Source organism: Burkholderia sp. HI2714 (assembly GCF_002223085.1).
Lineage (GTDB): Bacteria > Pseudomonadota > Gammaproteobacteria > Burkholderiales > Burkholderiaceae > Burkholderia > Burkholderia lata_D.
In genome coordinates this window covers 1-113,455 of sequence record NZ_NKFM01000012.1, presented here as the reverse complement: position 1 = coordinate 113,455, position 113,455 = coordinate 1, and the positions used below count along the sequence as shown (strand labels likewise).

Sequence of the window (113,455 nt, the reverse complement as noted above, 5' to 3'; positions counted from 1 at the left end):
CGCGAGCAGCGGATGGTGCCAGACGCCTTTCGCATAGTTCACGCCCTGCCAGCCTTCCGCGAGAAACGCGCGCATCGCGTCGGGCCGGAACTCGCCGGCCGGCGCGACGACGATCGCGTAGCGCGACACGGCCGCGAGCGGGATGAACGCCTGACTGCCGTGCGGATGGCGCTCCATCAGCGTGACCGCGACCGGCAGCGCGCGCGGCTGCGCGCGGAACACGCTGACGAGCGGGCGGCCGCCGTCCGCGCACACGTCGATCGTCGCGAGATCGTGGAAGCGCTCGGTCGTGCCGCCGTTGATCGGAAAATGACGCGCGCCTTCGAGCGCGATCACATCGCCGAACGGCGCGAACGCTTCGCGCGTCAGGCGCTCGACGCGCAGGATCCGGGATTCGCTCATGCCGTTACCCTCCTTCAAGCCGGCTCGCCCCACAGACGCAGGCGCGACACGCCGCCGTCCGGGAAGATGTTGAAACGCACGTGCGTGACGGGGCCGAGCGCGGCAAGCTGGTCGAACGTGTGGACGTGGTCCATCTGCAGCTTCTGCTCGCCGAGCAGTTCAGCCCAGAACATCGCCTGCGTGACGAGCGAATCGTCGGTGCCGCCCGCGACCCGCGCGGCCTGCAGCGAACAGCGGTCGGGGAAATTGCCCTTGAAGAACGCGGTATCGACCTCGACGCGCCGGATGATGCCCGGCCGCGCAAGCGCGACGATCGCCCAGTCGTTGCCGGGCTCGCGGCGCCGCCGCGTTTCCCAGCCGTCGCCCATGTTCACGCCGCGCCCCGGCATCAGCATCTGCGAGGCCGGGCCGAAGTGCTGGTTGTTCGCGGCCACCAGGTAGCCGCCGTTCTCGATCGCCGCGAGATCGACGAGCTCGCCGGCCGGCACCTGGCGCCAGTCGCGCTGCGGCTGGCCGTACACGCGCAGCCGTGCGAGGCCGCCGTCCGGGTACAGGTTCACGCGCAGGTGCGTACAGGGCTGCGCATCGTCGACGCTCACGTAGTGATGCGAATTGCCCTGCAGCGTCGTCGCCGGGACGATCGGGCGCCATTGCGCGTCGTCAGGCGGCGTGTCGCCTTCGGCGACGCACGCGTCGATCGACGCGGCCGGCGGGAAGTTGCCGGTGAAATGGCTCGTATCGAGGTCGACGCCGTGGATCACGCCCGGCCGCGCGAGCCGCACCACGCAGAAGTCGTGGCCGGTCGTGCGCTTGCGGCGCGTTTCCCAGCCGTCCATCCACTTGCCGTGGTCGTCGTACTTGCCGGGGATGAACACGGCCGGCTCGGGATTCAGCATGCGCTCCTTCGGTGCGAAGAATTCATCGCTGGCAAAGAGCGCCTGCGCCCCGAGGCGCGGATCGGCGAGGTTCATGTAACGCCGCGTAAAGGCCGGCGCATTCGGATCGAGGATGGGGGCTGCCATGTCGTCTCCTGTTGTTTGATGATGTGCCGGCGCATCGAGGCGCCGGCCACATGAACTCGGGTGCGCGGGACGACCAGGGGAAGCCGCCCCGCGCGGGGGGTGCGCTCAGAGCGCGTGAGCCTGGTCGCCGGCGACCGGCGCCGCGCGGTCTTCCTCTTCGGCCGGCACGTAGCGCAGCTCGCGATTCAGCACGCGTGTCGCGCGGGCACGATCGATGTCGTTCTCCCACACCGCGACGACCACCGTCGCGACGCAGTTGCCGATCAGGTTGGTCAGCGCGCGGGCGATGCCGACGAACCAGTCGACCGGCAGGATCAGCACGAGGCCGAGCACCGGAATCGCCGGGATCGCCGACAGCGTCGCCGCGAGGATCACGATCGCCGAGCCCGGGATCCCGTGCGCGCCCTTCGACGTGACGAGCGACACGAGCAGCACGACGATCAGGTCATGCGTCGACAGCGGCGTGTTGGTGGCCTGCGCGATGAACAGCACGGCGAGCGTCAGGTAGATCGAGAAGCCGTCGAGGTTGAACGAATAGCCGGTCGGGATCACGAGGCCGACCGTCGAATCCTTCACGCCCATGTATTCGAGCTTGCGCATCACCTGCGGCAGCACCGCGTCCGACGATGCCGTGCCGAGCACGATCGTCAGTTCCTCGCGCAGATAGCGGATCAGCTTGAACACCGAGAAGCCCGCCAGCCGCATCACGACGCCGAGCACGACCGTGACGAACACGAAGCAGCTCAGGTAGAACACCGCGACCAGGTAGCCGAGCTGCTTGAGCGACGCAACGCCGTACTTGCCGGTCGTGAACGCGATCGCGCCGAGCACGCCGAGCGGCGCGAGCTTGATGATGAAGCCGATGATCCGGAAGAACACGTGCGACAGTTCCTCGATCAGCGAGTTGACGCGCTGCGCCTTGTCGCCGAGCAACGACAGCGCGGAGCCGAACAGCACCGCGAACACGAGGATCTGCAGGATGTCGCCCTTCGCGAACGCGTCGATCGCGGTCTCGGGGATGATCTTCATCAGGTAGCCGGCCGTGTCCTTCAGGCTTTCGGCGTTCTTCGCGTACGTCGACAGCGACGCCGCGTCGAGCGAGCGCAGGTCGATGTTCATCCCGACGCCCGGGCGCGTGAGCCACGCGAGGACGAGGCCGATGCCGAGCGCGAGCGTCGTCATGATCTCGAAGTAGATGACGGCCTTCAGGCCGACCCGGCCGACCTTCTTCAGGTCGCCCGCGTTGGCCATCCCGCTGACCACCACGCAGAACACGATCGGCCCGATCACCATCTTGATCAGCTTCAGGAAGCCGTCGCCGAGCGGTCGCAACGACTCGGCGAAATGCGGGAAGAACGCGCCGAGCGCGATCCCTAGAATCAATGCGACGACTACCCGACCAAACAGCGAATTGAGGAATTTCGACACGGCGCTCTCCCGATCCAACGGTTGCAGTTTCGTCTGTTCATACTGGTAAGACCAGTGATGTTATGGTGGATAGTAGGAAGCCGATATAGTCGAGTCAAGGACGGACAAAATAGGGATTTCCCGCCCCTGCCCGCCTGGCTTCGATGCATCGGACAGGGGCAGATCGTGGCTTTCCCGTAGGCCGGCCATGCACCGCCTGCGTGCGGATTACAATGCCGGTCAGACCGGCCAAAGTTCACATCATGAAAAACGTTCCGCATACCGTGACCGACGCCGCCATCGCGACGATCCGCGACCGGATCGAGGCAGGCGTTTATCCGGTCGGCAGCCTGCTGCCGGCCCAGCGCCAGCTCTCCGAGGAGCTGGAGATCAGCCGCGCGTCGCTGCGCGAGGCGCTGTCGACGCTCGAGGCGCTCGGGATGCTGCGCATCCGCGCCGGCAAGGGCGTGTATGTCGAAAGCGCGCAGGCCACGGCCGCGCACGCATGGCGCTTCGCCGAGCAGTCGTCGCCGCCCGACACGTACCAGATGCGCTATGCGCTCGAGGGCTTCGCCGCGCGGATGGCCGCGCACGTCGTCAGCGACGACGACATCGCGTGGTTCGAGGACAACCTCGCCGACCTGCACGTCGCGCTCACCGAAAGCGCGCTCGACGAGGCGTCGCAGCTCGACTTCGACTTCCACATGCGGATCATCCATCTCGCCGGCAACGCGGCGATCGAATCGGTGCTGCGCAGCAGCGCGGACATCATGAAGGAAAGCCAGCGCATGCCGTTCTACCGGCGCGAGCTGCTGCTGTCGACGTGGCAGGAGCACCGCGCGATCGTCGACGCGCTGATCGCGCGTGATGCGGGCGCCGCCGGCATTGCGATCGAAACGCACATCGCGAACGCCGCGCAGCGCGCGGGCATCTTCTTCCCGACACCCCGCACATGACGGCCCGGGCGGCCGCCCGTCGCGCGCGCCGCCCGGTCGTACCGGTCAACCTCCCGACGGATCCCGATACGCGAGCGCACGCGCGATGAACGCGCGCGCCGCGACGCTGCGGTACGCGCCCTTGCGTGTCAGCAGCGCGGCCGTGCGCGCGGGCAGCGGCGGATCGATCTCCAGCGCGCACAGGTCGGCGCTCTCGCGCGCGACCGCGTCGGGCAGCACCGTCGCGAGCCGGCCGCACCGCACGAGCGCCAGCACCGCACTGACCGTATTCGTCTCGATCGCGATCTTCGGCTGCGCGCCGTGCTCGATGAAATACCGGTCGATGCGCTCGCGCGTCGCGAACGCGCGGCTCAGCAGCACCAGCGGCTCGCCGCCGAGCTCGGCCGGCGTCAGCGCGCGGCGGCGCCGTGCGAGACGATGCGTGCGGCCCGTCACGAGCGCGAGCGGCTCGTCCCACAGCGGCAGCGCGTCGATGTCCGGCGCGCGCGGCGGCATGAACGCGAAGCCCGCGTCGAGCCGGTCGTCGGCGAGCAGCGCCTCGATGCGCTCCTGCGGCATCGCGTCGATCGTCAGCGCGAGGTTCGGATGGTCGGCATGGAACGCGTCGATCAGCGAGCCGCTCAGGTAGGCCGCGAAGGTCGGCATCATCGCGAGCCGCAGCGACCCGCTGCCGAGATCGGCGACGTCGTGCAGCGCGCGCTGCCCCGCATCGAGCTCGTGCAGCGCGGCGCGCGCATGGCGCGCATAGACTTCGCCGAACTCGGTGAGCTGCACCGTGCGGCCCGAGCGGTCAAACAACTGCACGCCGAGCGTGTCCTCGAGCCGGCGCACCTGCTGCGACAGCGTCGGCTGCGAGACGTGCAGCGCGTCGGCCGCGCGCGTGAAACTGCGCTGCTCGGCGACGGCCAGGAAATAGCGGATGTGGCGGAGAAGCATGGCGGCCGAAGTATTGGTTCTGCCAATGGAGACCATAACGATCCAGTCTTGGACGCTATGGTTCGATTCCCGCATCATACGCACATCCGTTCCCGTGCATGACCGCTGTCGCCGCACCGGAACGGCTCGCCCGGGCCCGCCCCGCCTCCGCCCGCCGCACGACGATCCACCGCCCGCCCGATCCGGGCCCGGCCGCGATCCGCCCGGCGCGCATCGGCTCACCGCCGATCCGTCGACGCCGGCCCCGATTTCCGTCACCCCGCGCATCCGACGGCCCCGTGCCGACGGCCGGCGCCGCTGTTTTTTCGCGACCATGGAACCGCATCACGACACCCATCCTCCCCTGACCCGCGGCATGACGCTGCTGTTCGCCTGCGCGTGCGGCATCGTCATCGGCAACATCTATTACGCGCAGCCGCTGCTCGCCGCGATCGCGCGCAGCTTCGGGCGCGCGCCGACCGAACTCGGCTATCTCGTCACGCTGACGCAGCTCGGTTACGCGGCGAGCCTGCTGCTGATCGTCCCGCTCGGCGACGCGGTCAACCGTCATACGCTGATCGTGCGGCTGCTGATGCTCAACGTCGTTGCGCTGGTCGCGGTCACGTTCAGCACGAACTTCACGATGTTCGTCGTCGCGAACGTCGCGGTCGGCTTCGTCACCTGTTCAACGCAGCTGCTCGTGCCGTTCGCCGCGTCACTCGCCGATGCACGCTCGCGCGGCCGCGCGGTCGGCACCGTGATGAGCGGGCTGCTGCTCGGTATCCTGCTTGCGCGCGTCGCGGCCGGTGCGATCGCCGACGGGTTCGGCTGGCGTGCGGTGTACGGCATCGCGGCGGTGATGGTGGCGGCGCTGACCGCCGTGCTCGCCGTGAAGCTGCCGAAGGATCGCCGCGATGCGCGCGTCGACTATGCGGCGCTGATGAAGTCGCTCGTCGCGCTGGTGCGCACACAACCGCTGATCGCGCTGCGCTCGACCTACGGCGCACTCGTGTTCGCGTGCTTCAGCCTGCTGTGGACGGGCCTCACGTTCCTGCTGAGCCAGCCGCCGTACAGCTATTCCGAAGGGCAGATCGGCCTGTTCGGCATCGTCGGCGCGGTGGGCGCGCTCGCGGCGACGTCGGCCGGCCGGCTCGTCGATCGCGGCCACGGCAATGCGGCAACGGGGCTGTTCGCGGCGGCCGTGCTCGCGTCGTTCGCGCTGATAGCCGCCGGCGCGCACTCGCTCGTGGCGCTGATCGCGGGCATCCTGCTGCTCGACGTCGGCGTGCAGGGCATGCACATCTCGAACCAGAGCGTGATCTATGCGCTGGCCGGCAACGCGCGCAGCCGCGTGACGACGATCTACCTGACGAGCTACTTCATCGGCGGCGCGTTCGGGTCGTTCGCGGCGAGCGTCGCGTACGGCATCGACGGCTGGCGCGGCGTGTGTGTCGCGGGCGCTGCGCTTGCCGGCGTGCTGATCGCGCTGTGGCTCGCATCGCAGCGCGTCGGCGTGCGGCAGGTCACGCAGTAAGTCGTTTCCTCGCCACCATGAAAAAAGGCACGTCCCGCGAACCGCGGGCGTGCCTTCTTTTGACGACGTCGATAGCGTCCGTCGCGCGCTAGCGCTTGATCGTCACGCCGCCTCGTCCGCGAAATCGATCAGCACCTTCATCGCGCGCTGCCGGTCGCCGGCCAGTTCGAACGCGAGGTTCGCATCGCGCATCGGGAACACGCGCGTGATGGCCGGCCTCAGGTCGACGCGCCCCGCGTTGATCAGTTGCACCGCGAGCGCGAATTCCGCATGAAAACGGAACGACCCGCAGATCGACAACTCCTTCGCGACCACGACGTTCTGCGGCAGGCTGACATCGCCGCCGAGCCCGAGCTGCACGACGACCCCACGCGGACGCATCACGTCCAGCCCGTCAGGCAGCGCGCGCGCATTGCCCGAACACTCGATCATCACGTCGAACGTGCCCTTGTCGGCGCCGTAGCGCTCGACCCAGCCGGCATCGGCCACCGCGTTGATCGTGCGGTCGGCGCCGAGCGCGCTCGCCACGGCCAGCGGCGCCTCGACGACGTCGGTCGCGACGATCTCCGTCGCACCGTGCACGCGCGCCGCCGCCACCGCCAGCACGCCGATCGGCCCGCAACCCGACACGAGCACGCGCTTGCCGATCAGCGGGCCCGCGCGCGACACCGCATGCAGCCCGACCGCGAACGGTTCGGCGAGCGCCGCGAGCGACAGCGGCACGTGATCGGCGACCTTCACGCACTGCACCGCGTCGCACACGAGCGCGTTGCGGAATGCGCCCTGCACGTGCGGCATCCGCATCGCGCTGCCGTAGAAGCGCATGTCGAGACACTGGTTCGGCAGCCCTTCGAGGCAGTAGCGGCATGCGCCGCACGGCCGGCTCGGATTGACCGCGACGCGATCGCCGACCTTCACCGCCGTCACGTCCGGCGCGACTTCGGCGACCGTGCCGGCCACCTCGTGGCCGAGCACCATCGGCTGCTGCAGCCGGATCGCGCCGAAACCGCCGTGCCGGAAATAATGGAGATCGGAGCCGCAGATGCCGCCCATCGCGACATCGACGCGCACCTGGCCCGGGCCGATCTCGCCCGCGTCCTGCTCTTCGACCCGCAGGTCGTTCGGCCCGTGGATCACGACACACATGCAACGCATACGCATGACAGCCTCCTCAGACGACCGGCGTGACCAGCGGCTCGCCGGCGAAGTGCGCGGCAAGGTTGTCGCGCACGAGCCAGCCCATCGCCTGGCGCGTCTCGATCGTGCCGCTCGCATGGTGCGGCTGCAGCAGCACGTTCGGCAACGCGAGGAAACGCGGGTCGATGCGCGGCTCGTTCCAGAACACGTCGAGCGCCGCGCCGGCGATCGCGTTGCGCTCGAGCGCGTCGAGCAGCGCCGGTTCGTCGACGGTCGTACCGCGCGACACGTTCACCAGATAGCCTTGCGGCCCCAGCGCGTCGAGCACGGCGGCGTCGACGAGGTGGCGCGTCGTCGGCCCGCCCGCGAGCGTGACGATCAGCAGGTCGCACCAGCCGGCCAGCTCGGCGAGGTCGCCGAAGAAGCGGTGCGGGCTGTCCGCGCGCGGTGCGACGTCGAAGTAGCCGAGCTCGACGTCGAAGCCCGACAGCCTGCGCGCGATCGTCGTGCCGATCCGGCCGAAGCCGACCACGCCGACGCGCTTGCCGTACAGCCGCGTGACGAGCGGCATGTCGCCATCGCGCCATGCGCCGGAGCGCACGTATGCGTCGCCTGCGCCGATGCGGCGCATCATCGCGAGCGCGAGCCCGACGCCGAGATCGGCCACGTCGCCGGTCAGCACGTCGGGCGTGTTGGTCACGCGAATGCCGCGCTCGCGCGCGGCCGCGAGATCGATCGCATCGGTGCCGACGCCGTAGCAGGAGATGATTTCGAGCTTCGGCAGCGCGGCGATCAGCGCGGCATTCGCACCGAGATCGCCGCGCGTCGCGATCGCGCGCACGCCGGCGCCGTGTTCGGCGAGAAACGCCGCGCGGTCAGTGGCCTCCCACAGCCGGTGGACGTCATAGCCTGCCGACAGCCATGCGTCGTCCCACGGCTGGTAAGGGCCCGTCATCAGCAGTTCGGGCCGCTGGGTCGATTCGTGCGCCATCTGCGCTTGCTCCTGTCGAGATAAGTGGAATGCGAAAGCGTGCCGGGCCGCGTCAGCCGCCCGGCCCGTTCATGCGTGCCGCGCGAGCGGATCGGCGCCCGGTGCCGGCGCCGCCTGCGCCGCCTGCGCCGCGTCGAGCGGATCGTCGAGATCGCGGTTCAAGGTTTCCGGCATCCGCGACGTCGTGAACAGCGTGATCAGCGTCAGCAGCACCAGGTACGCGGCGATCGGCACCCACGCGCGCACGCCGGCCGCGTGGTCGCCGCCGTGCAGCGCGATCACGGTCGCGATGATCGTCGCGCCGACGAGCGGCGCGATCCCGCCCGCGAGCACGGCCGACACTTCACGCGAGAACGACACGCCCATGTAGCGATGGCGCGCGCCGAACAGTTCGGGCAGCAGCGCGGCCTGCGCGCCGAGCATCCCCCAGTTCGCGAAGCCCTGCGCGACCGAGATCGCGATCACGCTCGCAATCACGTTGCCGTGGCTGAAGATCCACCACACCGGGAATGCGAGCGCGAGTTGCAGCCACGCAAACGTGCGATACACGCGCACCCGGCCGAAACGGTCGCTGAGCCAGCCGGCCAGCGGCACCGTGCACGCGCCGACGGTCGCCGCGCACACCAGCGCGAGCGCGCCGATCGGCCCCTTCATCCCGATCACGCCGGCGAGATAGCTGACCGCGAGCGCCTGGTAGATCGACGAGCCGCCGTTCTCGGCCATCCGCAGGCCGATGCCGATCAGCAGCGAGCGCTTCGAATGCTGCACGGCGCTCTTCAGCGGATTCGCCAGGACCTGCGCACGCTTCTCGAGCCGCACGAAGGTCGGCGACTCGTGCAGCCGCACGCGCATGTAGATCCCGACCGCGACGATCACCGCGCTGAACAGGAACGGCACGCGCCAGCCCCAGCCGTCGGTGACGCGGTCGAGGTTCGCGAGCAGCAGGAAATAGACGGCCGCCGCGAGCACCGTGCCGAGCTGGATGCCGAGAAACGGCAGCGACGCATAGAAGCCGCGCTTGCCCGGCGGCGCGTATTCGGTCATCAGCACCGCGGCGCCGGCCTGCTCCGCGCCGGCACCGAGGCCTTGCAGGATGCGCAGCAGGATCAGCAGCGCGGGCGCCCAGTAGCCGGCCGTCGCGAAGGTCGGCAGCACACCGATCAGCGTGCTCGCGATCCCCATCAGCAGCACCGTCGCGGTCAGCACGAATTTGCGGCCGATCCGGTCGCCGAGCACGCCGAACACGACGCCGCCGAGCGGGCGCACCGCGAAGCCGACGAAGTAGGTGCCGAAGCTCGCGATCAGCCGCATCTCGGCGGTCTGCGCGGGAAAGAACAGCGGCCCGAACACCAGCGCCGATGCGAGCGTGTACAACGCGAAATCGTAGTATTCGAGCGCGCTGCCGAGCGAACAGGTCCATGCCGCGCGGTTGAGCTGCTTCGTGTCGACGCCGCGGCGCTCGACGGTCCCGCCCGGCGCACCGGACCCTGCATCGTGCCGCGCGGGCGGCGGGGAAATGCGATCCATCGTTGTCTCCTGTCTCCTGCCTTCCGTTCCGGAACCCGGCGGCGCATCGCGCGACCGGGACATCGGCCCGCTCGTGCGGCGGGCTCTTCTGGGAATTCGGATGCCGGCCGCAGCCGGCGCAACGGCACGCCGCGCACGGCGCGGGCGCGCCGCCGCTCAGACGGCGCTGGTCAAGCCGCCATCGACGAACAGCGTCTGGCCGTTCACGAAATCGGATGCGGCCGACGCGAGGAAGATCGCCGCGCCGCACAGCTCGTCGACGCGCCCCCAGCGGCCGGCCGGCGTACGCTTGCACAGCCAGTCCGAGAACGCCGCGTCGTCGACCAGCGCGCGGTTGAGTTCGGTTTCGAAATAGCCGGGCGCGAGGCCGTTCGCCTGGATGCCGTGGCGCGCCCAGTCGGCGCACATCCCTTTCGTCAGCATCCGCACCGCGCCCTTGGTCGCCGCATACGGCGCGATCGTCGGCCGTGCGAGTTCGCTCTGCACCGAGCAGATGTTGATGATCTTCCCGCGGCCGCGCGCGATCATGTGCCGCGCGACGGCCTGCGCGACGTTGAACACGCCGTCGAGGTTCACGCGCATCAGCGCATGCCAATCGTCGGGTTCGAACGCGTCGAGTGGTGCGCGGCGCTGGATGCCCGCGTTGTTCACGAGGATGTCGATCGCGCCGACGCGCGCCTCGAAATCGTCGATCGCCGCGCGCACCTGCGCGTGCTCGGCGACGTCGAATACCGCGTAGTCGGCCGTGAAGCCTTCCTCGCGCAGATGCCGCACGAGCGTCGCGGCCTTCTCCTCATTGCGATCGTTGATGACGATCGCCGCCCCCGCTTCGGCCAGCCCGCGGGCGAGCGTCAGCCCGATCCCGCGTCCGGAACCGGTAATCAGTGCGCGGCGGCCGTCGAGGCGGAACCGTTCAAGCGCGTGGGTCATGCGTGTCTCCTCGTGCCAGTCGAGCCGGCGGCCCATCGCGGCCGGTCTCGCATTGACGGTATCTTCGGCTGCCGGCCGGGGGCCGCGCCAATGGTCTTTTTTGATCCGGTTATCATGAAATCTGATTACCGCCCTTGCCTGCCCGCCGCCCATGGAACTCAAGCAATTGCGCGCCTTCGTCACGCTCGCGGAAGAGCTGCATTTCGGGCGCGCCGCGCAGCGCCTGTTCATCGTGCAGCCCGCGCTGAGCATGCAGATCAAGGCGCTCGAGGAAGAACTCGGCGCGCGCCTGTTCGAGCGCGACCGGCACAAGGTCGAACTGAGCGACACGGGGCGCGTGTTCCTGCCCGAGGCGCGCGCCACGTTGCAGCAGGCCGCGCGCGCGGAGCAGATGGCGCGGCTGTCGAGCCGCGGCGAGATCGGCACGCTGCGGATCGCGTTCGTGTCGTCGGTGCTGCCCGTGCTGCTGCCGGCCGTGCTGCGCACGATGCGCGAGCGCTATCCGCTGATCACGCTCGAACTGAAGGACCTGCCGACGCCCGACCAGATCGCCGCGCTGCGCGACCGGCGGATCGATTTCGGGATGATCCGGCTGCCGGCCGCGTATGCGGGTATCGACACGCGCGTGGTGCTGGAGGAAGGCTTCGTCGTCGCGCTGCCGCTCGGCCATCCGCTCGCCGTGCACGATGCGATCTCGCCGGCCGCGCTGCGCGGCCAGCCCGCATTCGTGCTCGCGCGCCGCTACGCACCGGGCTTTCACGACGACATGCTGCTCGCGCTGAGCCGCGCGGGCACGACACTCGAGATCGCGCAGGAGTTCGGGGAATTCACGACGATGCTCGCGCTCGTCGCGGCGGGGATGGGCATCGGGCTGATTCCGGCGGAAGCCGCCAGCGCGCTGCCGCCGAACGTGCTCGCGCGGCCGCTCGACCTGGCCGGACACCGCACCGGCATCGGCCTCGCATGGACCGACCTCGACAGCCCGCTGAAGCGCGCGTTCGTCGCGGCGCTCGAGCAGGTGACGGCAGCATCGAGCAAGAACGGCGGGCAATAAAAAAGCCCGGCCGGAAAACCGGGCCGGGCTCGTTCGCCGCGCCGGCCGCCCTGCGGCGGCCGCGCAACGTGCGGGATTACTTCGCGTTCGCGAATGCGACAGCCGTATCCAGCATGCGGTTCGAGAAACCCCACTCGTTGTCGTACCAGCTCGACACCTTGACGAGGCGGCCCGACACCTTGGTCAGCGTGGCGTCGAACGTCGACGAAGCCGGGTTGTGGTTGAAGTCGATCGACACCAGCGGTGCGTCGTTGTAGCCGAGGATGCCCTTCAGCGCGCCTTCCGATGCTTCCTTCATGATCGCGTTGACTTCCTCGACCGTCGTGTCGCGCTTGGCGATGAACGACAGGTCGACGATCGAAACGTTGATCGTCGGGACGCGGATCGCGTAACCGTCGAGCTTGCCGTTCAGTTCCGGCAGCACGAGGCCGACGGCCGAGGCCGCGCCCGTCTTCGTCGGGATCTGGCTGTGCGTGGCCGAACGCGCGCGGCGCAGGTCTTCGTGGTAGACGTCCGTCAGCACCTGGTCGTTCGTGTACGCGTGGATCGTCGTCATCAGGCCGGTTTCGAGGCCGATCTTGTCGTTCAGCGGCTTGACGAGCGGCGCGAGGCAGTTCGTCGTGCACGATGCGTTCGAGATGACGGTGTGCTCGGCCTTCAGCACGTCGTGGTTCACGCCGTAGACGATCGTGGCGTCGACATCCTTGCCGCCCGGTGCCGAGATGATCACCTTCTTCGCGCCGCCCTTCAGGTGCGCGCTGGCCTTTTCCTTCGTCGTGAAGAAGCCCGTGCATTCCATCACGACGTCGACGCCCAGCTCGCCCCACGGCAGTTCGGCCGGGTTGCGGTTCGCCAGCACGCGGATCTTGTCGCCGTTCACGACGAGGTAGTCGCCGTCGACCGACACTTCACCCGGGAACTTGCCGTGCGCGGTGTCGTACTGGGTCAGGTGCGCGTTGGTCTTCGCATCGCCCAGATCGTTGATCGCCACGATCTCGATGTCGTGCTTCTTGCCGTTCTCGTAGAACGCGCGCAGCGTGTTGCGGCCGATGCGGCCGTAGCCGTTGATTGCGACGCGAATCGTCATGGTCTATCTCCTGATGGCTGAAAAAATTCGTTTCGTGCAGCTTCACGGTGCGACGCGCGCGAGGGGTGGCGCGCGTCGCGTATGTCTCTTTAGGCCAGCACGGCCTTGGCGGTCTCGACGACGTGCTCGACGGTGAAGCCGAAGTATTTGAACAGCACGCCGGCCGGCGCCGATTCGCCGAACGTATCGATCCCGACGACGCCGCCTTCGAGGCCGACGTACTTGTGCCAGAAGGCCGTCACGCCCGCTTCGATCGCGACGCGGCGCACGCCGTGCGGCAGTACGCGCTCACGGTATTCGGCGTCCTGGCGGTCGAACACGTTGGTCGACGGCATCGACACGACCCGTGCCGCGATGCCTTGCTGCGCGAGCGGCTCGACGGCCTTCATCGCGAGTTCGACTTCCGAGCCCGTCGCGATCAGGATGATCTTGCGCGCGACGATCTCGTCGTCCCAGTCCTTCAGCACGTAGCCGCCCTTCTCGATGTTCGCGATCTGCGCATCGGTACGCGGGTTGAACGCCAGGTTCTGGCGGCTGAAGATCAGGCTCGACGGACGGTCGGCGGCGACCGCGTGGGTCCACGCGACGGCCGTCTCGACCGTGTCGGCCGGACGCCATACGTCGTGGTTCGGGATCAGGCGCAGGCTCGACACGTGCTCGATCGACTGGTGCGTCGGGCCGTCTTCGCCGAGGCCGATCGAGTCGTGCGTGAACACGAAGATCGACGGCACCTTCATCAGCGCGGCCACGCGCAGCGCGTTGCGGCTGTAGTCGGAGAACGTCAGGAACGTGCCGCCGAACGGCTTGTGGCCGCCGTGCAGCGCGAGGCCGTTGATCGCGGCGCTCATGCCGAATTCGCGCACGCCGTAGTTGATGTGGTTGCCCAGCTGGACGCCCGGGCCTTCCGGATTCGCACGGACGGCCTTCGATGCCTTCCAGTTGGTCAGGTTCGAGCCGGTCAGGTCGGCCGAGCCGCCGAGCAGTTCGGGCAGTACGGCAGCCAGGCCTTCGATCGCCTGCTGCGACGCCTTGCGGGTCGCCACCGTCTCGGCGCGCTCGTTCGCGCCGGCGATGATCGCCGCAGCCTTCTGCGCCCAGTCGGCCGGCAGCTGGTTGGCCATCCGGCGCTCGAATTCAGCGGCTTCTGCCGGGAACTTGGCGCGATATTGCGCGAACGTCGCATCCCATTCGGTTTCCGCGCGCTTGCCGGCTTCCTTCGCATCCCATGCCGCATAGACTTCCTGCGGAATCACGAACGGCTCCCAGGTCCAGCCGAGTGCCGCGCGCGTCTTCGCGATTTCTTCCGCGCCGAGCGCCGCGCCGTGCACGTCGTGGCCGCCGGCCTTGGTCGCCGCGCCCTGGCCGATCACCGTCTTGCAGCAGATCAGCGTCGGCTTGTCCGACAGCTTCGCCTTCGCGATGGCTGCGTCGACCGCGTCGACGTCGTGGCCGTTCACGTGCGGGATCACGTTCCAGCCGTACGCTTCGAAGCGCTTCGGGGTGTCGTCGTGGAACCAGTTCACGACGTCGCCGTCGATCGAGATGCCGTTGTCGTCGTACAGCGCGATCAGCTTGTTCAGCTTCAGCGTGCCGGCGAGCGAGCAGGCTTCGTGCGAGATGCCTTCCATCAGGCAGCCGTCGCCGAGGAACACGTACGTGTGGTGATCGACGATCTTCGCGCCGTCACGGTTGAACTCGTCGGCCATCAGCGCTTCGCCGAGCGCCATGCCGACCGCGTTCGCGAGACCCTGGCCGAGCGGGCCGGTGGTCGTCTCGACGCCCGGCGTGATGCCGTATTCCGGGTGGCCCGGCGTCTTCGAGTGCAGCTGGCGGAAGTTCTTCAGCTCTTCGATCGGCAGGTCGTAGCCGGTCAGGTGCAGCAGCGAGTACAGCAGCATCGAGCCATGGCCGTTCGACAGCACGAAGCGGTCACGGTCTGCCCAGTGCGGGTTCGTCGGGTTGTGCTTCAGATGGCGCGACCAGAGCGCAACGCCGATTTCGGCCATGCCCATCGGCATGCCGGGGTGGCCGGAGTTCGCTTGCTGGACGGCGTCCATTGCGAGCGCACGGATCGCGTTGGCCATCAGGGTGGTGGAGGCGGGAGACGAAGTCGTCATGTCGAGTCCGGAGAACGAGTCGAGGAAACGGGGGCACGGCGGCATCCGGAAGCTCGAGCGTCAATCGTTCCCGGCGCGCGGTGCGGCGCCTGACGGACGCGAAGCGGACGGAGCCTACGGACGGGGCTGCAAAGCTCGTCATTTTAACAGATGGGCTGACATTTCCCTTGTCCATGCACAGTGTTCCGGCACGCTTTTCCGCACAACCGCGCGCCTCCTATAATTCAGACGTCAGAACTGCCCGCCCCGAGCCGCCCGCCCGTGAGCACGACCCTTCTCTTCCATCCCACGCCCAACGCCGCCTACGGATTCCCGAACGCACGCCGGCTCGCGCACGTCGCGTCGCCGCACCAGCGCATCGAAGTCTGGGAAACGCCGCAGCTCGGCCGCCTGTTTACGCTGGACGGCCGGCCGATGACGTCGGTCGGCGACGAATACGTGTATCACGAGTGCATGACGCACCCGGCCGCACTCGCGCATCCGTGCCCGAAGAAGGCGCTCGTGCTCGGCGGCGGCGACGGCGGCGCCGCGCGCCAGTTGCTCAAGCACGCATGCATCGAGCGGATCGTCGTCGCCGAGCTCGACGACGAAGTGGTCGGCATGGCGCGCCGCTATCTCGACGACGTGCACCACGGCGCACTCGACGACCCGCGCGTCGAGGTCGTCATCGGCGACGCCGCGCATTTCGTCACGTCGACCATCGAGCATTTCGATCTCGTCGTGTTCGACCTCACGCCGCCCGATTCGCCCGCGGCCGGCCTCTATACGCGCGAGTTCTACGCGCAACTCAAGCGGATCCTCACGCCGTGCGGCGCGATCTCGATGCACCTCGGCTCGCCGGAGTTCCACGCGGCGCGCATCGCCGCGCTGCTCGACGATCTGCGCGCGAGCTTCGCGGTCGTCGATCCGCTGTCCGCGCATGTGCCGCTATACGGGTCCCAATGGCTGATGGCGATCGCGAGCGATACGCTCGATGCGGCCGCGCTGTTCGCGCACGACGTCGACGAACGCCTCGCCGCACGCCACGTGCAGGGATTGCGCTACTACGATGCGCGACTTCATGCGGCCCTCTTTGCCCTGCCGTGCGCGCTGCGCGATACACTGGGCGTTCGCCGCTGAGCGTCCGCGCGGCCGCCTCGCTTCCGTTTTTCCATCGCGTCCTGGCAGGCTTCGCGATGCATGGCACCGGGGCGGAACGTCCCGGACGCCGCGCCGCCCCCTGAACGAACGCCCGGGCACGGAATCAGAACACGTGCCCAAGCGCCCCCACAGGAGATTTTAATGACCGATCCACGTCCGGCCAACGTGCCTTGGTTGACGCCCTACCTGGCCGTACGCAACGCGCGCGCGGCCATCGAGTTCTTCAAGGCCGCATTCGGCTTCACGGTACGCGACGTGCACGACGAGGACGGCGCGATCATGCACGTCGAGATGGCCTATCGCGGCCAACTGATCGTGATGTTCGCGCCCGAAGGCGCGTTCGGCTCGCCCGCGCTCACACCTAAGAGTGCGAACGCCACCGCGCCGCAATCGTTCTATCTATACGTCGATGACGTCGACGCCACCTGGCAGCGCGCGCTCGACGCGGGCGCGAAATCGCTGAGCGCGCCGCAGGATCAGTTCTGGGGCGACCGGTTCGCGCAGATCGAGGACCTCGACGGCTACCGATGGGCGCTCGGGCGCCGCCTCGACGCATGACCCCAACCGTTACACGCATGAACGAAGCCACCACCACCGCGGCCGTGCCGCGCTTTTTCGTCGACGCGGCACTGCGCGCCGACGCCACGCTCGCATTGCCGGCCGAGGTCGCGCGCCACGCCCAGGTGCTGCGCCTGCAGCCCGGCGACGTGCTCGCGCTGTTCGACGGCACCGGCGGCCAGTACCGCGCGCGGCTCGTCGAGATCGACAAGCGCAGCGCGCTCGCGCAGATCGACACGTTCGAACCGGCCGAAGCCGAGCCGCCCTATCGCGTGACGCTCGCGCAAGGGATCGCCGGCGGCGACAAGATGGACTGGGTGATCGAGAAGGCCGTCGAGCTCGGCGTGACGGCGGTCGTGCCGCTGTCGACCGCGCGCGGCGTCGTGAAGCTCGCCGGCGAACGGGCGGACAAGCGCGTCGCGCACTGGCGCGGCGTCGTGCGCGCGTCGTGCGAGCAATGCGGGCGCAACCGCGTGCCCGACGTCGCGCCGGTTACCAGCTTCAACGCATGGCTCGATGCGCTGCCGGCCGCACCGGCCGACGGCGAGCTGCGGCTGCTGCTGTCGCCGCGCGCGAGCATCCCGTTCGCGTCGCTGCCCGACGCGCCGCCCGCTGCAACGGTCACGCTGCTGATCGGACCGGAAGGCGGGCTGTCGCCCGACGAAGAAAATGCGGCACGCGCACGCGGGTTCACCGCGCTGTCGCTCGGGCCGCGCGTGCTGCGCACCGAGACGGCCGGCGCGGCCGTGCTTGCGGCGCTCGCGGCGCGCTGGGGCGGATGGTGATGCGCGTCAGCGCGCGGCGCTCAACGGCTCGATGTCGATGACGCTGGAACCCTTGAGCGCCAATGCCAGCGCGTCGATGCTCGCATCATCGAAGGGGAAGGTCGTCGCGGTGACGCGCAACGGCGGCGTCGCCTGGATCGCCTTGATCAACGGACCGCGATAGCGCAGGTTCATCAGCATCGGCACGATCTGCGTAATTCCCACCGGCCGGCCGTCGTGCTGCACTGCGGCGGCATCGACCGTGTCATTCCAGCCCTGGATGAAGCCGCCGGCATCGATCCGCGTGTTCAGTTCGATCCAGCGCCGCTTTTTCTCGTCCGCGCTGTCGTCCGATGCGCGCAATGCGGCGGCCTCGCGACTCACGTCGGCATCGTGCTTCGCACGCCACGCCATGTAGCCCAGCGCGAAGACCATGTTGTCCGGCAGGATGTCGCCGTCATGCACGACGTGGGACAGGCGCCGCGGCGCCTGGCTCTCGACGAAGGCGGGCGTCAGGATCCAGACGCTGCCGTTGCGCAACGCGCCGGACGTCCGGCCGAGCGCGGGTTCGCCGCTGTCGACCGCGATGCGCGTCAACAACCCGGCATCGACCAGTTCGTTCAGTTGGCCGGCCAGCGCCGGCGACGCGTGAATCGCACGGGCCACCGCCGCATACTGGTCCGGCGTCGAGCGCGTGCGCAACTCGCCAAGCAGCCGCTCGACCGCCGGATACGCGGCCTGCGCCGCCGGCGTCGGTGCCGGTTCGGCCGCGGCGGCATCCGCGGCCGACGCGCCCCCGATCGAAGCGACGGCTGCGGCCACCAGCAGCCCGCGTGTGAAAACGTTCATTGCTGACTTCCCCCGTTCGAATGTCCGGCACGCCGGCAACATGCACGGCGGCCCGAATGCTGCCGGTTAATTGGCGGCGTCGCCGTTCGCGTCACGCATCTGGCTCATCAGCGCGTTGACGACGGGCCGCAGCACCTGGGCGGGGGAATCCGCGATCCAGCCCTTGTCGTCCGTGCCATGCAGGTCGATCCGGCCCGTGATCGGCCGGCTCGTCGGCGCGTGGTCGAACACGGGTACCACACCGTTCAGGAACGCCGCGAGATATGCCGCGCGCGCGTTGTCGTCTTCCGAGCGCGGCTCGTCGACCGTCTCCCGCAGCGCCCTCAAGCCAGGCTCCACCTCGGCGACGCGGCACGCGAATTCGACCGTCGCGATCGATTCGCCTTTCACGGATTCGTTCGGTTTCCGGGTCGAACCGGTGGCCTTGCACTCGGAACGCGCGAGCGCATGCTGAAATGACCCGATCGCCGCGGTGACCGGCCCGTTCACCGTTGTGCGTACCGTCGCCGGCACCTTGTTCAGGATGGACGCGACGATCGTCCCGCTCAATTTGTCCGCGAGCTTCGCAACGGCCGCCACGTCGAGCACACCCTCGCCATCGAAGTGCGTGCGCGTTGCGTCGTTGAACTGCTCGGCCTTCGACGCGTCGCCATTGACGAACGCGCCGAGATACAGGTCGGTCGTCTGCTCCGGGGTCAGCACGGCGGCCCGGGCGGCCGACGGGAGGCCGAGCGACAGTGCGCACGCGGTCAGCGCGCACACGAGCGGATGGCACGCACGGGTGCGCGCCGCTGATCGGGTAGCGGTCATGGGGAAACGGCCCTCTCTCGAATGTTGGTCTGGTGTGATGCGCCCGGCACGGCGGCTGCGCCCGGGCTGAACGATTGTCGCGGAAAAAAGTGGGCGATGAAAGGTCAGTGTCGGATCGTGCCAAGCGCATGCAACACGCACAGGCGCAAAAAAGCCCGCTCGAGGCGGGCTTCTGAAGGGTGAATCGCCGAATCGGCCGCTGGCCGACGTGCGCTTACGCGAACGAGTAGAACACGCGGAACGCGACCTTGCGCTCGGCCCAGAATTCGGCCGCCTCGCGGAACACGTCCAGCAGCGTCTCGCGGCCTTCCTTGTCGAATTTCTGCGCGATCGGCAGCCCTTCGAGGACGATCACGAACCCGGGCTGCGCGCCGGCCTTCGCGACGAGGTCGGTCAGGCAGTCGTACAGCGCATCGTAGTTCTTCCCGAAATGTTTCGGGAACAGGAACGACGTCGCGATCGTTTCCATCACTTCCTGCTTCGATTGCGCGGCGCCGCAAAACGCATACAGGAAATGCTGGCCGAGCCGGCCGGCTTCGTCGGCGAGATCCTGCACGCGGAACGCGCGGATCGACTGCACGAGATTGGGTCGCACGGTCGTGAAAAGGCTCATAGGCTCCTCGTTCGATGAAAGCCCGGGCTCGGCTTCCTGTTGCTCCGGCGTGCTGCCAGCCTGCGCCGCCGCGTGCAGTTGGATCACGCGCTGAAACAGATTGCCGTCGCCGGCCGCGAACAGTTCCGCCGCCGCCGTTTCGTGCGCGTAGATGGAGTCGCTCATGCCATTCGTCCCGAAGTCATTCAACAATACGTTTAAAACTGTTGTAGTGGTCGCCCGTGTAATAACAGTTGTCGATCCGGCGCAATGGCCCGCCACAGACGATCCGGCGGGCGCCGCGATTGCGGGCACGCGGCGTCGGCACCGTGTACTCATGGTAGTAGCCGCGCTTCGCTTTTGGCAGGATCCGCTCGCGGTTGCCAAACACGACGCCGTCTTTCTCGTACGGATACGGACCGCCGGCGCCGATCAGGCCCAGCGTGGTCACGGCCTCGCGCGGAAGACGGGCGGTCGGAATCGTATCGAGCCCGCTCGCCGCCACGTCGGCCGGAACGGCCTCCCGTGCGTAAGCGGCGGAAACCAGACTGCCCGTCGGCGTGCCGACGATACCCATCGCGAACATCGCGAAGACGGACGCGAGCGCGCCGTTGCGGAGCCACTTGCGTGCCATGAACCAGGGTTCCCGCTGTTAAATCAAGTAGTTGACGACCAACAAAGGCGTTAGCGTAGCGTTATTGGCCGCGCGAATCAATGTCCGTTTGGGAATCGAAAGACCAGTGATACCCGAAATTGCGCATTTTTTACCCAAATCACACTACATTTACCTTGCATGAGATAAAATGCAGGCGGCATCTCTGGCATGGCAAGACTCTGCCTCCTTGCCGTGCTCGCTACGCTGAGTGGAGAGAGATGCTGCTGTTGCTTGAGGGAAGCGCGTTTGCGCCCTGCCCGCGGCGTGCCCATTGCGGGCACGCCTCTTTTTGCTTTTGTTTACAATTTCGCGCGACGCGCCACGCCGATTCGACCGGCCTGGCGCGTTCGTTTTGGCTCAGCGCGTGGCGTTCACGTCGGCGACCAGCAGCGCCGCCATGTTGACGATGCGGCGAACGGTCGCCGATTCGGTCAGCACGTGCACCGGCTGCGCTGCGCCCAGCAGGATCGGCCCGATCGCGATGTTGTTGCCCGCGGCCGTCTTCAGCAGGTTGTACGCGATGTTCGCGGCGTCGATGTTCGGCAGGATCAGCAGGTTCGCTTCGCCTTCCAGCGTCGATTCCGGCAGGATTTCCTTGCGCAGCGCCGCGTCGAGTGCGACGTCGCCGTGCATCTCGCCGTCCACCTTCAGCTCCGGCGCGCGATCCTGCAGGATCGCGAGCGTATCGCGCATCTTCTTCGCCGAAGGTGCGTTGCTCGTGCCGAAATTCGAGTGCGACACCAGCGCGACCTTCGGCTCGATGCCGAAGCGGCGCACTTCTTCCGCCGCCATGATCGTGATCTCGGCCAGCTCTTCCGGGGTCGGATCGACGTTCACGTGCGTGTCGACGAGGAAAATCTGGCGGCCCGGCAGCACGAGGCCGTTCATCGCCGCGTACACGCTGCAGCCCGGGCGCTTGCCGATCACCTGGTCGATGAAGTGCAGGTGGCGGTGCGTGGTGCTGATCGTGCCGCAGATCATCCCGTCCGCTTCACCCTTCTTCACCAGCATCGAGCCGATCAGCGTCGTGCGGCGGCGCATCTCGACGCGCGCGAGCTGCTCGCTGATGCCCTTGCGCGCCATCATCTTGTAGTACGTCTGCCAGAAGTCGCGGTAGCGCTCGTCGTGCTCGGTGTTGACGACCGTGAAATCGGTGCCCGGCGTCAGGCGCAGGCCGTAGCGCTGGATACGGTGCTCGATCACCGACGGGCGGCCGATTAGGATCGGCTTCGCGAGTTTTTCGTCGACGATGATCTGAACGGCGCGCAACACGCGCTCTTCTTCGCCTTCCGCGAACACGACGCGCTTCTTCTCTTCCGGCGCGGCGCGCGCGATCTGGAAGATCGGCTTCATCGTCGTGCCGCTGTGGTACACGAACTGCTGCAGGTGCTGCTTGTACGCGTCCATGTCCTCGATCGGGCGCGTCGCGACACCGCCGTCCATCGCGGCCTGCGCGACGGACGGCGCGATCTTCACGATCAGGCGCGGATCGAACGGCTTCGGAATCAGGTATTCGGGCCCGAACGACAGATCCTGGATGCCGTACGCGGTCGCGACGATGTCGCTCTGCTCGTGCTGCGCGAGCTCGGCGATCGCGTTGACGGCCGCGATCTCCATTTCACGCGTGATCGTCGTCGCGCCGACGTCGAGTGCGCCGCGGAAGATGAACGGGAAGCACAGGACGTTGTTGACCTGGTTCGGGTAATCGGTGCGGCCCGTGGCCAGCACCGCGTCCGGGCGCACTTCGAGCGCGAGTTCCGGCAGGATTTCCGGCGTCGGGTTCGCGAGCGCGAGGATCAGCGGGCGCTCGGCCATGCCCTTCACCATCTCCTGCTTCAGCACGCCGGCGGCCGACAGGCCGAGGAAGATGTCCGCGCCGTCGATCACTTCGGCCAGCGTCCGGGCTTCCGTTTCGCGGGCGAAACGCTCCTTGTCCGGATCCATCAGCTCGGTGCGGCCCTTGTAGACCACGCCCGCCAGGTCGGTCACGATGATGTTCTCGATCGGCAGGCCGATGTCGACCAGCAGGTCGAGACACGCGAGCGCGGCCGCACCCGCGCCGGACGCGACGAGCTTGACCTTCTTGATGTCCTTGTTGACGACCTTCAGCCCGTTCGTGACGGCCGCGGCCACCACGATCGCGGTGCCGTGCTGGTCATCGTGGAACACCGGGATCTTCATCCGCTTGCGCGCTTCGCGCTCGACGATGAAGCAGTCCGGCGCCTTGATGTCTTCCAGGTTGATCCCGCCGAAGGTCGGCTCCAGCGCGGCGATCACGTCGACGAGCTTGTGCGGGTCCGATTCGTTCAGCTCGATGTCGAACACGTCGATGCCCGCGAACTTCTTGAACAGCACCGCCTTGCCTTCCATCACCGGCTTCGACGCGAGCGGGCCGATGTTGCCGAGACCGAGCACCGCCGTACCGTTCGTGACGACGCCGACCAGGTTGCTGCGCGCGGTGAAGCGCGCCGCGTTGAGCGGATTCTCGACGATCTCCTCGCACGCGTACGCCACACCCGGCGAGTACGCGAGCGCGAGGTCGCGCTGGTTGATCATCTGCTTGGTCGGGGCGATCGCGATTTTCCCGGGGGTCGGGAATTCGTGATAGTCGAGCGCGGCTTCGCGGAGTTTGGCTTTGGAGGAGGCTTGGGTAGACATGTGTCTCTTGGCGGGCGGATTAGAATAACTCTTCGACGGCATTGTAGCGCCAATCATCGGCCGCCAGACCGGCGATTCGGGTGCAACAGCCGCGACAAAATTGTACTGAACGGTGCAGGAACGCAGCCGCTCGCCTCGTACAATGCCGTTCCTTCCATCGTTTCGGATCCATCCGCCGTGCCAGCCGCCCTCTCCGAGTTTTCGCTGATCGAACGCTTCTTCACGCGCCGCGCCGCGCAGGGCGCCCGTGCGTCGACGCTCGGCATCGGCGACGACTGCGCGTTGATCACGCCCCGATCCGGGAAGTTGCTGGCCATTTCGACGGACATGCTGGTGGAAGGCCGCCACTTCTTCCCCGACGTCGCGCCCGACGCGCTCGGCCACAAGACGCTCGCGGTCAACCTGTCCGACCTCGCGGCGATGGGCGCCGAGCCGCGCGCGTTCACGCTCGCGTGCGCGCTGCCGCGTGCCGACGCCGCGTGGCTGGAAGCGTTCAGCAACGGGCTGTTCGCGCTCGCCGAGCGCTACGGCTGCGAGCTGATCGGCGGCGACACGACGAGCGGCCCGCTGAACCTGTGCGTGACCGTATTCGGCGAAGTCGCACCCGACGCGGCGCTGCGCCGCGATGCCGCACGCGACGGCGACGACGTCTGGGTGTCCGGCACGCTCGGCGATGCGCGCGCCGGCCTCGGCGTCGCGCGCGGCGAATGGGCGGCCGGCGCGAACGAAGCGGCCGCATTCCGGCGCGCGCTCGAGTACCCCGAACCGCGCATCGCGCTCGGCCTCGCGCTCGCGGGCGTCGCGCACGCGGCGCTCGACCTGTCGGACGGCCTCGCCGGCGACCTGCAGCACATCCTGGCCCGCTCGAACGTGCGCGCCGAAATCGATGCCGACGCGGTGCCGCGCTCGGCCGCGCTCGCGACGCTGCCGCCCGACGTACAGCGCCGCTGCACGCTGGCCGGCGGCGACGACTACGAACTGTGCTTCACCGCGCCGGCGGCGGCCCGCGCGGCGATCGAAGCAGCCGGCGTAACGGCCGGCGTGGCGGTCACCCGAATCGGTACAATACGCGCGTTGTCCGCGCCGTCGGACCCGCCCGCGATCGCGTGGCGCGACGCCGCCGGCGCGCCTCTCGCTCTCACGTTGCACGGCTTCGACCACTTCCATGCAGACTGACCCGACGCCCGCGCACACCGCGGCCGAGCCCGGCGCCACATCCGGCGGCAACGCGCCGCGACGCGCGACCGCACGCTTCATGCTGTCGCACCCGGCGCACATCGTGTCGCTCGGCTTCGGCAGCGGGCTCGCGCCGATCATGCCCGGCACGTTCGGCTCGCTGTTCGGCTGGCTCACGTTCGTCGTGCTCAACCGCTACCTGACGGTGCCCGAATGGTGGGCGCTGATCGCGGTCGGCTTCGTGGCGGGCACGTGGCTCACCGATTTCACTGCGAGGAAGATGGGTTCTGCCGATCCGGGCGCCGTCGTCTGGGACGAGATCGTCGCGATCTGGCTCGTGATGCTGTTCGTCACGCCCGCGACCTTCGTCGGCCAGCTGTGGGCGTTCGTCGCGTTCCGCTTCTTCGACATGCTCAAGCCGCCGCCGATCCGCTATGTCGAGCGCCGCCTGAAAGGCGGGCTCGGCATCATGGTCGACGACCTGGTCGCCGCGTTCATGACGCTGCTCGTGATCGCCCTGTGGCGCTCCGTCGTCGGCTGACCGATTTTCCGACTTCCGTTTCCCGACGCGCATGCCAACCGATTCCGTCGTCCACCAGCTTGCGATCCGCGCAGGCAACAAGCTGCGTGACGAGCACCTGACGCTCGCCACCGCCGAATCCTGCACCGGCGGCATGATCGCCGCGGCGATCACCGACATCTCCGGCAGCAGCCAGTGGTTCGAGCGCGGCTTCGTCACATATTCGAACCAGGCCAAGATCGAGATGATCGGTGTGCCGCCCGACCTGATCGACAAGCACGGTGCCGTCAGCGAGCCCGTCGCGCGCGCGATGGCCGAAGGCGCGCTGCGCAACAGCCGCGCGCAGGTCGCGCTGTCCGTCACCGGCATCGCGGGCCCCGCAGGCGGCAGCGAGAAGAAGCCGGTCGGCACCGTGTCGTTCGGCTGGAGCAATCGGCTGCACACCGACGTCGAGACGCTCGTGTTCAAGGGCGACCGCGAACAGATCCGCACGCAGGCGGCCGCGCATGCACTGCGCGGGCTGCTGAAGCTGCTCGACGAGCGCGAGGGCTGATCGGGCCGGAGGCGCACGCCGCGCCCCCGCGTGCCCGCTTACTGGATCGCGTCGGGCTTCACGACGATCCAGTTCTTGTCCGCCGTCACCGGCAGGCCGAGCGACTTCTGCCGCGCGGCCGATTCATCCGACCATGCGCGGATCTGCGCCATCTGCTTGTCCTTCTTGTTCACCCACACGCGCACGCCGCCGCGCGCGACGTCGGTCGCGTTCAGCAGCATGTAGCCGTCGGACGTCGGCGTGTCGCCCGCGACGAGCACCGGCTTCTTCCACTGGTCGATCCAGCCGACGATCGAGCCGAGCTTGCCTTCGTACCACGTCATCGGGTTCATCAGGAACGGCGTGATCACCAGGCTGCGGTTCGCGGCCTCGTCGTACTTGCCGGCCTTGATCTGCAATCTCGAGGTGGTCAACGCGCCGGTCGCCGGGTTGCGCAGCAGCGTCGTCACGCCGATCACGTTCTGCGGCTTCACGTTGTAGCCGTACTTCGGGTCGGACAGCACGAGCCGCGCGAGCTCCTCGTGCGCGGCGGTCATCACGTAGACCTCGATCCCGTTCTCGCGCAGCGCGTTGTACAGCTCCTGCATCCCGCGGAAGAAACGCGGCGGGTTCACCGTACCGTCGACCACCTTGTCGCCCTGCCAGTAACGGATCGGAATCGGCTTGCCATCGGCGAGCATCGCGTCGACGTGGCGCTTCAGGTCGGCCAGCGACTGGCCGGCGAACGCCTGCGCGATCCACGGGTAGCAGACCAGGTCGTCGATCTCGCACAGCCGGTAGTAATAGCTCGTCAGCGATTCCCGGTAGTCGGCGGAATCCTTGAACGGGATCAGCTTCAGCGACGGGTCGAGCGTGTCGCGCGTCAGCACGCCGCGACTCTCGAGGTACGGCAGCAGCGACTCCTCGAGGTCGTAGCGGTAGGTCGTGTTGTCGGCGTCGAACACCGCGTAGTCGCCGCGGTGCGCGTGCGCAGCGATCATTGCGTTCAGCGCCTTCGCGCTATCGGCCGGCCAGTGCGAGAGATCCGCCGCATGGGCGAAGCTCATGCACAACGACGCGGCTAGCGCGCTCAAAAGACGTCGGGACAGCTTGGGCATGGCGTCGCTCCTTTCTTGACATTTTCGTGACAGATCGATGACAAGCGGGAGCATCGCGCGATTGGCGCGCGGGGATGCAGTGCGGAAGCGACGGGAAGTTGTCCGCGTGCGCCAGTGCGAGTCGGGCAGGCGGAAAGGCGGGAACCAGGAGGGAAAACGGCCCGGGCCCGCGCGTGCGGGCTGGCCGGAACCGGCCGCCCGGGAAGGCGGCCGGTGCGACATCAACGATGCGCGTTGATCGTGTCGCGCGTCTTCTGCGCGGCGAGCGCCGCGGCTTCGGCGAAATCCTCGCCCTTGCTCGCGTACAGGATCGCGCGCGACGAGTTGATCATCATGCCGGTGCCGTCGGCCGTGCGGCCCGCGTTGACGGTCGCCTGCACGTCGCCGCCCTGCGCGCCGATGCCGGGAATCAGCAGCGGCATGTCGCCGACGATCCCGCGCACGATCTCGATTTCCTTCGGGAACGTCGCGCCGACCACGAGGCCGAGCTGGCCGTTCTTCGCGTTCCACTTGTTCGCCGCGAGGTCGGCGACGACCTGGTACAGCGGCCGGCCGTTCGTGTCGAGGAACTGCAGGTCGGAACCGCCCGGGTTCGACGTGCGGCACAGCACGATCACGCCCTTGCCTTCGTGCTCGAAGTACGGCTCGACCGAGTCGTAGCCCATGTACGGGTTCACCGTGACGGCGTCCGCGCGGTAGCGCTCGAACGCTTCGCGCGCGTACTGCTCGGCCGTGCTGCCGATGTCGCCGCGCTTCGCGTCGAGGATCACCGGCAGGCCCGGATGCTGGAGGTGGATGTGCGCGATCAGCCGCTCGAGCTGGTCTTCCGCGCGATGCGCGGCGAAGTAGGCGATCTGCGGCTTGAATGCGCTCGCGTATTCCGCGGTCGCGTCGACGATCTGCCGGCAGAATTCGAAGATCGCGTCGGGCTGGCCGTCGAACTGCACGGGAAAACGCGACGGCTCGGGATCGAGGCCGACGCACAGCAGCGAGTTAGTGCGCTGCCACGCGGCGCGCAGCGATTCGATGAAAGTAAGCGGGGAAGACATGGCGGGTACTCGCGGCAAACCGTTGGTAGACCGCGTATTTTACCCGCGTCGCCGGCGCGCCTCGCGCGAAGCCGCATTGCCGCGCGCATCGGCGCGCTCGACGGTGAATGCGAAACGCCGCGTGAGCCGCTCGCCGGGCGCGAGCAGCGTCATCCCGTGCGCGGTCGCGCCGCCCGGCAGGTTCACCGCGTTGATCGGATGATCGACCGGCTCGAAGCAGAAGAAATCCTCGCCGGGCGGCGTATAGAGCACGTATGCGTCGGCGTCGGCCGCCACCGTCAGCGACAGCCCGCGGCGCGGCCAGCTCACCGTCGCGTGGCCGCCCCAGCCGGTGAACGCATGATTGACGAGCGTGGCCGGCAACGGATACGCGACGCCGAACTGCCAGGCCGGCGGCACGCTCACGTGCCGCACCGGCAGGAAATCCGCGCCCGACAACCACAGCCCGCCGGCAGCCGCGGCCAGTTCGGTCGCGGTATCGCGCACGAGGAACGGATGCACGCCGAGCCCGAACGGCAGCCGCGCACGCCCCGCGTTCTCGATCGTCAGCGCGATCGACAGCGTCGCGTCGTCGAGCTCGAACGACTGGATCGCGCGGAACGCATACGGCGCGCCGGCGGTGCGGTCGAGCGACAGTTGCAGCGACGTGCCGGTCGCATCGTCCACCTGCCACGGTGCGAGCCAGCCGTCGCCGTGGATCGGCAGCGGCTCGTCGCGGCGATTGCGCGGCACCGCGACCTTGCGCCCGTCGCATTCGAAGCGCCCGTCGCCGATCCGGTTCGAGTAAGGCAGCAGCGGATAGCACGCGAGCTCGTTCGGGTCCGTCGCCGTCTCCGGGTCCTCGCAGCGGCGGAACACCGGCATCAGCGCGCCGTTGTCGCCACGCCAGTCGAAGCGCGCGATGCCGCCGCCGAGATGCGGCAGCACGTCGAGCCGCAGCAGCGCGTTCGACAGCGTGACGGCCGCCGCATGCGCGGCGCCGACGCCCTGCGCAAAGGCTGCTGTCTGCGGGCCGGGGCTGACCGGCTGCGCGGCGGCGGCCAGGCGCGCGCGGCGCGACTGGCTGGTGGACGACGATGCGCTCGAGGACGTGGCGGTCATGGTGAACTCCTTTCCTTCGTCGAAGAAACGATGCGGGTCGTGCGAACGGTCAGGCCCAGCCGCCGTCGACGATCACGTCCTGCGCGGTGATCATCCGGCTGTCGTCGGCCGCGAGGAACAGCGCCATCCGCGCGAGATCGGCGGGCAGCAGTTCGGCATCGAGGCACTGGCCGGCCTTGATCGCCGCGCGGCCCGCGTCGTCGAGCCACAGCCGGCGCTGCTTGTCGGTCATCACCCAGCCGGGCACCAGCGAATTCACGCGGATGCCGAACGGGCCGAGGTCGCGCGCGAGGCCGCGCGTCAGCCCCTGCACGGCCGCCTTCGCCATTACGTAGACGGGATAGCCGCCGTTCTTCAGCATCCAGCTGATCGAGCCGAGATTGACGATCGCGCCGCCGCCCTGCCGCTTCATGTCGTCGATCACCGCCTGCGCGGCGAAGAACTGGTGACGCAGGTTCACCGCGATGCCCGCGTCGAACGATTCGGGCGTCACGTCGCCGATCGCGTGGCGCGTGTCGTTCGCCGCGTTGTTCACGAGCACCGCGATCGCGCCGATGCGCGCGCGGATCGCGTCGATCGCATGGCGCAGCGCGTCGATGTCAGTCAGGTCGCACTGGAGGAACAGCGGCGCATGGCGGACGTGCGCGAGGCTTTCCGCGAGCGCGGTACCGGCCGCCGCGTCGAGGTCGACGAACGCGACGCGCGCGCCCTGCTCGGCGAAGTGTTCGACGAACGCCGCGCCGATCCCGGTCGCGCCGCCCGTGATCAGCACCGCGCGATCCTCGAGGCTCGGGTAGCGTGCATAGCGCGCAGGGCTCGCGGGGCGCGGATCGTGCGCGGAAGTGTCGATGGTCATGCGGTTCGTCTCCGTAAAAGCGGATCGGGTCAGTCGCGGACGCCGCGGTTCTTCAGCTGGTCGAGCAGCACGGCCGCGAGCAGGATCGCGCCGCGCACGAGGTACTGGTAGAACGCGTCGATGTTCAGCAGGTTCATCACGTTCTCGACGGTGCCCATGATCAGCACGCCGATCACGACGCCCGAGATCGTCGCGCGGCCGCCCATCAGCGACACGCCGCCGAGCACGCACGCGGAGATCACGTTCAGCTCGAAGCCCTGCGCGGCGTTCGGCTGGCCCGACGTGATGCGCGACGCGAGGATCACGCCCGCGAGCGCCGTCACCGCGCCTTGGATCAGGAAGATGTACACGCGCGTGCGTTCGACGTTGATCCCCGCGAGCCGCGAGGCTTCCGGGTTGCCGCCGATCGCGAGCGTGTTGCGGCCATAGACCGTCTGGTTCAGCAGCACGCCGAACGCGATGAAGCACAGCAGCGTGACCCAGATCGGCAGCGACACGCCGAACAGCGACAGCCCGCCGAGCGCGATGAAGGTGTCCGACGACACGCCGACCGCCTGCCCCTTCGACACGATGAAGCCGAGCCCGCGCACGATCTCCATCGTCGCGAGCGTCGTGATCAGCGCGTTGATGCGCAAGTACGCGATCACCGCGCCGTTCACGAAGCCGATCGCGGCGCCGGCCGCGACCGCCGCGACGATCGCGACGAACGTGTTGTCGGTCGCGTTCAGCACCATCGCGCACAGCACGCCGGAGAACGCGACGGTCGAGCCGATCGACAGGTCGAAGTCGCGCGACGCGAGGCAGAACATCATCGTGCACGCGACCATGCCGATCTGCGAGATCGACAGCGCGAGGCCGAGCATGTTGTCGATCGAGAAGAAGTGATCGACCGTCAGCGACATCGTGATGAACATCACCGCGAAGATCGCGATCAGGCTGTATTCGGTCAGATGCTGCCACCACTTCTGGCGGTCGCTCTGCTGCGGCACCAGCGCGTCGGCCGACGGCTTCACGGCGGCGCTGCCAAGGTTTTCGTTGACTTGCATGATTGAGTCTCCTGCTCCTGCATCGCACGGCCCGCGCCGTGCATGTCCGATTCGATTGTCGTGCCCTGCGTCAGGCCGCCTCGACGGCGCTCGTCTGCGGCAGCGCCAGGCTCAGCACCGCGTGTTCGTTCGCCTGTTCGCGCGGCAGCTCGCCCGCGATCCGCCCTTCGCGCATCACCACGATGCGGTCGGACACGCCGAGCACTTCCGGCAGCTCCGACGACACCATCACGATCGCGCAGCCGCGTTCCGCGAGCCGGTAGATCACGTCGTAGATCTCGTGCTTCGCGCCGACGTCGATCCCGCGCGTCGGCTCGTCGAGGATCACGACCTTCAGGTCGGGCTCCGCGAGCCAGCGCGACAGGATCGCCTTCTGCTGGTTGCCGCCCGACAGGAAGCGGATCTTCTGGCGCCGGTTCGGCGTCTTGATCTTGAGCCGCTGGATGAAACGGTCGGCCGTTTCGCTTTCGGCCTTGCGGTTGATGAAGAGCCCCGCGCGCAGCGAATGGCGGCGGCAGCTGATGTTGATGTTCTCCGCAACCGACGCGATCGCGATGATCCCCTCTTCCTTGCGGTCCTCGGGGCACAGCACGATGCCGTGGCGGATCGCATCGCCGGTGCGCTTCACGTCGATGCGCACGCCATCGAGCGTCAGCGCGCCCGCGCGCCGGTGATCCGCACCGTACACGAGCCGCATCAGCTCGCTGCGGCCCGCGCCGACGAGCCCGAAGAAGCCGACGATCTCGCCCGCGCGCACCGAGAAGCTCGCGGGTTCGCGCAGTGCCGGGCCGTCGATGCCTTCGGCCGCGAAGCGCACGTCGCCGAGCGCACGCGGCGCGTAATGATAGATATCCGAAATCTCGCGCCCGACCATTTCGGCGACGAGCCGTTCGCGCGGCACGTCGGCGAGCGATTCGTGCGATGCGATCTTGCGCCCGTCGCGGAAGATCGTGCAGGCGTCGCACAGCCGGTAGATCTCGTCCATCCGGTGCGAGATGTAGATCAGCGCACGGCCCTGCGCACGCAGGTCATCGACGAGCTTGAACAGCACTTCGGTCTCGCGATGCGACAGCGAGCTGGTCGGTTCGTCGAGCGCGATCACGCGCGCATTGCGCATCAGCGCCTTGCAGATCTCGACCATCTGACGTTGCGCGATCGACAGCCGCCCGAGCCGCGCATCGGGATCGAGATCGACGCCCATCGCGGCGAGCCGCTCGCGCACGAAGCGCTTCGCCTCGCGCTTCCTCACCCAGCCGAACGCATTCGGGAGGCGGCCGAGCAGCAGGTTTTCCGCGACCGTCAGGTCGGGCACGTACTGCAGCTCCTGGTGAATCACCGCGATGCCGGCCGCGATCGACGCGGCCGCACTCGCGAACTGCACGGGCTGGCCGTCGACCAGCACGCTGCCCGCATCGGGCTGGTATTCGCCGCCGAGAATCTTCAGCAGCGTCGACTTGCCCGCGCCATTCTCGCCCATCAGGCCATGCACCTCGCCCGCATGCACGTCGAACGAGATGCCGTCGAGTGCGCGCACGCCGGGAAAGACCTTGCCGATATTGTCAAAACGCAGTGCCGCTGACACGTCGTCTCCCTACTCTTGCAGATCCATCGATCGCCGGCTGCCGCGTTGCCGCCGCAGCCGGCAAGCCGCTTACTTCGACGCGAGCCCCATCTCGTCGCGCACCTTCGACACGTTGTCGCGCGTCGCGAGCATGCCGGTCGTCAGCGTCAGCGCCGGCGGCGCCTTGCCCTGCGTGATCCACGTGTACATCAGGTCCGAGGTTTCCTCGCCGTGGCGCTTCGGGCTGATGATCACGGTGCCATAGAAGCCCGTCGGTTGCGGCTTCTTGAACTCGTTCAGCGCCGAGTCGGAGCCGCCGATGCCGATGCCGATCATGTTGTCCGCCTTGAAGCCGCGCCCTTCCGCCGCGCGCACCGCGCCGAGCACCGCTTCGTCGTTCAGGCCGTACGCCACCCAGTGCTTGAACTGCGGGTTCTTCGTGAGCGCGATGTTCGCCGCGTTGAAGGCGTTCTCCGTGTCGGTCTTCGCCTGCGGCGCCGCGATCACGTTCGCCTTCGGGAAGCCGGCGGCCACCAGCGCGTCGGTCGCGCCGCTGGTGCGGTCATGCGCGGTCGGCAGCTGCTCGTAGGTGATGTCGATCGCGCCGACGTCCTTCATGTCCCAGCCGCGCTTCTTGATCTCGGCCGCAATACCGTCGCCGACCTGCTTGCCGATGTTGTAGGCGGAGATCCCCATGTGCGGGACCGCCTCGATCGGCTTGCCCGCGCCGTCGACGAGGCGGTCGTCCACCGTCATCATCTTCAGGTTGTGCGACTTCGCCTTCGCGACGATGCCCGGCCCGAGCTTCACGTCCGGCGTGCAGATGATGAAGCCCTGCGCCTTCTGCGCAGACAGGTTGTCGATCGCGCTCATCACCTTTTCACCGGACGGCGCGCCGATCTTCACGAGCGTGAAGCCCTTCTGCTTCGCCGCGATTTCGGCGAACTTCCACTCGTCCTGGAACCACGGCTCTTCCGGCTGCTTCACGAGGAAGCCAATCTTGACCGGATCGGCCGCGTGCACGACGGGGCTCCCGATCACCACCGCGGCCGCGGCCGCCAGCGTTACGAACGTTCTGCGTTTCATCTCCAGTGTCTCCTTGTCTTCATCGAACAGGATGCAGCCGCTTGTTGGTTTCGACGCAGCGTGCGCGCGGCCGTCGCACGTGCGGTCTTTCGAATCGTTGCGTCAGTCGTGATACAGCGCCGCGCGTCCGCCATCGACGGTGATGCACGCGGCATTGATGAACGGCGCCTCGTCGGACGCGAGGAACACGGCCGTCATCGCGACCTCCTCCGGCCGGCCGATCCGCTTCATCGGCTGCAGCGCGAGCGTTTCGGCGCGCGCGGCAGCAGGGTCGGGTTGCGCGTCCCACCAGTCGCGCGTGAGCTGCGTCTCGATGTAGCCCGGCGCGATCGCGTTCACGCGCACGTTGCGCGCCGCGTATTCGATGCCGAGCGCACGCGTGAGGCCCAGCACGCCATGCTTCGCGACCGGGTACGGAAAGCAGCCCGGGATGATCCTGAACGCGTGCGTCGACGCGATGTTCACGATGCTGCCGCGGCCGCGTTCGACCATCCCTTCCAGCGCCGCGCGGCAGCCGTGCCACACGCCGTCGAGGTCGACCGCGAAGCAGCGGCGCCAGTCGTCGTCGGTCATCGTCAGCGGATCGGCGAACACGTTGATGCCCGCGTTGTTCACGAGTACGTCGAGCGGGCCGAACGCCGCCTCGGTCTGCGCCAGTGCAGCACGCACCGCCTCCTGCCGCGCGACATCCGCCTGCAGCGGCAGCACGCGCGCACCGGCGATCTCCTGCGCAATCGCGGCGGCCGTGCGCTGCGCCTGCGGGAAGTCGAGATCGACGAGCGCGACCGCCGCGCCCTCGCGAACGAACGCGCGGGCGATCGCGGCGCCGATGCCCCGGCCCGCGCCCGTCACCATCGCGACCTTGTCCGCGAGGCGGCCCATCATGCGGCTCCGCCGCGCGCCGCGCGCAAGCCGGCCTGGAACGCGCGTGCGTTCGCCGCGGTCGCGTCGGCCGACTGGCCGGGGCGGTACAGCGCCGAGCCGAGCCCGAAACCGTTTGCGCCGGCATTCAGGAACGGCGCCATGTTGTCGGGCGAGATGCCGCCGACCGGAATCAGCGGCACCGCGCGGTCGATCACCGCGCGCCACGCCTTCACGACAGGCACGCCGAGCTGCTCGGCCGGGAACATCTTCAGCACGTCGGCACCGTTCGTGAGCGCCGCGAACGCTTCGGTCGGCGTCGCCACGCCCGGCGCGCTCGCGAGGCCGCGCTCGCGGGCGCGGCGGATCACGGCCGCGTCGCTGTGCGGCATCACGATCAGCGCGCCGCCCGTGTCCTGCACGCGGTCGACGTACTCGGCGCGCAGCACGGTCCCCGCGCCGACGATCGCGTCGTCGGGCAGCACCCGCCGCAGCGCGGCGATGCTGTCGAACGGATCGGGCGAGTTGAGCGGCACCTCGACGATCCGGAAGCCGGCTTCATAGAGCGCGTGGCCGTGGTCGGCCGCTTCAGCGGGCGTGATCCCGCGCATGATCGCGATCAGCGGGCACGCGTCGAACGCACGCATCAGCGCGGCGTGGGGCGCGTAGGGTGCGGGCAAGGTCAGGTCGGACGGCATCGAGGAATCCTCTGCAAACAGTTCATTGGTCGGCGCAAACGGGCTCGCCATCCGCACGCACGAGCCCGGCGCGCGACGCGATCCGCCACAGGCCGCGGTCGGTCGCATGCGCGACGACACGGGCATGCGGGTGGCCGAATTCCTGGAGCGCATCGGCGTAGCGCGCGCACAGGCTGTCGTCGCCGATCAGCAGCAGCGGCTGGTCCGCGAGCGCGATGCCGCGCTCCGCGAGCATCGCGTCGAGCGCGTTGAGCTCATGGCCGATCAGCAGCCCGGACAGGTAGTCGCCCTGCGCATCGGGCGCGAGCCGGTCGGTCAGGCCGAGCGTGCGCGTGCTGAAGATCGTCGCGAGCAGCCCCGTATGCTGCGCGCCGCGCGCGACCGAGACGCCGCGCACGAACGCCGCGCGATCGGGCGACGCGCCCGCGCGCATCGTGCGGCCGAGGATCGTGTGGTCGCGCAGCACCGCGAACAGCTCGCCCGTCATGAAGGTCTGGAAGCGCTCGATCAGCCCGTCCCTCACCCACGCCCATTTCGCATGGGTGCCCGGCAAGCCGATCAGTACCCCTGAACGATCGGCGCCAAGCGTGGGATCGCTCGCGAGCGCACCGAATATCTGCGTTTCTTCACCGCGCATCACGTCGGGCAGTTCGCCCGTGGCGATGACGCCCGGCACGATCGAGATCGTCGTGCCGCGCGCCGTCGTCACCGTGATGAGGCCCGCGACGAGCGCGTCGGCGCCGGCCGGCACCGCGACGTACGGCGCCTCGCGCCAGCCTTGCGCACTGCCGACCATCCCGGCGGCGAGCACCGGCAGGCCCGGCGTGCGGTCGAGCCAGTCGCCGCACGCTTCCTCGAACACCGCGTCGAACGCGCGCGCGCCGCCGCCCGGCACATGCATCACGCCCGCCGCACGGCTGCGCGTGTCGATGAGCGCGCCGTGCGCGTCGTACAGATAGGCGCGCAGCGACGTCGTGCCCCAGTCGAGCGCGATCAGCGACGGGGTGGCGGAGCTGGCATCCGGAACGGGCCGGGTCGAAGTCGTCATCGTTTGATCCTGCGGGTACCCTGCGGCGGGCTCCAGCCCAGTTCCGCGGAAATGGCTCGCGCTTCGCGCTGCACGAGCGGAATCAGTTCGTCCATCCGGTCGTGCGACATGTACGGAATCGTGCTCGCGACCGACACGGCCGCGACGATCGCGCCCGATGCGTCGCGGATCGGCGCCGCCACGCAGCGGATCGACGCCTCGTTCTCCTCGAGATCGAACGTATAGCCGCCGGCCGCGTAATGCGCCATGCGCTGCAGGAACGCGCTCGTCTCGGGCCGGTTGTCCGGCTTGAAACTGACGCCGGCAAGCGCCCGCCGGGCGGCCTCGAATAGCGAGCGCCACGTGTCGGGATCGGTGTCGAGCATCATCGCCTTGCCGATGCCGGTCGATGCGAGCGGCATCCGGTGGCCGACGCGCGAGCGCATCTCGAGGCCGCGCGTACCGGGAATCTTGTCGATGTACAGCACGTCGTCGCCGTCGCGCACGCCGAGATGGATCGTGTCGAGCGTCGCTTCCGCGAGCGCTTCGAGGTGCGGGCGCGCCACCGCGGTGAGCGGCATCTGCTCGAGCGCGATCGTGCCGAGCTCGATCAGCTTCGGGCCGAGCAGGTAGCCGCCCTGCACCTGGCGCAGGTAGCGCGCCTGCACGAGGCTGCTGACGAGCCGGTGCGTGGTGCTGCGCGTCGTGCCGAGCGCGGCGCCGATCGCGCGCATGTCGCGCGCGCCGTTCGCGATCGCCTCGAGGATCGCGAGGCCGCGCAGCAGCGTCTGCGTACCAGCCTGCTGCGCGGCGAGATCGAGCGGCGTGCTGGTCGCGCCGATGCTGTCGGTCAGTGACGCATCGTCCGGCGTCGCACGCCGGGCGTCGAGGGCAAGGGTGTCGGGCATCTTGGTCATGGGGCGGGCTTCTTCAACGGAACCGGTGAAGCCGTTCGCACGATGCCGGAATAACGTCCGGCGTCGCGACGAGGCGGCGGTCGATGCACCGAATAAAGCGCCCGGCGAACTTCATGGAAGGTGTCTCCGTGTGCGTCGGGCGCCACGCGATGCGTGGATCCGAAGCTGTGATGTGCTTCGGATTGTAGGAGCGCACGCACTCGTCTCCAATATTTGAATGCGTTGCCCAGATAATGAGAATTCGGCACGAATCCGCCGCGTCTTCGACGTAACGGCGGCTTCATGTGCACGGGGGCGGAACCCGCCGTGCAGCAGGTTCCGCCCCCGTTTGCTCACCGCGCGCCGCGCTTACTGCTGGCTGCTCGTGCTGCGTGCCTGCATGTAGCGCTGGACGTCCGCGAACGACACGCGGCCGTTGCCGCCCGAGTCGATCTGCCGGAAGTGGTTCGCGACATAGCCGAGGCCGGCCGCGCGTGCCTGCGATTCGGTGATCGAACCCGTGTTCTGCGCGTCGGCCGCGCTGAACTGCCGCGCGAGCTTGCGCACCACCTGCGCATGCAGCGCGGCGCCCGTCGTCTGCGTGCCGGCGGTCGGCTTGCGCGCGGCCGGCGGTACGTACGGATCGCCGAGCTGCGCCTGGCGCGCACGCGCCGGGGCGGCGGCGTCGCTCGCCTGCGCGAACGCGGATACGGATGCTGCGGCGCCGGCACAGGCGAGCGCCGCGGCAACGACGATGAAACGATTCTTCATATCAGGCTCCAGTCTGGAATGAGGTCGTCGACGGCAGGCGCGGCGCCCCCGCGGGCGCGCGTCGCCTGCGTGGCGCAGCATCAATGCGCGGCCGCGTTGTAGAAGGTCACGAGGTCGGCTTTCTCCTGCGGACGCGACGTATCGTCGAGATAGACCATGTGTCCGCCCTGATAGTCCTTGATCGTCAGGTTCGGTTGCGTCCCGAGCCGCGCGAGGTCGAGCTCGGTCTGGTAGAACGGCGTCGCGATGTCGTGATACCCGTTCAGCGACAACACCTTCAGCTGCGGATTCAGCGACAGCGCCGCGGCGAGATCGGGGATCGTGTCCGGCATCGCGAGGCCATCGTGCGTCCAGTCCCACGTGTTGATCGCATTGCTGCTCAACGAGTAGGCCGACTGCGCGGTGTACTTCAGCTCGTTCGGCAGGTACTTGCCGATCGTGTCGGTGAACGGCTTCGTGATGAACGAGCTCGACGGATCGCCGTCGGCCGCCAGCGGGCTCGACACCGGCACGTTCACGCGCGCGTCGTAGCGGCCGATCAGCGTGCCCGGGATCAGCGACAGCTGGAAGCTGTTGTCGAAGAAGGTCGGGACCACGTTGAAGTTCGCATTCCACAGCGACTGCTTCACGCCGGTCGAATTCACCATCGTCGTGACGAGGGTCGGCGGCGGCGGCGTATGGCTCGCCAGGTACGCGTTCACGGCAGGCGCGTAGCTGCCGGCCGTCAGCAGGCGCATCTGGTCCGCATACTGCGGCAGGCTCGACGGGTTCGGGTTGTCGAGCTGGTAGTACGCGCCGACGGTGCCATACGACGGCACGAAACCCGCGCAACTCACCGGGCTCGACCCGTTGTTCGAGTTGCCGATGTAGTCGCTCGCCATGTCGCAGTTCACGTTGTAGTTCAGGATCGACGACTGCAGCACGATGCCGTCGAGCTTCACGCCGGCCGTCTCGAGCAGGTTCGCGAGCACGTCGGTGCGCGGTGTGCCGTACGATTCGCCGAACAGGTACTTCGGCGAGTCGTTGCGCTGGTTCACGGTGATGTAGCGCGTCACGAAATCGCGGAACGCGCCGCCGTCCTGGTCGACGCCCCAGAACGTCTGGTTCGTGTTCGGCGCGATCGCTTCGGAGAAGCCGGTGCCGATCGCATCGACGAACACGAGGTCGGTCGTGTCGAGCAGGCTTTCCTGGTTGTCGACGAACGGGAACGTCGACGTATTCGCGTTCGGGTCGCCCGTCTGGATCCGACGCGGGCCGAACGAGCCGAGGTGCAGCCATACCGATGCCGAGCCGGGGCCGCCGTTGTACAGGAACGTGACGGGCCGCTTCGCCGCGGGCTGGTTGTCGGCCGTATAGGCGACATAGAAGAACGATGCTTCGGGCGCGCCGGTCTGCGGATTGCGCGCGACGAGGTGGCCGGCCGTGGCCGTGTAGCGGATCGTCTTGCCGTTGAGGGTGATCTGGTGATGCGTGACGGCGGCCTTTTCAACCGCGGCGGAGGCGTCGAGCGACGCGTTCGCGCTCGACGAATAACTGTTCGGATCGTTGTACGCCCTGTCCGCCTGACCGGCGGGATCGGCTGAGCTGTTGGCGCTGGCAGCAGCGGACGATGTCACGTCGTCGTTGCAGGCCGTCAGAATCAGCGAAGAAAACACCACTCCCAACAACAGCTTCGCTTTGCTTGCTGGCATCGTTGCTTTCCTTCTCTCGGATGTTTTTTGTGTCGAGCAGCCGGATAAGCCACCCCCCGCCTCGATTGCGGCCGATAAGCCGAGGCGCTGGCCAATATACGCGAGCCCGTCAGCTTTGAAAAATTTTGAAATATTTGGCGGGCGGCCGGTGCGGCGCACACCTTTCAGGAATGCTTCGGTTCGCGAAACATTGCATTTCACGCGCCTTTCACGGGCTTTCGCGTTTATCCGCGGAGACTAAAAATCCCCGAATTTCGTGCCATATCGGCGAACAAAATCACACGACGCCCGGTATTGCTCAGCAAAACGAAATAGACGGATTCGTCTAAAGGATGTGGCCCGAAATGATCGCGACATGAATGCGCTGCAGCGCACAAACGGCCCATGACAGGCGCCCGGGCGACGAAACGGTCAATGCGACGGCGCCAGCGCGCCGTTCACTCCGATTGCGGCAGCTCGGCCGCCCCCATCCGTCGGGCGATGACCGCCGCGCGCTGCGCCTGGTACGCCGAGCCGCGATGCGCGTCGAACCAGCGCGGCTTCGGCAGCATCACCGCGAGACGCGCCGATTGCCACGCGCCGAGCCGGCTCGCGGGAATCCTGTAGTAATAGCGGGCGGCCGCTTCGGCGCCGTACACGCCGCGCCCCCACTCGACGGAATTCAGGTAGATCTCGAAGATCCGCTCCTTGTCGAGCACCGTTTCGAGCATCCACGTGATGATGAGCTCCTGCCCCTTGCGGATGTAGCTCTTCTCGCGCGACAGGAACAGGTTGCGCGCGAGCTGCTGCGTGATCGTCGAGCCGCCCGCGACGATCCGGCCGCGCGCCTTGTTCTTCTCCCACGCCTGCAGGATCGCGTCGACGTCGTAGCCGTTGTTGGTCGCGAAAGTCGAATCTTCCGACGCGATCAGTGCGCGCTTCAGGTTGCGCGAGATCTGGTCGTACGGCACCCATTGATGCTGGATCTGCGCGGGCGGCTTGTCGCGCGACAGCCACCACGCGTCGGTGCGCATGAACGCGGTCGAGCCCGGGTTCACGAACGACCACAGCGCGATCTGCGCGAGATAGAACAGTTGCGTCGCGAGCCACGCACCCGCGAACACGGATCCCGCATAAACGATCCAGCGGGTCGGGCTCACCGTCCGCGTGTGCTGCGTGCCGCTCACCGCCACCACGTGCCGCGCTCCCGCTCAGCTCGCCGCGAGCGCCTGGCGCAGAGCGGCCAGCACCGGTGCGCCGTCCGGCCGCACGCCGCGCCAGATGAAGAACGATTCGGCCGCCTGCTCGACGAGCATGCCGAGCCCGTCGGCGGTGCGCGCGCCGAGCGATGCCGCATGCTGCATGAATACCGTCGGCTGCGCGCCGTACATCATGTCGTACGCGAGCGTGCCCGTGCCGAATGCAGCGGCATCGCACTCCGGCAGCGCGGCATCGAGGCTGCCGGCCGTCGCGTTGATCACCACGTCGTACGGCTCCGCGCGCACGACGTCCGGGCCGCCGCCCGCGAGCGTGCAGCCCGCATCGTGCGCGGCCTGCATGAACTGGCCGACGAGCGCTTCGGCCTTGCTCGCGGTGCGGTTCACGATTCCGATCGACAGCGGCGCGCGATCGAGCAGCGGCAGCACGACACCGCGCGCCGCGCCGCCCGCGCCGAGCAGCAGGATGCGTGCGCCCGCCAGCGACACGCCGAGATTCGCTTCGATGTCGCGCACGAGGCCGACACCGTCGGTGTTGTCGCCATGGATGCGGCCGTCGGCGTCGATGCGCAGCGTGTTCACGGCACCCGCCGCCGCCGCGCGCGGCGACAACGTGTCGGCGAGCGCATGCGCTTCGAGCTTGAACGGCACCGTCACGTTCGCGCCGCGACCGCCCTCGGCGACGAAGGCCCGCACGGCCGCGTCGAAACCGTCGAGCGGCGCGAGCCGGTGCGTGTATTCGATCGACTCCCCCGTTTGCGCGGCGAACTGCGCGTGGATGAACGGCGACTTGCTGTGCGCCACCGGGTTGCCGAATACGACATAGCGGTCGGCGCCGCTCATCGACGCACCCGCGGTCATGATGTGCGCCCCTCTTCGCCGGCGTTGCCGTTCGCGGCTTCGCCGCCTTCACCGGCCGCCGCGCCATCCGCCTCCGCCAGTGCTTCGGCTTCGGTTTCGGCCGTCGCGTCTTCGGCGTCGATCAGCGTGTCGTCGCCGCCTTCGGCGTCATCCTCTTCCTCGGCCGCGTCGCCGCTCGTCACGGTCGGCGCGTCGAGCACGTTCAGCAACCGCACCGACGCCTCGATCGTCAGCTCGTCGAGCGACATCACGTCGAGCAGCACGCGCGTACCGCGCGCATGCACGCCGAGCCCCGGCACGTGCAGCAGCAGCGGAATTTCCTCGAGGCGCACGAGGTCGCCCTTCACGACGCTCGCGACGACCTGCTTCTTCTGTTCCTGCGCGAGCCAGCGCAGGCACCAGAAATACTCCATCCGGCGCTGGTAGTCGGCGTAGGCCGTGTAGGTGTCGTCGAAGCCCTGCACGACCGCGTAGAGATCCGCGTCCTTCGGCTTGAACGGTGCGGCGAGCTTCGCGGTGACGCCATGCTGCACGCACGCGAGCAGTTGCCACTGGTTCACGAGGTCGACGTAGCGGCGCAGCGGCGACGTGCTCCACGCGTACTGCGCGACGCCGAGGCCTTCGTGCGGCGCGGCCGTCGTCTGCATCCGCGTGCGCTTGGGGCCCGGCGCGCCGAAGCCGCGCTGCGAGCGGTAGATGCCCGGCACCGTGTGGTCGTGCAGGAAGGCGCCCCAGGTCGAGTTCGCCAGGATCGCGAGCTCCGACACGATCAGGTCGAGCGGCGACCCGCGACGGCGCGGCGTGATCGACACGTGCTCGCCGTCGACGTAGAAGTTGTAATCGGTGTTGCGCTGCACCTCGCGCTTCAGGCCGTAGCCCGCGCGCGCGACCTGGCGCTTCTCGAACAGCGCCTGCGCGAGCGGCCACAGCACGGCGATGTCGTCCTTGTGCGGATAGTCGCCGGTACCGGCCGCGAGCGTCTCTTCGTTGACGAGCTCGTCGAGGTGGTTGTGCCGCAGGTTGTTCTTCACGAACACGAGCTCGGCGCGCGTCTCGTTCGCGACGATCTCCTGGGTTTCGCGATTGACGATGATGTACAGCGAGAGCGCCGGACGGTAATCCCCCTCTTTCAGCGTGAACACGTCGACGACGTCGTCCGGCAGCATCGTGATCTTGTCGCCCGGCATGTAGACGGTCGACAGGCGCGTGCGCGCGATCGCGTCGACCGGGTCGCCGCGCACGATGCCGAGCGCCGGCGCCGCGATGTGCACGCCGATCCGCACGCGGCCGTCGGCCAGGTGCTCGACCGAGAACGCGTCGTCGATTTCGGTCGTCGTGATGTCGTCGATCGAGAACGCCTGGACGTTTGCGCGCGGCAGGTCGTCCGGCAGCGGGCCGACGGTGACGGCCGGAAAGCCCGTGCCGTGCGGGAAGAATTCCGCGAGGAAGCGCGCCTCGTGCAGCGCACGCGGCGACGCGATGCCGCCGCAGTCGAGCATCAGCCGCGCCGGCGACACGCCGCGCGCACCGGCCGCCGCTTCCATCGCCTTGTATTCGATCGCATTCTTGTCCGGCCGCGTCAGCAACCCGAGTACCTTGCCCGCGAACGCGTCCGGCAACTTGCCGGCCTTCAGCTCCTCTTCATACTGCGCCTGGACGAGCGCCTGCTGGCGCTTGCGCTCGAGCGACGCGAGCGCCATCTTGAGCTGCTCTTCCGGCGCGCGCTGGTACTGGCCGCGCCCCTTGCGGCGGAAGTAGACGGGCGAACCGTGCAGCCGCAGCACCAGCGCCGCACGCTCGACCGGGCCGTAAGTCGCGCCGAAGTATTCCGCGGCCAGCGCCGTGTACGCGAACTCGTCGGCCGGCGCGCATTCCCACAGGAAATCCAGATCGATCTGCTGCGCGGCCGTGTCGGCCTCCTGCATCAGTTCGCTCGCGGCCGGCTTGTCGAATTCGATCAGCACGTCTTTCGCGCGCACCTTCGCCCGCCGCCCGCCGGGCAACTCGACCTGAAACGCGTCGCCCTGGCGCGACAGCACGCTGCCCGCCTTGAAACTGCCCGATTCCTCGAAGAAAACGTTCACTCAGTACTCTCGTTCAGACTGCCGGCCGCCGCGTCGGCGGCGCCGCATGATGATGGGAATTCGATCGGCACATGGCCGGTTTAAGACGTCTTTCCGTCGCAAAAGGCGAGAACGTCGTCGACATAGTCGGCAAATTCGCTGATCCCGTGATCGCTGCCTTCGATCACGCGCGTCTTCGCGCCCGGGTAATGCGCGAGCATCTCGCGGTAATCGAGCACCTCGTCACCGGTCGCCGCGAACAAATAGTAGCGTTCGGCACGCGTGATCGCCGGCACGCGCAGCGCATCGAGCTCATGCAGGTGACGGCGCTCGACGACGATCGTGCCGCCGCCGTGGTACAGCGGCTGTTCGCCGAGATGCTGCTCGAGATCGCGCTGCGGCACGATGGCCGGATTCAGCAGCACGGCCTTCCAGCCGTGCTTTTCGGCCAGCCACGTGGCGTAATAGCCGCCGAGCGAACTGCCGATGACGGTCACGTCGCGCGCACCAGCCACCTCGGCTTCCGCCACCGCGATCGCTTCGAGCGGCGACACCGACAGCGACGGGCACCGCCACTCGCGGGTGCGGCCCAGTTCGGCCATGCGCGCGGCGAGCAGCCGCGACTTCTGCGATTCCGGCGACGACCGGAAGCCGTGCAGGTACAGGATCACGTGCGGCTCCCGAGCGCGTCGAGCAGCTTCTGGTGCACGCCGCCGAAGCCGCCGTTGCTCATCACGAGCACGTGGTCGCCCGGCCGGGCGGCTGCGACGACGGACTTCACCAGCAGGTGCAGATCGTCGAATGCGTGCGCCTTCTCGCCAAGCGGCGCCAGCGCCTCGGCCAGATTCCAGCCGAGCGCATCGCGCCCGGTCGGCGCGCCGTAGCCGAACACGAGATCGGCGTCGGCCAGGCTCGCCGGCAGTTGCGACTTCATCACGCCGAGCTTCATCGTGTTCGAGCGCGGCTCGAGCACCGCGAGGATGCGGGCATGCTGACGGCCGATGCGTGCACGAAGGCCGGCGATCGTGGTGTCGATCGCGGTCGGATGGTGCGCGAAATCGTCGTAGACGGTCACGCCGTCCACGCTGCCGCGCACTTCCATCCGGCGCTTCACGTTGCGGAACGAAGCAAGGGATTCGGCCGCCTGCGCGGGCGGCACACCGACGTGGCGCGCGGCCGCGATCGCCGCGAGCGCGTTCATCCGGTTGTGATCGCCCTGCACCTGCCACGCGACTTCGCCGACGCGTTCCGCGTGCGAATACACCGCGAAGCGCTCGTCGACCGGCACGCCGTCCTCGGCCGGCAGCGCCTGCCAGCCGCCGTCGACGCCGAAGCGCTCGACCTCGCTCCAGCAGCCGCGCGCCAGCACGCGCTCGAGCGCGTCCGAGCGGCCGTTCGTGACGATCCGGCCGACACCGGGCACCGTCCGCACGAGATGGTGGAATTGCGTCTCGATCGCGGCGAGATCCGGGAAGATGTCGGCGTGATCGAATTCGAGATTGTTCAGCACCGCGGTGCGCGGCCGGTAGTGGACGAACTTCGAGCGCTTGTCGAAGAACGCCGTATCGTATTCGTCGGCCTCGATCACGAAGAAGCTCGAATCGGTGAGCCGCGCCGACACGCCGAAGTTCAGCGGCACGCCGCCGATCAGGAAACCCGGGTTCAGGCCCGCGTCTTCCAGCAGCCACGCGAGCATCGACGACGTGGTCGTCTTGCCGTGCGTGCCCGCGACCGCGAGCACCCATTTGCCGGCCAGCACGTGCTCGCCGAGCCACTGCGGGCCCGACACGTACGGCAGGCCGCGATCCAGGATCGCCTCCATCAGCGGATTGCCGCGCGTGACGACGTTGCCGATCACGAACAGGTCCGGTTTCAGGTCGATCTGCTCGGCGCCGTAGCCCTCGATCAGCGTGATGCCCTGCGCCTCGAGCTGCGTGCTCATCGGCGGATAGACGCCCGCGTCGCAACCCGTCACCGTGTGGCCCGCCTCGCGCGCGAGTACGGCGAGACCGCCCATGAAGGTGCCGCAGATGCCAAGAATGTGGATGTGCATAGATGAATGCTTTCGCGCCGCCGGGCGCCGTCGATTCGGAAAGGATGCGTGTGCGGCGCGGCGGACAGGCCGTGCGGCCGGCGCCCGGCCAACGGCTTTTGCCGCGACACAAAGAACGCTATTGTAACTGACGGCCTGCCGTGCCCGGCGGCCCGAACGCTGCGCGCGAACGTCGCCGGCACGCCGGGCGGCAGGCCGCCGCACCCGCGCTCGGGCCCTGCGGCGATCGAGTATGATTGCCGGATCATGTCTCGTAAAACCCTTCTCGACCCGCGGCGCGTCCGCGAGGAAATCGCCCAGTCCGCCGCGCGCCTGATCGCGGAGGACGGCCTGGACTATGCCGGCGCAAAACGCAAGGCCGCGCGCCAGTTGCTGGGAGATACGCGCGTTGCCGGTGAATGGCTGCCGGATAACGACCAGATCGAGGAAGAACTGCGCGAGTACCTCGCCCTGTTCCAGAGCGACACGCAGCCGGACGAACTGCGCCGCCTGCGCGAAATCGCGCTCGACTGGATGCGCCGGCTCGCCGAGTTCCATCCTTATGTGACGGGCGCCGTGCTGAACGGCACCGCGAACGCGCATTCGGATATCCATTTGCAGGCATTCACCGACAACCCGAAGGACGTCGCGATCTACCTGCTGAACCAGAACGTCCAGTACGACGTATCCGAGACGCGGCACTTCGCGGGTCGCGCCGACGTCGAGACGCTCAGTTTCCTGTGGCGCCCGCGGCGCGACGTCGATGCGATCGGCATCCACCTCGCGCTCTATGCGAGCGACGACCTGCGCGGCGCGGTCAAGGCCGACGCGCGCGGCCGGGTCGCCCGTGCGGATGCCGCCGCGCTGCGCGCGCTCGTCGAAGCAGGCAAGGCCCCTTCCGAACCGGAATGATTCAACGATGATGATGAAACGCATGTTGGCGCTCGCGGTGGTCGCGGCCGCCGCCGTTGCCGGCGGGCTCGCCGCCGGCCATTGGTTCCGCGGCACCGCCGACGACGGTGTCGCCGTCGCCGCGCCCGCCGCACACGGCAGCCCGGTCGAGCAGTTGTGGGCCGCGTCGCTGACGGGCACCGACGGCAAGCCCGCCACGTTGTCCGCATTCAAGGGCCAGAAAGTCGTCGTCAATTTCTGGGCGTCATGGTGCGGCCCGTGCGTCGAGGAGATGCCGGAGCTCGTCGCGCTGTCACATCAATACAAGCAGAAGGGCATCCGTTTCATCGGGATCGGCGTCGATTCCGAACAGAACGTGAAGAACTTTCTGCAGAAGGTGAAGGTCGACTATCCGGTATTCGTCAGCGGATATGCGGGCGCCGATCTGGCCCGTAATTTCGGGAATACCGCCGGTGCGCTGCCGTTTACGGTCGTCATCGACGAAACCGGCAAGATTCGCGAGACAAAATTAGGACAAATCCAGCCGGCCGAGCTGAAAAAGACGCTCGACGCGCTGTAAGCTGTCCGAACGGCGGCCCGCACGTTGGCGGCGATTTGCCCGTCGATCGCCGCAATTTCGCGTGAATTCGCCGATACTTTGGATGCGCGCCGGTAATTCTTGCAGGTCGCATGCGCTCGGTCGTTCGGCAAAACTAGACAAATTTCTCTAAATAGCGCTAAAGTTCGCGCAATTCCGCAGAAATAGAAGCGACCATGACACGATTGCTGGTGCTGCACGGCCCCAACCTGAACCTTCTCGGCACCCGGGAACCGGAGGTGTACGGCCGCGTCACGCTCGCACAGATCGATCAGGCGCTTGCCGCGCGCGCCCGGGAAGCCGGCGCCGAACTGTCGTCGTTCCAGAGCAACCATGAAGGTGCGCTGGTCGACCGCATCCAGGCCGCGCGGGAAGAACAGACCGATTTCATCCTGATCAATCCGGCCGCGTACACGCACACGAGTGTCGCGATCCGGGACGCGATCGCCGGCGTTGGCATCCCGTTCGTCGAGGTTCACTTGTCGAACGTGCATCGCCGCGAAGCGTTCAGGCACCACTCCTACTTTTCCGACCAGGCCGAAGGCGTGATCTGCGGGCTCGGCTGGAAAGGTTATCTGTACGCGCTCGAGTACGCGCTGGACAAGCTGCAAGGCACGTCGCGCGGCTGATTTCGCGATCTAGATTCAGCGCCGGCCCCTAACCGGCGCTTTCACGTATTGAAAGGGGAATTCCCGATGGATCTTCGTAAGCTGAAAACTCTGATCGACCTCGTTTCCGAATCCGGCATCTCCGAGCTGGAAGTGACGGAAGGCGAAGGCAAGGTGCGCATCGTCAAGAACGCGCCGCCGGTCTACGTGCAGCCGACGGCTGGGTATGCCCCGCAAGTCAGCGCGCCCGCTCCGTCGGCCGCGCTGCCGACCGAAGGCGCTGCCGCGCCGGCCGCTGGCGCCGCAGCCGCTCCGGCTGTGCCGCAGGGCCACGTCGTGACGTCGCCGATGGTCGGCACGTTCTATCGCGCACCGTCGCCGGGCGCGGACCCGTTCGTCCAGGTGGGCGATACGGTCAAGGAAGGCCAGACGATCTGCATCATCGAAGCGATGAAGCTGCTCAACGAGATCGAGTCGGACAAGGCCGGCGTGATCAAGGAAATCCTCGTCGAGAACGGCCAGGCCGTCGAATACGGCCAGCCGCTTTTCGTGATCGGCTAAGTCCGCCGCGCGGCCTGCGGGCCGCGCGCCGCCGATGCCCGCCAGGCGCCGTTCGCGCGCCCCTCGAAGAGACGAATACTCGCTATGTTTGAAAAAATCCTCATTGCCAACCGCGGTGAAATCGCGCTGCGCATCCAGCGTGCGTGCCGCGAGCTCGGCGTCAAGACGGTGGTCGTCTACTCGGAAGCCGACAAGGAAGCCAAGTACGTGCGCCTCGCGGACGAAGCCGTCTGTATCGGCCCGGCCCCGTCGAACCTGAGCTACCTGAACATGCCGGCGCTGATCAGCGCCGCGGAAGTCACCGATGCCGAGGCGATCCACCCCGGCTACGGCTTCCTGTCCGAGAACGCCGACTTCGCGGAACGCGTCGAGCAGTCGGGCTTCACGTTCATCGGCCCGCGCCCGGAAACGATCCGCATGATGGGTGACAAGGTCACCGCGAAGCAGACGATGATCAAGACCGGCGTGCCGTGCGTGCCGGGCTCGGAAGGCGCGTTGCCGGACGATCCGAAGGAGATCGTCAAGATTGCGCGCGCGATCGGCTATCCGGTCATCATCAAGGCGGCAGGCGGCGGTGGCGGGCGCGGGATGCGCGTCGTGCACACCGAGGCCGCGCTCGTCAACGCGGTCAACATGACCCGCGAGGAAGCCGGCCGTGCGTTCGGCAACCCGCAGGTGTACATGGAGAAGTTCCTCGAGAACCCGCGCCACATCGAAATCCAGGTGCTGTCCGACGCGTTCAAGAACGCGATCTGGCTCGGCGAGCGCGATTGCTCGATGCAGCGCCGCCACCAGAAGGTGATCGAGGAAGCGCCGGCACCCGGCATTCCGCGCCGCCTGATCGACCGCATCGGCGACCGCTGTGCGGACGCGTGCAAGAAGATGGGCTATCTCGGTGCGGGCACGTTCGAATTCCTGTACGAAAACGGCGAGTTCTACTTCATCGAGATGAACACGCGCGTGCAGGTCGAGCACCCGGTATCGGAGCTGATCACGGGCGTCGACATCGTGCAGGAACAGATCCGCATCGCGGCCGGCGAGAAGCTCACGCTGCGCCAGCGCGACATCCAGTTCCGCGGACATGCGATCGAATGCCGGATCAACGCGGAAGATCCGTTCAAGTTCACGCCGTCGCCGGGCCGGATCACGTCGTGGCATACGCCGGGCGGCCCCGGCGTGCGCGTCGACTCGCATGCCTACAATGGCTATTTCGTGCCGCCGAACTATGATTCGATGATCGGCAAGCTGATCACCTACGGCGCGACGCGCGAGCAGGCGATCAGCCGGATGCGCATCGCGCTGTCGGAAATGGTCGTCGAAGGCATCCAGACCAACATCCCGCTGCACCGCGAGCTGATGATCGATTCGAAGTTCGTCGAAGGCGGCACCAGCATCCATTACCTCGAAAACCGGCTCGCCCAGAAGCAGCAGGTCGCACCGGAAGAAGCGTAAGCATGAGCTATCGCGAACTCGTCGTCGAACTGGCCCGTGAGCATGCGGAGGCGCTGTCCGACGCGCTGCTCGAACTCGGCGCGCTGTCGGTGTCGGTCGAAGATGCCGACGCCGACACGCCCGACGAACAGCCGCTCTTCGGCGAGCCGGGCCTCGTGCCCGACCGCACCGCGTGGCAGCACTCGCGCGTGGTCGCGCTGCTCGCGGCCGACCATGAGCCGGCCGTGCTGCTTGCGGCGGCCGCGAACGAGATCGGCGTCGCCGAGACGCCGGCATTCACCGTGCGCGAAGTCGAAGAGCAGGACTGGGTGCGTCTCACGCAATCGCAGTTCGAGCCGATCCCGATCGGCGAGCGGATCTGGGTCGTGCCGTCGTGGCACGATGCGCCCGATCCCGACGCGCTCATCCTCGAACTCGATCCCGGCCTCGCATTCGGCACCGGCAGCCACCCGACCACACGCCTGTGCATGGAATGGCTCGAGCAGTCGGTGCAGCCCGGCCAGTCGGTGCTCGACTACGGCTGCGGCTCCGGAATTCTCGCGATCCTCGCGAAGAAATGCGGGGCGAACCCCGTGATCGGCATCGACATCGATCCGCAGGCGGTCGAATCCGCGCGGCAGAACAGCGAACGCAACCGTGCGGAAGTCACGTACGGCCTGCCCGATGCATGCCCGGACGGTGAATTCGACATCGTCGTCGCGAACATCCTGTCGAATCCGCTGAAGCTGATGGCGTCGATGCTCGCATCGAAGGTCAAGCCGGGTGGGCGCATCGCGCTGTCGGGCGTGCTCGCGCGCCAGGCGGACGAAGTGGCGGCCGTCTACGCACGCTACGTCGACATCTCGGTCTGGCGTGAGCACGAAGGTTGGGTATGCCTCGCCGGAACCCGACGCGAAAGCCATTAGAATAGCGCTGTCCTTCACTCTGGCCAGCAGGCCGCCCGGCTCGACATGCTTCTTGCGACGCGCTGCCCTCATTGCGAAACCGTCTTCCGGCTGCAGCAGGAACAGCTCTCGCTGCATCAAGGGCTCGTGCGCTGCGGGCATTGCCACGAAGTCTTCAACGCATCCGAGTCGCTCGTTCCCGAGCACGCGCAGCAGCCTGAACCGGCCCTGACCGAACCGGCTGCCGCGCCGGATCGCGGCGATGCGCCTCTTCCGGCCCCGCCTCGGCTGTTCGCTGCCGAAGCGCCGGCCGGGCCCCCTTCCGACACCGATTACAAGCCGGAAGGCTGGGACATGTGGGCGCCGTGGCTCGATGCCGGCGTCGACCCGTCGCTGCAGCACAACGTGCAGACCCTGCGCACCGAGCCGCTGATCCCGCTCGCCCTTCCGTCCACCGAAGCCGGCGTCGTTCACCTGTCGGGTACGCCCGCACCGGTCGCGCCCTCCCCGACCGAGCTGGATATCTCCACTGCCGTCGCGCAACCGGCCGAATCGCTGCCGGCGCAGACGCAAACGCAAACGCCGCAGGATTCCGAACCATCCGCCGCGTCCGTCGAACACGACCCGCGTGAGCCCCGCTTCGTCGCCCACCGTCCGTCGGACGCAGAGACCACTCGCGATGCCGCAGAGCCCGTCGGCACCGCGCACTTCGCCGTGCCGGACGACGAACACGTGCCGCGCGAACCGCGTTTTGCGTTCACACCAGCGCCGGCCGTCGCCGCACCTGGATCCGAGCCCGAGCCTGGCACCGGCGCCACACGGCACGACGAGACGCCCGCCACGGCCACCAACGCACCGGCCGCACCGTTCCCCGCTACGTTGACCGACGACGATCGTCCGCACTTCGCCGTCACGCGCGAGACGCGCGCACCGCAGCGGCGCGGCATGCTCGGCGGGTTTTTCGGTGGCCTCGTCGCTGCCGTGCTCGCCGTGCTGCTCGTCGGGCAACTCGCATGGTGGCAGCGCGAAACGCTGATGATCTACTGGCCCGTCACGCAGGGCTGGTTCCGGCAGGCCTGCGCGCCGCTCGGCTGCACGGTCGCGCCGCCGCGCGCGATCGACGGCCTGCGGCTTGACGCAACCGACCTGCGCCAGCTCGACGGCCCGCGCGAGCTCGAACTGAAAGTGCCGCTGACGAACCGCTATCGCGTCGCACTCGCCTACCCGTCGCTCGAGCTGACGCTGCTCGACGACACCAACCACGTGACCGTGCGCCGCGTACTCGCGCCGCGCGACTACGTGCGCCCGGGCACGCCGATCGACGCCGGGCTGCCGCCCGGCACGACGCAGACGATGGTCGTCCGCGTCGAAACGAACGGCACGCCCGCCTCGAATTTCCGCGTCCAGATTTTCTATCCGTGACGCGCCGCGGCGCGCGCCTGCGCGCCCGTCTCAACCCGCGCGCCCGAGCGGCGCGCTATTTCGGAGCACGAACATGAGCAAAGTTACGCTGGGTGGCAACCCGATCGATCTCGCCGGCACGTTCCCGGCCGTCGGCGCGCAAGGCGCCGATTTCAAGCTGGTCGGCAAGGACCTCGCCGACCTGTCGCTCGCCAGCTTCGCCGGCAAGCGCAAGGTGCTGAACATCGTCCCGAGCCTCGACACGCCGACCTGCGCGACGTCGACCCGCAAGTTCAACGAAGCCGCATCGTCGCTCGACAACACGGTCGTCGTCGTCGTGTCCGCCGACCTGCCGTTCGCTGCTACGCGCTTCTGCACGACCGAAGGCCTCGAGAACGTCGTGACGGCTTCGACGTTCCGCACCGGCCGCGCGTTCGCGAACGCGTACGGCGTCGACGTGACGAGCGGCCCGCTGAACGGCCTGACCGCACGTGCGGTCGTCGTGCTCGACGAGCAGGACAAGGTGATCCACGCGGAACTCGTCGGCGAAATCAAGGACGAGCCGAACTACGATGCAGCGCTCGCCGCACTGAAGTAAGCTTTCTTCCGGTTTCCCCTGCCGCGTCGCGCCTTTCGCGCGGCGTTGTCGCGCAGGGTCCCTCATTTCTACAGGAACGCACACCTTGGCTACGTTGATTTGCGGCTCGATCGCCTACGATTCCATCATGACTTTCGAGGGTCGGTTCCGCGAGCACATCCTGCCCGACCAGGTGCACCTCATCAACCTGAGCTTCCTGGTGCCGACGATGCGCCGCGAATTCGGCGGCTGTGCGGGCAACATCGCGTACGCGCTGCACCTGCTCGGCGGCGATGCGCGCATCATGGGGACGATCGGCGCACTCGACGCGCAGCCGTACCTCGACCGCCTCGACCAGCTCGGCCTGCGCCGCGACCACGTTCGCGTGCTGCCCGACACGTATACGGCGCAGGCGATGATCACGACCGATCTCGACAACAACCAGATCACGGCGTTCCACCCGGGCGCGATGATGCAGTCGCACCTGAACCACGCGGGCGACGCGCCCGGCATCAAGCTCGCGATCGTCGGCCCCGACGGCTTCGACGGGATGGTGCAGCACGTGGAAGAACTCGCCACGGCCGGCGTGCCGTTCGTGTTCGATCCGGGCCAGGGTCTGCCGCTGTTCGACGGTGCGACGCTGCGCCGCAGCATTGAACTTGCGACCTATGTGGCGGTCAACGACTACGAGGCCAAGCTGGTGAGCGACAAGACGGGATGGTCCGAAGATGAAATCGCCAGCCGGGTCGACGCCCTCGTCATTACGCGTGGCGAGCACGGCGCGACCATCCGCCACAAGCAGGGCACGGAGCAGATTCCTGTCGTGCCGGCCGAGCGGATCTCCGATCCGACCGGCTGCGGCGATGCCTTCCGGGGTGGCTTGCTGTACGGCATCGAGCATGGCCTCGACTGGGCAACCACGGGCCGCCTCGCGAGCCTGATGGGCTCGATCAAGATCGCCCACCAGGGGCCCCAGACTTACGCACTGACGCGCGCCGAAATCGACGCGCGCTTCGAGACTGCATTCGGTTACAGTCTCAAATGAATATTGTGGGAGAGCAAAGATGTTGACGAAAAAGACCCTCACGCTCGCGGCCATGCTGACGGCCTCGCTGACGCTCACCGGTTGCTTCACCGCACCCGGTTCGGCGGATGTCTATAGCGTCGGCCAGGCGCAGCGCGAACAGACGGTCCGCATGGGCACGGTCGAAAGCGTCCGTGCGGTGCGCATCCAGTCCGACGGCGGCGGCAGCGCGATCGGCACGCTCGGCGGCGGCGCACTCGGCGCGGTGGCAGGCAGCGCGATCGGCGGCGGCAAGGGGTCAATCCTGACCGCGATCGCCGGCGGCCTCGTCGGCGCGGTCGCGGGCAACGCGGTCGGCGAAAACCTCAGCACGGCGAACGGTGTCGAAATCACCGTGCGCCTCGACAACGGCGACCTGCGCTCGATCACGCAGGCTGCAAGCGGCGAAGCGTTCCGCGCCGGCGAACGCGTGCGACTGCTGTCGAGCGGCGGCGTCACGCGCGTCACGCACTAACAGGTACCTCAGCACGCGGCGCAAGCCGCGGTCGAACGCATGTGCGAAGCTGCACATGCGTTTTTTTTCGTCCGTACTCGCCGCAGCCGGCATACGGGCGTCCGGTATGCGGGCACCCGGCACATCGGGCAAGGACGGACGAAAAAAATCCCGCCACCTGAGCCAGATGGCGGGACTGATTGAGTAGCGCTACTCAACCCACGGACACCACGTGAGTGTCCGGGTGGTGCAGGTCAGCCTCGATTACGGACGGCTGCCGGTCGGGAACGGCCATGCCGCTGCCGGGTTGAGCGCGGTCTTCACGCCCGATGCCGGCGCAACCGATGCGGTCGACGCGGTCGTTGCCGGCGCAGCCTTCTTCACGACGGCCTTCTTCGGCGCAGCAGCCTTCTTCGGAGCCGCGGCCTTCTTCGCCGGAGCGGGAGCCGGAGCAGCAGCGGCAGCCTTCTTCGCCGGAGCAGCGGCCTTCTTCGCAGGGGCAGCCTTCTTCGCAGCAGGCGCAGCCTTCTTCGCAGCGGCCTTCTTCGCAGGCGCAGCCTTCTTCGCAGCAGCCTTCTTCGCCGGCGCGGCCTTCTTCGCAGCAGCCTTCTTAGCCGGTGCGGCCTTCTTCGCAGCAACCTTCTTCACTGCGACTTTCTTGGCGGCAACCTTCTTCGCTGCGGCCTTCTTCGCCGGTGCTGCCTTCTTCGCGGCAACCTTCTTCACCGCGACCTTCTTGGCTGCAACCTTCTTCGTTGCGACCTTCTTCGCAGCAACCTTCTTCACTGCTGCCTTCTTCGCCGGTGCTGCCTTCTTCGCGGCAACCTTCTTCACCGCGACCTTCTTCGCAGCAACCTTCTTCACTGCAACGGCCTTCTTCGCCGGAGCAGCAGCCTTCTTCGCAGCGACCTTCTTCACTGCGGCCTTCTTTGCAGCCGGTTTCTTCTTGGCAAGTGCCATGTTGTTCTCCTTCAGGTTCAGATGAGAGTCAGTTCAAACTACACCCTTCGTCAAAACCCGCTTCCCGCGGACGCTGTTCAGGACGTGCGCTTCGAAGCGGGCTATTCATCGGCGTACGCGGATACCACGCGCTTACGCTAATGAATACGGTATGGCGCGCGTGGCCACCCGGCCTCGCGCGCCAAATCAAGTCGGTAGCCGGCGCACCTCGCGCCGCTACCCCTAATCGCTTGATCAAGCGGACCGCCACACGGCCGTCCGCTTTTTCCGGAGGGAAGTTTGCCCATCCCACTGAAGGGTTCGCAAAGTGCCTGTCGTGTCGTCGTGCCGTTAAGGCACCGGGCATGCTTTGCATCAGGCGTTCTTGCTCCTAAACCTTGAGCCGGGGCCGAGAGGCCGCCGGCTGTTCCATCATGTGACGGGTTCGCTGCTGCGGGTTATTCCCAGGACAGCGCGCCGCCCGTCTGATACTCGATCACACGCGTCTCGAAGAAGTTGCGTTCCTTCTTCAGGTCGATCATCTCGCTCATCCACGGGAACGGGTTTTCCTCGTTCGGGTAGAGCGGGTCAAGGCCGATCTGCTGGCAACGACGGTTGCTGATGAAGCGCAGATAGCTCTTGAACATCGACGCGTTCAAACCCAGCACGCCGCGCGGCATCGTGTCCTCGGCGTAGCGGTATTCGAGTTCGACAGCCTGCTTGAACAGCTCGCGGATCTCGGCGCGGAATTCGGCGGTCCAGAGATGCGGATTCTCGAGCTTGATCTGGTTGATCAGGTCGATGCCGAAGTTGCAGTGCATCGACTCGTCGCGCAGGATGTACTGATATTGCTCTGCAGCACCCGTCATCTTGTTCTGGCGGCCGAGCGCGAGGATCTGCGTAAACCCGACATAGAAGAACAGGCCTTCCATGATGCAGGCGAACACGATCAGCGACTTCAGCAGCTTCTGATCCGCTTCGAGCGTGCCGGTCTTGAAGGCCGGATCCGTCAGCGTGTGGATGAACGGGATCAGGAATTCGTCCTTCGCGCGGATCGACGTGACCTCGTGGTACGCGTTGAAGATCTCGCCTTCGTCGAGACCGAGCGATTCGACAATGTATTGGTACGCGTGCGTGTGGATCGCCTCTTCGAACGCCTGGCGCAGCAGGAACTGCCGGCACTCGGGCGCCGTGATGTGGCGGTACGTGCCGAGCACGATGTTGTTTGCCGCGAGCGAATCGGCCGTCACGAAGAAGCCGAGGTTGCGCTTCACGATGCGGCGCTCGTCCTCGGTCAGACCGTTCGGGTCCTTCCACAGAGCGATGTCGCGGGACATGTTGATTTCCTGCGGCATCCAGTGGTTCGCGCAACCGGCCAGATACTTTTCCCACGCCCACTTGTACTTGAACGGCACCAGCTGATTGACGTCAGTCTGGCCGTTGATGATGCGCTTGTCGGCGACATTGACCCGCGCTTCCGAACCGCCGGCGGGAACAGCCGATGCTTGCGGGGGCACCGCAAGATCGCCTTCGAAAATGTCGCGGACCTGATGGGCGGCAGGCGTTGCAGCCTGCAGTCCGACAGCCGTTCCTGCGGAGGTGCGCATCGCGTTTTGCTGCGCTCCGCTCGCGGGAGTTACGGCAGTCTTCTCTTCATCCCAGTTGAGCATAAATTCTCACCATCAATTTAGAACGGTTTGTACCATCTTTTCCTGAGCGATAAAAGGGTTCGCTCACGAAAAATCCTTTTTTCGATTCGCGTTGCGACCTCGATACAACACTTTGAGCAACGCATCGTCGTTCATGCAGCGCGCGATGTGTGTCGCGCGTGTATCGCGAGGTGCGCTCGACGCATCGAACGCTGATCGAAACACGACGTCGTCGGGGATGTTTCGATCGCTTGTCACTGCCTGCAACGCAGGTGCCGCGTTACAGATTCCTTATCATTTTTTTAGTTGAGAGCGGCGCACACTTCAACCTCGATCGGTCGTCGTGTGCGCCGCGCTGACCTGCTTCTCAGGTCAGGCGCACTGCGTTACTGGCACGCTTCGCATTCGTCGAAGCCGGGATCGCCCGGACGCATCGTGCACACCGGACCATCCGCCTCGACCGGTGCGAGTGCCGGTGCCGCGTTGACCGCACCCGACGACGCATCGCCGCCTGCCGCACCGAAGCCGCCAGCCGCGCCTTGCGCGCCGCCGCTGCTCGAACCGCCGCCCGTCGGCACGGCGTTCAGCGCGCCGTGTGCGACCGTCGACTTCTCGACGTGCGTCGCCGCCATCGTGCGGAGGTAGTAGGTCGTCTTCAGGCCGCGCAGCCATGCGAGCTTGTAGACCTCGTCGAGCTTCTTGCCCGACGCGCCGCCCATGTAGATGTTCAGCGACTGCGCCTGGTCGATCCACTTCTGGCGACGCGATGCCGCTTCGACCAGCCACGTCGGGTCGACTTCGAACGCGGTCGCGTAGATCGCGCGGAGGTCGGCCGGGATGCGGTCGATGCGCGACAGCATGCCGTCGAAGTACTTCAGGTCGGCGACCATCACTTCGTCCCACAGGCCGCGTTCCTTCAGGTCGCGCACCAGGTACTCGTTCACCACCGTGAATTCGCCCGACAGGTTCGACTTCACGTACAGGTTCTGGAAGGTCGGCTCGATACAGGCCGACACGCCGATGATGTTCGAGATCGTCGCCGTCGGCGCGATCGCGACGCAGTTCGAGTTGCGCATGCCGTGCGTGGCGATCCGCGAACGCAGCGACGTCCAGTCGAGCGATTCGGAGGTGTCGACTTCGACGTAGCCGCCGCGTGCTTCCGTCAGCAGCTTCAGCGTGTCCTGCGGGAGGATGCCGCGATCCCACAGCGAGCCGCGGTAGCTCGAGTAGCGGCCGCGCTCTTCAGCCAGCTCGGTCGACGCGTAGTACGCGTAGTAGCAGACCGCTTCCATCGAACGATCGGCGAACTCGACCGCCGCTTCCGACGCGTACGGCGTGCGCAGCAGGTGCAGGCAGTCCTGGAAGCCCATGATGCCCATGCCGACCGGACGGTGCTTCAGGTTCGAGTTACGCGCCTTCGGCACCGCGTAGTAGTTGATGTCGATCACGTTGTCGAGCATGCGCATCGCGACGCTGATCGTGCGCTTCAGCTTGTCGTGGTCGAGCGCGTAGCTGCCGTCGGCCTGCTTCACCAGGTGGGCGACGAGGTTCACCGAGCCGAGGTTGCACACCGCGATTTCGGTGTCGCTCGTGTTCAGCGTGATTTCCGTGCACAGGTTCGACGAGTGGACGACGCCGACGTGCTGCTGCGGCGAGCGCACGTTGCACGGATCCTTGAACGTGATCCACGGGTGGCCCGTCTCGAACAGCATGCCGAGCATCTTGCGCCAGAGTTGCTGCGCCGGGATCTTCTTGAACAGCTTGATCTCGCCGCGTGCGACCTTGTCTTCGTAAGCCGTGTAAGCCGCCTCGAATTCCGCGCCGAACTTGTCGTGCAGGTCCGGGCAGGTCGACGGCGAGAACAGCGTCCAGTCGGCGCCTTCCATCACGCGCTTCATGAACAGGTCGGGAATCCAGTTCGCCGTGTTCATGTCGTGCGTACGGCGGCGATCGTCGCCCGTGTTCTTGCGCAGCTCCAGGAACTCCTCGATGTCGAGGTGCCACGATTCGAGGTACGCGCAGACCGCGCCCTTGCGCTTGCCGCCCTGGTTGACCGCGACGGCCGTGTCGTTGACCACCTTCAGGAACGGGACCACGCCTTGCGACTTGCCGTTCGTGCCCTTGATATGCGAGCCGAGTGCACGCACGCGCGTCCAGTCGTTGCCCAGGCCGCCGGCGAACTTCGACAGCAGCGCGTTTTCCTTCAGCGCTTCATAGATGCCGTCGAGATCGTCCGCGACGGTCGTCAGGTAGCACGACGACAGCTGCGAGCGGTGCGTGCCCGAATTGAACAGCGTCGGCGTCGAGCTCATGAAGTCGAAGCTGGACAGCACGTTGTAGAACTCGATCGCGCGCGTTTCGCGGTCGATCTCGTTCAGCGACAGGCCCATCGCGACGCGCATGAAGAATGCCTGCGGCATTTCGATGCGGGTGCCCTCGACGTGCAGGAAGTAGCGGTCGTACAGCGTCTGCAGGCCGAGGTAGCCGAACTGCAGGTCACGGTTCGCGTCGAGCGCTTCGCCGAGGCGCTTCAGGTCGAACTGCAGCAGCTTGTCGTCGAGCAGGCCGGCGTCGACGCCGCGCTTCAGGAACTGCGGGAAGTATTCAGCGTAACGGGTCGACATCTCGGCCTGCACCACTTCCTCGCCGAGGATCTCGCGGCGGATCGTGTGCAGCAGGATGCGGGCCGTGACCTGGCTGTACGCCGGATCCTTCTCGATCATCGTGCGCGCAGCCAGGATCGCCGAGTCGTAGACCTGGCTCATCGGCACGCCGTCGTACAGGTTCTTCACCGTTTCCGCGACGATCGGGTCAGGGTTAACCGCAGCGCCGAGGCCGTCGCATGCCGACACGATCAGCGCGCGCAGCGCGTTCAGGTCGAGCGGACGCGTGACGCCGTTGTCGACGACGTTGATGCCGGTGCTCGCCTCGCCGCCTGCCGCCGCTTCCTCGCCCGCATGCTGGCGCTCGAGGTGGCGCTTCTCGCGATACAGCACGTACGCACGCGCGACGTTGTGCTCGCCGCCGCGCATCAGCGCGAGTTCGACCTGGTCCTGGATGTCTTCGATATGGAACGTACCGCCGTTCGGGCGGCTGCGCACGAGCGCGCGCACGACGTTGTGCGTCAGTTGCTCGACCTGCTCGCGTACGCGCGCCGATGCCGCGCCCTGCCCGCCATTGACGGCCAGGAAAGCCTTGGTCACCGCGATCGCGATCTTCGAGGGTTCGAACGATACGACGCTGCCGTTGCGGCGGATCACCTTGTAGTCGGCGAACGTGGCCTGCGGCGCGAGCGCCTTCGCGCCCTGTTCGGTCCCGCCGAGCGGACGGCTCGAGGCGCTCTCGTACTGGGACGTCGCGTTGTCGGTGGTTTGCATGTGCAAAGCTCCTGGTGTTGGATGGTGCGGAGAGAACCGCGGATTAAAACGAACGCTGCGCAACGCGGTGCGCGAGCGGTAAGAGGCGAGCGATGCGCCGGGGAAGCCGGTTCGGTCGATGCGCGACAACCGATCCGGTCGTGTGCTTCGTCATGTGTACCCTGCCCCGTCGATGTTCGCTGCGCTGATCGCGACGCCCGGACCGCCCGGCCTGACGCGCCGCCCTGAGAACCCTGTCCGCCGGCGTTGCCCGCCGGCCGGTGCCGCTCGGGTTTCCCCTGCGACACACACTATATCTAGTGCGGAACTGCTCAACTGGCACCAAGTATAGTGGACATTCGGAGGACATCAAAACGGAGAATTTGCGATAGAGGTCTTGACATCGCTCACGTGCAGACACGGCAAGGCATTGGTCGGAGAAAAAACTTTCTCCGCTCAAAAAACCCCGCGATCAGTGCTGACGGAAAGGAAAGTATTCGGCGGAAAAACCGGCATCGCTCGCGAAGCGTTGCCAATCGAAATGCGGGCCCGGGTCGGTCTTGCGGCCCGGCGCGACGTCCGAGTGCCCCGCGAATGCGTCGACCGGGTAGCGTGCCGCGAGCGTGCGGGAGAGCGCGGCGAGCATGGCGTACTGCGCGTCGTCGAACGGCACGTCGTCCGCGCCTTCGAGCTCGATGCCGATCGAGAAGTCGTTGCAACGCGGCCGGCCGAAGAATTCGGAGGAGCCCGCGTGCCATGCACGCTCGTCGCACGACACGAACTGCACGAGTTCGCCGCTGCGGCGGATCAGGAAGTGCGCGGACACGCGCACGTCGCGCAGGTGGCTCTGGTAATAGGGGTGCGCATCGCAGTCGAGACGATTCAGGAACAGCGCCTCGATCGCGTCACCACCAAATTCGCCGGGCGGCAGGCTGATGTTGTGGACGACCACGAGCGTCGGCACCGCGCCTGCGGGCCGCACCTCGAAGTTCGGTGACGGCGCATGGCGCGCTTCGCGCACCCAGCCGTTCGCGTCGACCGACAGCAACCGCGCGTCGCTCATCGTGCGTCGTGACCGCTCGTGCGTGCAGCGTGGCGCTGCGCGTGCTCGGCACTGCAGAAGTATTCGCCGCCCGCGGCGACGGCGTCGCCCTTCGGCGCATGCACGCCGCATTCGGCGCAGCGCACCATCGGCTCGGGCAGCGCCCGCGCGTCGCCGCTCGGGCGCCCCGCACCCGCGCCGCCGGCGCCGGGCATGCCGTCGTAACCGGCGCCGCGGCCGGTGCGCGCCTGCGCGTGCTCCTGGGCCTGGCGCAGCTTGCGCGCGATCCACGAACCCGCGAAGAAGAGAAGAATCAGGAGAAGAATCTGTCGCATCGGAAACCTGCGTTCAAACCACGGAACGGTGCAGCAGCACCTCGAAAACGAACCGGCTGCCGACATACGCGAGCAGCAGCGCGGCGAACGACACGAGCACCCAGCGCGCGGCACCGCGGCCACGCCAGCCCGACGTCTTGCGGGCGACCAGCAGGCCGCCGAACATCAGCCACGACAGGATCGCGAATACCGTCTTGTGGTCGAGCCGCAGCGCGCGCGCGTCGACCTGCTCGCTGAACAGGATGCCCGACGCGAGCGTCAGCGTGAGCAGCACGAAGCCGGCGCCGATCAGGCGGAACAGCAGCTTCTCGAGCGTCAGCAGCGGCGGCAGCGTCTCGAGCCAGCTCGCGATCCAGCCCGTCGAGCCGTCGCGCCCGCCGCTCCTCAGCGACTGCAGGCGCCGCTCGACCATCAGCATCAGGACCGCGTGCAGTGCCGCGATCGCGAACAGGCCGTATGCGATGTTCGCGATCAGGAAGTGCAGCTTGAACAGCGGTGCTGCGGCATAAGGAAGCACCCGCACGCCACCGAACACGAGCGGCAGCAGCGACGCGCCGCACGCGAGCGGCAATACCAGCAGGCGCAGGCTGTCGAGCGGGAAGAAGAAGCTCTCGATCCAGTAGATGCCGGCGCCGAGCCAGAACATCGCGGACAGCGCGAACGCGAAGCCGAACACCATCGCGTCGTTCGGAAAGATCGTCATGTGGAGCAGCACGCCGTGCGCGACCAGCGCGGCGAACAGCAGCGCGCGGCCGGCCCCGCTCATCCCGGACGCGGCGGACGCGGGAACCGGCACGGCCGGCACGCTCGCGACGAGCGGCGTCGCGCCCTGGCGGTGCGTGCGCCAGCCTGCGACGGCGAGGCCGCCGTACAGGAATGCGGTGAGGGCATACAGTACAATATCCATGTTCGAAGTTTACACTAGGCCCCCTTCCCGCGACGGCTCCCTTTGTTCGGTTCCGCCGCGCCTTCGGGCCCCACTGTCCATCGCTCCCCATGCTCGACAATCTCACTCAACGGATGGCGCGCGTCGTCAAGACGCTGCGCGGCGAGGCCCGGCTCACCGAGGCGAACACGCAGGAGATGCTCCGCGAGGTGCGTCTCGCCCTGCTGGAGGCCGACGTTTCGCTGCCGGTCGTCCGCGAATTCATCGCCAAGGTCAAGGAAAAGGCGCTCGGCGAAGAAGTGATCAGCAGCCTGTCGCCGGGTCAGGCGCTGGTCGGCGTGGTCCAGAAGGAACTGACCGCCGTGATCGGCGGCGACTACGAAGGCAAGGCCGCCGAGCTGAACCTCGCGGTCACGCCGCCCGCCGTGATCCTGATGGCCGGCCTGCAGGGCGCGGGCAAGACCACGACCGTGGGCAAGCTCGCGAAGCTGCTGCGCGAGAAGTACAAGAAGAAGGTGCTCACGGTGTCGTGCGACGTGTATCGTCCGGCCGCGATCATGCAGCTGAAAACGGTGACCGAGCAGGTCGGCGCCGACTTCTTCCCGTCCACGCCGGACCAGAAGCCCGTCGACATCGCGGTCGCGGCCGTCGACTGGGCGAAGCGCCACTACCATGACGTGCTGATCGTCGACACGGCCGGCCGTCTCGGCATCGACGAGGCGATGATGCAGGAAATCGCCGCGCTGCACGGCACGCTGAAGCCGGCCGAAACGCTGTTCGTCGTCGACGCGATGCTCGGCCAGGACGCGGTCAACACCGCGAAGGCGTTCAACGACACGCTGCCGCTCACCGGCGTCGTGCTGACCAAGCTCGACGGCGACTCGCGCGGCGGCGCCGCGCTGTCGGTGCGTCACGTCACGGGCAAGCCGATCAAGTTCGTCGGTGTCGCCGAGAAGCTCGACGGCCTCGAGGTGTTCCACCCCGACCGGATGGCGAACCGGATCCTCGGCATGGGCGACATCCTCGCGCTCGTCGAGGAGGCGCAGCGCGGCGTCGACGTGCAGGCCGCGCAGAAGCTCGCCGACAAGGTCAAGAAAGGCGGCGACTTCGACCTGAACGATTTCCGCGCGCAGATCTCCCAGATGAAGAACATGGGCGGCCTGTCGTCGCTGATGGACAAGCTGCCTGCGCAGTTCCAGCAGGCGGCGGCCGGCGCCGACATGGGCCAGGCCGAGAAGTCGATCCGCCGGATGGAAGGCATCATCAGCTCGATGACGCCGGCCGAGCGCGCGAAACCCGAGATCATCAAGGCGACGCGCAAGCGCCGCATTGCAGCCGGCGCGGGCGTGCCGGTGCAGGAAGTCAACCGGATGCTGAACCAGTACGACCAGATGCGTACGATGATGAAGAAGCTGAAGGGCGGCAACATGCAGAAGATGATGCGCGGCCTGAAGGGCATGATGCCCGGCATGCGCTGATTCCGCCCATCGGCCGGCGCGCGGGTTTTTGCTGTAGCGCGCGCCCGCCGTTCTGCTTCATTCTTATTTGTATACCGACTGCCCGCCAGAACACATGAACCGCGAAGAAGCCCTCCACATTTTCAACCACTCCGAAGAGATCGTCTCGGCGGACGCCGTCAACGCGTCGATCTCCAAGATGGCCGACGCGATCCGCGCCGAGATCGGCGACGCGTTCCCGCTCGTTCTCTCGGTGATGGGCGGCGCCGCGGTGTTTACCGGGATGCTGCTGCCGCATCTCGATTTCCCGCTGGAATTCGACTACATCCACCTGACCCGCTACCGCAACACGACGCAGGGCAGCCCGGAAATGCACTGGCGCGTCGCGCCGCGCGAATCGGTGAAAGACCGGATCGTGCTCGTGCTCGACGACATCCTCGACGAAGGCGAGACGATGGCCGCGATCCGCGACCGCATTCTCGACATGGGCGCGCAGCGCTTCATGTCGGCCGTGCTGTGCGAGAAGACGCTCGCGAAGGCCAAGCCGCTGCACCCCGACTTCTGCGGCTTCGCGGTGCCCGACCGCTACGTGTTCGGCTGCGGGATGGATGCGAAGGGCTACTGGCGCAACCTGCCGACGATCCGTGCGCTGACCACGAACGTCTGAGCACCCCGCTCCGCACTATATAAAGAGAAAGCGGCGCTCCGGTTTCCCGGAGCGCCGCTTTTTTTCGCGCCTTGAGTGTGCGCCACCCCGCCCTACAGCTGGTGCACGAACACGCGGACGCCGCCCAGCATCATCTCGACCGAAATCGCGACGAGCACGAGGCCCATCAGCCGCTCGAATGCCGCGACGGTCCGCTCGCCGATCCATTGCTGGATCCGCTCGGCCAGCACCAGCGTCACCGCGCAGACGATCATCGTGACCGTCAGCGCGCCGACCCACTCGAGCATCTTGCCGGGCCCCTGCGACGTCAGCAGCATCACCGTCGCGAGCGCGGACGGCCCGGCGAGCGCCGGAATCGCGAGCGGCACGATGAACGGCTCGCCGCCCGCTCGCGGATCGTTGCCGAGCGCGCCGTCCGGATGCGGGAAGATCATCCGCAGCGCGATCAGGAACAGCACGATCCCGCCGCCGAGCCGCAGCGACAGGTCGGTGAGGCTCATCATCCGCAGGAAACGATCACCGACCAGCATGAAGAACAGCAGGATCACGAACGCGATCCCCACTTCACGCAGGATCAGCTTCACGCGCCGCTCACGCGGCACATCCCGCATCGCCGAAATGAACAGCGGGATGTTGCCGAGCGGATCGGTGATCAGCACCAGGAGCACGGTGGCCGACAGGAAGGTGTATTCCACCGCGTTCCCCAGTCGGTACGCTTAGCGCGCGAGCGCGGCGCGGATCTTCTCCGCGACCGTCGCCGCAGCCGCGTCGGCCGGCAGCAGCGTTGCTTCGGCGTCGCGGCGGCCCTGATACTCGATCTTGCCTTCCTTCAGGCCGCGCTCGCCGATCACGAGGCGATGCGGCACGCCGATCAGTTCCCAGTCGGCGAACATCACGCCCGGGCGCTCGCCGCGATCGTCGAGGATCACGTCGATGCCGGCAGCGACGAGTTCCGCGTACAGCTTGTCGGCGGTCTCGCGCACCATGTCGCTGCGGTCATAGCCCATCGGGCACAGCACGACTTCGAACGGCGCGATCGACTCGGGCCAGATGATGCCGCGGTCGTCGAAGTTCTGCTCGATCGCCGCGCCGAGAATGCGCGTGACGCCGACGCCGTAGCAGCCCATCAGCATCGGCTGCGGCTTGCCCGACTCGTCGAGGAACGTCGCGCCCATCGCTTCCGAATACTTGGTGCCGAGCTGGAACACGTGGCCGACCTCGATGCCGCGGCAGATGTCGATCACGCCCTTGCCGTCCGGCGACGGGTCGCCCTTCTTCACGTTGCGCACGTCGGCGACGTCCGGCTCGGGCAGGTCGCGGCCCCAGTTCACGCCAGCGATGTGGTAGTCGATCTCGTTCGCGCCGACGACGAAGTCGCTCATGTTCGCGACCGTGCGGTCCGCGATCACCTTCACGGGCTTCTTCGTGCCGACCGGGCCGAGATAGCCCGGCGGCGTGCCGAACCACTCGACGATTTCCTGCTCGGTCGCGAAGCGGTGGTTCTTCAGGCCCGGCAGCTTCGACACCTTGATCTCGTTCAGGTCGTGATCGCCGCGCAGCATCACGAGCCAGATGGTCGGCTCGGCGCCTTCGTTGTCGGTCGCGAGCACGATCGACTTGATCGTGCGCTCGAGCGGGATGGCCAGCAGTTCGGCGACGGCTTCGCACTTCGCCTTGCCCGGCGTCGCGACCTTCTCCATCGCTTCGGCCGGCGCCGCGCGCTCAGGCGTCAGCGGCAGCGCTTCGGCCGCCTCGATGTTCGCCGCGAACTCGGACGTCGGGCAGTACGCGATCGCGTCTTCACCGGTGTCGGCGATCACGTGGAATTCGTGCGAGAAGTTGCCGCCGATCGAGCCGCTGTCGGCCGCGACCGCACGGAACTCGAGGCCGAGGCGCGTGAAGATGCGCACGTACGCGTCGTACATCTTGCGATACGACTCGTTCAGGCCGGCCGCGTCCTTGTCGAACGAGTACGCGTCCTTCATGATGAATTCGCGGCCGCGCATCACGCCGAAGCGCGGACGGATCTCGTCGCGGAACTTCGTCTGGATCTGGTAGAAGTTCACCGGCATCTGCCGGTAGCTCTTGATCTGGTTGCGCGCGATGTCGGTGATGACTTCCTCGTGCGTCGGCCCGATCACGAAGTCGTTGTCCTTGCGGTCCTTGAAGCGCAGCAGCTCGGGGCCGTACTGCTCCCAGCGGCCCGATTCCTGCCACAGCTCGGCGGGTTGCACGGCCGGCATCAGCAGCTCGATGGCGCCCGCCCGGTTCATTTCCTCGCGCACGATCGCCTCGACCTTGCGAATCGAACGCAGGCCGACCGGCAGGTAGTTATAGATGCCGCCGGCGACGCGACGGATCATGCCGGCGCGCACCATCAGCTTGTGGCTGACGATCTCTGCGTCGGCGGGTGCTTCTTTCAGGGTGCCGATAAAGAAACGGGAAGCTTTCATGCGGACGGTTCCAAAAACGGCGCCCCCAGGCGGGGCGCCCGAAAAAGTTTCAAGGTGAAAAAGCGGCGCGCCGCGAACAACGATGGCGCAGATGACGTAGCAGACTAATCAGGGACAATTCAGCCGGTGCACCCCGCGCGGATTCGCTCCGTCACGGTGCGCAGCGCCCGTTATCTGTTTATAATCAAAGCAATTTTAAAGGATTCGAAGGTGGTTGTATGCTGGATCGTGAAGGCTTTCGCCCGAACGTCGGCATCATCCTCTTGAACGCGCGCAACGAGGTGTTTTGGGGCAAGCGGCTCCGCGAGCATTCCTGGCAGTTTCCTCAAGGTGGGATCAAGTACGGCGAGACCCCCATGCAGGCGATGTACCGGGAACTGCACGAGGAAACGGGCCTGCATCCGGAACACGTCAAGATAATCGGCCGCACCCGCGACTGGTTGCGTTATGAGGTGCCTGACAAGTTCATTAAACGCGAAGTACGCGGTCATTACCGCGGCCAGAAGCAGATCTGGTTCCTGCTGCGGATGGTTGGACGCGATTGCGACATTTGCTTGCGCGCGACCGACCACCCGGAGTTCGATGCGTGGCGCTGGAACGAGTACTGGGTGCCGCTCGATGCGGTGATCGAGTTCAAGCGGGATGTCTATCAGTTGGCGCTGACGGAACTGTCGCGCTTCCTGCGCCGCCCGGCGCAGCGAGCCGAGAAGCCGCGTGGGCCGCGTCTGTCGCGCTATCCGCGCGTCATTGGCGTACAGGCCCAGCAGACGCTGACGATTGTCGACACATCGGTAGTCTGTTCGGAGATCGAAGTGGAAGCGGGCACGCTCGACGAGATGCCGCCCCACGTGATCGTCGGCAAATGACGAATCGAACTGCATGACCGGGCGCGACCTTGGTGTCGCGCCCTTTTTTTACGAGGAATGCATATTGAAAGCGATTGCTCTCGCGCTCGCATCGATTGCCGCGGTAGCCACCCTGGCAGGTTGCGCGAATTCGAAGACGCCCACCAACAAGGATGACAGCGAGTTCGTGTATCTGCTGGACCGCCAGGGCACCTGGAAGGAAAACACGGTCGACTCGCTGCCGCCGTTGCCGCAAACGGGCGACCTGCTGCCGTTCAACGTCTCGCAGAACACGCCGCTCAAGTTCTTCGTCGATGCGAAGTCGCTCGCGGTCGGCACCGATGGCGTCGTGCGCTACGCGGTCGTCATCACGAGCCCGGCCGGTGCGCGCAACGTGAACTACGAAGGCATCCGCTGCGACACCTACGAATGGCGCCAGTATGCCGGCCTGAATTCGGAACACGACGGCTGGGACCGCACCGTCGAGAACGACTGGCGGCGCATCGAGAACGGCGAGCTGAATGCCTACCACTCGGCGCTCTATCAGGACTACTTCTGCTCGAACAAGATGCCGCAGGGCACGACCCAGCAGATCCTGGAGAACATCCGGTTTCACCGCACCGCGATGAGCCAGTTGCGCTGACGGCGTGGCGCCCGCCGCGCCCCCCTGCCCGCCGCATGAAAAAAGCCCGCATCACGCGGGCTTTTTCGTTTGACGGCCGGATCCGGCACGAAGGGTCACACCAGCACCAGGTTGTCGCGATGGATCAATTCGGGCTCCAGCATGTAGCCGAGCACGGATTCGATCTCGCCACTCGGCTTGCGGTGAATCAGTTTCGTCTCCGCGCTGCTGTAGTTCGTGAGCCCACGCGCCACTTCGCGGCCGTCGGGACCGACACACGCGATGACTTCGCCGCGCGCGAACGCGCCCTGCACGTCGATCACGCCGATCGGCAGCAGGCTCTTGCCGCCGGCCGTCAGCTTCTCGACCGCGCCTGCGTCGATCACGACATGGCCGCGCACCTGAAGATGGTCGGCCATCCACTGCTTGCGCGCCGCCATCCGCGCGGTACGTGCGATCAGTTGCGTGCCGATCGCCTCACCGGCCGCCAGACGCACGAGCACGTCGGCCTCCCGACCGCTCGCGATCACGGTGTTCGCGCCGCTGTGCGCCGCGCGCTTCGCCGCGAGGATCTTCGTCAGCATCCCGCCGCGGCCGAGGCTCGAACCCGCCCCGCCGGCCATCGCCTCGAGTTCCGGCGCGCCTGCATTGGCTTCCGCAACGAGCGTCGCGTTCGGGTCCTTGCGCGGATCAGCCGTGAACAGCCCCGACTGGTCGGTCAGGATGATCAGGGCATCGCCTTCGATCAGGTTTGCCACGAGCGCGCCGAGCGTATCGTTGTCGCCGAACTTGATTTCGTCGGTGACGACCGTGTCGTTCTCGTTGATGATCGGCACGACGCCAAGCCGCAACAGCGTCAGCAGCGTCGAACGCGCATTCAGGTAGCGCTCGCGGTCTGCCAGATCGGCATGCGTCAGCAGGATCTGCGCGGTGCGGATGTCGTGCTCGGTGAAGCGGCTTTCATAGACCTGCGCGAGCCCCATCTGGCCGACTGCGGCGGCGGCCTGCAACTCGTCGATTTCCCGCGGTCGCTTGCTCCAGCCGAGCCGCTGCATCCCTTCGGCAATCGCGCCCGAACTGACGAGCACGACTTCCTTGCCCTGGGCGCGCAGTGCGGCGATCTGAGCCGCCCAACGGCCGATTGCCGCATGATCGAGCCCCTTGCCGTCGTTGGTCACGAGGCTGGAGCCCACCTTCACCACCAATCGCTTCGAATCCGCGATGATCGAACGCATCCTGCACTGTCTCCTGTATCTGCTGCCTTTCCGACCGGGCGCGATTGAGCCGGCGCCGGGCGGCATGCCCGGCGCATTCCGGAATCGCTCAGGCGTCGTCGCCCGACGCTGCATCGCCCTTGGCAGGCGGCGCGTCGCGGAAACGCACGTCTGCCGCGAGATCTTCCGCCTCCGCCGCGCGATGCGCGTCCGAATGTTCGGAGAGGTAGTCGTAGATCGCGTAGCACAGCGCTTCACAGCCCTGACCGGCCAGTGCCGAGATCTCGAACACGGGGCCGTCCCACTCGAAGCGCTCGAGGAAATCCTCGACGCGCGCCTTGCGCTCGTCTTCCGGCACCATGTCGAGCTTGTTGAGCACGAGCCAGCGCGGCTTCTCGAAGAGCGCCTCGTCGTACTTGCGCAGCTCGCCGACGATCGCCGTCGCTTCCGCCACCGGATCGACGCTTTCGTCGAACGGCGCGAGATCGACCAGATGCAGCAGCACGCCGGTGCGCTGCAGGTGGCGCAGGAACTGATGGCCGAGGCCCGCGCCTTCGGCGGCGCCCTCGATCAGCCCCGGGATGTCGGCAATCACGAAGCTCTTGCTCGGGCCGACGCGCACCACGCCGAGATTCGGCGCAAGCGTCGTGAACGGATAGTCGGCAATCTTCGGCCGCGCGTTCGACACCGACGAGATGAACGTCGACTTGCCTGCGTTCGGCATGCCGAGCAGGCCGACATCGGCGAGCACCTTCAGTTCGAGCTTCAGCATGCGACGCTCGCCGGGCTTGCCGTCCGTCTTCTGGCGCGGCGCGCGGTTCGTGCTCGACTTGAAATGCAGGTTGCCGAGCCCGCCGGCGCCGCCCTGGGCAAGCATCACCTGCTGGTCGTGCTCGGTCAGGTCGGCGATCAGCTCGCCGGTATCCATGTCGCTGATGATCGTGCCGACCGGCATGCGCAGCGTAACGTCGTCGCCGCCCTTGCCGTAGCAATCCGATCCGCGCCCGTTTTCGCCGTTGCGCGCCAGGTGCTTCTTCGCGTAACGGTAGTCGATCAGTGTGTTGATGTTGCGGTCGGCGATCGCGTATACGCTACCGCCCCGGCCGCCGTCGCCGCCGTCCGGCCCGCCGAACGGGACGAATTTCTCGCGGCGCATCGACGCACTGCCATCGCCTCCGTCTCCGGCGATGACTTCGATTCGTGCTTCGTCAATGAACTTCATTCGTCACTCCGCCCAGTATTTCCGCTATTGTGCCGCGCGCCGGCGCGCTTGAACAATCTGCCGTTCGGCCGATCGTACGCCGGTTGCGCGATGGTCGCCCCAACGCACACGCGCCTGGCGACCAAATAAAAAAAGGCCCCGCGAAGACTGCGGGGCCTTTCGGCTACGAAGCCCGTGGGTGCCTGAACTTAGGCAGCCGCCGGGACAACGATGACCAGATGCTTCTTGTCCGCGCCCTTCGTCGCGAACTTGACGTGACCGTCGACCAGCGCGAACAGGGTGTGATCCTTGCCCATGCCGACGTTCTCGCCTGCGTGCATGCGCGTACCGCGCTGACGCACGATGATGCCGCCGGCATTGATTGCCTGGCCGCCGTACACTTTCACGCCGAGACGTTTCGACTCGGAGTCGCGGCCGTTCCGGGAAGAGCCGCCTGCCTTTTTGTGTGCCATCTGATTGCTCCTTTACCGAGGCGCTTACGCGTTGATCGCGTCGATGCGCAGCTCAGTGTAGTTCTGGCGGTGGCCGCCGTGCTTTTGGTAGTGCTTCCGGCGACGCATCTTGAAGATGGTGACCTTGGCATGACGACCGTGCGACACAACGGTGGCCTTGACGGAAGCCCCACTGACCAGCGGCGTACCGAACTTAATCGATTCGCCTTCGCCCACTGCGAGAACCTGGTCGAGCGTGATTTCAGCGTCAATGTCAGCCGGTATCTGTTCTACTTTGAGTTTTTCGCCAACGGCAACCTTGTACTGCTTGCCGCCGGTTTTTATGACCGCGTACATTGAGAACCTCACTCTGGATCCAATTTTTCCGCACACCACGCGCGGAAAACACGTGATTATACATGGGGTTAGCACCCAAGTCAAAGCCGATCGACGATTGCCGCGCGCGGGCCTCTACCGGACGGCCAAAATCGCGCCGCTGGTACGTCTGACAGACCGGCATATCGCGGATTCGACTTATAATCCGCGGCATCACCCAATTCCATCATCATGTCGTCGTCCACCGCCTCCCCCACCCTCAGCGCCGCCCATCTGCTCGCTCCGATCACCAGTGACATGGAGCAGGTGAATCGCGTTATCCGGCAAAGCCTCGCGTCCGATGTGCTGCTGATCAACCAGATCGCCGAGTACATCATCGGCGCGGGCGGCAAGCGGCTGCGTCCGGCATTGCTGCTGCTCGTCGCCGGCGCGCTCGGCGAGACGTCGCACCAGCGGCACGTGCTGGCCGCCGTCGTCGAGTTCATCCACACGGCCACGCTGCTGCATGACGACGTCGTCGACGAATCCGAGCTGCGCCGCGGCCGCCAGACCGCCAATGCGCTGTTCGGCAACGCGGCGAGCGTGCTGGTAGGCGACTACCTCTATTCGCGCTCGTTCGAGATGATGGTCGGCGTCGGCAAGATGCGCGTGATGGAGATCCTGTCGGAAGCGACGACGATCATTTCCGAAGGCGAGGTGCTGCAGCTCCTCAACATGCACGACGCGGACGTCGACGAAACGCGCTACATGCAGGTGATTCGCTACAAGACAGCCAAGCTGTTCGAGGCATCGGCACGCCTGGGCGCGGTACTCGCGGGCGCCGATGCGCCGACCGAGGCGGCCGCCGCCGAATACGGCCGCCGGATCGGCACGGCATTCCAGATCATGGACGACTGGCTCGACTACGCAGGCACCGTCGAGGCAATGGGCAAGAATGCCGGCGACGACCTTCGCGAAGGCAAGCCGACGCTGCCGCTCATCTATCTGATCGAACGCGGCACGCCCGAACAGTCGGCGCTGGCACGCGAGGCGATCGAACAGGGCGGCACCGACCGCTTCGACACGATCTTCGAAGCGATCACGCGCTCGGGCGCACTGGATCACACGCTCGAATGCGCACGTCAGGAAGCGCAGGCGGCAGCCGCGGCGATTGCCGCGTTCCCGGACTCGATCTATAAGGAAAGCCTGCTCGGGTTGTGCTCATACTCGACGTCGCGGCAATCGTAAGCACGCCGCGAACGCGAAGCGATGCCTTGTCTCGAAAATTTTCTTCATCAAAGTATTCCCTTTTAGAAAAAACATCGTTATAGTTACGTTCTTGCTTGTGACGACGCAGCGATTCTTAACGAAGGCGGCGAAGTCTGAAGAGCAAAAATCGGGGTGTAGCTTAGCCTGGTAGAGCGCTACGTTCGGGACGTAGAGGCCGGAGGTTCGAATCCTCTCACCCCGACCAGATTTTTAAAAAACCGTGCACTTCGTGCACGGTTTTTTTTTACCCGGCCGCCGCAGGCCCCTCGTGTCGCGCACGACACATCGCCGCCGCCGGCCTCTGCTATATTCCTTCCATCCCTGTCCTTCACTGCCCTTCCAACGCGTGGACCAAATTCCCTTATGGGCGCAAATCGGCGCCGTCTTCCTGCTTCTCCTCTGTTCCAGCTTCTTTTCGATTTCCGAGACCGCGATGATGGCGCTCAACCGCCATCGGCTGAAGCATCTCGCCAGCCAGGGCGCACTCGGCGCGAAAACCACGCAAGGCCTGCTCACGCGCACTGACCTGCTGCTCAGCGTGATCCTGATCGGCAACAACCTGTTCAACACGATCATCCCGGTCCTGACGACGTCGCTCGCGCTGCATACGTTCGGCCGCAACAACCTCGCGCTGTCGATCGCGACCGGCATCGTCGCGTTCCTGATCATCGTGTTCGCCGAAATCGCGCCGAAGATCGTCGGTGCGACGTTCCCCGAACGCATCGCGCTGCCCGCGAGTCTCGTGATCGCGCCGCTGATGCGCGTGTTCAAGCCCGTCGTCTGGTTCGTCAACGCCCTCGCGAACGGCGTGCTGTGGGTGCTGCGCATCAACACGAAGAAGGGTCGCGACCAGCGAATGTCGGCCGACGAGCTGCGGGCCATCGTGCTCGAGTCGAGCAGTTTCATGCCGACCAAGCACCGCAGCATCCTGCTCAACCTGTTCGACCTCGAGAACATCACGGTCGACGACGTGATGGTGCCGCGCCGCCAGATCGAGTCGCTCAATTTCTACGCGCCGCTCGACGACGTCCTGCACCAGATCGAGACCTGCTATCACAACCGGCTCGTCGTCTACGAAGGCGACATCGACAAGGTGCTCGGCGTGCTGCACGTCCGCAAGACGCTGACCGCGCTGCACAACCAGGAGTTCGACCGCGAGACGCTGCGCGCGCTGCTCGCCGAGCCGTACTACGTGCCGTCCGGTACGCCGGTGGTGCAGCAGCTCCAGTTTTTCCAGGAAACGCGGCAGCGGACCGCGCTCGTCGTCAACGAGTACGGCGAGCTCGAAGGGCTCGTCACGCCGGAAGACATCATCGAGGAGCTGATCGGCGAATTCACGACGTCGATGCCGCGCAGCGAACGCAAGGGCGGCTGGGACGAAAACGGCGAATGCATCGTCTCGGCGAGCATGCCGCTGCGCGAACTGAATCGCTGGCTGCACCTGAAGCTGCCGACCGACGGGCCGAAGACGCTGAACGGCCTGGTGCTCGAAATCCTCGAGGAAATTCCGGAAGACGACGTGTGCCTGAAAATCGGCGACGTCATGCTCGAGGTGATGCGCAGCGACGACCAGGCCGTGCGCACCGTCAAGCTCTTCAAACCGCGCGGCTCGCGCACCGCACGCGCCACCGCGCGCTAGCCGAACGGCTGACTGCCGGCGCCGCCTCCGACGCGCGACCATCTGCTGGTCACGGTCAACAGGCGGCCAGCGTGCCGGCTCACATGCATTTCCCTCCTCCCGGGGCGCCGCTGCGCACGCAGCCGCCCGCCCACTCCGATGCTTCGCCCGCTGCCGCATCGCGCGCGCTCGACGCGGCCCAGCTCGACGATGCGCCGGCCGTACGGCTGCTGACGGATACGCTTCACGCGGCTCGCGTACGCGACGCATCCGACATCCACGTCGAACCTTTCGAAGCCGGCTGGCGCATTCGCCTGCGCATCGACGGCGTGCTGCACGAACACGCGCGGCCGCCGCTTCATCTGCGCGACGCGCTCGTCACACGGATCAAGGTGCTCGCGCGCATGGACATCGCCGAGCGGCGGCTCCCGCAGGACGGCAGGCTGCGCATCGTGATCGACGGCGGTACGCGCGGCGACTACCGGGTCAGCTCGCTGCCCACGTTGTTCGGTGAGAAGCTGGTGCTGCGGCGGCTCGAAACCATGCCGCCCGATCTCACGCTCGCCCGCCTCGGCTTCGACGCGCAGCAGGCGGCCGCGATGGAGGCCGCGATACGCGCACCGCATGGTCTCGTGCTCGTCACGGGTCCGACCGGCAGCGGCAAGACGCTGTCGCTCTACTGCGCGCTGCAGATGCTCGATCGCGACACGCACAACGTCTGCACGGTCGAGGATCCCGCCGAGATCCAGCTCGACGGCATCAGCCAGGTCGGCGTCGCCGAAAAGGCCGGGCTCACGTTCGCAACGGCTCTGCGCGCGCTGTTGCGGCAGGATCCGGACATCATCATGGTCGGCGAGATTCGCGATGCGGAGACGGCCGACGTCGCGATCAAGGCCGCCCAGACCGGCCACCTCGTGCTGTCGACGCTGCACACGAACGACGCACCGGCCGCCGTCGCGCGGCTGCTCGACATCGGCGTCGCGCCGTACAACCTCGCGGCCGCGCTGCACCTCGTCACCGCGCAGCGCCTCGTCCGTCGACTGTGCACCGCCTGCCGCGTGCCCTCGGACGCACCGGTGCCCGTCCTGCGCGAAGCCGGCTGCGACCCGGCTGCCCTCGCAGCCGGATGGCGACCGTTCGTGGCGCGAGGCTGTCCGGCCTGTCACGGCATCGGCTATCGCGGCCGCGTCGGCCTGCATCAGACGATGCCGGTATCGTCCGGGCTCGCGGAACGCATCGTCGCACGGGCGAGTGTCGGCGAACTCGCGCAATGCGTGGCGGCCGAAGGCGTGCGCAGTCTGCGCGACGCGGCGCTCGCGCGCGTCCATGACGGCACGACGAGCATCGCGGAAGCCCTCGCCGCGACACCTGCCGCATGAGCATGCGCACGCCGCCGCGCGAGACCCGCTTCGCGTGGCGCGGCCGCCTTCGCGACGGCACGTCGCGTCGCGGGACCGTCATCGCATTCGACGCCGCGAGCGCACGTGCCGCGCTCGCACGCGACGGCATCGCCGTACTGTCGCTCAACGTCCGCGGGCCCGCCCGGCCGCCAACAGCCAGCGCGAGAGACGTCACGCGCTTCACGCGCCAGCTCGCGAGCCTGCTGCAGGCCGGGTTGCCGCTCGCGCCGTCGCTCGAGATGCTCGCGCGTACGCGGCCACACGATGGCCTGCCGCGCATCGCAGCGGGTCTCGCTCGCGAGATCGTCGGCGGCCGGCGCTTCGCCGATGCGCTCGCACGCTATCCATCCCAGTTCGGCACGCTGTATCGCCAGCTGATCGAGGTCGGCGAAGCGTCCGGCTCGCTCGGCATCGTGCTGACTCGGGTCGCGGAGCACCGCGAGCGCACCGACGCGCAGTGGCGCAAGCTGCGGGCCGCGCTCGCGTACCCGGTGGCCGTCATCCTGTTCGGGCTCGCGATCTCGGCCGCGTTGATGGTGTGGGTGGTACCGACGTTCCGCCAGATCTTCGACGGTTTCGGCGCCGCACTTCCGGCGCCGACCCGCGCGCTGCTCGCGCTGTCCTCCGCACTGTCGGCATGGGGCGGTGGGCTCCTTGCCATTGCCGCGGCGGCCGGGCTGGCCGCGCATCACGCACTGCGGCGGTCGGCACCGCTGCGCCACGCTGTCGCGCGGCGCCTGCTACATGCGCCGCTCGCGGGTAGCGCGCTCGGCCGGTACGCGGCCGCACGCTGGTGCCGCTCGCTTGCGACACTGCTCGGCGCCGGCGTGCCGCTCGCCGACGCCTTCGCCACGCTCGAGCGCACCGCCGGCCATCCGGTGTTCGAGCACGCCACTGCGCACATCGCGGCTCGCGTGCTGCGCGGCGCGCGCCTCGCGGACGCGATGCAGTCGGCCGGCTGTTTCCCGGACGACGTCGTACAGCCGATCGCCGTCGCCGAGGAGACCGGTGCACTCGACACGATGCTCGCCGACATCGCCGCGTTGTGCGAACGCCAGCTCGATGCGCGTCTCGATGCGCTCGCCGCGCTCGGCGAACCGCTGATCGTGATCGTACTGGGCGCACTCGTCGGCGGTCTCGTGATCGCGATGTACCTGCCCATCCTTCAGCTCGGCAACGTGGTGTAGCATCGCAACCGATTCTGTCGCCTTTTAGTCCGAACCTTGAGCCTCATGACGCCAGCGCCCCTGTCCGCCGTTACCGATTCGCCCGAGAGCACGCTGCTCGCGCTGGCGATGCTGCCGCCCGCGCTACAGTATGCGTTCGCGGTCGTCGTCGGCCTTTGCATCGGCAGCTTCCTGAACGTGGTCGTGCACCGGCTGCCCGTGATGATGCAGCGTGCATGGCAAGCCGAGATCGATGAAGCGACCGGCAACGCGAGCGCCCCGCCCGACGACGGCTACCCGCCGCGCTACGATCTGTGGCGCCCGCGCAGCGCCTGCCCGCATTGCGGCCACGTGCTGCGAGCATGGGAAAACATCCCGCTCGTCAGCTATCTGATGCTGCGCGGGCGCTGCCGGCGCTGCGGCCACGCGATCGGCATCCGCTATCCGCTCGTCGAGCTCGCGTGCGCGCTGCTCGCCGCCGGGTCGCTCGCGGCATTCGGCCCGACCGTCGCCGCGCTTGCCGCGTTCGCGCTGTGCGCCGCACTGCTCGCGATGAGCGCGATCGATATCCGGACGGGCTACCTGCCGGACTCGATGACGCTGCCGCTCCTCTGGGCCGGGCTCGTGCTGAACCTCGGCGGCACGTTCACGTCGCTGCGCTCGGCGGTGATCGGGGCCATGGCCGGCTACCTGTTCCTGTGGGCGATCTACTGGCTGTTCAAATGGCTGCGCGGCATCGAGGGCATCGGTTTCGGCGACCTGAAGCTGCTCGCCGCGCTCGGCGCATGGATGGGCTGGGCCGCATTGCCGCAGGTCGTGCTGTTCGCCGCGGTGACGGGCGCGATCGTCGGGCTCATTGCGACCTGGCGCGGCCGCATGCGCTTCGAGGAGCCGATTCCGTTCGGCCCGTTCCTCGCGGCAGGCGGCGCCGCGACGCTGTTTTTCGGCACCCCGTTCTATTCGGCGCTCGGAGGCTGACATGTTCACAATCGGACTCACCGGCGGCATCGGCAGCGGCAAGACGACCGTCGCCGACCTGTTCGGCGCCCGCGGCGCATCGCTGGTCGATACCGATCTGATCGCCCATCGCATCACCGCACCGGGCGGCCTCGCGATGCCCGCGATCGAACAGGCATTTGGCCGCGGCTTCGTTGCCGCCGACGGCTCGCTCGATCGCGCGAAGATGCGCACGCTGATCTTCAGCGACGACGCCGCACTCCGGCGCCTCGAAGCGATCACGCACCCGCTGATCCGCGCGGAGACCGATCGCGAAGCACGCGAAGCGCAAGGCCCGTACGTGATGTTCGTCGTGCCGCTGCTCGTCGAGTCAGGCAACTGGAAGGCGCGCAGCGATCGCGTGCTCGTCGTCGATTGCCCGGTCGAAACGCAGATTGCACGCGTGATGCGGCGCAACGGCTTCACGCGCGAGCAGGTCGAAGCGATCATCGCGAAACAGGCGACGCGCGAAGCACGTCTCGCGGCGGCCGACGACGTGATCGTCAACGACTCGACGACACCCGACGCGCTCGCCGCACAAGTCGATGCACTGCACCAACGCTATCTCGGGTTTGCGGCCGCCGCGCGCTGAACCTCGCGCCCAATCGTGATGGTGTACGAAATTGGCGCGTTGCTAGGGTAGAGAGTGAGCATTAGAATGTCCTGCATTGTTTCAATCCCTACCCAAGAGGCGAGCGCGCTTGATTCTTTACGAGTATCCGTTCAACGAGCGAATTCGCACGCTGTTGCGCCTCGAAGATCTCTTCGAGCGCTTCGCGTTCTTTTTGGCTCAGGAGGACCCGCGTGAACACCACGTCGCGCTGACGACGCTGTTCGAAATCGCCGAGGTAACGGGCCGCGCGGACCTGAAATCGGATCTGATGAAGGAGCTCGAACGTCAGCGCCAGACGCTCGCCCCCTTTCGCGGCAATCCGGGCATCGAGCAGAACGCGCTCGAAGCCGTGCTCGGCGAAATCGAGCAGACACTCGCGAATCTCGCACAGATGCAGGGCAAGACCGGGCAGCACCTCGTCGATAACGAGTGGCTCGCCAGCATCCGCAGCCGTGCGGTGATTCCCGGCGGCACGTGCAAGTTCGACCTGCCGTCGTACTACGCATGGCAGCAGTGGCCCGCCGAGCAGCGGCGCCAGGACATCGCGAAGTGGATCCTGCCGATGCTGCCGCTGCGCGACGCCGTGACGATCGTGCTGCGGCTCGCGCGCGAATCGGGCCAGGCGTCGAAGGTCATGGCGATGCAGGGCAGCTACCAGCAGATGCTGTCCGGCCGCACCTACCAGTTGATGCAGGTGCGCGTGCCGCCGGAGTTGCGCGTCATTCCGGAAGCGAGCGCGAACAAATACATGCTGTGGGTACGGTTCACCACGCAGGACGGCGATGTGCGTCCGCGCGCGGTGGATATCGACGTGCCGTTCCATCTGACACTGTGCAATCTGTAACGGCCGCAGGCCGGATCGCTTTCGTATGACTACCGTTGTGAAATGCCCGTCGTGCGGCGCTGAAGTGCGCTGGACGCCCGAAAATCAGTTCCGCCCGTTCTGCTCGGCCCGCTGCAAGCAGCTCGACCTCGGCGCATGGGCCGCGGAAAAGTACCGGATCGGCGGACCCTCCGACGAGGGCCCCTCGTCGGAAGAAGACGGCACGGAAGGCCGTCGAGACAGCTGAGCGGCGCTGCCCGCTGGTGATATGGCCCGCCTTTCCGGCAGGCCATCGTGGCGTCAGGTCGACGCGGCATCTTTCTCGAGCAATTCGAGCACCGGCAGCGCAGCGGGCAGCAGCGGCGCGACGGCGACCGGCAGTTGCTGCCACACGAACGCCTGCCCTTCCTTGCTGTGCGGCTCGCCCGTCCAGCCCGTCACCTTGCAGAAATACAGCCGCACGTACGCATGCGGATAATCGTGCTCGAGCGTGTGCCAGCGGTGGCTGGCCGTGACTTCGATGCCGAGTTCCTCGTGCAGTTCGCGCGCAAGGGCGTCCTCGACGCTTTCGCCGGCCTCCAGCTTGCCGCCTGGAAACTCCCAGTAGCCTTCATACGGCTTGCCTTGCAGCCGCTGCGCGAGCAGGTAGCTACCGTCCGGCTGCACCATCACGCCGACCGCGACTTCCGTCACCTTGCGGCCATCGGGCGCGCGCACCGCGCCTTGTGCGAGATCCGCGCTCATGCCTGCTCCTTGCGGCCCGACCAGTCACGCGCAAACTGCCACGCGACGCGCCCCGACCGCGAACCGCGCTCGAGCGCCCACACGAGCGCGTCGCCGCGTGCGGATTCGATCTCCGCATCCGGGCAGCCGAAATGACGCAGCCAGTGCCCGACGATGTCGAGGTAGTCGTCCTGCTTGAACGGATAGAAGCTGACCCACAGGCCGAAGCGCTCCGACAGCGAGATCTTTTCCTCGACGACTTCGCCGGGGTGAATCTCGCCATCCGGAAGATGCTTGTACGACTCGTTGTCGCTCATGTACTCGGGCAGCAGATGGCGGCGGTTCGACGTCGCGTAGATCAGCACGTTGTCCGACTGCGCGGCGATCGAGCCGTCGAGCGCGACCTTCAGCGCCTTGTAGCCCGATTCGCCTTCCTCGAACGACAGGTCGTCGCAGAACACGATGAAGCGCTCGGGACGCTGCGAGATCAGGTCGACGATGTCGCCGAGATCGTGCAGGTCGTCCTTGTCGACTTCGATCAGGCGCAGGCCGTCGCTCGCATACGCATTCAGGCACGCCTTGATCAGCGACGATTTGCCGGTACCGCGCGCGCCGGTCAGCAGCACGTTGTTGGCCGGCTTCTGCTGTACGAACTGCCGCGTGTTCTGTTCGATCAGCCCTTTCTGGCGATCGATGTTGTGGAGATCGTCGAGCGTGATCGACGACACGGCCGGCACCGGTTGCAGATAGCCGCGCCCCTGGCGCTTGCGCCAGCGGAAAGCGTGCGCGGCATTCCAGTCGACCGCGGCCGGCGCGGGCGGCAGCATCCCCTCGAGACGGCCGAGCAGCGCTTCGGCGCGCGTCAGAAACTGTTCAAGCTTGTCCATGTCGTTCGAACGCTCCCGATCAGGAGCGGTAATCCGCGTTGATGCTCACGTAGTCGTGCGACAGGTCGCACGTCCAGATGGTGGCCTGCGCGTCGCCACGGCCGAGCAGCACACGGATCGTGATTTCGCTCTGCTTCATCACGCGCTGGCCGTCCTCTTCCTGGTAAGCCGGGTTGCGGCCGCCCGCCTTCGCGACGAGCACGTCGTCGAGATAGAGGTCGATCTTGTCGACGTCCAGATCCGCGACGCCCGCATAACCGATCGCCGCGAGAATCCGGCCGAGGTTGGGGTCGGATGCGTAGAAGGCCGTCTTCACGAGCGGCGAATGGCCGATCGCGTAAGCAATCTGGCGGCATTCCGCGACATTCGTGCCGCCTTCGACCTGCACCGTCATGAATTTCGTCGCGCCTTCGCCATCGCGCACGATCAGTTGCGACAGCACCTGCGCGACTTCCGTCACCGCATCGCGCAGCGCGGCATAGGCCGGCGAATCGGTCGACGTGATCGCCGGCAGCGAGCTCTTGCCCGACGCGATCAGGATGAACGAGTCGTTCGTCGACGTATCGCCGTCGATCGTGATGCAGTTGAACGAGCGGTCGGCCACTTCCTTCACGAGCGTGTCGAGCACCGGCTGCGCGACGTTCGCGTCGAACGCGAGGAAACCAAGCATCGTCGCCATGTTCGGCTTGATCATGCCGGCGCCCTTGCTGATGCCCGTCAGCGTGACGGTATGGCCGTCGATCGTCACCTGGCGTGACGTGGCCTTCGGCAGCGTGTCCGTCGTCATGATCGCCTGCGCGGCGTCGAACCAGTTCGCGGCCTTGCGGTTCGCGAGCGCGGCCGGCAGGCCGGCCTTCAGGCGATCGATCGGCAGCGGCTCGAGGATCACGCCGGTCGAGAACGGCAGCACCTGCGCCGGCTCGATGCCCGCGAGGCGCGCGAGTTCCGTGCAGGTTTCGCGTGCGTTCACGAGGCCCGGCTCGCCGGTGCCCGCGTTCGCATTGCCCGTATTCACGACGAGCGCGCGAATGCCCGCGCCGCCCGCGCGCACCTTCGCCAGATGCTCGCGGCAGACGGTGACCGGCGCTGCGCAGAAACGGTTTTCGGTGAACACGCCCGCGACCGTCGCGCCTTCGTCGACGGAGATGACCAGCACGTCCTTGCGATTCGGCTTGCGGATGTTCGCTTCCGCCCAGCCGAGCGTGACGCCGGCGACTTGATGCAGTTGGGCGGGATCGATCGACGGAAAATTGACAGCCATGGGGCACACCTGCCGGATGGAAAATGCCGGCATGCGCCGGCATCGATTGGAAGAACCAGCGGCCGCATGCGCAGGCCGCCGCAACTCACATCACTCACTCGAAGCTGCGAACGAAGCGGCACGCGTGATGCGCACCGCCGTCGATCATGACAGCTTCCCGTGACATTGCTTGTACTTCTTGCCGCTGCCGCACGGGCACGGGTCGTTGCGGCCGACCTTCGGCATTTCGCCGCCGGGGCCGCTGTGCGTCATCGCGCTGCCGACCATGTCGGCCGTCGCGGTGGCTGCCGCGGCAGCCGCGACGTTCGCCACCGGCGCACCGGCTTCCGCGTAATCGGCGTGCTGGTACTCGACGTTCTCGAGATGACCGCCACGCTCCTCGATCTGCTCGGCAGCCTCCTCGAGTTGTTCCGGCGACTGGATCTGCACGTTCATCACGACGCGCGTGACTTCCTGCTTGATCGCCTCCAGCATCGCGGCGAACAGTTCGAACGCTTCGCGCTTGTATTCCTGCTTCGGATTCTTCTGTGCATAGCCGCGCAGGTGGATGCCCTGGCGCAGGTGGTCGAGCGCCGCGAGGTGCTCGCGCCACAGGCGATCGACCGTCTGCAGCATCACCGAGCGCTCGAACGCGCTGAACGATTCGCGGCCGACCATCGCGACCTTCGCCTCGTACTGCTCGTCGGCGGCCGTCGTCACCGCGTCGAGGATCTCCTCGGCCGTGATCGACGAGGACTCGTTCACCATTTCCTGGATCGCGAGGTCGAGCTGCCAGTCGTTGCGCAGCGCTTCCTCGAGCTCGGGCACGTCCCACTGCTCTTCGATGCTGCCTTCCGGCACGAACTGGCGGACGACTTCGGTGATCACGCCGTGACGCATCGCGGTGATCGTCTCGGTGATGTCGTGCGCTTCGAGCAACTCGTTACGCTGCTGGTAGATCACCTTGCGCTGGTCGTTCGACACGTCGTCGTACTCGAGCAGCTGCTTGCGGATGTCGAAGTTGCGCGCTTCGACCTTGCGCTGCGCGGACTCGATCGAGCGCGTGACGATGCCGGCCTCGATCGCCTCGCCTTCCGGCATCTTCAGGCGGTCCATGATCGAACGCACGCGGTCGCCCGCGAAAATGCGCAGCAGCGGATCGTCGAGCGACAGGTAGAAGCGCGACGAGCCCGGATCGCCCTGGCGGCCCGCACGGCCGCGCAGCTGGTTGTCGATCCGGCGCGATTCGTGGCGCTCGGTGCCGATGATGTGCAGGCCGCCCGCGGCCTTCACCTCCTCGTGCAGCGTTTCCCACTCGTCGTGCAGCTTCTGGATGCGGCGCGCCTTTTCGTCGGCCGGGATCGCTTCGTCGGCCTCGATGAACGCCGCCTGCTTCTCGGCATTGCCGCCGAGCACGATGTCGGTACCGCGGCCGGCCATGTTGGTCGCGATCGTGATGCGCTTCGGCCGGCCGGCTTCCGCGACGATCGCGGCTTCCCGCTCGTGCTGCTTCGCGTTCAGCACCTCGTGCGGCAGCCCGGCCTGCTTCAGCAGGTGCGACAGCAGTTCGGAGTTCTCGATCGACGTCGTGCCGACCAGCACCGGCTGACCGCGCTCGTAACAGTCGCGGATGTCGCGGATCACCGCGTCATAGCGCTCCTTGGCCGTCTTGTAGATCTGGTCCTGCTTGTCGATCCGCTTCGGCGGGCGGTTGGTCGGGATCACGACCGTTTCGAGGCCGTAGATCTCGTTGAATTCGTACGCTTCGGTGTCGGCGGTACCGGTCATGCCGGCCAGCTTCGCGTACATCCGGAAGTAGTTCTGGAACGTGATCGATGCGAGCGTCTGGTTCTCGCTCTGGATCTTCACGTGTTCCTTCGCCTCGACGGCCTGATGCAGGCCGTCGGACCAGCGGCGGCCGGCCATCAGGCGGCCCGTGAATTCGTCGACGATGACCACTTCGCCGTTCTGCACGACGTAGTGCTGATCCTTGTGGAACAGCGTGTGCGCGCGCAGCGCCGCGTACACGTGGTGCATCAGTGTGATGTTCTGCGGTGCGTACAGGCTCTCGCCCTCGCCGATCAGGCCCCATTCGGCGAGCAGGCGCTCGGCCTTCTCGTGGCCCGATTCCGTCAGGAACACCTGGCGTGCCTTCTCGTCGAGCGTGTAGTCGCCCGGCTTCTCGACGCCCGTGCCGTCGGCCTTCTCTTCGCCGATCTGGCGCTCGAGCAGCGGCGGCAGTGCGTTCATCCGCACGTACAGCTCGGTGTGATCCTCGGCCTGGCCCGAAATGATCAGCGGCGTACGCGCCTCGTCGATCAGGATCGAGTCCACTTCGTCGACGACCGCGAAATTCAGGGCCCGCTGCACGCGCGCGTCGGTCTCGTAGACCATGTTGTCGCGCAGGTAGTCGAAGCCGAATTCGTTGTTCGTGCCGTACGTGATGTCCGCCGCGTAAGCCTGCTGCTTCTGGTCGTGCTCCATGCCGGACAGGTTGATGCCGACCGACAGACCGAGGAAGTTGTAGAGGCGCGCCATCCATTCGGCGTCACGCTGCGCGAGGTAATCGTTGACGGTCACCACGTGCACGCCGCGGCCCGCCAGTGCGTTCAGGTACACGGGCAGCGTCGCGACGAGCGTCTTGCCCTCGCCGGTGCGCATTTCGGCGATCTTGCCGTAGTGGAGCACCATGCCGCCGATCATCTGCACGTCGAAGTGCCGCATCTTCAGCACGCGACGGCTGGCCTCGCGACAGACCGCGAAGGCCTCAGGCAGCAGCTTGTCGAGCGACTCGCCGGCCGCGACCCGCTGGCGGAATTCGTCCGTCTTGCCGCGCAACTGGTCGTCCGTCAGCTTCTCGATCTGCGTTTCGAGCGCATTGATCGTCGCGACGGTCTTTTGGTATTGCTTGACGAGCCGCTGGTTGCGGCTGCCAAAAATTTTCTGGAGAAAACCGGTTGTCATCGGATCGGATCCTGCGTCGCAGCACCGGCGCCCGGCGCGTGTTGCGCGCCCCGACGCCCGAGCCTCGGCGGCTTAGCGAATTAGTGGACTCAAACGAGGAATTTTAGCACGCGGGGAAGCATGCGCCCGTGTCTCGGGCAGACGGGCACTGCGCGCCGACGGCCGGGCCAACGGGGCGAAAGCCGCCCGTGCACGGGCCCGCGCGGGTACAATCGGCGTCAACGTCCGCGCGCGTGCGCGCCCGAAGAATGTCTCGATGAACCGATTTTCCAAGCGTTTCGGCCCGCTCGCCCCGTATCGCCCGCAACCCGTGTCCGAAGTGCTCGGCCGCACCGACGCGTTCGCGGCGCTGCGCGCCGGCGTCGAACAGATCGCGTCGCTGCAGCGCGATCTTGCCGCGCTCCTGCCCGACTATCTGGCGAACCACGTCGAGCCCGGATTCGTGAAGGACGGCACCCTGACCCTCTTTGCTGCGCACAACGCGTTGGCCGCCCGGCTGCGACAGGTCGAACCGCGGCTGCTCGGCGATCTGCAAAAACGCGGCTGGCCGGTCTCGACGCTGCGCGTACGCGTGCGCCCGAAAGATGCGCCTGAGCCGCCCCACGTGAAGCAGGCGCGGATGACGTCGGCTGGCGCGGCCGCGTTGCGCGATCTGGCAGATCATCTCGAACCGTCACCGCTGCAGGCCGCGCTCGCGCGGATGGCGGCCCGGCACGGCGCGAAGCCGCGCTGACGGTACGCGCCGCCGGCAACGCCAAGCGGCCGGCCAGTAAAAAAGCAGCCCGAAGGCTGCTTTTTTACTGCTTGCGTCGAACGCAGATCAGGCGAAGGCCGTCTGCATGTCGAACGCGAAGCCCTTCGGGGCGGCTTGCGGATCGTCGAACGTGACGATCTCGTACGCATCTTCGTTCGCGAGCAGTTCGCGCAGCAGCGCGTTGTTCAGCCCGTGGCCCGACTTGTACGCCGTGTACGACGCCAGCAGCGGATGGCCGATCACGTACAGGTCGCCGATCGCGTCGAGCATCTTGTGCTTCACGAACTCGTCGTCGTAGCGCAGCCCGTCGTTGTTCAGGATGCGGTACTCGTCGAGCACGATCGCGTTTTCCATGCTGCCGCCACGGGCGAGACCCATCTCGCGCAGCATCTCGGCCTCATGTGCGAAGCCGAACGTACGCGCACGCGCGATCTCGCGCACGTAAGACGTATTCGCGAAATCGACCTCGAGCTCCTGGCCGGTCTTGTCGACGGCCGGGTGACGGAAGTCGATCGAGAATTTCAGCTTGAAGCCGAAGTACGGATCGAGACGCGCGAACTTGTCGCCGTCGCGGATTTCGACCGTCTTCTTCACCTTGACGAAGCGCTTCGGCGCGTTCTGCTCCTCGATCCCGGCAGACTGGATCAGGAACACGAAGGTCGCCGCGCTGCCGTCCATGATCGGGATTTCCTCGGCCGTCACATCGACATAGAGGTTGTCGATACCGAGGCCGGCACACGCCGACATCAGGTGCTCGACGGTCGACACGCGCACGCCATCCTTCTGCAACACCGACGCGAGCCGCGTATCGCCGATCGACGTCGCCGCGGCGGGGATGTCGACGGGCGTGGGAAGGTCGACGCGCGAGAAGACGATGCCCGTGCCCGGCGCGGCAGGACGGAGCGTCAGCTCGATCTTGCGGCCCGAGTGGACACCGATACCCACGGTCTTCACGATGGATTTGATGGTGCGCTGCTTCAGCATGATGTTCTTCGTCTTGATTGAAGATATCAATCAGGAGTTATATTCGATAGGGGAGATTATAGCGTAATTCCCTATTCAGCGTAGTTTGAAACTGCGTATCAATCTGTTTCGACTGTTTACCCGCGCCGATACGGGACGGGCTGATGCCCGGAACGGAGGCGTTTCCGGTCATCAGCCCGTGTTACAATTGCCCTGAGGCGGGTGAGCAGCGTTGCCCGAAGGCAACGGCGCACCGCACGATCAGGACGTCAACGTCGCGAGAACACTCGCCGCATCGCTCACTTCGAATTTGCCCGGCGCCTCGACGGCCAGCGTCTTGACCACACCGCCGTCAATCACCATCGCGTAGCGCAGGGAACGAATTCCCATGCCACGCGCGGACAAATCCTGCGTCAGCCCCAGCGCATGAGTGAAAGCCGCGCTGCCGTCCGCCATCATGCGCACCTTGCCCGCGGTGTGCAGATCACGTCCCCATGCGCCCATCACGAATGCGTCGTTGACGGACACGCACCAGATCTCGTCGATGCCCGCCGCGCGCAACTGCTCGGCGTGTTCGACGTAGCCCGGCACATGCTGCGCCGAGCAGGTCGGCGTGAAAGCGCCCGGCAATCCGAAGATCACCACCCGCTTTCCCGCAACCTGGTCGCGCACGCTGTAGGCGTTCGGCCCCAGCGTGCACCCTTCGCGCGCGTCGTCGATGTACTCGAACAATTGCGCGTCGGGCAGCGCGTCGCCCACTTGAATCATGGCTGGTCCCTCATAGCGATACGGTTTTTCAGCGTGTCGCGGACAGCACGGCCCATCCCGCCCCGCTTGTGCGGAGAGGGCACGTTTCCCGGCCCGGCGTCGCAGCCGACGCGGCCTGTCGTGGTCCGTAGCATCCGTCACGCCGGCGATACCGCGGCAGATTCGCCGCGGCTTCGCCTGTGTTTGCGTCAGTCAGCCTGCTTGCGCAGGAAAGCCGGGATGTCGTACGTGTCGACACCCTTCTCCTGCAGCGCCTGCACGTGCGATGCCGCGGTTTCGCGCGAATTGCGCCACACCGCCGGCGTATCGAGCGCGCCGTAGTCTGCCGTGCTGACGTGATGCGTCGGAGCATAGCCGTGCGAAACCGCGCTGACCGGCTGGTTGTCCGTACCCGTGCGCAGCAGCGTCATCGGTGCCGACTGCTGCTTCTTCGCCGCACGGCCCAGACCCGTCGCCACGACCGTCACGCGCAGTGCATCGCCCATTGCGTCGTCGTACACCGCACCGAAGATCACCGTCGCATCTTCCGCCGCGTAGCTCTTGATCGTGTTCATCACTTCGCGCGTTTCCGACAGGCGCAGCGAACGGCTCGACGTGATGTTGACCAGCACGCCGCGCGCGCCCGACAGATCGACGCCTTCGAGCAGCGGGCTCGCCACGGCCTGTTCCGCCGCGAGGCGTGCGCGATCGACGCCGGCGACCGTCGCCGTGCCCATCATCGCCTTGCCCTGCTCGCCCATCACCGTCTTCACGTCTTCGAAGTCGACGTTCACGAGGCCATCGACATTGATGATTTCAGCGATGCCTGCAACCGCGTTGTTCAACACGTCGTCCGCGCACTGGAAGCACTTGTCCATCTCGGCGTCGTCGCCCATCACGTCGAACAGCTTGTCGTTCAGAACGACGATCAGCGAGTCGACGTGATCCTCCAGTTGCTGCGAACCGGCTTCAGCGACGCGCATGCGCTTGCCGCCTTCGAACTCGAACGGCTTGCTGACGACACCGACCGTCAGGATGCCCATCTCCTTCGCGATCTGCGCGACCACCGGCGCCGCGCCCGTGCCCGTGCCACCACCCATGCCGGCCGTGATGAACACCATGTGCGCGCCGCGCAGTGCGTCGGCGATGCGCTCACGCGCTTCTTCCGCTGCCGCACGGCCCATTTCCGGCTTCGCACCAGCGCCCAGGCCCGTGTTGCCGAGCTGGATCACCGACGATGCGCGCGAACGCGACAGCGCCTGCGCATCCGTGTTCATCACGATGAAGTCGACGCCCTGCACGCCGCGGTTGATCATGTGCTGGACGGCATTGCCGCCAGCGCCGCCAACGCCGACCACCTTGATGATGGTGCCGTTGGTCTCGGTTTCCAGCATTTCGAATTCCATTGTTGCCTCCGTCAAGAGAATGACTGCTACTCGGCCGTTATTCGGCAGGAGATCGGGCAACCCCCTGTCGCGCGCCAGCCGCCGGCACCAGCGCGAATTTCGATTCGGTTCGATTCGTCAGAAGTTGCTCAGGAACCATTCCTTCATCCGCGAGAACACCTGTCCCGCGTTGCCGGACTGCACGGCGACCTTGCGGCCGCGCATGCGCTGAGCACTGCCTTCGACGAGCAGCCCCATCGCCGTCGAGTAGCGCGGGTTGCGCACGACGTCGGAAAGGCCGCCTGCATATTCCGGCGCGCCGATGCGCACCGGTTTCAGGAAAATGTCTTCGCCGAGCTCGACCATGCCGGGCATCATCGACGCCCCGCCGGTAATGACCACGCCGGAGCTCAGCAGTTCTTCATAACCGGATTCGCGCACGACCTGCTGCACGAGCGAGAACAGTTCCTCGACGCGCGGCTCGATCACGGCTGCGAGCGCCTGGCGCGACAGCGTGCGCGGGCCGCGTTCGCCGAGGCCCGGCACTTCCACCATTTCGTCCGGGTCGGCGAGCGCCTGCTTCGCGATCCCATAGCCGACCTTGATGTCTTCCGCGTCCGGCGTCGGCGTGCGCAGCGCCATCGCGATGTCGCTCGTGATCTGGTCACCGGCGATCGGAATCACCGCGGTATGGCGGATCGCGCCTTCGGCGAAGATCGCGATGTCCGTCGTGCCGCCGCCGATGTCGACCAGCACCACGCCGAGATCCTTCTCGTCTTCCGTCAGCACGGCCAGCGACGACGCGAGCGGCTGCAGGATCAGGTCGTTCACTTCGAGCCCGCAGCGGCGCACGCACTTGACGATGTTCTGCGCGGCGCTCACCGCGCCCGTCACGATGTGCACCTTCACTTCCAGCCGGATGCCGCTCATGCCGATCGGCTCGCGCACGTCTTCCTGGCCGTCGATGATGAATTCCTGCGTGAGGATGTGCAGCACCTGCTGGTCGGTCGGGATGTTGATCGCCTTCGCGGTCTCGATCACGCGCGCGACGTCCGTCTGCGTGACTTCCTTGTCCTTGATCGCGACCATCCCGCTCGAGTTGAAGCTGCGGATATGGCTGCCCGCGATCCCCGTGAACACGTTGGTGATCTTGCAGTCGGCCATCAGCTCGGCTTCCTCGAGCGCGCGCTGGATCGACTGCACGGTGGCCTCGATGTTGACCACCACACCTTTCTTCAGACCCTTCGACTCGCTCTGGCCGAGACCGATCACCTCGTAGTGGCCTTCGCCCTTCAGCTCGGCGACGATGGCCACCACCTTCGACGTGCCGATGTCGAGGGAAACCAGCAGATCCTTGTAGTCTTTGCTCATAAAGTGCTCTTGCGTGTGATCTCTCGTTACTTCTTGCGCTTGTCGGTATCGGTCAGGAACCGCATGCCTGCCGCGCGAATCGCGAATCCGTTCGGATAGCGCAGGTCCGCGTACTCGATGTCGTTGCCCCAACGCTCCGTGACGGCCGGCCATGCAGCGACCAGGCGCTGGCTCCGGTCATGCAGCGACTCGCTGTTGCGTTCCTTGCCCAGCTCGACCTGCATGCCGTTCGACAGCTTCACCGTCCACGCGTACCGCGCCGACAGCGTCACTTCTTCCGGCGCCGCCTTCAGCGGCGCAAACCATTTCCCGAAGTCGCGATACCGCGTGACGACTTCCTTCGCACTGCCCTCCGGGCCGTCGAACGCCGGCAGTGCCTGCTCCAGCTCGCCCTGGTTCGCGGTGAACAGCTCGCCGTCGACGCTCACCAGCTGGTCGCTGCCCCAGGTCCCGAGCGGTTTGTACTCCTCGAGCGTGACAGCCAGCGCATTCGGCCACACCCGGCGCACGCTCGCATGGCGCACCCAGGGCATCTGCTCGAACGCGGCGCGCGCGGCGTCGAGATCGACCGTGAAGAAATTGCCTTTCAGCCGACCGACCACGCCTGCGCGCACCGTCGGTGAATTGATGTGCTCGGTGTCGCCGTCGATCCGGATTTCCCGCAGCGCGAACGTCGGGCGCTGGATCAGCCAGTAGCAACCGGCCGCCGCCAACACGAGCAGCAGCAGCGCGTACAGCGCGCTGGCGGCAAGGTTGAGTTGGCGAACGTTGTTCCACATACGTCGTTCCGTTCCTGCGTCAGTCGTTGAGCGTGAGCGACAGCACCTTCACGACCAGCTCCGAATAGCTGATGCCGACCGCGCGCGCGGCCTTCGGCGGCAGCGAGTGGTCGGTCATGCCCGGCGCGGTGTTCACTTCCAGGAAGTACGCGTTGCCGTCGGCGTCGAGCATGAAATCCGCGCGACCCCAGTCGGTGCAGCCGAGCACGTCGAACGCGCGGCGCGCGATGCGCTTGAGCTCCGCTTCCTTGTCGGCGGGCAGCCCGCACGGAATCAGGTATTGCGTGTCGTCGGCGACGTACTTCGCGTGATAGTCGTAGAACTCGCCGGCCGGCACGATCTTGATCACCGGCAGGTCGAGATCGCCGGCGATGCAGGCGGTGTACTCGCCGCCGCCCTCGATGCTCTTCTCGACGATCACGATCGGGTCATGCTTTGCGGCTTCCGCGAGCGCAGCCGGCAGCGCGTCGGCCGTCTTCACCTTCAGCACCGCGACGCTCGAGCCTTCGCTCGCCGGCTTCACGAACAGCGGCAGGCCGAGCTTCGCGACGATGTCCGTCGCGCGCGCCGCGAGGTCGTCGCCGCGCAGCACCGTCTCGAACGGCGGCGTCGGCACGCCCGTCTGCTGCCACACGAGCTTCGTGCGGAACTTGTCGAGGCCGAGCGCCGACCCGAGCACGCCGCTGCCCGTGTAGCGAATGCCGTAGAAATCGAGCGCGCCCTGAATCTGGCCGTTCTCTCCGTAGCCGCCGTGCAGTGCGTTGAACGCGCGCACGAACCCTTCGTCTTTCAGCGCCGACAACGGCCGCTCGGCCGGGTCGAACGGGTGCGCGTCGATGCCCGCGTCGCGCAGGCCCTGCAGCACGAGCTTGCCCGACGTGAGCGACACCTCGCGCTCCGAGGACTCGCCGCCGAACAACACCGCCACCTTGCCGAAACGTTTCGGATCAATCCCGCTCATGTCATGCCTTCTGTTGAGTGTGCTGCGCAACCTTCGCCGGCACGCCGCCGATCGAACCCGCGCCCATCGTGATCACCACGTCGCCGTTCTGCGCGACCTTCGCCAGTGCGTCCGGCACGTCGTCGACCGTCGCGACGAACACCGGGTCAACCTTCCCCACCGCGCGCAGCGCACGCGACAGCGCGTCGCCGTTGGCGGTCGAGATCGCCGCCTCGCCCGCCGCGTAGACTTCCGTCAGCACCAGCGCGTCGACCGTCGACAGCACGTTGACGAAATCGTCGAAGCAGTCGCGGGTGCGCGTGTAGCGGTGCGGCTGGAACGCCAGCACGAGGCGGCGGCCCGGGAACGCGCCGCGCGCGGCCGCGATCGTCGCAGCCATCTCGACCGGGTGATGCCCGTAGTCGTCGATCAGCGTGTACTGGCCGCCGTCCGCGGTCGGCACGTCGCCATAGCGCTGGAAGCGCCGGCCGACGCCGTTGAATTCCGCCAGCGCCAGCTGGATCGCGTCGTCCGACACGCCGAGATCGGTCGCGATCGCGATCGCCGCGAGCGCGTTCTGCACGTTGTGCAGGCCTGGCATGTTCAGCACGACCGCGATCGGCGCGCGCCCTTCGCGGATCACCGTGAAATGCATGCGGCCGTCGCGCGCATCGATGTCTTCGGCGCGAACCTGCGCGTCCGGCGACAGCCCGTAGCGCACGACCGGCTTCGAAATGAACGGGATGATCTGCCGCACGTTCGGATCGTCGACGCACACGACCGCGCTGCCGTAGAACGGCAGGCGCTGCGTGAATTCGATGAACGCCTGCTTGAGCCGCGCGAAATCGTGGCCGTAGGTGTCCATGTGGTCGGCATCGATGTTCGTGATGACTTCGATCACCGGATACAGGTTCAGGAACGATGCGTCCGACTCGTCGGCCTCGGCGACGATGAAGTCGCCCGTGCCGAGCCGCGCGTTCGCGCCGGCACTGATCAGGCGCCCGCCGATCACGAAGGTCGGGTCGAGCCCGCCCGCCGCGAGCACGCTCGCGACGAGGCTCGTCGTCGTAGTCTTGCCGTGCGTGCCGGCGATCGCGATGCCCTGCTTCAGGCGCATCAGCTCCGCCAGCATCACCGCACGCTGCACGATCGGCACGCGCTTCGCGCGCGCGGCCAGCACTTCCGGGTTGTCCGAGCGCACGGCCGTCGACACGACGACCGCGTTCGCGCCCTCGATGTTCGCCGCGTCGTGGCCGATCGCGATCCGTGCGCCGAGCGCCTGGAGACGATCGGTCACCGCGTTGCGCGACAGGTCCGAGCCGCTGACCTCGTAGCCGAGGTTGACGAGCACTTCGGCGATGCCGCTCATGCCCGCGCCGCCGATCCCGACGAAATGAATGTGTTTGACGATGTGTTTCATTGCAGTTGTTCCAGGTTCGCGCCGGCCGCCTTCGCGCACACGCGCGCGACTTCGTCGGTGGCCTCGGGCTTCGCCAGCGAGCGCGAACGTTCCGCCATGTCCGCGAGCGATGCCCGCGACTGGCCGCGCAGCCAGTCGGCAAGCAGTTCCGCCGACAGGTCGCGTTGTTGCACCAGCACGGCCGCGCCCGCATCGGCGAGGAACGCGGCGTTGCTCGTCTGGTGATCGTCGACCGCGTACGGGAACGGCACGAACAGCGCCGCCACGCCCACCGCCGCGATCTCCGACACCGTCATCGCCCCCGACCGGCAGATCACGAGATCCGCCGCCGCATACGCGGCCGCCATGTCGTCGATGAACGGCACGAGCCGCACGTCTTCGCCGGCCGCGAAACCGGCCGCTTCGTAATTCGCCTTCAATGCTTCGATGTGCTTCGCGCCTGCCTGGTGCACGATGCGCGGGCGTTCGCCCGGCGCCAGCATCGCCAGCGCGCGCGGCACGACTTCGTTCAGCGCGGCCGCCCCGAGGCTGCCGCCGACGACCAGCACGTTCAGCGGGCCGCTGCGCGATGCATAGCGTGCTTTGGGCGCTTCCGTGCCGGCAAGTTCCGCGCGAATCGGGTTACCCGTCCATTCCGCGTGCGGCAGCGCGCCGGGGAACGCGACGAGCACGCGTTTCGCAAATTTCGCGAGCACCTTGTTCGTCAGACCCGCGATCGAATTCTGTTCATGCAGTACGAGCGGACGGCCCGACAGCGCGGTCATCACGCCCGCCGGGAACGTGATGTAGCCGCCCATGCCGAGCACGACGTCGGGCCGCACACGGCGCAGCGCGGCGAGGCTTTGCCCGCATGCGCGCAGCAGGTTGAACGGCAGCGTCAGCTTGGTCTTCAGGCCCTTGCCGCGCAGCCCGCCGAACCGCACGTATTCCATCGGAATGCCGTGCTTCGGCACGAGCGTCGCTTCCATCCCGGCCGGATTGCCGAGCCACACGACGCGCCAGCCCGCCGCTTCCATCCGGTGCGCGACCGCGAGCCCCGGGAACACGTGGCCCCCGGTGCCGCCTGCCATCACCATCAGCGTGCGTTGCGACGCGGTCATACCTTCCCTCCGCGCATCAGCACCCGGTTCTCATAGTCCACCCGCAGCAACACCGCGAGCGCGACGCAGTTCAGCAGAATGCCCGAGCCGCCGTAGCTCACGAGCGGCAGCGTCAGGCCCTTGGTCGGCAGCAGCCCGAGGTTCACGCCCATGTTGATGAAGGTCTGCGCGCCGAACCAGATGCCGATACCCTTCGCCATCAGGCCCGCGAACGTGCGATCGAGTGCGAGCGCCTGACGGCCGATCTCGAACGCGCGGCGCACGATCCAGTAGAACAGCAGGATCACGACCAGCACACCGACGAAACCGAGCTCCTCGCCGATCACCGCGAGGATGAAGTCGGTATGCGCTTCCGGCAGGTAGTTCAGCTTCTCGACGCTGCCGCCGAGGCCGACGCCGAACCACTCGCCGCGGCCGAACGCGATCAGCGAGTGCGTGAGCTGGTACGCCTTGCCCTGCGCGTAGCGCTCGTCCCACGGATCGAGGTACGCGAAGATCCGTTCGCGACGCCACGGCGACAGCCACACCAGCATCGTGAAGGTGCCGATCGCGGTCGCGACGAGACCGCCGAACAGCTTGCCGTTCACGCCGCCGAGGAACAGCACGCCCATCGCGATCGCCGCGACCACCATGAACGCGCCCATGTCCGGCTCGAGCAGCAGCAGCGCACCGACCAGGCCGACCGCGAATGCCATCGGCAGGAAGCCCTTGGCGAAGCTCTGCATGTATTCCTGCTTGCGCACCGTGTAGTTCGCCGCGTAGATCGTCACCGCGAGCTTCATGATTTCCGACGGCTGCATGTTCGTGATGCCGAGCGGAATCCAGCGGCGCGCACCGTTCACGCCCTTGCCGACGTGCGGGATCAGCACGATCACGAGGCCGACGAGCGCGATCAGGAAGAGTTGCGGCGCGTATTTGTCCCACGTCGACACCGGCACGCGGAACGCGATCACCGCCGCGATGAACGCGACGGCGAGCGAGATGCAGTGGCGCATCAGGAACGCGTAATCGTGATACGACGCGTATTTCGGCGAATCGGGCATCGCGATCGACGCCGAATACACCATCACGACGCCGAGCCCGAGCAACGCGATCGCGACCCACAGCAGCGAGTAGTCGAAGTCGAGCATCCGCGAACGGCTCGGGCGCACGCCGTTGACGACGCTCGCGAGGCCGCCCGTCGCGGCGCGCGTGGCCGACGCGACGCGGCCGCCCGCGGCATTGCCGCCGGTGTCGCGCCGATCGTTGAATCGGGAGACGAGGCGATCGGACCAGCTCATGGCGTCGCTCCTTTGTCGATGGCGATTTCGTCGACCGCCGCGCGGAACACATCCGCGCGATGGGCGTAGTTCCGGAACATGTCGAGGCTCGCGCAGGCAGGCGACAGCAGCACCGCATCGCCCGGTTCCGCGAGGTCGGCCGCCGCGTGCACCGCCCCTTCGAGCGTCGCGTGGTCGACGAGCGGCACGCCCGTTTCGGCGAGCGTGTCGCGGATCGCCGGTGCGTCGCGGCCGATCAGCATCACCGCGCGGCACCAGCGCGCGACCGGCGCGACCAGCGGTGCGAAATCCTGCCCCTTGCCGTCGCCTCCCGCGATCAGCACGATCTTCTGCGCAAGCCCGTCGAGCGCGGCAACCGTCGCGCCGACGTTCGTGCCCTTGCTGTCGTCGACGTAGTCCACGTCGTCGATCGTCGCGATCACTTCGACGCGATGCGCTTCGCCGCGGTATTCGCGCAGCGCATGCAGCAGCGGCGCGGCCGGCAGGTCGATCGCGCGTGCGAGCGCGAACGCGGCCAGTGCGTTCGCCGCGTTGTGCAGCCCGCGGATGCGCAGCGCGTCGACCGGCATCAGGCGCTTCTGCGCGATGTCGGGCGTATGCGCGCCATCGCGCTTGCGCCGACGGGTCGTCGTCGCGGTTTCATCCGGTGCGTCGCGATCGACCGCTTCGACCAGCCACGCGATGCCGTTGTCGCGCGACAGCCCGTAGTCGCCGTCCTGCACCGGTTCGTTCAGGCCGAACGTGACCGTGCGCGGCGCATCGGCCGCGCCGGCTGCCGGGGCGAACTTCATCACGGCCGCATCGTCGCGGTTCAGCACGCGCGTGGTCGTCGCGCCGAAGATCCGGCCCTTTGCCTGCGCGTACGCGTCGAAGCTGCCGTGCCAGTCGAGGTGGTCCTGCGTGATGTTGAGGATCGCGGCCGCATCGGGCGCGAACGTGCGCGCGGTCTCGAGCTGGAAGCTCGACAGTTCGAGCACCCACACGTCGGGCAGCGCGGTTTCGTCGATCGCACCGGCGAGCCGGTCGAGCATCGCGGGGCTGATGTTGCCCGCAACGGCGACCTTCTTCCCCGAGCGCTGGCACAGCAGGCCGGTGAGGCTCGTCGTCGTGGTCTTGCCGTTGGTGCCCGTGATCGCGAGCACCTTCGGCTGGTAGCCGCTCGTGCCGAGCGCACGCAGCGCCTGCGCGAAGAACTCCAGCTCGCCCCACACCGCGACGCCCTGCTCGTTCGCGGCCGCGATCAGCGCCGCGAGCGCCGGTTCGAGCGGCGACAGCCCGGGGCTCAGCCCGACGAGCTCGATGCCGCCGTCGAGCAGCGCAGGCGTGAACGCCCCGCCGACGAATTCCGCATCGATGCCTTCGGCCTGCAGCGCGGCAAGGTTCGGCGGCGCCTCGCGGGTATCGGCAATACGCAGCCGGCACCCGTGCCTCGCGCACCATCGCGCGATCGCGAGACCCGATTCCCCGAGCCCCAGTACGAGCACCATCGGCCGTTGCCGATCTCCAAACATCTCGCCAGACATCCTTGTTACCTTTCCTTTACCGCAGCTTGAGGGTGGTCAGACCGAACAGGCACAGCATCAGCGTGATGATCCAGAAACGCACGACCACCTGCGTTTCCTTCCAGCCGGACAATTCGAAATGGTGATGCAGCGGCGCCATCTTCAGCAGGCGCCGCCCTTCGCCGTAGCGCTTTTTCGTGTACTTGAACCACGAAACCTGCAGCATCACCGACAGCGTTTCCGCGACGAAGATGCCGCCCATGATGAACAGCACGATTTCCTGGCGCACGATCACCGCGACCGTGCCGAGCGCGCCGCCAAGCGCCAGCGCGCCGACGTCGCCCATGAACACCTGCGCGGGGTGCGTGTTGTACCAGAGGAACGCGAGCCCTGCCCCACCCATCGCGGAACAGAAGATCAGCAGTTCGCCCGCGCCCGGAATATGCGGGAACAGCAGGTATTTTGAATAGACCGCGCTGCCCATCACGTACGCGAACACACCCAGCGACGCACCGACCAGCACGACCGGCATGATCACGAGGCCGTCGAGGCCGTCGGTCAGGTTCACCGCGTTGCTCGCGCCGACGATCACGAAGTACGTCAGCACGATGAAGCCCCACACGCCGAGCGGGTAGCTGATCGACTTCAGGAACGGCAGCATCAGGTCGGCACGTGCCGGCAGCCCCATCGACAGGCCGCTCCTCACCCACGCCATGAACAGGTCGAACACGCGCACGTTGTTCGCCTCGGACACGCTGAAGGCGAGGTAGACCGCTGCGAACAGCCCGATCACCGATTGCCAGAAATACTTCTCGCGCGACGACATCCCGCGCGGGTCCTTGTGGACGACCTTGCGGTAATCGTCGACCCAGCCGATCACGCCGAAACCGAACGTGACGAGCATCACGATCCAGATGAAACGGTTCGTCAGGTCGCCCCACAGCAGCGTCGCGACCGCGATGCCGATCAGGATCAGCACGCCGCCCATCGTCGGCGTGCCGGACTTGACCAGGTGCGTCTGCGGGCCGTCCTTGCGCACGGCCTGGCCAACCTTCATTTGCGTCAGCTTGCGGATCACCCACGGTCCGCACACGAGCCCGATCCCGAGCGCGGTGATGGTGGCCATCACCGCACGGAACGTGAGGTACGTGAACAAGCGCAAAAAGCTTGCGTCTCCTTGCAGCCATTGCGCCAGCGCCAGCAGCATGCTTCCTTCCTTCTACTCAGTGTGCAGCGGGCGCCGTGCCCGCCGCGGGTTGGTTCGTCAGCGCGTCGACCACGCGCTCCATCTTCATGTACCGCGAGCCCTTCACGAGCAGCGTCGCCTGCGCGCCGTAGCCTGCCGCGAGCAATGCGCCGACCAGCGCGCCGACGTCGCCGAAATGGCGCGCCGTGTCGCCGTACGCGGTGCAGGCATCGCGCGACGCGTCGCCGAGCGCGAACAGCGCGTCGATCCCGCGCTCGCGCGCGTAGGCACCGACCTCGCGATGGAAGGCCGGGCCTTCGTCGCCGACCTCGCCCATGTCGCCGATCACCAGCACGCGCGGCGCCGGTTGCGCGGCAAGCACGTCGATCGCGGCACGCATCGAATCGGGATTCGCGTTGTACGTATCGTCGACGACCGTTGCACCCGCGAGGCTGCCTGCGATCGCCTGCTTCACCTGCAGCCGGCCCTTGACCGCCTCGAACGATTCGAGACCCTGCTTGATTGCCGACAGCGCGACGCCGGCACCTAGTGCCGCCGCCGTGGCGGCCAGCGCGTTGCGCGCGTTGTGCTCGCCGAGCGCGCGCAACCGCACCGTGACGGCGCCCGCGGGCGTGTCGATCGCGAGTTCGCCGCCGTGCAGGCGGCCCGTGACCTGCGCGTCGTTCTGCCGTTCGGCATCGTGCAGCGCGAAATCGAGGATCCGGTTGCCGGTCGCCGCGACGCGCCAGATGCCCGCATAGGCGTCGTCGGCCGGGAACACCGCGACGCCGTCCGGCGGCAGCGCGTGAATCACCGCCGCGTGTTCGAGCGCGACGGCTTCGACCGTCGCCATGAATTCCTGGTGCTCGCGCTGTGCGTTGTTGACGAGCGCGACCGTCGGCGCCGTGAGGCGCGCGAGGACTTCCGTCTCGCCCGGGTGGTTCATCCCGATTTCGATCACCGCGAGACGATGCGCGGCCGACAGGCGCAGCAGCGTCAGCGGCAAGCCGACATCGTTGTTCAGGTTGCCGGCCGTTGCGAGCCGCGCGTCGGCGCCGACCGCCGCCGCGAAGATCGACGCGATCATTTCCTTGACGGTCGTCTTGCCGTTGCTGCCCGTCACCGCGACGAGCGGCAGCGCGAATCGCTTGCGCCAGCCATGCGCAAGCGCGCCAAGCGCGGCACGCGTTTCACCGCCCTCGATCACCGGCATCGTGACGCCCGCCGGCACGTGCGCGACCAACGCCGCGGCGGCACCGCGCGCGGCGACATCGCCGAGAAAGTCGTGCGCATCGAAGCGCTCGCCTTTCAATGCGACGAACAGGTCGCCGGGGCCGGCGGTACGGCTGTCCGTCGACACGCGGTCGAACGTGACACCCGCGTCGCCATGGACGGTTGCGCCGGGGATCAGGCGAGCGGCTTCGCCGAGACTGAGCATCGTCATTCAGCGCCTCCCTTGCCGTGCGTCGCACGCGCTGCCAGCGCGAGCCGTGCGTGATCCTGGTCGGAGAACGTACGCTTCTTGCCCATGATTTCCTGCGTGGCCTCGTGGCCCTTGCCGGCCAGCACGACGACATCCTCGCGTGCGGCGCCGCGCACGGCCTGCAGGATCGCGCTCGCGCGATCCTCGATACGGCGTGCGTGATCGGGTGCGGTCATGCCCGCGACGATCTGGTCGATGATGCGCTGCGGATCCTCGCTGCGCGGGTTGTCGCTCGTGACGACGGTTTCGTCGGCGAGCCGCTCCGCGATCGCGCCCATCAGCGGGCGCTTCGTCGCATCGCGATCGCCGCCGCAGCCGAACATGCAGACGAGCCGCCCGCCGCGCGCCGTAGCGATCGGGCGCAGCGCGTCGAGCGTCTTTTCGAGTGCGTCGGGCGTGTGCGCGTAGTCGATCACGACCAGCGGTTCGTCGTTCTGCAGCCGGCCGCCGAGCCGCTGCATCCGGCCGTTGACGGACTCGAGCCTTGCGATCTCGGCGAGCGCCGCGTCGAACGGCACGTCGGACGCGAGCAGCGAACCGAGCACCGCGAGCAGGTTGCTGACGTTGAACGTGCCGAGCGTGCCGACCTCGACGTCCGCATCGCCCCACGACGAACGCAGGCGGAACGCCGTGCCGGTCGCGGTAGCGCGCACGTCGATCGCGACCAGTTCGCGATCGGCGTCCGGCGCCGGTGCGTCACCGATCCCGTACGCGATCGTGCGCACGCGGCCGGCCAGTTTCTCGAGCAGGCGCCGCCCCGCTGCGTCGTCGCGGTTGACGACCGCCGCGCGCAGGCCGCGCCATGCGAACAGCTTCGCCTTCGCGGCTTCATACGCGTCGAACGTGCCGTGATAGTCGAGGTGATCCTGCGTGAGGTTCGTAAACACCGCGATGTCGAAGGCCGTACCGTTCACGCGCCCCTGGTGCAGCGCGTGCGACGACACTTCCATCGCGACGGCCTTCGCGCCCGCGTCACGCAATTGCGCGAGGCTACGCTGCAGCTGCGGTGCGTCGGGGGTCGTGAAGCCGGTCGGCACGAGCTGGCCGGGCATCCCGGTGCCAAGCGTGCCGATCACCGCGCACGGCTGGTGCAGCGCCGTCAGCGCGGTGGCGATCCACTGCGTGCACGAGGTCTTGCCGTTCGTGCCGGTCACGCCCACCGCGAGCAGGCTGTCGCTCGGATCGCCGTACCAGCCGCTGGCGATCTCGCCGGCGAGTTGGTCGAGCGCCGGCACGGCCAGTGCGACGGGCACCGCCGGCGCAGCGTCCAGCCCTTCCGGCTGATACAGCACGGCGGCCGCACCGCGTGCGACGGCTTCGGCAATGAATGCGCGGTTGTCGGCCCCGTCGACCGCATACGCAAAAAACACGTCGCCCGCCTTGAGGCTGCGCGTGTCGGCATGCAGTTGCGCCGCGGGGGCCACATGCTGACGCAGCCACGCAAGCGCGGCTGCGATCTGCTGATGCGCCGGATGGGAACTGCGAGCGGCGCTCATCGAACAACTCCTGGTGAATTACGCGTCGTGCTGGACACGATCATATGCTTCGCACCGCCACCCGCGGGCAGCTTTTGCGGCCCCGTCGCGGAAGGTGCTGCCGGCGAATCGTCAGACACGACGAGCTGCTTGATCGGCATGTTCGGCGGCACGTTCAGCGCACGCATCGTGTCGCCGGCGATCGCCGAGAATACGGGGCCGGACACCTGGCCGCCGAAGTGACTGCCGGCGGTCGGCTCATCGACCGACACCGCGACGACGATACGCGGATTCGGCATCGGCGCCATCCCGACGAACGACGCGCGGTACTTGCGCGTGTAGCCGTGACCTTCATGCTTGTACGCGGTACCGCTCTTGCCGCCGACGCGATAGCCCGGCACAGCCGCATCGGGCGACGTGCCGCCCGGCGCCACCACCGTCTCGAGCATCGCGCGCACTTCGCGCGCGGTGGTCGGGTTGAATACCTGCGTGCCAGCGACCGGCTGATTGGGGTCGGTCTTGAAAATGGTCACGGGCATCAGCTCGCCGTCGTGCGCGATCGCCGTGTACGCCCGTGCGAGCTGGAACAGCGACACCGACAGCCCGTAGCCGTACGACATCGTCGCCTGCTCGATACGGCGCCAGCTCTTCCACGGACGCAGGCGGCCGGCCACCGCGCCCGGGAACCCGACCTTCGGCGCCTGGCCGAGGCCGATGCTCGTATACATATTCCACATTTCCTCGGGCCGCATCGTCATCGCGATCTTCGTCGCGCCGATGTTGCTCGACTTCTGGATCACGCCGCCGACCGTCAGCGTGCCGAAACCCGCGTCGTCGGTGATCGGTGCGCCATCGAGCACGAAATGCCCATTGCCCGTCTCGACGAGCGTGTTCGGCGTCACGCGGTGCAGGTCGAGCGCGAGCGACACCGTAAACGGCTTCATGATCGAGCCCGGCTCGAACACGTCGGTCATGATCCGGTTGCGCAACTGCTCGCCCGTCATGCGCGAGCGGTCGTTCGGGTTGTACGTCGGGTAGTTGACGAGTGCGAGCACCTCGCCGGTGCGCACGTCGACGACCATCGCCGCGCCGGCCTTCGCCTTGAACTTCTCGACGGCGGCCTTCAGGTTCGCATACGCGATGTACTGGATCTTGCTGTCGATCGACAGGTCGACGTCGGTCCCGTTGTGCGGCGGGATCTGCTCGGCGACGTCCTCGACGATGTGCCCCATCCGGTCCTTGATCACACGACGCATGCCCGACGTGCCGGACAGCATCTTCTGGTCGCCCAGCTCGACGCCCTCCTGCCCTTCGTCCTCGACGTTCGTGAAGCCGATCAGGTGAGCGGTGATCTCGCCTTCCGGATAGAAGCGCTTGTATTCGTTGCGCTGATAGATGCCGGGAATGTCGAGCGCGGCGACCTTGTCCGCGACGTCGATCGGCACCTGGCGCTTGACGTAGACGAAACCCTTGTCTTCCGACAGCTTCACGCGCAGTTCCTTCGACGTCATGCCGAGGAGCTTGCCGAGCTGGTTGACCTTGTCGGCATCGAGATCGTCCGGCACCGCGTCGGGAATCGCCCAGATCGCGCGCACGGGCAGGCTCGTCGCGAGCACGAGCCCGTTACGGTCGAGAATCTTGCCGCGCGTCGCCGGCAGATCGATCGTGCGCTGGTAGCGGCTTTCGCCCTGCTTCCGATAGAACGCGTTGCCGGGCCCCTGGATCCAGAATGCGCGCGCGGCCAGCGCGACGAACGCCATGAACAGCAGGAACACGACGAGCTTCGAGCGCCACATCGGCAGATGCACGCCCAGCACGGGGCTCGACGAGAACTTCACGTTATGGCGCTGCGGGGACGGCTTCATCGCGCGCCTCCCTTGCCCTTGCCAGCCGTGTCCGCCGAAGCCGGGATCGGCGCATCGATCGCCTTCGCGGCGCCCGGCGGCAGCGTCAGGTATTGCGTGCGGCCGGTCGTGATCGGCTGCATCTTCAGCGAATCGTTCGCGAGCTGCTCGATGCGCGACGTCTTCGACAGCGCGCTCTGCTGATATTGAAGCTGCGCGTAGTCCTGCTGGAGCTGACGCTCCTGCGACTGCGCACGCTGCAGCTGGATGAAGATCTGGCGCTGCTGGTTCGTCGAATTGACGACCGACAGCGCGCAACCCATCACGATGATCAGCAGGAAGATGTTGAAGCGGCTCATGGCGTGACGCGCTCCGCAATGCGCATCACGGCCGAGCGGGCGCGCGGATTCGCAGCGACTTCCGCTTCACTCGGAAACTGGCGGCTGATGATCTTGAGCGGCGGGCTCGGGAGGTCGACGGCGCGGATCGGCAGGCGACGATCGACCGCAGGCGCACTCGCGTGCGCCTGCATGAATCGCTTGACGATCCGGTCCTCGAGTGAATGAAAGCTGATGACCACCAGCCGCCCCCCTTGCTCCAGCAACGACAGTGCCGCGTCTAGTACGACTTGCAGGTCCGCAAGCTCTTGATTGACGTGAATCCGTATAGCCTGAAAGGTGCGGGTTGCCGGATCCTTGCCCTTCTCACGGGTTTTGACGACGTGACCCACGATTTGGGCAAGCTCGCCCGTGGTGTCGAGAGGCCCAAGACGGTCGGACTCTGCCCGGCGAGCAACAAGCGCCTTTGCAATCTGAAAAGCAAACCGTTCTTCCCCATAATCCCGTATCACCTCCGTCAATTCCTGCACCGAAGCCCGTGCGAGCCATTCCGCCGCCGACTCGCCGCGCGTCGGATCCATCCGCATGTCCAGCGGACCATCGGCGCGGAAGCTGAAGCCGCGCGCCGGATCGTCCACCTGCGGCGAGGACACGCCCAGGTCGAGCAACACACCCGACACCTTCTCGACGCCGCGCGCCGCAAGCGCGTCGCGCATCGATGCAAAGCTGTCATGCACAATCGAGAAACGCGCATCCTCGATGCCCTGCGCCGTCTCGATCGCCCTCGGATCCTTGTCGAACGCGATCAGCCGCCCGCCCGGCCCCAGCCGCGCGAGCACCGCGCGGCTATGGCCGCCGCGCCCGAACGTACCGTCGACATAAATGCCGTCCGGTCGCGTCACGAGCGAGTCGACCGCTTCGTCCAACAACACGGTCCGATGCTGCAATTCGTTTCCCATCGCGGGCGTCTCCGTCACCGCAATCAGAACGTGAAATTCTTCAGCGCGTCGGGCATGCCCTGCGCCATCGCTGCCTGCTCCTTCGCGTTGTAGGTCTGCGAATCCCACAGCTCGAAGTGACTACCCATTCCCAACAACATGACTTCCTTTTCCAGTCCGGCTGCCATGCGCAGCTCGGGCGATACGAGAATCCGGCCCGCGCTGTCGAGATCGACATCCATCGCATTGCCGAGAAAAATGCGCCGCCACCAGTGCGCGTCCATCGGCAGCGCGGCGATCTTGGCGCGGAATACCTCCCATTCGGGGCGCGGAAACAGCAACAGGCAGCCGTCCGGGTGCTTGGTCACAGTCACCCGTCCTTCTGCCTGTCCTTGCAGCGCTTCGCGATAGCGAGCCGGCACCGACATCCGCCCTTTCGCATCGAGCGTCAGCGCCGACGCCCCTTGGAACACTTTCCGCTCTCCCGTTCAGGGCACCGAAGCACCCGCTCAATGCTGAGAATTTAGCCGGAATAGCCCGCCAAATCACACAAAAATACACTTTCTCACACTGTCTCCCACTTTAGAGGAAGGGTGTGGCACGGTCAAGGGAGCGGCCCGCTTTTTTGACGAATTTTGTTAGTTAGAACAAGGACTTACGCGCACATGCTCATGCGGCCCCTCATTCTAAAAACCGTTATAAATGAATGAGCTAGTGCAACTTGTGAAGGTGATACGTGAGAAAGACGGGCCAGACGGGTGTGCGGACGGGGCTTTCGGGGGCGGGAAAACGAGGAATAAACGGGCGGTATCAGCGGTGGGGAATCGGGGCGACTCACGCATCGCCCCGGTGGGAATCTCACAGATAGTACGCAGTGCTCGTCATGACTTTCGACGCGGCGCGCATCAGCATTCGCGCGGGCAGCGGCAGCTCGATCCCGCCCGCGTCGGCCGCGGCCTTGCCGTGCTTCACCTCGTCGATCCGCATCTGGTCGACGATCGCGCGCGACGCGGTATCGGCCGCCGGCAACTCGGACATGTGGCCTTCGAGATGGCTCTCGACCTGCCGTTCGGTCTCGGCCATGAAGCCGAGGCTGACCTTGTCGCCGAGCGCGCCGGCCGCCACGCCGATTGCGAGCGAACCCGCATACCAGAGCGGGTTCAGCAGGCTCGGGCGCGAGTCGAGCTCCTTCAGGCGATGCGCGGTCCACGCGAGGTGATCCTCTTCCTCACGTGCGGCTTCCTCGAACATCGCCTTCGCCGACGCCGTGCGCGCGGTGAGTTTCTGCGCCTGGTACAGCGCCTGCGCGCAGACCTCGCCGACGTGGTTCACGCGCATCAGCCCGGCGGAATGCGTACGCTCCGCGGGCGTCAGTTCGACGGCCGGCGCCTCCGCCGGCGCGGGCACCGGCCGGCTCATCCGGCTAATGCCGGTCAGCGATCGCAGGCCGCGATCGAATTCGCTGATCAGTTCATCAAACACCATCCTGTTCTCCTGGCTGCAGGTGCCGCCGCGAGCGGCAAGGGGCACGAGTCCGCTGCGTAACCGACTTGATTATTCAGCGGAAATTGCGGTTAACCCGTGATTTTAACCATTGTTGCATAAAGGAAACATGGCGACCTTGAGCTGCGGCATTTCGCTTTGTGGCAAAAAACGGTTTTGCTACATTACGTCCGACTTCTTGCGAAGTTGATGGGGCCCGTCAACAGAACATAACTATCCGCCCCGCCAGAAAAATTCAGTGAATTTTGGAGATCCGTTAATGAAAAAGTCGCTTCTCGCGCTCGTCGCGCTGGGCGCGTTCGCTGGCGCTGCCCATGCGCAAAGCAGCGTGACGCTTTACGGCATCATCGATGAAGGCCTGCTCTTCAACAACAACGCGGGCGGCAAGCACCTGTACAGCATGGCCAGCGGCGTGATGCAAGGCAGCCGCTTCGGCCTGCGCGGCACCGAAGACCTCGGTGGCGGCCTGAAGGCGATCTTCACTCTCGAAAACGGTTTTGACGTGAACAGCGGCAAGCTCGGTCAGGGCGGCCTGATGTTCGGTCGTCAGGCTTACGTCGGCCTGTCGAGCCAGTACGGTACGGTCACGCTGGGTCGTCAATACGACTCCGTCGTCGACTTCGTCGGCCCGCTCGAGGCAGGCGACCAGTGGGGCGGCTACATCGCCGCTCACCCGGGCGACCTCGACAACTTCAACAACGCGTATCGCGTGAACAACGCAGTCAAGTTCACGAGCCAGACCTACGGCGGCTTCTCGTTCGGCGGCTTGTACAGCTTCGGCGGTCAGGCAGGCCAGTTCTCGAAGAACCAGGTCTGGTCGCTCGGCGCAGGCTACAACAACGGCCCGCTGGTCTTGGGCGTCGGTTACTTGAACGCACGTACGCCGAACCAGTTCGGCGGCATGTTCAACAACGGCTCGGCGTCTTCGTCGGTCTCGTCGCCGATCTACGGCGCGTACGCGAACAACGCGAACACGTACCAGGTCATCGGTGCAGGCGGCGCCTACACGTTCGGCGCAGCGACGATCGGCGCGACGTACTCGAACACGAAGTTCAAGGGCTTCTCGGCAGGCCCGTTCGTGAACCAGACCGCGACGTTCAACAACGGCGAAATCAACTTCAAGTATCAGCTGACCCCGGCGCTGATTCTCGGCGCTGCGTACGACTACACGCAAGGCAGCAAGATCGACGGCAACTCGGCAGCCAAGTACCACCAAGGCTCGCTGGGCGTCGACTACTTCCTGTCGAAGCGTACGGACGTGTACGCAATCGGCGTGTACCAGCACGCATCGGGCAACGTGCTCGACTCGAACGGCAACGTCCTGAAGGCGACGGCAGCGATCAACGGTCTCGCAGGTTCGAGCTCGGCCAACCAGGTCGCAGCACGCGTCGGCATCCGTCACAAGTTCTAATCAGCTTGCCTGGCAAGCCGCAGCATATTGAAGGCGCCTTCGGGCGCCTTTTTCTTTTCCGGTCGGTGCAGCCGCGAAGCCGGAGCGTGGCGAACCGTATCGACTACGATGCGCTCGTCGAGGAAGCATCGTCCCGTCCTTGCTGCGTCGTAGCCCATTACTGCCGCATCGAGCCCCCCTCAGAAGCCGCCTCGCGCGGAAACAGCCCCTTCCGTGCCAAGCCGCAAACGAAAAAGCCCGGCACGAGCCGGGCTTTTTCGTTCCGATCGACCGCCGTTATGCGCGTCCGTCGCGCAGTTCGCGCCGCAGGATCTTGCCGACGTTCGTTTTCGGCAGCTCCGTACGGAACTCGACCAGCTTCGGCCGCTTGTAGCCGGTGAGCCGCTCCTTGCAGTAGGCAAGGATGTCCTTGTCGGTGAGCGCCGGGTCCTTCTTCACGACGAACAGCTTCACGGCTTCGCCGGAATGCTCGTCGGGCACCCCGACCGCCGCCACCTCGAACACGCCCGGATGCGACGCCACCACGTCCTCGACTTCGTTCGGGTACACGTTGAAGCCCGACACGAGGATCATGTCCTTCTTCCGGTCGACGATCTTCACGTAACCTCGCGCATCCATCACGCCGACGTCGCCCGTCTTGAAGAAGCCGTCCGCGAACATGACCTTCGCGGTCTCGTCCGGCCGGTTCCAGTAGCCGGCCATCACCTGGGGCCCGCGGATGCAGATCTCGCCGGGTTCGCCGAGCGCGACGTCGTTGCCCGCATCGTCGCGAATCGCCACTTCGGTCGACGGCAGCGGCAAGCCGATCGTCCCGCTGTACTCGGTCGCGGTCACGGGGTTGCAGGTCGCCACCGGCGACGTTTCAGACAGCCCGTAACCTTCGATAATCGCGGTATGGGTCTTTTCATACCAGCGTTTCGCGACGCCTTCCTGGATCGCCATGCCGCCGCCGTTGGCGATCACGAGCTTCGACAGGTCGAGCTGATTGAATTCCGGGTGGTTCAGCAGTGCGTTGTACAGCGTGTTGACCGCCGGGATCGTCGAGATCTGGTAGCCCTTCAGCTCCTTGATCATGCCGGCGATGTCGCGCGGATTCGGGATCAGGATGCCCATGCCACCGGTACGCATCGTCAGGAAGCCGCAGACGGTCAGCGCGAACACGTGATACAGCGGCAGCGCGACAACGGTCACGAACTGTTTCACGTCCGGAAACTTCTCGTGAGCCGGATGATGCCAGGCGCCCGCCTGCAGCACGTTCGACACGATGTTCCGGTGCAGCAGCGTCGCCCCCTTCGCCACGCCGGTCGTACCGCCCGTGTATTGCAGGAACGCGACGTCATCGGGGCCGATCTTCTGCGCCTTGAATGCCTGGCGCGCACCGTCCGACAGCGCGGCCTTGAAGCGCGTGAACGACGGCAGCTGCCAGGCAGGCACCATCTTTTTCACGTTGCGCACGACGTAGTTGACGAGCCATCCCTTGATGCCCAGCAGATCGCCCATCGATGCGACGACGACGTGCTTGACGCTCGTATTCGCGATGACGGCCTGCAGCGTCGACGCAAAATTCTCGAGGATGACGATCGCCTCCGCACCGCTGTCCTTCAACTGATGCTCGAGCTCGCGCGGCGTATAGAGCGGGTTGACGTTGACGACGGTGTAGCCCGCGCGCAGTACCGCGGCGATCGCCACGGGGTACTGCAGCACGTTCGGCATCATGATCGCGACGCGCGCCCCGCGCGCAAGCCCGCGCGATTGCAGCCATGCGCCGAACTGGCGCGACAGCTTGTCGAGTTCGCCGTACGTGATGCCCTTGCCCATGCAGACGAATGCCGTGCGGTCGCGATACTGCCGGAAGCTCTCGTCGAGCAGGTCGGGAACAGAGGGATAAGGAGACGCGTCAATTTCGGCTGGAACGCCGGGTGGGTACGATTTCAGCCAAATTTTGTCCATGCCGCGCGTCTCCTCACAGATTTTCGAATGATCGTGCTAAAACGCATCGTAACGGCTCGCTCGTTCCGAGACAACAGGGTTAGATGTCCACTTCGAACTTCCGTGGAAATTCGTCTGATCATACGGTGATATCCGATCAAATGCGCTCAACTTCCACGAGGCAGTCGTAGAACGTCGCCGAATTGCCAAGATCGGTGAGCGCCTGGCTGGTCACTTCGTTCGCGTTTCTGCCGTCCGGCGACAGCTTCTTCCACCAGATCGACAGCCCGACGACGAGCCCTGCGCGTGCGCGATCAGTAATTCTCGCGAGCGCCTGCATCGATCCGCGGTCGTTGAAGATGCGAACGACGTCACCTTCGGCGATCCCGCGCGCATCGGCGTCGGACGGGTGGATGTCGAGATGCGGCTCGCCTTCGGTATGACGCAGGCTGTCGACGTTCACGAACGTACTGTTCAGGAAGTGGCGAGCCGGCGGCGAGATCATCGCGAGCGGATAGCGTGCGGCGAGCTCGGGCGCGGCCTCGGCCGACTCGAACGGCGGCAGGTAGTCGGGCACGGGATCCGCGCCCATCTGCTCGAGTCGGGGGCTGTAGAACTCACACTTGCCGGACGGCGTGCGGAAACCACCGTTCGCGAACGGCGCCTCCGGCAGCTTGAGCTTCAGCCAGCCGGCGCGCTTCAGCGTGTCCCAATCGCTGTCGAGCACCGGATCGTCCCAGCGGAGCGCCGCGCGCGCGACCTCTTCGTCGCTGTGATAGAGCGCAGGCTCGTCGAGCCCCATGCTGCGCGCGATACCACGGAAGATCTCCGTATTCGGGCGTGTCTCTCCCACCGGAGGAATCGACGGCAGGTTCGCCATCACGTAGGTGTGACCGTACGATTTGTGGATGTCCAGATGCTCGAGCTGCGTGGTTGCCGGCAACACAATGTCGGCAAAATCGACGGTATCTGTCTTGAAATGTTCGAGAACGACCGTGAACAGATCGTCACGCGCGAACCCTGCCGCGACCTTCGATGAATCCGGCGCGACAGCCACCGGGTTCGAGTTGTAGACGATCACCGCTTCGACCTTCGGCCCGAAGGTTGCATCGCCCGGATGCAGCAGCGCGTCGCCGATCGCGTTCATGTTGATGAGGCGCGGCAGTTTGTGCGGCCAGCCCGGCATCAAATCCGGGCGAAGCAGCGCAGCCTGGTTGACCGGCGCGGATTCCGACGACGAGAGCAACAGCCCGCCGGCCCGATCCCGCCAAGCGCCCGTCAGCGCCGGCAGGCTTGCGATCGCGCGGACGGCATTGCCACCGCCGCGAACGCGCTGCATGCCGTAGTTGAGGCGGATCGATGCCTTGCGGGTCGCACCGTAGCGACGTGCAAGGTCGATCAGCTCCGACGCGTCGATCCCGCAGATCTGCGCAACGCGTTCCGGCGGATAGGACATCGCCCGCTCCTTGAGCGCGTCGAAGCCGAGCGTATGGCTGACGATGTAATCGTGATCGAGCAGGTCCTCGGTAATCAGCACGTGCATCATGCCGAGTGCGAACGCACCGTCGGTACCGGGTTTCAACGCGATGTGCTGATGGCACTTCTCCGCTGTCAACGAACGATACGGATCGATGGCGACAAGCCGTGCGCCTCGGCGCTTCGCTTCCTGCGCTCGCGTCCAGAAGTGCAGGCTTGACGCGATCGGGTTGGCTCCCCAAATCAGAATCAGCTCGCTTTCCTCGAAATGCTCGAGGTGCATGCCGAGACTGCCGCCATAGGTGTAACGCAACCCGGCTGCACCGGCCGCCGCGCAGATCGTGCGTTCGAGTCGCGAGGCACCGAGCTTGTGGAAGAATCGCTGGGCGATGCCCTCCCCCTGCACGAGCCCCATCGTCCCCGCATAGCTGTACGGCACGATTGCTTCCGGTGTGCGCGCCGCGATTTCACCGAGACGACGGCCGATCTCATCGAACGCCTCGTCCCAGCTGATGGGTACGAAATGCCCTTCCCCTTTTGCACCGATGCGCTTGAGCGGGACGGTGAGGCGGTCGGGGTGATGAACGCGATCGGCGTATCGGCTGACTTTCGTACACAACACGCCTTGTGTCGGCGGATGCTCGGGATCGCCCGTGACCTTGATCGCCTTGCCGTTTTCGACAGTCACACGCATTGCGCACGTGTCCGGACAATCATGCGGGCAAACGGCCCGAGCTACCTGAATGGCGGCGTTCATCGTTTTGTGTGCAGAGATGGGGATTCGCAAATTTTACGTGGACACGCCGAATAAAGCGTTCATTTCGTGCGGGTTCTGAGGTATTTTGACCTGCCCCCGGTTTTAGTCCGAACTGCAGTTAGAGTCCGAGGTTAAAAACTGCTGCTTTGCATCGTGCGCCCGAGCGAACTGCACAGGCGTCAGATAGCCGAGTGAACTATGAGGCCGCTCGGTGTTGTACTCGATACGCCATTCCTCAATCAGCCGCTTGGCGTGGCCCATTGAGACGAACCAGTGCTCGTTCAGGCATTCATCGCGGAACCGCCCATTGAAGCTCTCGATATAGGCATTCTCCACCGGCTTGCCAGGCCGAATGAACGACAGCGTGACACCGGCTTCGTAGGCCCATGCATCCAGCACCTTACCAGCGAACTCCGGCCCGTTGTCTACCGTGATGGATGCGGGTAAGCCTCGCATCTCCTTGAGCCGCTCGAGCACTTGCTGCACGCGTAGGCCCGGCAGCGAAGTATCGACCTCGATGGCCAAGCACTCGCGCGTGTAGTCGTCGACCACGTTCAGGCATCGAAACCGCCGACCATAGGCCAGCCCGTCAGAAACGAAGTCCATCGACCAACTCTGATTCGGGCCTGTTGGTAACGGCAGCGGCGTGCGCTCGACAGCCGCAATACGCTTGCGTCGCCGCTTGCGCACGCTCAGTCCCGCCTTGCTGTACAGGCGCCAGATGCGCTTGTGGTTGGCGAAGCAGCCATCCCGCTGCAACAACACGTGAATCCGGCGATAGCCATAACGGCGCTTCTGCGCCGCGATGGCCATCATCCGGCCAGTCAGCGCTTCGTCATCAACTCGGCGGCGTGATTCGTAGTGGAACAGCGAGCGCGAAATCCCTACCAGCCCGCAGGCCCGGGTAACACCCATGGCGCGTTCGGTCATCAAGATTCGGACCGCTTCGCGCTTGGCCTGCGGGCTTGCTACTTTCGGGTCAACAGGTCCTTTAGCGCGGCGTTGTCGAGCATTGATTCGGCCAACAGGCGCTTGAGCTTGTTGTTCTCCTGCTCCAGTTCCTTCAGGCGCTGCGCTTCGGAGACCGTCATCCCGCCGAACTTCGCTTTCCAGTTGTAGTAGGTCGCTTCCGAGATGCCGTACTTGCGGCACAGCTCCGCCGGCTTCAGGCCAGCCTCAGCTTCCTTCAAGATGCCGATGATTTGCTCTTCGGTGAATCGCTTTTTCATTGCCGTTCCTCTCTGGAACGGACTCTACACCGTCACCGTACTAAACGCGGGGAGCAGGTCAATTTGACCGAAACGCGATTGGAGGAATCGGCTCGGCTTCGGTGGTTCGGCGTGTCGTCCGCGGGCGATTTGCATGGCGACCCGACACTCGTTGTCGACGATGGCAAGCTGATCGCGTACGAGCGTGCTAACCGAGGCGCGGGAGAGAGATATTGCAGCTTTGATCGGAGATAGGAGCAATAGGCCAAGGGATCGCGGATGATACTGGCCAATTGGCGTGCCGGGAGCGGCCAGTGGTTGTGTTTGGGAGAGGCGATGTGGAAACTCCAGCCAGGCCGCCCCCCCCAGTCCCTTATGCATTTCCTTCGCCGAAATGCAAAAACCCCCGCCTTTCGGGCGGGGGTTCCTGGCTTAGGGAGCCTGACGATTACCTACTTTCACACGGGAATCCGCACTATCATCGGCGTAGAGTCGTTTCACGGTCCTGTTCGGGATGGGAAGGGGTGGGACCGACTCGCTATGGTCATCAGGCAAAGAGGGTTGTTGTGCTGGCTTCGCAGCACAACCAATCTTGGAAGAAGCAGTAATTTTGAGTTGTGTGTATCACACACGAGAATCCAACCAATCCGACGCGCTGTATTCAGCGCGAGACAGACTTGTTATAGGATCAAGCCTTACGGGCAATTAGTATCAGTTAGCTGAACGCATTACTGCGCTTACACACCTGACCTATCAACGTCCTGGTCTCGAACGACCCTTCAAGGGGATCTAGTCCCCA

The 113,455-nt window shown here is 66.6% G+C and carries 104 protein-coding genes, 1 tRNA gene and 2 rRNA genes (1 of these 107 cut by a window edge); 34 read left to right on the top strand and 73 right to left on the bottom strand.

All coding sequences use genetic code 11. The annotated features are described in order from the left end of the window. From CFB82_RS03380 to CFB82_RS03370, 3 genes are all read right to left on the bottom strand, one after another. A protein-coding gene (locus tag CFB82_RS03380) for an ureidoglycolate lyase (RefSeq protein WP_069247118.1) crosses the window boundary here: on the bottom strand, window positions 1-402 show its 5' portion. It extends 117 nt beyond the left edge of the window; only the first 402 of its 519 coding nucleotides appear in the window; its start codon is at window positions 400-402; the stop codon falls past the left edge of the window. Window positions 403-416: 14 nt separating this feature from the next. Beyond that, entirely contained in the window at window positions 417-1,424 is a 1,008-nt protein-coding gene (alc, locus tag CFB82_RS03375) for an allantoicase (protein WP_069247117.1), read from the bottom strand. 105 nt (window positions 1,425-1,529) lie between these two features. Further along, entirely contained in the window at window positions 1,530-2,852 is a 1,323-nt protein-coding gene (locus tag CFB82_RS03370; RefSeq protein ID WP_089483490.1) for a C4-dicarboxylate transporter DctA, read from the bottom strand. Between the two features lie 212 nt (window positions 2,853-3,064). Between CFB82_RS03370 and CFB82_RS03365 the strand changes: the two genes are divergently transcribed. After that, the gene (locus tag CFB82_RS03365; protein ID WP_083265833.1) at window positions 3,065-3,787 is read left to right on the top strand and encodes a FadR/GntR family transcriptional regulator; all 723 of its coding nucleotides are present in this window, start codon (window positions 3,065-3,067) and stop codon (window positions 3,785-3,787) included. Window positions 3,788-3,832: 45 nt separating this feature from the next. Here the strand turns inward: CFB82_RS03365 and cynR are convergent, their stop codons facing one another. Beyond that, on the bottom strand, window positions 3,833-4,723 hold the full coding sequence (cynR, locus tag CFB82_RS03360; protein WP_089483423.1) for a transcriptional regulator CynR: 891 nt from the start codon (window positions 4,721-4,723) through the stop codon (window positions 3,833-3,835). A gap of 313 nt (window positions 4,724-5,036) precedes the next feature. Here cynR and CFB82_RS03355 point away from each other — a divergent pair, with 313 nt between their 5' ends. Beyond that, window positions 5,037-6,236, top strand: coding sequence for an MFS transporter (locus CFB82_RS03355; RefSeq protein ID WP_089483422.1), 1,200 nt, complete (start codon window positions 5,037-5,039; stop codon window positions 6,234-6,236). 102 nt (window positions 6,237-6,338) lie between these two features. On the opposite strand, the gene CFB82_RS03350 is transcribed toward CFB82_RS03355, so the two are convergent. From CFB82_RS03350 to CFB82_RS03335, 4 genes are all read right to left on the bottom strand, one after another. Beyond that, the gene (locus CFB82_RS03350; protein WP_089483421.1) at window positions 6,339-7,397 is read right to left on the bottom strand and encodes an L-idonate 5-dehydrogenase; all 1,059 of its coding nucleotides are present in this window, start codon (window positions 7,395-7,397) and stop codon (window positions 6,339-6,341) included. A gap of 10 nt (window positions 7,398-7,407) precedes the next feature. Further along, window positions 7,408-8,364, bottom strand: coding sequence for a 2-hydroxyacid dehydrogenase (locus tag CFB82_RS03345; RefSeq protein WP_089483420.1), 957 nt, complete (start codon window positions 8,362-8,364; stop codon window positions 7,408-7,410). Between the two features lie 69 nt (window positions 8,365-8,433). After that, the gene (locus tag CFB82_RS03340) at window positions 8,434-9,891 is read right to left on the bottom strand and encodes an MFS transporter (protein WP_089483419.1); all 1,458 of its coding nucleotides are present in this window, start codon (window positions 9,889-9,891) and stop codon (window positions 8,434-8,436) included. 156 nt (window positions 9,892-10,047) lie between these two features. Further along, complete coding sequence (locus CFB82_RS03335) at window positions 10,048-10,821, bottom strand: SDR family NAD(P)-dependent oxidoreductase (RefSeq protein WP_060194647.1); 774 nt, start codon at window positions 10,819-10,821, stop codon at window positions 10,048-10,050. Between the two features lie 151 nt (window positions 10,822-10,972). On the opposite strand from CFB82_RS03335, the gene CFB82_RS03330 reads away from it, so the two are divergent. Continuing rightward, a complete protein-coding gene (locus CFB82_RS03330; RefSeq protein WP_089483418.1) occupies window positions 10,973-11,875 on the top strand; it encodes a LysR substrate-binding domain-containing protein in 903 nt (300 codons plus the stop codon). 76 nt (window positions 11,876-11,951) lie between these two features. On the opposite strand, the gene gap is transcribed toward CFB82_RS03330, so the two are convergent. Then, window positions 11,952-12,962, bottom strand: coding sequence for a type I glyceraldehyde-3-phosphate dehydrogenase (gap, locus tag CFB82_RS03325; protein ID WP_059500962.1), 1,011 nt, complete (start codon window positions 12,960-12,962; stop codon window positions 11,952-11,954). Between the two features lie 89 nt (window positions 12,963-13,051). Then, the gene (gene tkt, locus CFB82_RS03320) at window positions 13,052-15,124 is read right to left on the bottom strand and encodes a transketolase (protein WP_089483417.1); all 2,073 of its coding nucleotides are present in this window, start codon (window positions 15,122-15,124) and stop codon (window positions 13,052-13,054) included. Window positions 15,125-15,340: 216 nt separating this feature from the next. Here tkt and speE point away from each other — a divergent pair, with 216 nt between their 5' ends. The 3 genes from speE to CFB82_RS03305 all read left to right on the top strand — a co-directional run bounded on the left by speE (window position 15,341) and on the right by CFB82_RS03305 (window position 17,562). Next, window positions 15,341-16,198, top strand: a complete 858-nt coding sequence (speE, locus tag CFB82_RS03315) for a polyamine aminopropyltransferase (RefSeq protein WP_089444930.1) — start codon at window positions 15,341-15,343, stop codon at window positions 16,196-16,198. Window positions 16,199-16,360: 162 nt separating this feature from the next. Then, on the top strand, window positions 16,361-16,777 hold the full coding sequence (locus CFB82_RS03310) for a VOC family protein (RefSeq protein ID WP_069247106.1): 417 nt from the start codon (window positions 16,361-16,363) through the stop codon (window positions 16,775-16,777). Window positions 16,778-16,794: 17 nt separating this feature from the next. Then, entirely contained in the window at window positions 16,795-17,562 is a 768-nt protein-coding gene (locus tag CFB82_RS03305) for a 16S rRNA (uracil(1498)-N(3))-methyltransferase (protein ID WP_089483416.1), read from the top strand. Between the two features lie 6 nt (window positions 17,563-17,568). Here CFB82_RS03305 and CFB82_RS03300 read toward each other — a convergent pair whose 3' ends face one another. From CFB82_RS03300 to CFB82_RS03280, 5 genes are all read right to left on the bottom strand, one after another. Next, window positions 17,569-18,390 carry a hypothetical protein gene (locus CFB82_RS03300; protein ID WP_089483415.1) on the bottom strand — a complete coding sequence of 274 codons (822 nt, stop codon included), beginning with the start codon at window positions 18,388-18,390 and terminating at the stop codon, window positions 17,569-17,571. Between the two features lie 66 nt (window positions 18,391-18,456). Further along, the gene (locus CFB82_RS03295; protein ID WP_089483414.1) at window positions 18,457-19,200 is read right to left on the bottom strand and encodes a hypothetical protein; all 744 of its coding nucleotides are present in this window, start codon (window positions 19,198-19,200) and stop codon (window positions 18,457-18,459) included. Window positions 19,201-19,414: 214 nt separating this feature from the next. Further along, window positions 19,415-19,978, bottom strand: a complete 564-nt coding sequence (locus tag CFB82_RS03290; RefSeq protein WP_069247103.1) for a barstar family protein — start codon at window positions 19,976-19,978, stop codon at window positions 19,415-19,417. 16 nt (window positions 19,979-19,994) lie between these two features. Then, window positions 19,995-20,426: a ribonuclease domain-containing protein gene (locus CFB82_RS03285; RefSeq protein WP_031398890.1), complete on the bottom strand. Its 432-nt coding sequence runs from the start codon at window positions 20,424-20,426 to the stop codon at window positions 19,995-19,997. A 378-nt stretch (window positions 20,427-20,804) separates the two neighbouring features. Further along, window positions 20,805-23,147: an NADP-dependent malic enzyme gene (locus CFB82_RS03280; RefSeq protein WP_306426959.1), complete on the bottom strand. Its 2,343-nt coding sequence runs from the start codon at window positions 23,145-23,147 to the stop codon at window positions 20,805-20,807. A gap of 135 nt (window positions 23,148-23,282) precedes the next feature. Here CFB82_RS03280 and thiL point away from each other — a divergent pair, with 135 nt between their 5' ends. Genes thiL through CFB82_RS03265 form a run of 3 tightly spaced genes read left to right on the top strand, consistent with a single transcriptional unit; the run spans window position 23,283 to window position 25,354 of the window. Beyond that, window positions 23,283-24,281 (top strand): thiamine-phosphate kinase, encoded by a 999-nt coding sequence (gene thiL, locus CFB82_RS03275; protein WP_089483412.1) that lies wholly within the window; start codon window positions 23,283-23,285, stop codon window positions 24,279-24,281. Continuing rightward, window positions 24,271-24,822 (top strand): phosphatidylglycerophosphatase A family protein, encoded by a 552-nt coding sequence (locus tag CFB82_RS03270; RefSeq protein ID WP_089483411.1) that lies wholly within the window; start codon window positions 24,271-24,273, stop codon window positions 24,820-24,822. The genes thiL and CFB82_RS03270 overlap by 11 nt, the downstream gene beginning before the upstream one ends. A gap of 31 nt (window positions 24,823-24,853) precedes the next feature. Then, window positions 24,854-25,354, top strand: coding sequence for a CinA family protein (locus tag CFB82_RS03265; RefSeq protein WP_034186407.1), 501 nt, complete (start codon window positions 24,854-24,856; stop codon window positions 25,352-25,354). A 38-nt stretch (window positions 25,355-25,392) separates the two neighbouring features. Here CFB82_RS03265 and CFB82_RS03260 read toward each other — a convergent pair whose 3' ends face one another. The 18 genes from CFB82_RS03260 to mpl all read right to left on the bottom strand — a co-directional run bounded on the left by CFB82_RS03260 (window position 25,393) and on the right by mpl (window position 45,471). Beyond that, window positions 25,393-26,451, bottom strand: coding sequence for a phosphorylcholine phosphatase (locus CFB82_RS03260; RefSeq protein WP_089483410.1), 1,059 nt, complete (start codon window positions 26,449-26,451; stop codon window positions 25,393-25,395). 221 nt (window positions 26,452-26,672) lie between these two features. Then, window positions 26,673-27,500: an orotidine-5'-phosphate decarboxylase gene (gene pyrF / locus CFB82_RS03255; RefSeq protein ID WP_069247098.1), complete on the bottom strand. Its 828-nt coding sequence runs from the start codon at window positions 27,498-27,500 to the stop codon at window positions 26,673-26,675. 39 nt (window positions 27,501-27,539) lie between these two features. After that, window positions 27,540-28,601 carry an aldose 1-epimerase gene (locus tag CFB82_RS03250; protein ID WP_089483409.1) on the bottom strand — a complete coding sequence of 354 codons (1,062 nt, stop codon included), beginning with the start codon at window positions 28,599-28,601 and terminating at the stop codon, window positions 27,540-27,542. A 49-nt stretch (window positions 28,602-28,650) separates the two neighbouring features. Continuing rightward, entirely contained in the window at window positions 28,651-29,457 is an 807-nt protein-coding gene (locus CFB82_RS03245; protein WP_089483408.1) for an SDR family NAD(P)-dependent oxidoreductase, read from the bottom strand. A 29-nt stretch (window positions 29,458-29,486) separates the two neighbouring features. Further along, a complete protein-coding gene (gene araH, locus CFB82_RS03240; RefSeq protein ID WP_043191339.1) occupies window positions 29,487-30,503 on the bottom strand; it encodes an L-arabinose ABC transporter permease AraH in 1,017 nt (338 codons plus the stop codon). Between the two features lie 70 nt (window positions 30,504-30,573). Further along, on the bottom strand, window positions 30,574-32,085 hold the full coding sequence (gene araG, locus CFB82_RS03235; RefSeq protein ID WP_089483407.1) for an L-arabinose ABC transporter ATP-binding protein AraG: 1,512 nt from the start codon (window positions 32,083-32,085) through the stop codon (window positions 30,574-30,576). Between the two features lie 69 nt (window positions 32,086-32,154). Then, window positions 32,155-33,150 carry an arabinose ABC transporter substrate-binding protein gene (locus CFB82_RS03230; RefSeq protein ID WP_069247093.1) on the bottom strand — a complete coding sequence of 332 codons (996 nt, stop codon included), beginning with the start codon at window positions 33,148-33,150 and terminating at the stop codon, window positions 32,155-32,157. Window positions 33,151-33,252: 102 nt separating this feature from the next. Further along, entirely contained in the window at window positions 33,253-34,032 is a 780-nt protein-coding gene (locus CFB82_RS03225; RefSeq protein ID WP_089444921.1) for an SDR family oxidoreductase, read from the bottom strand. Further along, window positions 34,032-34,709, bottom strand: coding sequence for a 2-dehydro-3-deoxy-6-phosphogalactonate aldolase (locus tag CFB82_RS03220; protein WP_089483489.1), 678 nt, complete (start codon window positions 34,707-34,709; stop codon window positions 34,032-34,034). The genes CFB82_RS03225 and CFB82_RS03220 overlap by 1 nt, the downstream gene beginning before the upstream one ends. A gap of 22 nt (window positions 34,710-34,731) precedes the next feature. Next, entirely contained in the window at window positions 34,732-35,757 is a 1,026-nt protein-coding gene (locus CFB82_RS03215; protein ID WP_089444919.1) for a 2-dehydro-3-deoxygalactonokinase, read from the bottom strand. Beyond that, the gene (locus CFB82_RS03210) at window positions 35,754-36,653 is read right to left on the bottom strand and encodes an IclR family transcriptional regulator (protein WP_089444918.1); all 900 of its coding nucleotides are present in this window, start codon (window positions 36,651-36,653) and stop codon (window positions 35,754-35,756) included. Before CFB82_RS03210 ends, CFB82_RS03215 begins: the two co-directional genes overlap by 4 nt. A 348-nt stretch (window positions 36,654-37,001) precedes the next feature. After that, on the bottom strand, window positions 37,002-37,403 hold the full coding sequence (locus CFB82_RS03200; RefSeq protein WP_069247090.1) for an EF-hand domain-containing protein: 402 nt from the start codon (window positions 37,401-37,403) through the stop codon (window positions 37,002-37,004). 80 nt (window positions 37,404-37,483) lie between these two features. After that, on the bottom strand, window positions 37,484-39,094 hold the full coding sequence (locus CFB82_RS03195) for a S10 family peptidase (RefSeq protein ID WP_179255369.1): 1,611 nt from the start codon (window positions 39,092-39,094) through the stop codon (window positions 37,484-37,486). A gap of 437 nt (window positions 39,095-39,531) precedes the next feature. Continuing rightward, entirely contained in the window at window positions 39,532-40,269 is a 738-nt protein-coding gene (gene mtgA / locus CFB82_RS03190) for a monofunctional biosynthetic peptidoglycan transglycosylase (protein WP_011350887.1), read from the bottom strand. A 15-nt stretch (window positions 40,270-40,284) separates the two neighbouring features. Beyond that, window positions 40,285-41,151: a shikimate dehydrogenase gene (gene aroE, locus CFB82_RS03185; RefSeq protein ID WP_089483406.1), complete on the bottom strand. Its 867-nt coding sequence runs from the start codon at window positions 41,149-41,151 to the stop codon at window positions 40,285-40,287. Beyond that, window positions 41,148-43,235: a ribonuclease catalytic domain-containing protein gene (locus tag CFB82_RS03180; RefSeq protein WP_089483405.1), complete on the bottom strand. Its 2,088-nt coding sequence runs from the start codon at window positions 43,233-43,235 to the stop codon at window positions 41,148-41,150. Before CFB82_RS03180 ends, aroE begins: the two co-directional genes overlap by 4 nt. A gap of 80 nt (window positions 43,236-43,315) precedes the next feature. Continuing rightward, entirely contained in the window at window positions 43,316-43,885 is a 570-nt protein-coding gene (locus CFB82_RS03175) for a YqiA/YcfP family alpha/beta fold hydrolase (protein WP_089483404.1), read from the bottom strand. Then, window positions 43,882-45,471, bottom strand: a complete 1,590-nt coding sequence (gene mpl, locus CFB82_RS03170) for a UDP-N-acetylmuramate:L-alanyl-gamma-D-glutamyl-meso-diaminopimelate ligase (RefSeq protein ID WP_373558726.1) — start codon at window positions 45,469-45,471, stop codon at window positions 43,882-43,884. The genes CFB82_RS03175 and mpl overlap by 4 nt, the downstream gene beginning before the upstream one ends. Window positions 45,472-45,513: 42 nt before the next feature. On the opposite strand from mpl, the gene CFB82_RS03165 reads away from it, so the two are divergent. From CFB82_RS03165 to CFB82_RS03120, 10 genes are all read left to right on the top strand, one after another. Further along, window positions 45,514-46,158: a UDP-N-acetylmuramate--alanine ligase gene (locus tag CFB82_RS03165; RefSeq protein WP_069247084.1), complete on the top strand. Its 645-nt coding sequence runs from the start codon at window positions 45,514-45,516 to the stop codon at window positions 46,156-46,158. A 7-nt stretch (window positions 46,159-46,165) separates the two neighbouring features. Next, entirely contained in the window at window positions 46,166-46,717 is a 552-nt protein-coding gene (locus CFB82_RS03160) for a TlpA family protein disulfide reductase (protein WP_046544895.1), read from the top strand. A gap of 194 nt (window positions 46,718-46,911) precedes the next feature. Next, window positions 46,912-47,364 (top strand): type II 3-dehydroquinate dehydratase, encoded by a 453-nt coding sequence (aroQ, locus tag CFB82_RS03155; RefSeq protein ID WP_011350880.1) that lies wholly within the window; start codon window positions 46,912-46,914, stop codon window positions 47,362-47,364. A gap of 66 nt (window positions 47,365-47,430) precedes the next feature. Beyond that, a complete protein-coding gene (accB, locus tag CFB82_RS03150; protein ID WP_039353042.1) occupies window positions 47,431-47,904 on the top strand; it encodes an acetyl-CoA carboxylase biotin carboxyl carrier protein in 474 nt (157 codons plus the stop codon). An 84-nt stretch (window positions 47,905-47,988) separates the two neighbouring features. Continuing rightward, a complete protein-coding gene (gene accC, locus CFB82_RS03145) occupies window positions 47,989-49,356 on the top strand; it encodes an acetyl-CoA carboxylase biotin carboxylase subunit (protein WP_069255717.1) in 1,368 nt (455 codons plus the stop codon). A 2-nt stretch (window positions 49,357-49,358) separates the two neighbouring features. After that, window positions 49,359-50,261, top strand: a complete 903-nt coding sequence (gene prmA, locus CFB82_RS03140; protein ID WP_069247082.1) for a 50S ribosomal protein L11 methyltransferase — start codon at window positions 49,359-49,361, stop codon at window positions 50,259-50,261. Between the two features lie 45 nt (window positions 50,262-50,306). Next, a complete protein-coding gene (locus CFB82_RS03135; RefSeq protein ID WP_089483403.1) occupies window positions 50,307-51,662 on the top strand; it encodes a DUF3426 domain-containing protein in 1,356 nt (451 codons plus the stop codon). 73 nt (window positions 51,663-51,735) lie between these two features. Beyond that, window positions 51,736-52,239: a thiol peroxidase gene (tpx, locus tag CFB82_RS03130; RefSeq protein ID WP_069247080.1), complete on the top strand. Its 504-nt coding sequence runs from the start codon at window positions 51,736-51,738 to the stop codon at window positions 52,237-52,239. Window positions 52,240-52,324: 85 nt separating this feature from the next. Beyond that, a complete protein-coding gene (locus tag CFB82_RS03125; RefSeq protein WP_089483402.1) occupies window positions 52,325-53,263 on the top strand; it encodes a carbohydrate kinase family protein in 939 nt (312 codons plus the stop codon). 19 nt (window positions 53,264-53,282) lie between these two features. Further along, the gene (locus CFB82_RS03120; protein ID WP_021161893.1) at window positions 53,283-53,756 is read left to right on the top strand and encodes a glycine zipper 2TM domain-containing protein; all 474 of its coding nucleotides are present in this window, start codon (window positions 53,283-53,285) and stop codon (window positions 53,754-53,756) included. 243 nt (window positions 53,757-53,999) lie between these two features. Here CFB82_RS03120 and CFB82_RS03115 read toward each other — a convergent pair whose 3' ends face one another. The 7 genes from CFB82_RS03115 to CFB82_RS03075 form a co-directional block, all read right to left on the bottom strand. Then, window positions 54,000-54,695, bottom strand: coding sequence for a histone H1-like DNA-binding protein (locus tag CFB82_RS03115; RefSeq protein ID WP_069247078.1), 696 nt, complete (start codon window positions 54,693-54,695; stop codon window positions 54,000-54,002). 28 nt (window positions 54,696-54,723) lie between these two features. Continuing rightward, window positions 54,724-55,050 (bottom strand): hypothetical protein, encoded by a 327-nt coding sequence (locus CFB82_RS03110; protein ID WP_076841698.1) that lies wholly within the window; start codon window positions 55,048-55,050, stop codon window positions 54,724-54,726. A gap of 82 nt (window positions 55,051-55,132) precedes the next feature. Next, entirely contained in the window at window positions 55,133-56,344 is a 1,212-nt protein-coding gene (locus tag CFB82_RS03105) for a ribonucleotide-diphosphate reductase subunit beta (RefSeq protein WP_039353057.1), read from the bottom strand. Window positions 56,345-56,709: 365 nt separating this feature from the next. Then, window positions 56,710-59,700 (bottom strand): ribonucleoside-diphosphate reductase subunit alpha, encoded by a 2,991-nt coding sequence (locus tag CFB82_RS03095; protein WP_089483401.1) that lies wholly within the window; start codon window positions 59,698-59,700, stop codon window positions 56,710-56,712. A 451-nt stretch (window positions 59,701-60,151) separates the two neighbouring features. Continuing rightward, window positions 60,152-60,742, bottom strand: coding sequence for a 1,6-anhydro-N-acetylmuramyl-L-alanine amidase AmpD (gene ampD / locus CFB82_RS03085; protein ID WP_089483400.1), 591 nt, complete (start codon window positions 60,740-60,742; stop codon window positions 60,152-60,154). Further along, window positions 60,739-61,056: a PP0621 family protein gene (locus tag CFB82_RS03080; protein WP_069247075.1), complete on the bottom strand. Its 318-nt coding sequence runs from the start codon at window positions 61,054-61,056 to the stop codon at window positions 60,739-60,741. The genes ampD and CFB82_RS03080 overlap by 4 nt, the downstream gene beginning before the upstream one ends. A 13-nt stretch (window positions 61,057-61,069) precedes the next feature. Continuing rightward, window positions 61,070-61,963, bottom strand: coding sequence for a cytochrome C assembly family protein (locus tag CFB82_RS03075; RefSeq protein WP_027783481.1), 894 nt, complete (start codon window positions 61,961-61,963; stop codon window positions 61,070-61,072). Window positions 61,964-62,052: 89 nt separating this feature from the next. On the opposite strand from CFB82_RS03075, the gene ffh reads away from it, so the two are divergent. Next, entirely contained in the window at window positions 62,053-63,420 is a 1,368-nt protein-coding gene (gene ffh / locus CFB82_RS03070; RefSeq protein ID WP_069247074.1) for a signal recognition particle protein, read from the top strand. 94 nt (window positions 63,421-63,514) lie between these two features. After that, window positions 63,515-64,066 (top strand): hypoxanthine-guanine phosphoribosyltransferase, encoded by a 552-nt coding sequence (locus CFB82_RS03065; protein WP_069247073.1) that lies wholly within the window; start codon window positions 63,515-63,517, stop codon window positions 64,064-64,066. 92 nt (window positions 64,067-64,158) lie between these two features. Here CFB82_RS03065 and CFB82_RS03060 read toward each other — a convergent pair whose 3' ends face one another. Both CFB82_RS03060 and CFB82_RS03055 read right to left on the bottom strand, forming a co-directional pair. Beyond that, a complete protein-coding gene (locus CFB82_RS03060) occupies window positions 64,159-64,761 on the bottom strand; it encodes a MarC family protein (protein ID WP_069247072.1) in 603 nt (200 codons plus the stop codon). Between the two features lie 21 nt (window positions 64,762-64,782). Next, window positions 64,783-66,519 (bottom strand): proline--tRNA ligase, encoded by a 1,737-nt coding sequence (locus CFB82_RS03055; RefSeq protein WP_089444909.1) that lies wholly within the window; start codon window positions 66,517-66,519, stop codon window positions 64,783-64,785. 218 nt (window positions 66,520-66,737) lie between these two features. On the opposite strand from CFB82_RS03055, the gene CFB82_RS03045 reads away from it, so the two are divergent. Together CFB82_RS03045 and CFB82_RS03040 are read left to right on the top strand one after the other, a co-directional pair. Then, complete coding sequence (locus tag CFB82_RS03045; protein WP_069247070.1) at window positions 66,738-67,385, top strand: RNA pyrophosphohydrolase; 648 nt, start codon at window positions 66,738-66,740, stop codon at window positions 67,383-67,385. A 13-nt stretch (window positions 67,386-67,398) separates the two neighbouring features. After that, the gene (locus CFB82_RS03040; RefSeq protein WP_069247069.1) at window positions 67,399-68,007 is read left to right on the top strand and encodes a CNP1-like family protein; all 609 of its coding nucleotides are present in this window, start codon (window positions 67,399-67,401) and stop codon (window positions 68,005-68,007) included. A 95-nt stretch (window positions 68,008-68,102) separates the two neighbouring features. On the opposite strand, the gene proB is transcribed toward CFB82_RS03040, so the two are convergent. The 4 genes from proB to rplU form a co-directional block, all read right to left on the bottom strand. Next, window positions 68,103-69,221 carry a glutamate 5-kinase gene (gene proB, locus CFB82_RS03035; protein WP_069247068.1) on the bottom strand — a complete coding sequence of 373 codons (1,119 nt, stop codon included), beginning with the start codon at window positions 69,219-69,221 and terminating at the stop codon, window positions 68,103-68,105. A gap of 88 nt (window positions 69,222-69,309) precedes the next feature. Then, window positions 69,310-70,422 (bottom strand): GTPase ObgE, encoded by a 1,113-nt coding sequence (gene obgE / locus CFB82_RS03030; protein ID WP_089483399.1) that lies wholly within the window; start codon window positions 70,420-70,422, stop codon window positions 69,310-69,312. Between the two features lie 188 nt (window positions 70,423-70,610). Beyond that, the gene (gene rpmA / locus CFB82_RS03025) at window positions 70,611-70,874 is read right to left on the bottom strand and encodes a 50S ribosomal protein L27 (RefSeq protein ID WP_006476999.1); all 264 of its coding nucleotides are present in this window, start codon (window positions 70,872-70,874) and stop codon (window positions 70,611-70,613) included. Between the two features lie 24 nt (window positions 70,875-70,898). Then, window positions 70,899-71,210 (bottom strand): 50S ribosomal protein L21, encoded by a 312-nt coding sequence (gene rplU / locus CFB82_RS03020; protein WP_006025184.1) that lies wholly within the window; start codon window positions 71,208-71,210, stop codon window positions 70,899-70,901. A gap of 210 nt (window positions 71,211-71,420) precedes the next feature. On the opposite strand from rplU, the gene CFB82_RS03015 reads away from it, so the two are divergent. The 9 genes from CFB82_RS03015 (at window position 71,421) to CFB82_RS02975 (ending at window position 79,300) form a co-directional block, all read left to right on the top strand. Continuing rightward, complete coding sequence (locus CFB82_RS03015) at window positions 71,421-72,416, top strand: polyprenyl synthetase family protein (RefSeq protein ID WP_069247066.1); 996 nt, start codon at window positions 71,421-71,423, stop codon at window positions 72,414-72,416. Between the two features lie 149 nt (window positions 72,417-72,565). Beyond that, window positions 72,566-72,642 (top strand) — tRNA-Pro (locus CFB82_RS03010). 141 nt (window positions 72,643-72,783) lie between these two features. Then, a complete protein-coding gene (locus tag CFB82_RS03005; protein ID WP_179255368.1) occupies window positions 72,784-74,076 on the top strand; it encodes an HlyC/CorC family transporter in 1,293 nt (430 codons plus the stop codon). An 83-nt stretch (window positions 74,077-74,159) separates the two neighbouring features. Continuing rightward, a complete protein-coding gene (locus CFB82_RS03000; protein ID WP_089483398.1) occupies window positions 74,160-75,434 on the top strand; it encodes a GspE/PulE family protein in 1,275 nt (424 codons plus the stop codon). Continuing rightward, complete coding sequence (locus CFB82_RS02995) at window positions 75,431-76,642, top strand: type II secretion system F family protein (RefSeq protein WP_089483397.1); 1,212 nt, start codon at window positions 75,431-75,433, stop codon at window positions 76,640-76,642. Before CFB82_RS03000 ends, CFB82_RS02995 begins: the two co-directional genes overlap by 4 nt. A 45-nt stretch (window positions 76,643-76,687) precedes the next feature. After that, window positions 76,688-77,599, top strand: coding sequence for a prepilin peptidase (locus CFB82_RS02990; RefSeq protein WP_069247062.1), 912 nt, complete (start codon window positions 76,688-76,690; stop codon window positions 77,597-77,599). A 1-nt stretch (window position 77,600) separates the two neighbouring features. Next, entirely contained in the window at window positions 77,601-78,209 is a 609-nt protein-coding gene (coaE, locus tag CFB82_RS02985; protein ID WP_089483396.1) for a dephospho-CoA kinase, read from the top strand. A gap of 109 nt (window positions 78,210-78,318) precedes the next feature. Then, window positions 78,319-79,074 (top strand): cell division protein ZapD, encoded by a 756-nt coding sequence (gene zapD / locus CFB82_RS02980; protein ID WP_069247060.1) that lies wholly within the window; start codon window positions 78,319-78,321, stop codon window positions 79,072-79,074. 25 nt (window positions 79,075-79,099) lie between these two features. Beyond that, the gene (locus tag CFB82_RS02975) at window positions 79,100-79,300 is read left to right on the top strand and encodes a DNA gyrase inhibitor YacG (RefSeq protein ID WP_089483395.1); all 201 of its coding nucleotides are present in this window, start codon (window positions 79,100-79,102) and stop codon (window positions 79,298-79,300) included. Window positions 79,301-79,353: 53 nt separating this feature from the next. Here the strand turns inward: CFB82_RS02975 and CFB82_RS02970 are convergent, their stop codons facing one another. The 4 genes from CFB82_RS02970 to secA all read right to left on the bottom strand — a co-directional run bounded on the left by CFB82_RS02970 (window position 79,354) and on the right by secA (window position 84,867). After that, window positions 79,354-79,797, bottom strand: a complete 444-nt coding sequence (locus CFB82_RS02970) for an NUDIX domain-containing protein (protein ID WP_089483394.1) — start codon at window positions 79,795-79,797, stop codon at window positions 79,354-79,356. Next, window positions 79,794-80,663, bottom strand: a complete 870-nt coding sequence (locus tag CFB82_RS02965; RefSeq protein WP_089483393.1) for an ATP-binding protein — start codon at window positions 80,661-80,663, stop codon at window positions 79,794-79,796. The genes CFB82_RS02970 and CFB82_RS02965 overlap by 4 nt, the downstream gene beginning before the upstream one ends. A 19-nt stretch (window positions 80,664-80,682) precedes the next feature. Beyond that, window positions 80,683-81,924, bottom strand: coding sequence for a bifunctional glutamate N-acetyltransferase/amino-acid acetyltransferase ArgJ (argJ, locus tag CFB82_RS02960; RefSeq protein ID WP_089483392.1), 1,242 nt, complete (start codon window positions 81,922-81,924; stop codon window positions 80,683-80,685). A gap of 144 nt (window positions 81,925-82,068) precedes the next feature. Further along, a complete protein-coding gene (gene secA, locus CFB82_RS02950; protein WP_069247057.1) occupies window positions 82,069-84,867 on the bottom strand; it encodes a preprotein translocase subunit SecA in 2,799 nt (932 codons plus the stop codon). 256 nt (window positions 84,868-85,123) lie between these two features. On the opposite strand from secA, the gene CFB82_RS02945 reads away from it, so the two are divergent. Continuing rightward, window positions 85,124-85,600: a DUF721 domain-containing protein gene (locus CFB82_RS02945; RefSeq protein ID WP_069247056.1), complete on the top strand. Its 477-nt coding sequence runs from the start codon at window positions 85,124-85,126 to the stop codon at window positions 85,598-85,600. Window positions 85,601-85,687: 87 nt separating this feature from the next. Here the strand turns inward: CFB82_RS02945 and lpxC are convergent, their stop codons facing one another. The 18 genes from lpxC to coq7 form a co-directional block, all read right to left on the bottom strand. Further along, window positions 85,688-86,605 carry a UDP-3-O-acyl-N-acetylglucosamine deacetylase gene (gene lpxC, locus CFB82_RS02940; RefSeq protein WP_011350845.1) on the bottom strand — a complete coding sequence of 306 codons (918 nt, stop codon included), beginning with the start codon at window positions 86,603-86,605 and terminating at the stop codon, window positions 85,688-85,690. 240 nt (window positions 86,606-86,845) lie between these two features. Beyond that, on the bottom strand, window positions 86,846-87,352 hold the full coding sequence (locus CFB82_RS02935; RefSeq protein WP_011350844.1) for a peroxiredoxin: 507 nt from the start codon (window positions 87,350-87,352) through the stop codon (window positions 86,846-86,848). 188 nt (window positions 87,353-87,540) lie between these two features. Then, the gene (ftsZ, locus tag CFB82_RS02930) at window positions 87,541-88,737 is read right to left on the bottom strand and encodes a cell division protein FtsZ (RefSeq protein ID WP_011350843.1); all 1,197 of its coding nucleotides are present in this window, start codon (window positions 88,735-88,737) and stop codon (window positions 87,541-87,543) included. A gap of 117 nt (window positions 88,738-88,854) precedes the next feature. Beyond that, window positions 88,855-90,087: a cell division protein FtsA gene (gene ftsA / locus CFB82_RS02925; RefSeq protein ID WP_006487138.1), complete on the bottom strand. Its 1,233-nt coding sequence runs from the start codon at window positions 90,085-90,087 to the stop codon at window positions 88,855-88,857. Window positions 90,088-90,113: 26 nt separating this feature from the next. Beyond that, window positions 90,114-90,866: a cell division protein FtsQ/DivIB gene (locus CFB82_RS02920; protein ID WP_069247054.1), complete on the bottom strand. Its 753-nt coding sequence runs from the start codon at window positions 90,864-90,866 to the stop codon at window positions 90,114-90,116. Window positions 90,867-90,885: 19 nt separating this feature from the next. After that, entirely contained in the window at window positions 90,886-91,827 is a 942-nt protein-coding gene (locus CFB82_RS02915; protein ID WP_089444900.1) for a D-alanine--D-alanine ligase, read from the bottom strand. Between the two features lies 1 nt (window position 91,828). After that, entirely contained in the window at window positions 91,829-93,226 is a 1,398-nt protein-coding gene (murC, locus tag CFB82_RS02910; RefSeq protein ID WP_089483391.1) for a UDP-N-acetylmuramate--L-alanine ligase, read from the bottom strand. After that, complete coding sequence (gene murG, locus CFB82_RS02905; protein ID WP_089483390.1) at window positions 93,223-94,326, bottom strand: undecaprenyldiphospho-muramoylpentapeptide beta-N-acetylglucosaminyltransferase; 1,104 nt, start codon at window positions 94,324-94,326, stop codon at window positions 93,223-93,225. Before murG ends, murC begins: the two co-directional genes overlap by 4 nt. Then, complete coding sequence (gene ftsW, locus CFB82_RS02900; protein WP_069247050.1) at window positions 94,323-95,606, bottom strand: putative lipid II flippase FtsW; 1,284 nt, start codon at window positions 95,604-95,606, stop codon at window positions 94,323-94,325. The genes murG and ftsW overlap by 4 nt, the downstream gene beginning before the upstream one ends. After that, complete coding sequence (gene murD, locus CFB82_RS02895) at window positions 95,603-97,117, bottom strand: UDP-N-acetylmuramoyl-L-alanine--D-glutamate ligase (protein ID WP_089483389.1); 1,515 nt, start codon at window positions 97,115-97,117, stop codon at window positions 95,603-95,605. The genes ftsW and murD overlap by 4 nt, the downstream gene beginning before the upstream one ends. 28 nt (window positions 97,118-97,145) lie before the next feature. Beyond that, window positions 97,146-98,315: a phospho-N-acetylmuramoyl-pentapeptide-transferase gene (gene mraY / locus CFB82_RS02890; RefSeq protein ID WP_006477019.1), complete on the bottom strand. Its 1,170-nt coding sequence runs from the start codon at window positions 98,313-98,315 to the stop codon at window positions 97,146-97,148. 16 nt (window positions 98,316-98,331) lie between these two features. Then, complete coding sequence (locus CFB82_RS02885) at window positions 98,332-99,738, bottom strand: UDP-N-acetylmuramoyl-tripeptide--D-alanyl-D-alanine ligase (RefSeq protein ID WP_069247048.1); 1,407 nt, start codon at window positions 99,736-99,738, stop codon at window positions 98,332-98,334. Continuing rightward, window positions 99,735-101,273: a UDP-N-acetylmuramoyl-L-alanyl-D-glutamate--2,6-diaminopimelate ligase gene (locus tag CFB82_RS02880; protein WP_089483388.1), complete on the bottom strand. Its 1,539-nt coding sequence runs from the start codon at window positions 101,271-101,273 to the stop codon at window positions 99,735-99,737. The genes CFB82_RS02885 and CFB82_RS02880 overlap by 4 nt, the downstream gene beginning before the upstream one ends. Further along, entirely contained in the window at window positions 101,270-103,117 is a 1,848-nt protein-coding gene (locus CFB82_RS02875; RefSeq protein WP_089444895.1) for a peptidoglycan D,D-transpeptidase FtsI family protein, read from the bottom strand. Before CFB82_RS02875 ends, CFB82_RS02880 begins: the two co-directional genes overlap by 4 nt. Continuing rightward, the gene (gene ftsL / locus CFB82_RS02870; protein ID WP_009694564.1) at window positions 103,114-103,455 is read right to left on the bottom strand and encodes a cell division protein FtsL; all 342 of its coding nucleotides are present in this window, start codon (window positions 103,453-103,455) and stop codon (window positions 103,114-103,116) included. The genes CFB82_RS02875 and ftsL overlap by 4 nt, the downstream gene beginning before the upstream one ends. After that, on the bottom strand, window positions 103,452-104,393 hold the full coding sequence (rsmH, locus tag CFB82_RS02865; protein ID WP_089483387.1) for a 16S rRNA (cytosine(1402)-N(4))-methyltransferase RsmH: 942 nt from the start codon (window positions 104,391-104,393) through the stop codon (window positions 103,452-103,454). Before rsmH ends, ftsL begins: the two co-directional genes overlap by 4 nt. 23 nt (window positions 104,394-104,416) lie before the next feature. After that, window positions 104,417-104,845 (bottom strand): division/cell wall cluster transcriptional repressor MraZ, encoded by a 429-nt coding sequence (gene mraZ / locus CFB82_RS02860; protein ID WP_006487094.1) that lies wholly within the window; start codon window positions 104,843-104,845, stop codon window positions 104,417-104,419. A gap of 385 nt (window positions 104,846-105,230) precedes the next feature. Next, on the bottom strand, window positions 105,231-105,857 hold the full coding sequence (coq7, locus tag CFB82_RS02855; protein WP_089483386.1) for a 2-polyprenyl-3-methyl-6-methoxy-1,4-benzoquinone monooxygenase: 627 nt from the start codon (window positions 105,855-105,857) through the stop codon (window positions 105,231-105,233). A gap of 277 nt (window positions 105,858-106,134) precedes the next feature. On the opposite strand from coq7, the gene CFB82_RS02850 reads away from it, so the two are divergent. Further along, the gene (locus CFB82_RS02850) at window positions 106,135-107,286 is read left to right on the top strand and encodes a porin (protein WP_069247044.1); all 1,152 of its coding nucleotides are present in this window, start codon (window positions 106,135-106,137) and stop codon (window positions 107,284-107,286) included. A gap of 276 nt (window positions 107,287-107,562) precedes the next feature. On the opposite strand, the gene CFB82_RS02845 is transcribed toward CFB82_RS02850, so the two are convergent. From CFB82_RS02845 to CFB82_RS02825, 5 genes are all read right to left on the bottom strand, one after another. After that, window positions 107,563-109,236: a long-chain fatty acid--CoA ligase gene (locus CFB82_RS02845; protein ID WP_089483385.1), complete on the bottom strand. Its 1,674-nt coding sequence runs from the start codon at window positions 109,234-109,236 to the stop codon at window positions 107,563-107,565. Window positions 109,237-109,372: 136 nt separating this feature from the next. Beyond that, the gene (locus CFB82_RS02840; RefSeq protein WP_089483384.1) at window positions 109,373-111,448 is read right to left on the bottom strand and encodes a molybdopterin-containing oxidoreductase family protein; all 2,076 of its coding nucleotides are present in this window, start codon (window positions 111,446-111,448) and stop codon (window positions 109,373-109,375) included. A 102-nt stretch (window positions 111,449-111,550) separates the two neighbouring features. Further along, window positions 111,551-112,677, bottom strand: a protein-coding gene (locus CFB82_RS02835) for an IS3 family transposase (RefSeq protein ID WP_089483383.1) whose coding sequence is annotated in 2 segments (ribosomal slippage) — window positions 111,551-112,419 and window positions 112,419-112,677 — 1,128 coding nt in all. Because the reading frame shifts where the segments join, the coding sequence is not laid out codon by codon here. A 418-nt stretch (window positions 112,678-113,095) separates the two neighbouring features. After that, window positions 113,096-113,208: ribosomal RNA gene (gene rrf, locus CFB82_RS02830) — 5S ribosomal RNA — on the bottom strand. A gap of 132 nt (window positions 113,209-113,340) precedes the next feature. Further along, window positions 113,341-113,455: ribosomal RNA gene (locus CFB82_RS02825) — 23S ribosomal RNA — on the bottom strand; the annotation flags it as partial.

What these genes read in the sequence shown, in the direction of transcription:
- alc (WP_069247117.1), bottom strand. Translation starts at nt 1,424, where the DNA reads ATGGCAGCCCCCATCCTCGATCCGAATGCGCCGGCCTTTACGCGGCGT.
- CFB82_RS03365 (WP_083265833.1), top strand. Translation starts at nt 3,065, where the DNA reads ATGCCGGTCAGACCGGCCAAAGTTCACATCATGAAAAACGTTCCGCAT.
- cynR (WP_089483423.1), bottom strand. Translation starts at nt 4,723, where the DNA reads ATGCTTCTCCGCCACATCCGCTATTTCCTGGCCGTCGCCGAGCAGCGC.
- CFB82_RS03355 (WP_089483422.1), top strand. Translation starts at nt 5,037, where the DNA reads ATGGAACCGCATCACGACACCCATCCTCCCCTGACCCGCGGCATGACG.
- CFB82_RS03350 (WP_089483421.1), bottom strand. Translation starts at nt 7,397, where the DNA reads ATGCGTATGCGTTGCATGTGTGTCGTGATCCACGGGCCGAACGACCTG.
- CFB82_RS03345 (WP_089483420.1), bottom strand. Translation starts at nt 8,364, where the DNA reads ATGGCGCACGAATCGACCCAGCGGCCCGAACTGCTGATGACGGGCCCT.
- CFB82_RS03340 (WP_089483419.1), bottom strand. Translation starts at nt 9,891, where the DNA reads ATGGATCGCATTTCCCCGCCGCCCGCGCGGCACGATGCAGGGTCCGGT.
- CFB82_RS03335 (WP_060194647.1), bottom strand. Translation starts at nt 10,821, where the DNA reads ATGACCCACGCGCTTGAACGGTTCCGCCTCGACGGCCGCCGCGCACTG.
- CFB82_RS03330 (WP_089483418.1), top strand. Translation starts at nt 10,973, where the DNA reads ATGGAACTCAAGCAATTGCGCGCCTTCGTCACGCTCGCGGAAGAGCTG.
- gap (WP_059500962.1), bottom strand. Translation starts at nt 12,962, where the DNA reads ATGACGATTCGCGTCGCAATCAACGGCTACGGCCGCATCGGCCGCAAC.
- tkt (WP_089483417.1), bottom strand. Translation starts at nt 15,124, where the DNA reads ATGCCGCCGTGCCCCCGTTTCCTCGACTCGTTCTCCGGACTCGACATG.
- CFB82_RS03310 (WP_069247106.1), top strand. Translation starts at nt 16,361, where the DNA reads ATGACCGATCCACGTCCGGCCAACGTGCCTTGGTTGACGCCCTACCTG.
- CFB82_RS03305 (WP_089483416.1), top strand. Translation starts at nt 16,795, where the DNA reads ATGAACGAAGCCACCACCACCGCGGCCGTGCCGCGCTTTTTCGTCGAC.
- CFB82_RS03300 (WP_089483415.1), bottom strand. Translation starts at nt 18,390, where the DNA reads ATGAACGTTTTCACACGCGGGCTGCTGGTGGCCGCAGCCGTCGCTTCG.
- CFB82_RS03295 (WP_089483414.1), bottom strand. Translation starts at nt 19,200, where the DNA reads ATGACCGCTACCCGATCAGCGGCGCGCACCCGTGCGTGCCATCCGCTC.
- CFB82_RS03290 (WP_069247103.1), bottom strand. Translation starts at nt 19,978, where the DNA reads ATGAGCGACTCCATCTACGCGCACGAAACGGCGGCGGCGGAACTGTTC.
- CFB82_RS03285 (WP_031398890.1), bottom strand. Translation starts at nt 20,426, where the DNA reads ATGGCACGCAAGTGGCTCCGCAACGGCGCGCTCGCGTCCGTCTTCGCG.
- CFB82_RS03280 (WP_306426959.1), bottom strand. Translation starts at nt 23,147, where the DNA reads ATGCCGTCGAAGAGTTATTCTAATCCGCCCGCCAAGAGACACATGTCT.
- CFB82_RS03270 (WP_089483411.1), top strand. Translation starts at nt 24,271, where the DNA reads ATGCAGACTGACCCGACGCCCGCGCACACCGCGGCCGAGCCCGGCGCC.
- CFB82_RS03265 (WP_034186407.1), top strand. Translation starts at nt 24,854, where the DNA reads ATGCCAACCGATTCCGTCGTCCACCAGCTTGCGATCCGCGCAGGCAAC.
- CFB82_RS03260 (WP_089483410.1), bottom strand. Translation starts at nt 26,451, where the DNA reads ATGCCCAAGCTGTCCCGACGTCTTTTGAGCGCGCTAGCCGCGTCGTTG.
- pyrF (WP_069247098.1), bottom strand. Translation starts at nt 27,500, where the DNA reads ATGTCTTCCCCGCTTACTTTCATCGAATCGCTGCGCGCCGCGTGGCAG.
- CFB82_RS03250 (WP_089483409.1), bottom strand. Translation starts at nt 28,601, where the DNA reads ATGACCGCCACGTCCTCGAGCGCATCGTCGTCCACCAGCCAGTCGCGC.
- CFB82_RS03245 (WP_089483408.1), bottom strand. Translation starts at nt 29,457, where the DNA reads ATGACCATCGACACTTCCGCGCACGATCCGCGCCCCGCGAGCCCTGCG.
- araH (WP_043191339.1), bottom strand. Translation starts at nt 30,503, where the DNA reads ATGCAAGTCAACGAAAACCTTGGCAGCGCCGCCGTGAAGCCGTCGGCC.
- CFB82_RS03230 (WP_069247093.1), bottom strand. Translation starts at nt 33,150, where the DNA reads ATGAAACGCAGAACGTTCGTAACGCTGGCGGCCGCGGCCGCGGTGGTG.
- CFB82_RS03225 (WP_089444921.1), bottom strand. Translation starts at nt 34,032, where the DNA reads ATGGGCCGCCTCGCGGACAAGGTCGCGATGGTGACGGGCGCGGGCCGG.
- CFB82_RS03220 (WP_089483489.1), bottom strand. Translation starts at nt 34,709, where the DNA reads ATGCCGTCCGACCTGACCTTGCCCGCACCCTACGCGCCCCACGCCGCG.
- CFB82_RS03215 (WP_089444919.1), bottom strand. Translation starts at nt 35,757, where the DNA reads ATGACGACTTCGACCCGGCCCGTTCCGGATGCCAGCTCCGCCACCCCG.
- CFB82_RS03210 (WP_089444918.1), bottom strand. Translation starts at nt 36,653, where the DNA reads ATGACCAAGATGCCCGACACCCTTGCCCTCGACGCCCGGCGTGCGACG.
- CFB82_RS03200 (WP_069247090.1), bottom strand. Translation starts at nt 37,403, where the DNA reads ATGAAGAATCGTTTCATCGTCGTTGCCGCGGCGCTCGCCTGTGCCGGC.
- CFB82_RS03195 (WP_179255369.1), bottom strand. Translation starts at nt 39,094, where the DNA reads ATGCCAGCAAGCAAAGCGAAGCTGTTGTTGGGAGTGGTGTTTTCTTCG.
- aroE (WP_089483406.1), bottom strand. Translation starts at nt 41,151, where the DNA reads ATGACCGCGGGTGCGTCGATGAGCGGCGCCGACCGCTATGTCGTATTC.
- CFB82_RS03165 (WP_069247084.1), top strand. Translation starts at nt 45,514, where the DNA reads ATGTCTCGTAAAACCCTTCTCGACCCGCGGCGCGTCCGCGAGGAAATC.
- CFB82_RS03160 (WP_046544895.1), top strand. Translation starts at nt 46,166, where the DNA reads ATGATGATGAAACGCATGTTGGCGCTCGCGGTGGTCGCGGCCGCCGCC.
- aroQ (WP_011350880.1), top strand. Translation starts at nt 46,912, where the DNA reads ATGACACGATTGCTGGTGCTGCACGGCCCCAACCTGAACCTTCTCGGC.
- accB (WP_039353042.1), top strand. Translation starts at nt 47,431, where the DNA reads ATGGATCTTCGTAAGCTGAAAACTCTGATCGACCTCGTTTCCGAATCC.
- accC (WP_069255717.1), top strand. Translation starts at nt 47,989, where the DNA reads ATGTTTGAAAAAATCCTCATTGCCAACCGCGGTGAAATCGCGCTGCGC.
- prmA (WP_069247082.1), top strand. Translation starts at nt 49,359, where the DNA reads ATGAGCTATCGCGAACTCGTCGTCGAACTGGCCCGTGAGCATGCGGAG.
- CFB82_RS03135 (WP_089483403.1), top strand. Translation starts at nt 50,307, where the DNA reads ATGCTTCTTGCGACGCGCTGCCCTCATTGCGAAACCGTCTTCCGGCTG.
- tpx (WP_069247080.1), top strand. Translation starts at nt 51,736, where the DNA reads ATGAGCAAAGTTACGCTGGGTGGCAACCCGATCGATCTCGCCGGCACG.
- CFB82_RS03120 (WP_021161893.1), top strand. Translation starts at nt 53,283, where the DNA reads ATGTTGACGAAAAAGACCCTCACGCTCGCGGCCATGCTGACGGCCTCG.
- CFB82_RS03115 (WP_069247078.1), bottom strand. Translation starts at nt 54,695, where the DNA reads ATGGCACTTGCCAAGAAGAAACCGGCTGCAAAGAAGGCCGCAGTGAAG.
- CFB82_RS03110 (WP_076841698.1), bottom strand. Translation starts at nt 55,050, where the DNA reads ATGCAAAGCATGCCCGGTGCCTTAACGGCACGACGACACGACAGGCAC.
- CFB82_RS03105 (WP_039353057.1), bottom strand. Translation starts at nt 56,344, where the DNA reads ATGCTCAACTGGGATGAAGAGAAGACTGCCGTAACTCCCGCGAGCGGA.
- CFB82_RS03095 (WP_089483401.1), bottom strand. Translation starts at nt 59,700, where the DNA reads ATGCAAACCACCGACAACGCGACGTCCCAGTACGAGAGCGCCTCGAGC.
- ampD (WP_089483400.1), bottom strand. Translation starts at nt 60,742, where the DNA reads ATGAGCGACGCGCGGTTGCTGTCGGTCGACGCGAACGGCTGGGTGCGC.
- CFB82_RS03080 (WP_069247075.1), bottom strand. Translation starts at nt 61,056, where the DNA reads ATGCGACAGATTCTTCTCCTGATTCTTCTCTTCTTCGCGGGTTCGTGG.
- CFB82_RS03075 (WP_027783481.1), bottom strand. Translation starts at nt 61,963, where the DNA reads ATGGATATTGTACTGTATGCCCTCACCGCATTCCTGTACGGCGGCCTC.
- ffh (WP_069247074.1), top strand. Translation starts at nt 62,053, where the DNA reads ATGCTCGACAATCTCACTCAACGGATGGCGCGCGTCGTCAAGACGCTG.
- CFB82_RS03065 (WP_069247073.1), top strand. Translation starts at nt 63,515, where the DNA reads ATGAACCGCGAAGAAGCCCTCCACATTTTCAACCACTCCGAAGAGATC.
- CFB82_RS03055 (WP_089444909.1), bottom strand. Translation starts at nt 66,519, where the DNA reads ATGAAAGCTTCCCGTTTCTTTATCGGCACCCTGAAAGAAGCACCCGCC.
- CFB82_RS03045 (WP_069247070.1), top strand. Translation starts at nt 66,738, where the DNA reads ATGCTGGATCGTGAAGGCTTTCGCCCGAACGTCGGCATCATCCTCTTG.
- CFB82_RS03040 (WP_069247069.1), top strand. Translation starts at nt 67,399, where the DNA reads ATGACCGGGCGCGACCTTGGTGTCGCGCCCTTTTTTTACGAGGAATGC.
- proB (WP_069247068.1), bottom strand. Translation starts at nt 69,221, where the DNA reads ATGCGTTCGATCATCGCGGATTCGAAGCGATTGGTGGTGAAGGTGGGC.
- obgE (WP_089483399.1), bottom strand. Translation starts at nt 70,422, where the DNA reads ATGAAGTTCATTGACGAAGCACGAATCGAAGTCATCGCCGGAGACGGA.
- rpmA (WP_006476999.1), bottom strand. Translation starts at nt 70,874, where the DNA reads ATGGCACACAAAAAGGCAGGCGGCTCTTCCCGGAACGGCCGCGACTCC.
- rplU (WP_006025184.1), bottom strand. Translation starts at nt 71,210, where the DNA reads ATGTACGCGGTCATAAAAACCGGCGGCAAGCAGTACAAGGTTGCCGTT.
- CFB82_RS03015 (WP_069247066.1), top strand. Translation starts at nt 71,421, where the DNA reads ATGTCGTCGTCCACCGCCTCCCCCACCCTCAGCGCCGCCCATCTGCTC.
- CFB82_RS03000 (WP_089483398.1), top strand. Translation starts at nt 74,160, where the DNA reads ATGCATTTCCCTCCTCCCGGGGCGCCGCTGCGCACGCAGCCGCCCGCC.
- CFB82_RS02995 (WP_089483397.1), top strand. Translation starts at nt 75,431, where the DNA reads ATGAGCATGCGCACGCCGCCGCGCGAGACCCGCTTCGCGTGGCGCGGC.
- CFB82_RS02990 (WP_069247062.1), top strand. Translation starts at nt 76,688, where the DNA reads ATGACGCCAGCGCCCCTGTCCGCCGTTACCGATTCGCCCGAGAGCACG.
- coaE (WP_089483396.1), top strand. Translation starts at nt 77,601, where the DNA reads ATGTTCACAATCGGACTCACCGGCGGCATCGGCAGCGGCAAGACGACC.
- CFB82_RS02975 (WP_089483395.1), top strand. Translation starts at nt 79,100, where the DNA reads ATGACTACCGTTGTGAAATGCCCGTCGTGCGGCGCTGAAGTGCGCTGG.
- CFB82_RS02970 (WP_089483394.1), bottom strand. Translation starts at nt 79,797, where the DNA reads ATGAGCGCGGATCTCGCACAAGGCGCGGTGCGCGCGCCCGATGGCCGC.
- CFB82_RS02965 (WP_089483393.1), bottom strand. Translation starts at nt 80,663, where the DNA reads ATGGACAAGCTTGAACAGTTTCTGACGCGCGCCGAAGCGCTGCTCGGC.
- argJ (WP_089483392.1), bottom strand. Translation starts at nt 81,924, where the DNA reads ATGGCTGTCAATTTTCCGTCGATCGATCCCGCCCAACTGCATCAAGTC.
- secA (WP_069247057.1), bottom strand. Translation starts at nt 84,867, where the DNA reads ATGACAACCGGTTTTCTCCAGAAAATTTTTGGCAGCCGCAACCAGCGG.
- CFB82_RS02945 (WP_069247056.1), top strand. Translation starts at nt 85,124, where the DNA reads ATGAACCGATTTTCCAAGCGTTTCGGCCCGCTCGCCCCGTATCGCCCG.
- lpxC (WP_011350845.1), bottom strand. Translation starts at nt 86,605, where the DNA reads ATGCTGAAGCAGCGCACCATCAAATCCATCGTGAAGACCGTGGGTATC.
- CFB82_RS02935 (WP_011350844.1), bottom strand. Translation starts at nt 87,352, where the DNA reads ATGATTCAAGTGGGCGACGCGCTGCCCGACGCGCAATTGTTCGAGTAC.
- ftsZ (WP_011350843.1), bottom strand. Translation starts at nt 88,737, where the DNA reads ATGGAATTCGAAATGCTGGAAACCGAGACCAACGGCACCATCATCAAG.
- ftsA (WP_006487138.1), bottom strand. Translation starts at nt 90,087, where the DNA reads ATGAGCAAAGACTACAAGGATCTGCTGGTTTCCCTCGACATCGGCACG.
- CFB82_RS02920 (WP_069247054.1), bottom strand. Translation starts at nt 90,866, where the DNA reads ATGTGGAACAACGTTCGCCAACTCAACCTTGCCGCCAGCGCGCTGTAC.
- CFB82_RS02915 (WP_089444900.1), bottom strand. Translation starts at nt 91,827, where the DNA reads ATGAGCGGGATTGATCCGAAACGTTTCGGCAAGGTGGCGGTGTTGTTC.
- murC (WP_089483391.1), bottom strand. Translation starts at nt 93,226, where the DNA reads ATGAAACACATCGTCAAACACATTCATTTCGTCGGGATCGGCGGCGCG.
- murG (WP_089483390.1), bottom strand. Translation starts at nt 94,326, where the DNA reads ATGACCGCGTCGCAACGCACGCTGATGGTGATGGCAGGCGGCACCGGG.
- ftsW (WP_069247050.1), bottom strand. Translation starts at nt 95,606, where the DNA reads ATGAGCTGGTCCGATCGCCTCGTCTCCCGATTCAACGATCGGCGCGAC.
- murD (WP_089483389.1), bottom strand. Translation starts at nt 97,117, where the DNA reads ATGTTTGGAGATCGGCAACGGCCGATGGTGCTCGTACTGGGGCTCGGG.
- mraY (WP_006477019.1), bottom strand. Translation starts at nt 98,315, where the DNA reads ATGCTGCTGGCGCTGGCGCAATGGCTGCAAGGAGACGCAAGCTTTTTG.
- CFB82_RS02885 (WP_069247048.1), bottom strand. Translation starts at nt 99,738, where the DNA reads ATGACGATGCTCAGTCTCGGCGAAGCCGCTCGCCTGATCCCCGGCGCA.
- CFB82_RS02880 (WP_089483388.1), bottom strand. Translation starts at nt 101,273, where the DNA reads ATGAGCGCCGCTCGCAGTTCCCATCCGGCGCATCAGCAGATCGCAGCC.
- CFB82_RS02875 (WP_089444895.1), bottom strand. Translation starts at nt 103,117, where the DNA reads ATGAAGCCGTCCCCGCAGCGCCATAACGTGAAGTTCTCGTCGAGCCCC.
- ftsL (WP_009694564.1), bottom strand. Translation starts at nt 103,455, where the DNA reads ATGAGCCGCTTCAACATCTTCCTGCTGATCATCGTGATGGGTTGCGCG.
- rsmH (WP_089483387.1), bottom strand. Translation starts at nt 104,393, where the DNA reads ATGGGAAACGAATTGCAGCATCGGACCGTGTTGTTGGACGAAGCGGTC.
- coq7 (WP_089483386.1), bottom strand. Translation starts at nt 105,857, where the DNA reads ATGGTGTTTGATGAACTGATCAGCGAATTCGATCGCGGCCTGCGATCG.
- CFB82_RS02850 (WP_069247044.1), top strand. Translation starts at nt 106,135, where the DNA reads ATGAAAAAGTCGCTTCTCGCGCTCGTCGCGCTGGGCGCGTTCGCTGGC.
- CFB82_RS02845 (WP_089483385.1), bottom strand. Translation starts at nt 109,236, where the DNA reads ATGGACAAAATTTGGCTGAAATCGTACCCACCCGGCGTTCCAGCCGAA.
- CFB82_RS02840 (WP_089483384.1), bottom strand. Translation starts at nt 111,448, where the DNA reads ATGAACGCCGCCATTCAGGTAGCTCGGGCCGTTTGCCCGCATGATTGT.